This window comes from Providencia sp. Me31A (assembly GCF_050487165.1).
GTDB lineage: Bacteria > Pseudomonadota > Gammaproteobacteria > Enterobacterales > Enterobacteriaceae > Providencia.
The window spans coordinates 115344-230176 of the sequence record NZ_JBKQGZ010000002.1; the positions used below are offsets into that span (position 1 = coordinate 115344).

General features: G+C 40.0%; 124 protein-coding genes and 2 pseudogenes (2 of these 126 cut by a window edge). 38 read left to right on the forward strand and 88 right to left on the reverse strand.

Going from position 1 to position 114833, the window contains the following annotated elements; genetic code table 11:
* Both ACLPIE_RS01895 and ACLPIE_RS01900 read right to left on the reverse strand, forming a co-directional pair.
* On the reverse strand, positions 1–623 hold the 5' end (the start) of the coding sequence (locus ACLPIE_RS01895) for a response regulator (RefSeq protein ID WP_430259133.1). The gene continues 2554 nt to the left of window position 1, outside the view; 623 of the gene's 3177 nt are visible here — the first part of the coding sequence; the start codon lies at positions 621–623; its stop codon lies off the left edge, out of view.
* The gene (locus ACLPIE_RS01900) at positions 613–1236 is read right to left on the reverse strand and encodes a response regulator (protein ID WP_430259135.1); all 624 of its coding nucleotides are present in this window, start codon (positions 1234–1236) and stop codon (positions 613–615) included. The genes ACLPIE_RS01895 and ACLPIE_RS01900 overlap by 11 nt, the downstream gene beginning before the upstream one ends.
* 1021 nt (positions 1237–2257) lie before the next feature.
* On the opposite strand from ACLPIE_RS01900, the gene ACLPIE_RS01905 reads away from it, so the two are divergent.
* Positions 2258–2683 carry a DUF1090 domain-containing protein gene (locus tag ACLPIE_RS01905; protein WP_430259137.1) on the forward strand — a complete coding sequence of 142 codons (426 nt, stop codon included), beginning with the start codon at positions 2258–2260 and terminating at the stop codon, positions 2681–2683.
* A 49-nt stretch (positions 2684–2732) separates the two neighbouring features.
* Positions 2733–4886 carry a fimbria/pilus outer membrane usher protein gene (locus tag ACLPIE_RS01910; protein WP_430259139.1) on the forward strand — a complete coding sequence of 718 codons (2154 nt, stop codon included), beginning with the start codon at positions 2733–2735 and terminating at the stop codon, positions 4884–4886.
* Positions 4887–5017: 131 nt separating this feature from the next.
* On the opposite strand, the gene hpt is transcribed toward ACLPIE_RS01910, so the two are convergent.
* Positions 5018–5554 carry a hypoxanthine phosphoribosyltransferase gene (gene hpt / locus ACLPIE_RS01915; protein WP_430259141.1) on the reverse strand — a complete coding sequence of 179 codons (537 nt, stop codon included), beginning with the start codon at positions 5552–5554 and terminating at the stop codon, positions 5018–5020.
* Between the two features lie 116 nt (positions 5555–5670).
* Positions 5671–7305 (reverse strand): multicopper oxidase CueO, encoded by a 1635-nt coding sequence (cueO, locus tag ACLPIE_RS01920; protein WP_430259143.1) that lies wholly within the window; start codon positions 7303–7305, stop codon positions 5671–5673.
* Between the two features lie 240 nt (positions 7306–7545).
* Between cueO and ACLPIE_RS01925 the strand changes: the two genes are divergently transcribed.
* Positions 7546–7896 (forward strand): YacC family pilotin-like protein, encoded by a 351-nt coding sequence (locus ACLPIE_RS01925; protein ID WP_430259145.1) that lies wholly within the window; start codon positions 7546–7548, stop codon positions 7894–7896.
* Between the two features lie 100 nt (positions 7897–7996).
* Here the strand turns inward: ACLPIE_RS01925 and ACLPIE_RS01930 are convergent, their stop codons facing one another.
* The gene (locus ACLPIE_RS01930; protein WP_430259147.1) at positions 7997–9043 is read right to left on the reverse strand and encodes an AbrB family transcriptional regulator; all 1047 of its coding nucleotides are present in this window, start codon (positions 9041–9043) and stop codon (positions 7997–7999) included.
* Between the two features lie 196 nt (positions 9044–9239).
* Positions 9240–9872 (reverse strand): TetR/AcrR family transcriptional regulator, encoded by a 633-nt coding sequence (locus ACLPIE_RS01935; protein ID WP_430259149.1) that lies wholly within the window; start codon positions 9870–9872, stop codon positions 9240–9242.
* 365 nt (positions 9873–10237) lie between these two features.
* Between ACLPIE_RS01935 and ACLPIE_RS01940 the strand changes: the two genes are divergently transcribed.
* Together ACLPIE_RS01940 and ACLPIE_RS01945 are read left to right on the forward strand one after the other, a co-directional pair.
* Positions 10238–11461: a Tm-1-like ATP-binding domain-containing protein gene (locus ACLPIE_RS01940; RefSeq protein ID WP_430259151.1), complete on the forward strand. Its 1224-nt coding sequence runs from the start codon at positions 10238–10240 to the stop codon at positions 11459–11461.
* Positions 11462–11470: 9 nt separating this feature from the next.
* Positions 11471–12298 (forward strand): phosphoenolpyruvate hydrolase family protein, encoded by an 828-nt coding sequence (locus ACLPIE_RS01945; protein WP_430259153.1) that lies wholly within the window; start codon positions 11471–11473, stop codon positions 12296–12298.
* Positions 12299–12526: 228 nt separating this feature from the next.
* On the opposite strand, the gene ACLPIE_RS01950 is transcribed toward ACLPIE_RS01945, so the two are convergent.
* Positions 12527–13267: a hypothetical protein gene (locus ACLPIE_RS01950; protein WP_430259155.1), complete on the reverse strand. Its 741-nt coding sequence runs from the start codon at positions 13265–13267 to the stop codon at positions 12527–12529.
* 176 nt (positions 13268–13443) lie between these two features.
* Positions 13444–14340, reverse strand: a complete 897-nt coding sequence (locus ACLPIE_RS01955) for a diaminopimelate dehydrogenase (protein ID WP_430259157.1) — start codon at positions 14338–14340, stop codon at positions 13444–13446.
* Between the two features lie 200 nt (positions 14341–14540).
* Here ACLPIE_RS01955 and ACLPIE_RS01960 point away from each other — a divergent pair, with 200 nt between their 5' ends.
* A complete protein-coding gene (locus ACLPIE_RS01960; RefSeq protein ID WP_430259159.1) occupies positions 14541–15887 on the forward strand; it encodes an MATE family efflux transporter in 1347 nt (448 codons plus the stop codon).
* Positions 15888–16095: 208 nt separating this feature from the next.
* Positions 16096–17415 carry an L-cysteine desulfidase family protein gene (locus ACLPIE_RS01965; protein WP_430259161.1) on the forward strand — a complete coding sequence of 440 codons (1320 nt, stop codon included), beginning with the start codon at positions 16096–16098 and terminating at the stop codon, positions 17413–17415.
* A 66-nt stretch (positions 17416–17481) separates the two neighbouring features.
* Here the strand turns inward: ACLPIE_RS01965 and yjiA are convergent, their stop codons facing one another.
* The 7 genes from yjiA to ACLPIE_RS02000 form a co-directional block, all read right to left on the reverse strand.
* Positions 17482–18444, reverse strand: a complete 963-nt coding sequence (gene yjiA, locus ACLPIE_RS01970) for a GTPase (RefSeq protein WP_430259163.1) — start codon at positions 18442–18444, stop codon at positions 17482–17484.
* Between the two features lie 22 nt (positions 18445–18466).
* Positions 18467–18670 (reverse strand): YbdD/YjiX family protein, encoded by a 204-nt coding sequence (locus ACLPIE_RS01975; RefSeq protein ID WP_430259165.1) that lies wholly within the window; start codon positions 18668–18670, stop codon positions 18467–18469.
* Between the two features lie 106 nt (positions 18671–18776).
* Positions 18777–20930, reverse strand: coding sequence for a carbon starvation CstA family protein (locus tag ACLPIE_RS01980; protein WP_430259167.1), 2154 nt, complete (start codon positions 20928–20930; stop codon positions 18777–18779).
* Positions 20931–21363: 433 nt separating this feature from the next.
* The gene (locus ACLPIE_RS01985; protein ID WP_430259169.1) at positions 21364–21813 is read right to left on the reverse strand and encodes a WG repeat-containing protein; all 450 of its coding nucleotides are present in this window, start codon (positions 21811–21813) and stop codon (positions 21364–21366) included.
* 366 nt (positions 21814–22179) lie between these two features.
* Positions 22180–23358 carry a formate-dependent phosphoribosylglycinamide formyltransferase gene (gene purT, locus ACLPIE_RS01990; RefSeq protein WP_430259171.1) on the reverse strand — a complete coding sequence of 393 codons (1179 nt, stop codon included), beginning with the start codon at positions 23356–23358 and terminating at the stop codon, positions 22180–22182.
* Between the two features lie 128 nt (positions 23359–23486).
* On the reverse strand, positions 23487–24413 hold the full coding sequence (rarD, locus tag ACLPIE_RS01995) for an EamA family transporter RarD (RefSeq protein ID WP_430259173.1): 927 nt from the start codon (positions 24411–24413) through the stop codon (positions 23487–23489).
* Between the two features lie 157 nt (positions 24414–24570).
* A complete protein-coding gene (locus ACLPIE_RS02000; RefSeq protein WP_430259175.1) occupies positions 24571–25518 on the reverse strand; it encodes an aminoimidazole riboside kinase in 948 nt (315 codons plus the stop codon).
* Positions 25519–25716: 198 nt separating this feature from the next.
* On the opposite strand from ACLPIE_RS02000, the gene ACLPIE_RS02005 reads away from it, so the two are divergent.
* Positions 25717–27171: a glycoside hydrolase family 32 protein gene (locus ACLPIE_RS02005; protein ID WP_430259177.1), complete on the forward strand. Its 1455-nt coding sequence runs from the start codon at positions 25717–25719 to the stop codon at positions 27169–27171.
* A gap of 38 nt (positions 27172–27209) precedes the next feature.
* On the opposite strand, the gene ACLPIE_RS02010 is transcribed toward ACLPIE_RS02005, so the two are convergent.
* Entirely contained in the window at positions 27210–28208 is a 999-nt protein-coding gene (locus ACLPIE_RS02010; RefSeq protein WP_430259179.1) for a LacI family DNA-binding transcriptional regulator, read from the reverse strand.
* A 471-nt stretch (positions 28209–28679) separates the two neighbouring features.
* Here ACLPIE_RS02010 and ACLPIE_RS02015 point away from each other — a divergent pair, with 471 nt between their 5' ends.
* Complete coding sequence (locus ACLPIE_RS02015) at positions 28680–29309, forward strand: response regulator transcription factor (RefSeq protein ID WP_430259181.1); 630 nt, start codon at positions 28680–28682, stop codon at positions 29307–29309.
* A gap of 600 nt (positions 29310–29909) precedes the next feature.
* Here the strand turns inward: ACLPIE_RS02015 and ACLPIE_RS02020 are convergent.
* The 6 genes and pseudogenes from ACLPIE_RS02020 to ACLPIE_RS02045 all read right to left on the reverse strand — a co-directional run bounded on the left by ACLPIE_RS02020 (position 29910) and on the right by ACLPIE_RS02045 (position 34007).
* On the reverse strand, positions 29910–30551 hold the full coding sequence (locus ACLPIE_RS02020) for a helix-turn-helix domain-containing protein (protein WP_430259183.1): 642 nt from the start codon (positions 30549–30551) through the stop codon (positions 29910–29912).
* A 217-nt stretch (positions 30552–30768) separates the two neighbouring features.
* Positions 30769–32100, reverse strand: a complete 1332-nt coding sequence (gene rimO / locus ACLPIE_RS02025; protein ID WP_430259185.1) for a 30S ribosomal protein S12 methylthiotransferase RimO — start codon at positions 32098–32100, stop codon at positions 30769–30771.
* An 88-nt stretch (positions 32101–32188) separates the two neighbouring features.
* Positions 32189–32578, reverse strand: a pseudogene (locus ACLPIE_RS02030) (integrase core domain-containing protein); the annotation flags it as partial.
* Positions 32579–32651: 73 nt separating this feature from the next.
* Positions 32652–33136 (reverse strand): annotated as a pseudogene (locus ACLPIE_RS02035) (Hcp family type VI secretion system effector).
* A complete protein-coding gene (locus tag ACLPIE_RS02040) occupies positions 33129–33440 on the reverse strand; it encodes a DUF1240 domain-containing protein (protein WP_430259187.1) in 312 nt (103 codons plus the stop codon). The pseudogene ACLPIE_RS02035 and the gene ACLPIE_RS02040 overlap by 8 nt, the downstream one beginning before the upstream one ends.
* Positions 33441–33581: 141 nt before the next feature.
* Positions 33582–34007 carry a hypothetical protein gene (locus tag ACLPIE_RS02045; RefSeq protein WP_430259189.1) on the reverse strand — a complete coding sequence of 142 codons (426 nt, stop codon included), beginning with the start codon at positions 34005–34007 and terminating at the stop codon, positions 33582–33584.
* Positions 34008–34574: 567 nt separating this feature from the next.
* On the opposite strand from ACLPIE_RS02045, the gene ACLPIE_RS02050 reads away from it, so the two are divergent.
* Positions 34575–35531: a hypothetical protein gene (locus ACLPIE_RS02050; RefSeq protein WP_430259191.1), complete on the forward strand. Its 957-nt coding sequence runs from the start codon at positions 34575–34577 to the stop codon at positions 35529–35531.
* A 243-nt stretch (positions 35532–35774) separates the two neighbouring features.
* On the opposite strand, the gene ACLPIE_RS02055 is transcribed toward ACLPIE_RS02050, so the two are convergent.
* Positions 35775–36704: a DUF7916 family protein gene (locus ACLPIE_RS02055; RefSeq protein WP_430259193.1), complete on the reverse strand. Its 930-nt coding sequence runs from the start codon at positions 36702–36704 to the stop codon at positions 35775–35777.
* 283 nt (positions 36705–36987) lie between these two features.
* Here ACLPIE_RS02055 and ACLPIE_RS02060 point away from each other — a divergent pair, with 283 nt between their 5' ends.
* The 5 genes from ACLPIE_RS02060 to efeB all read left to right on the forward strand — a co-directional run bounded on the left by ACLPIE_RS02060 (position 36988) and on the right by efeB (position 40989).
* Entirely contained in the window at positions 36988–37545 is a 558-nt protein-coding gene (locus ACLPIE_RS02060) for an iron transporter (protein WP_430259195.1), read from the forward strand.
* A gap of 82 nt (positions 37546–37627) precedes the next feature.
* On the forward strand, positions 37628–37963 hold the full coding sequence (locus ACLPIE_RS02065) for a cupredoxin domain-containing protein (protein ID WP_430259197.1): 336 nt from the start codon (positions 37628–37630) through the stop codon (positions 37961–37963).
* Between the two features lie 11 nt (positions 37964–37974).
* Entirely contained in the window at positions 37975–38823 is an 849-nt protein-coding gene (locus tag ACLPIE_RS02070; RefSeq protein WP_430259199.1) for an FTR1 family iron permease, read from the forward strand.
* Positions 38801–39703, forward strand: coding sequence for an EfeM/EfeO family lipoprotein (locus ACLPIE_RS02075; protein ID WP_430259200.1), 903 nt, complete (start codon positions 38801–38803; stop codon positions 39701–39703). Before ACLPIE_RS02070 ends, ACLPIE_RS02075 begins: the two co-directional genes overlap by 23 nt.
* Positions 39704–39714: 11 nt before the next feature.
* Entirely contained in the window at positions 39715–40989 is a 1275-nt protein-coding gene (gene efeB, locus ACLPIE_RS02080) for an iron uptake transporter deferrochelatase/peroxidase subunit (RefSeq protein WP_430259202.1), read from the forward strand.
* 147 nt (positions 40990–41136) lie between these two features.
* On the opposite strand, the gene ACLPIE_RS02085 is transcribed toward efeB, so the two are convergent.
* From ACLPIE_RS02085 to ACLPIE_RS02095, 3 genes are all read right to left on the reverse strand, one after another.
* Complete coding sequence (locus ACLPIE_RS02085) at positions 41137–41871, reverse strand: vWA domain-containing protein (RefSeq protein WP_430259204.1); 735 nt, start codon at positions 41869–41871, stop codon at positions 41137–41139.
* Positions 41872–42056: 185 nt separating this feature from the next.
* Entirely contained in the window at positions 42057–42959 is a 903-nt protein-coding gene (locus ACLPIE_RS02090; RefSeq protein WP_430259206.1) for a hypothetical protein, read from the reverse strand.
* A 449-nt stretch (positions 42960–43408) separates the two neighbouring features.
* Positions 43409–44338 carry a LysR family transcriptional regulator gene (locus tag ACLPIE_RS02095; RefSeq protein WP_430259207.1) on the reverse strand — a complete coding sequence of 310 codons (930 nt, stop codon included), beginning with the start codon at positions 44336–44338 and terminating at the stop codon, positions 43409–43411.
* Between the two features lie 146 nt (positions 44339–44484).
* On the opposite strand from ACLPIE_RS02095, the gene ACLPIE_RS02100 reads away from it, so the two are divergent.
* The 6 genes from ACLPIE_RS02100 to ACLPIE_RS02125 all read left to right on the forward strand — a co-directional run bounded on the left by ACLPIE_RS02100 (position 44485) and on the right by ACLPIE_RS02125 (position 52336).
* Positions 44485–46275 carry an adenine deaminase gene (locus tag ACLPIE_RS02100; protein ID WP_430259209.1) on the forward strand — a complete coding sequence of 597 codons (1791 nt, stop codon included), beginning with the start codon at positions 44485–44487 and terminating at the stop codon, positions 46273–46275.
* Between the two features lie 17 nt (positions 46276–46292).
* Complete coding sequence (locus tag ACLPIE_RS02105; protein ID WP_430259211.1) at positions 46293–47636, forward strand: NCS2 family permease; 1344 nt, start codon at positions 46293–46295, stop codon at positions 47634–47636.
* Between the two features lie 691 nt (positions 47637–48327).
* Positions 48328–49533, forward strand: coding sequence for a sodium/glutamate symporter (gene gltS, locus ACLPIE_RS02110; protein WP_430259213.1), 1206 nt, complete (start codon positions 48328–48330; stop codon positions 49531–49533).
* Between the two features lie 240 nt (positions 49534–49773).
* A complete protein-coding gene (locus ACLPIE_RS02115; protein ID WP_430259215.1) occupies positions 49774–50682 on the forward strand; it encodes a LysR family transcriptional regulator in 909 nt (302 codons plus the stop codon).
* Between the two features lie 56 nt (positions 50683–50738).
* Positions 50739–51980: a D-amino acid dehydrogenase gene (locus ACLPIE_RS02120; RefSeq protein WP_430259217.1), complete on the forward strand. Its 1242-nt coding sequence runs from the start codon at positions 50739–50741 to the stop codon at positions 51978–51980.
* A gap of 2 nt (positions 51981–51982) precedes the next feature.
* Entirely contained in the window at positions 51983–52336 is a 354-nt protein-coding gene (locus ACLPIE_RS02125; RefSeq protein ID WP_430259219.1) for a RidA family protein, read from the forward strand.
* Between the two features lie 72 nt (positions 52337–52408).
* On the opposite strand, the gene ACLPIE_RS02130 is transcribed toward ACLPIE_RS02125, so the two are convergent.
* On the reverse strand, positions 52409–53425 hold the full coding sequence (locus ACLPIE_RS02130; RefSeq protein WP_430259221.1) for an XdhC family protein: 1017 nt from the start codon (positions 53423–53425) through the stop codon (positions 52409–52411).
* Positions 53426–53434: 9 nt separating this feature from the next.
* The gene (locus ACLPIE_RS02135) at positions 53435–53998 is read right to left on the reverse strand and encodes a nucleotidyltransferase family protein (protein ID WP_430259223.1); all 564 of its coding nucleotides are present in this window, start codon (positions 53996–53998) and stop codon (positions 53435–53437) included.
* Positions 53999–54173: 175 nt separating this feature from the next.
* Between ACLPIE_RS02135 and ACLPIE_RS02140 the strand changes: the two genes are divergently transcribed.
* From ACLPIE_RS02140 to ACLPIE_RS02165, 6 genes are all read left to right on the forward strand, one after another.
* Positions 54174–56969: a xanthine dehydrogenase family protein molybdopterin-binding subunit gene (locus ACLPIE_RS02140; RefSeq protein ID WP_430259225.1), complete on the forward strand. Its 2796-nt coding sequence runs from the start codon at positions 54174–54176 to the stop codon at positions 56967–56969.
* Positions 56966–57517: a (2Fe-2S)-binding protein gene (locus ACLPIE_RS02145; RefSeq protein WP_430259227.1), complete on the forward strand. Its 552-nt coding sequence runs from the start codon at positions 56966–56968 to the stop codon at positions 57515–57517. The genes ACLPIE_RS02140 and ACLPIE_RS02145 overlap by 4 nt, the downstream gene beginning before the upstream one ends.
* Positions 57514–58749 carry a c-type cytochrome gene (locus tag ACLPIE_RS02150; protein WP_430259229.1) on the forward strand — a complete coding sequence of 412 codons (1236 nt, stop codon included), beginning with the start codon at positions 57514–57516 and terminating at the stop codon, positions 58747–58749. The genes ACLPIE_RS02145 and ACLPIE_RS02150 overlap by 4 nt, the downstream gene beginning before the upstream one ends.
* Positions 58750–59180: 431 nt before the next feature.
* Complete coding sequence (locus ACLPIE_RS02155) at positions 59181–62099, forward strand: xanthine dehydrogenase family protein molybdopterin-binding subunit (protein WP_430259231.1); 2919 nt, start codon at positions 59181–59183, stop codon at positions 62097–62099.
* The gene (locus tag ACLPIE_RS02160; protein ID WP_430259233.1) at positions 62096–62662 is read left to right on the forward strand and encodes a (2Fe-2S)-binding protein; all 567 of its coding nucleotides are present in this window, start codon (positions 62096–62098) and stop codon (positions 62660–62662) included. The genes ACLPIE_RS02155 and ACLPIE_RS02160 overlap by 4 nt, the downstream gene beginning before the upstream one ends.
* A gap of 11 nt (positions 62663–62673) precedes the next feature.
* Positions 62674–63993, forward strand: a complete 1320-nt coding sequence (locus ACLPIE_RS02165) for a cytochrome c (protein WP_430259235.1) — start codon at positions 62674–62676, stop codon at positions 63991–63993.
* Positions 63994–64048: 55 nt separating this feature from the next.
* Here the strand turns inward: ACLPIE_RS02165 and ACLPIE_RS02170 are convergent, their stop codons facing one another.
* The 4 genes from ACLPIE_RS02170 to ACLPIE_RS02185 form a co-directional block, all read right to left on the reverse strand.
* Entirely contained in the window at positions 64049–64324 is a 276-nt protein-coding gene (locus tag ACLPIE_RS02170) for a hypothetical protein (protein WP_430259237.1), read from the reverse strand.
* 16 nt (positions 64325–64340) lie between these two features.
* Positions 64341–64685 (reverse strand): hypothetical protein, encoded by a 345-nt coding sequence (locus ACLPIE_RS02175; RefSeq protein WP_430259239.1) that lies wholly within the window; start codon positions 64683–64685, stop codon positions 64341–64343.
* A gap of 18 nt (positions 64686–64703) precedes the next feature.
* Entirely contained in the window at positions 64704–65036 is a 333-nt protein-coding gene (locus ACLPIE_RS02180) for a zinc ABC transporter substrate-binding protein (protein WP_430259241.1), read from the reverse strand.
* Between the two features lie 483 nt (positions 65037–65519).
* Positions 65520–66413 carry a LysR family transcriptional regulator gene (locus tag ACLPIE_RS02185; RefSeq protein ID WP_430259243.1) on the reverse strand — a complete coding sequence of 298 codons (894 nt, stop codon included), beginning with the start codon at positions 66411–66413 and terminating at the stop codon, positions 65520–65522.
* A 126-nt stretch (positions 66414–66539) separates the two neighbouring features.
* Here ACLPIE_RS02185 and ACLPIE_RS02190 point away from each other — a divergent pair, with 126 nt between their 5' ends.
* Genes ACLPIE_RS02190 through ACLPIE_RS02205 form a run of 4 tightly spaced genes read left to right on the forward strand, consistent with a single transcriptional unit; the run spans position 66540 to position 70403 of the window.
* Positions 66540–67742: an MFS transporter gene (locus ACLPIE_RS02190; protein WP_430259245.1), complete on the forward strand. Its 1203-nt coding sequence runs from the start codon at positions 66540–66542 to the stop codon at positions 67740–67742.
* Position 67743: 1 nt separating this feature from the next.
* A complete protein-coding gene (locus ACLPIE_RS02195; protein WP_430259247.1) occupies positions 67744–68220 on the forward strand; it encodes a cyclophilin-like fold protein in 477 nt (158 codons plus the stop codon).
* Between the two features lie 6 nt (positions 68221–68226).
* Entirely contained in the window at positions 68227–69342 is a 1116-nt protein-coding gene (locus ACLPIE_RS02200) for an alpha/beta hydrolase (RefSeq protein WP_430259249.1), read from the forward strand.
* Between the two features lie 44 nt (positions 69343–69386).
* Entirely contained in the window at positions 69387–70403 is a 1017-nt protein-coding gene (locus ACLPIE_RS02205; protein WP_430259251.1) for an alpha/beta hydrolase, read from the forward strand.
* 91 nt (positions 70404–70494) lie between these two features.
* Here ACLPIE_RS02205 and ACLPIE_RS02210 read toward each other — a convergent pair whose 3' ends face one another.
* Positions 70495–70680, reverse strand: a complete 186-nt coding sequence (locus tag ACLPIE_RS02210) for a hypothetical protein (protein WP_430259253.1) — start codon at positions 70678–70680, stop codon at positions 70495–70497.
* Between ACLPIE_RS02210 and ACLPIE_RS02215 the strand changes: the two genes are divergently transcribed.
* The 3 genes from ACLPIE_RS02215 (at position 70604) to miaE (ending at position 74282) form a co-directional block, all read left to right on the forward strand.
* Positions 70604–70780 carry a hypothetical protein gene (locus ACLPIE_RS02215; RefSeq protein ID WP_430259429.1) on the forward strand — a complete coding sequence of 59 codons (177 nt, stop codon included), beginning with the start codon at positions 70604–70606 and terminating at the stop codon, positions 70778–70780. The genes ACLPIE_RS02210 and ACLPIE_RS02215 overlap by 77 nt on opposite strands.
* Positions 70781–70948: 168 nt before the next feature.
* A complete protein-coding gene (gene mutS, locus ACLPIE_RS02220) occupies positions 70949–73516 on the forward strand; it encodes a DNA mismatch repair protein MutS (RefSeq protein ID WP_430259255.1) in 2568 nt (855 codons plus the stop codon).
* Position 73517: 1 nt separating this feature from the next.
* Positions 73518–74282 carry a tRNA isopentenyl-2-thiomethyl-A-37 hydroxylase MiaE gene (gene miaE, locus ACLPIE_RS02225; protein WP_430259257.1) on the forward strand — a complete coding sequence of 255 codons (765 nt, stop codon included), beginning with the start codon at positions 73518–73520 and terminating at the stop codon, positions 74280–74282.
* A 73-nt stretch (positions 74283–74355) separates the two neighbouring features.
* Here miaE and rpoS read toward each other — a convergent pair whose 3' ends face one another.
* The 9 genes from rpoS to ACLPIE_RS02270 form a co-directional block, all read right to left on the reverse strand.
* Complete coding sequence (gene rpoS, locus ACLPIE_RS02230) at positions 74356–75342, reverse strand: RNA polymerase sigma factor RpoS (RefSeq protein ID WP_430259259.1); 987 nt, start codon at positions 75340–75342, stop codon at positions 74356–74358.
* A 54-nt stretch (positions 75343–75396) separates the two neighbouring features.
* Entirely contained in the window at positions 75397–76446 is a 1050-nt protein-coding gene (gene nlpD / locus ACLPIE_RS02235) for a murein hydrolase activator NlpD (RefSeq protein ID WP_430259261.1), read from the reverse strand.
* A 313-nt stretch (positions 76447–76759) separates the two neighbouring features.
* Positions 76760–77386 (reverse strand): protein-L-isoaspartate(D-aspartate) O-methyltransferase, encoded by a 627-nt coding sequence (locus ACLPIE_RS02240; protein WP_430259263.1) that lies wholly within the window; start codon positions 77384–77386, stop codon positions 76760–76762.
* Positions 77383–78144, reverse strand: coding sequence for a 5'/3'-nucleotidase SurE (surE, locus tag ACLPIE_RS02245; protein ID WP_430259265.1), 762 nt, complete (start codon positions 78142–78144; stop codon positions 77383–77385). Before surE ends, ACLPIE_RS02240 begins: the two co-directional genes overlap by 4 nt.
* A gap of 332 nt (positions 78145–78476) precedes the next feature.
* Positions 78477–80585: a glycoside hydrolase family protein gene (locus ACLPIE_RS02250; protein WP_430259267.1), complete on the reverse strand. Its 2109-nt coding sequence runs from the start codon at positions 80583–80585 to the stop codon at positions 78477–78479.
* 382 nt (positions 80586–80967) lie between these two features.
* Positions 80968–83442, reverse strand: a complete 2475-nt coding sequence (locus ACLPIE_RS02255) for a host specificity factor TipJ family phage tail protein (protein WP_430259269.1) — start codon at positions 83440–83442, stop codon at positions 80968–80970.
* The gene (locus ACLPIE_RS02260; RefSeq protein WP_430259271.1) at positions 83429–83821 is read right to left on the reverse strand and encodes an NlpC/P60 family protein; all 393 of its coding nucleotides are present in this window, start codon (positions 83819–83821) and stop codon (positions 83429–83431) included. Before ACLPIE_RS02260 ends, ACLPIE_RS02255 begins: the two co-directional genes overlap by 14 nt.
* Positions 83821–84288, reverse strand: a complete 468-nt coding sequence (locus ACLPIE_RS02265) for a DUF1833 family protein (RefSeq protein ID WP_430259273.1) — start codon at positions 84286–84288, stop codon at positions 83821–83823. Before ACLPIE_RS02265 ends, ACLPIE_RS02260 begins: the two co-directional genes overlap by 1 nt.
* On the reverse strand, positions 84285–84767 hold the full coding sequence (locus ACLPIE_RS02270; RefSeq protein ID WP_430259275.1) for a hypothetical protein: 483 nt from the start codon (positions 84765–84767) through the stop codon (positions 84285–84287). The genes ACLPIE_RS02265 and ACLPIE_RS02270 overlap by 4 nt, the downstream gene beginning before the upstream one ends.
* Before the next feature lie 87 nt (positions 84768–84854).
* Here ACLPIE_RS02270 and ACLPIE_RS02275 point away from each other — a divergent pair, with 87 nt between their 5' ends.
* A complete protein-coding gene (locus tag ACLPIE_RS02275) occupies positions 84855–85385 on the forward strand; it encodes a hypothetical protein (protein ID WP_430259277.1) in 531 nt (176 codons plus the stop codon).
* 257 nt (positions 85386–85642) lie between these two features.
* On the opposite strand, the gene ACLPIE_RS02280 is transcribed toward ACLPIE_RS02275, so the two are convergent.
* The 4 genes from ACLPIE_RS02280 to ACLPIE_RS02295 all read right to left on the reverse strand — a co-directional run bounded on the left by ACLPIE_RS02280 (position 85643) and on the right by ACLPIE_RS02295 (position 90348).
* A complete protein-coding gene (locus ACLPIE_RS02280) occupies positions 85643–86059 on the reverse strand; it encodes a hypothetical protein (protein WP_430259279.1) in 417 nt (138 codons plus the stop codon).
* Positions 86059–89442 (reverse strand): tape measure protein, encoded by a 3384-nt coding sequence (locus ACLPIE_RS02285; protein WP_430259280.1) that lies wholly within the window; start codon positions 89440–89442, stop codon positions 86059–86061. Before ACLPIE_RS02285 ends, ACLPIE_RS02280 begins: the two co-directional genes overlap by 1 nt.
* 105 nt (positions 89443–89547) lie before the next feature.
* Entirely contained in the window at positions 89548–90069 is a 522-nt protein-coding gene (locus tag ACLPIE_RS02290; RefSeq protein ID WP_430259282.1) for a hypothetical protein, read from the reverse strand.
* 9 nt (positions 90070–90078) lie between these two features.
* Complete coding sequence (locus ACLPIE_RS02295; RefSeq protein ID WP_430259284.1) at positions 90079–90348, reverse strand: hypothetical protein; 270 nt, start codon at positions 90346–90348, stop codon at positions 90079–90081.
* 374 nt (positions 90349–90722) lie between these two features.
* Here ACLPIE_RS02295 and ACLPIE_RS02300 point away from each other — a divergent pair, with 374 nt between their 5' ends.
* Positions 90723–91508 carry a KilA-N domain-containing protein gene (locus ACLPIE_RS02300; RefSeq protein ID WP_430259285.1) on the forward strand — a complete coding sequence of 262 codons (786 nt, stop codon included), beginning with the start codon at positions 90723–90725 and terminating at the stop codon, positions 91506–91508.
* A gap of 162 nt (positions 91509–91670) precedes the next feature.
* Here ACLPIE_RS02300 and ACLPIE_RS02305 read toward each other — a convergent pair whose 3' ends face one another.
* The 3 genes from ACLPIE_RS02305 to ACLPIE_RS02315 form a co-directional block, all read right to left on the reverse strand.
* Positions 91671–92426, reverse strand: coding sequence for a BRO-N domain-containing protein (locus ACLPIE_RS02305; protein WP_430259287.1), 756 nt, complete (start codon positions 92424–92426; stop codon positions 91671–91673).
* A 74-nt stretch (positions 92427–92500) separates the two neighbouring features.
* Entirely contained in the window at positions 92501–93073 is a 573-nt protein-coding gene (locus ACLPIE_RS02310) for a BRO-N domain-containing protein (protein WP_272524273.1), read from the reverse strand.
* Positions 93074–93145: 72 nt separating this feature from the next.
* Positions 93146–93316, reverse strand: a complete 171-nt coding sequence (locus tag ACLPIE_RS02315; protein WP_162762217.1) for a hypothetical protein — start codon at positions 93314–93316, stop codon at positions 93146–93148.
* 90 nt (positions 93317–93406) lie between these two features.
* Here ACLPIE_RS02315 and ACLPIE_RS02320 point away from each other — a divergent pair, with 90 nt between their 5' ends.
* Positions 93407–94123: a helix-turn-helix domain-containing protein gene (locus tag ACLPIE_RS02320; protein WP_415887486.1), complete on the forward strand. Its 717-nt coding sequence runs from the start codon at positions 93407–93409 to the stop codon at positions 94121–94123.
* A 42-nt stretch (positions 94124–94165) separates the two neighbouring features.
* On the opposite strand, the gene ACLPIE_RS02325 is transcribed toward ACLPIE_RS02320, so the two are convergent.
* The 3 genes from ACLPIE_RS02325 to ACLPIE_RS02335 form a co-directional block, all read right to left on the reverse strand.
* Positions 94166–94657 carry a tetratricopeptide repeat protein gene (locus tag ACLPIE_RS02325; RefSeq protein ID WP_430259290.1) on the reverse strand — a complete coding sequence of 164 codons (492 nt, stop codon included), beginning with the start codon at positions 94655–94657 and terminating at the stop codon, positions 94166–94168.
* A gap of 83 nt (positions 94658–94740) precedes the next feature.
* Positions 94741–95178: a type II toxin-antitoxin system YafO family toxin gene (locus tag ACLPIE_RS02330; RefSeq protein ID WP_275075961.1), complete on the reverse strand. Its 438-nt coding sequence runs from the start codon at positions 95176–95178 to the stop codon at positions 94741–94743.
* Between the two features lie 3 nt (positions 95179–95181).
* Complete coding sequence (locus ACLPIE_RS02335; protein WP_430259292.1) at positions 95182–95628, reverse strand: hypothetical protein; 447 nt, start codon at positions 95626–95628, stop codon at positions 95182–95184.
* A gap of 404 nt (positions 95629–96032) precedes the next feature.
* On the opposite strand from ACLPIE_RS02335, the gene ACLPIE_RS02340 reads away from it, so the two are divergent.
* Entirely contained in the window at positions 96033–96278 is a 246-nt protein-coding gene (locus ACLPIE_RS02340) for an Arc family DNA-binding protein (protein WP_006661960.1), read from the forward strand.
* A 22-nt stretch (positions 96279–96300) separates the two neighbouring features.
* Here the strand turns inward: ACLPIE_RS02340 and ACLPIE_RS02345 are convergent, their stop codons facing one another.
* From ACLPIE_RS02345 to ACLPIE_RS02520, 36 genes are all read right to left on the reverse strand, one after another.
* Positions 96301–96582, reverse strand: a complete 282-nt coding sequence (locus tag ACLPIE_RS02345) for a hypothetical protein (RefSeq protein WP_105881116.1) — start codon at positions 96580–96582, stop codon at positions 96301–96303.
* An 87-nt stretch (positions 96583–96669) separates the two neighbouring features.
* Positions 96670–96918 carry a hypothetical protein gene (locus ACLPIE_RS02350; protein ID WP_105881117.1) on the reverse strand — a complete coding sequence of 83 codons (249 nt, stop codon included), beginning with the start codon at positions 96916–96918 and terminating at the stop codon, positions 96670–96672.
* Between the two features lie 2 nt (positions 96919–96920).
* Complete coding sequence (locus ACLPIE_RS02355) at positions 96921–97607, reverse strand: DUF6246 family protein (RefSeq protein ID WP_430259294.1); 687 nt, start codon at positions 97605–97607, stop codon at positions 96921–96923.
* A gap of 49 nt (positions 97608–97656) precedes the next feature.
* Positions 97657–98397: an Ig-like domain-containing protein gene (locus ACLPIE_RS02360; protein WP_125892578.1), complete on the reverse strand. Its 741-nt coding sequence runs from the start codon at positions 98395–98397 to the stop codon at positions 97657–97659.
* 61 nt (positions 98398–98458) lie between these two features.
* Complete coding sequence (locus ACLPIE_RS02365; RefSeq protein ID WP_221078483.1) at positions 98459–98830, reverse strand: phage tail termination protein; 372 nt, start codon at positions 98828–98830, stop codon at positions 98459–98461.
* On the reverse strand, positions 98827–99195 hold the full coding sequence (locus ACLPIE_RS02370; protein ID WP_070929144.1) for a hypothetical protein: 369 nt from the start codon (positions 99193–99195) through the stop codon (positions 98827–98829). Before ACLPIE_RS02370 ends, ACLPIE_RS02365 begins: the two co-directional genes overlap by 4 nt.
* A gap of 1 nt (position 99196) precedes the next feature.
* The gene (locus ACLPIE_RS02375) at positions 99197–99568 is read right to left on the reverse strand and encodes a hypothetical protein (RefSeq protein WP_131679885.1); all 372 of its coding nucleotides are present in this window, start codon (positions 99566–99568) and stop codon (positions 99197–99199) included.
* Between the two features lies 1 nt (position 99569).
* Positions 99570–99947, reverse strand: coding sequence for a DUF7370 family protein (locus ACLPIE_RS02380; protein ID WP_430259297.1), 378 nt, complete (start codon positions 99945–99947; stop codon positions 99570–99572).
* Positions 99948–99996: 49 nt separating this feature from the next.
* Positions 99997–101022 (reverse strand): phage coat protein, encoded by a 1026-nt coding sequence (locus ACLPIE_RS02385; RefSeq protein ID WP_430259299.1) that lies wholly within the window; start codon positions 101020–101022, stop codon positions 99997–99999.
* Positions 101023–101037: 15 nt separating this feature from the next.
* Positions 101038–101742 carry a hypothetical protein gene (locus tag ACLPIE_RS02390; protein WP_430259300.1) on the reverse strand — a complete coding sequence of 235 codons (705 nt, stop codon included), beginning with the start codon at positions 101740–101742 and terminating at the stop codon, positions 101038–101040.
* 74 nt (positions 101743–101816) lie between these two features.
* The gene (locus ACLPIE_RS02395) at positions 101817–102881 is read right to left on the reverse strand and encodes a minor capsid protein (RefSeq protein WP_430259302.1); all 1065 of its coding nucleotides are present in this window, start codon (positions 102879–102881) and stop codon (positions 101817–101819) included.
* Positions 102882–102889: 8 nt separating this feature from the next.
* Positions 102890–104266: a DUF4055 domain-containing protein gene (locus ACLPIE_RS02400; RefSeq protein WP_430259303.1), complete on the reverse strand. Its 1377-nt coding sequence runs from the start codon at positions 104264–104266 to the stop codon at positions 102890–102892.
* 1 nt (position 104267) lies between these two features.
* Positions 104268–105542 carry a terminase large subunit domain-containing protein gene (locus tag ACLPIE_RS02405; RefSeq protein WP_430259305.1) on the reverse strand — a complete coding sequence of 425 codons (1275 nt, stop codon included), beginning with the start codon at positions 105540–105542 and terminating at the stop codon, positions 104268–104270.
* Positions 105496–106455, reverse strand: coding sequence for a terminase small subunit (locus tag ACLPIE_RS02410; protein ID WP_430259307.1), 960 nt, complete (start codon positions 106453–106455; stop codon positions 105496–105498). Before ACLPIE_RS02410 ends, ACLPIE_RS02405 begins: the two co-directional genes overlap by 47 nt.
* Positions 106456–106515: 60 nt before the next feature.
* A complete protein-coding gene (locus ACLPIE_RS02415) occupies positions 106516–106761 on the reverse strand; it encodes a DUF2560 family protein (RefSeq protein WP_430259309.1) in 246 nt (81 codons plus the stop codon).
* Between the two features lie 3 nt (positions 106762–106764).
* Positions 106765–106944 carry a hypothetical protein gene (locus ACLPIE_RS02420; RefSeq protein WP_430259311.1) on the reverse strand — a complete coding sequence of 60 codons (180 nt, stop codon included), beginning with the start codon at positions 106942–106944 and terminating at the stop codon, positions 106765–106767.
* The gene (locus ACLPIE_RS02425) at positions 106941–107132 is read right to left on the reverse strand and encodes a hypothetical protein (RefSeq protein WP_430259313.1); all 192 of its coding nucleotides are present in this window, start codon (positions 107130–107132) and stop codon (positions 106941–106943) included. Before ACLPIE_RS02425 ends, ACLPIE_RS02420 begins: the two co-directional genes overlap by 4 nt.
* Before the next feature lie 6 nt (positions 107133–107138).
* Positions 107139–107279 carry a hypothetical protein gene (locus tag ACLPIE_RS02430; protein ID WP_430259315.1) on the reverse strand — a complete coding sequence of 47 codons (141 nt, stop codon included), beginning with the start codon at positions 107277–107279 and terminating at the stop codon, positions 107139–107141.
* 36 nt (positions 107280–107315) lie between these two features.
* Positions 107316–107471, reverse strand: a complete 156-nt coding sequence (locus ACLPIE_RS02435; protein ID WP_430259317.1) for a hypothetical protein — start codon at positions 107469–107471, stop codon at positions 107316–107318.
* Complete coding sequence (locus ACLPIE_RS02440) at positions 107468–107677, reverse strand: hypothetical protein (protein ID WP_206086887.1); 210 nt, start codon at positions 107675–107677, stop codon at positions 107468–107470. Before ACLPIE_RS02440 ends, ACLPIE_RS02435 begins: the two co-directional genes overlap by 4 nt.
* The gene (locus tag ACLPIE_RS02445) at positions 107674–107964 is read right to left on the reverse strand and encodes a hypothetical protein (protein ID WP_430259319.1); all 291 of its coding nucleotides are present in this window, start codon (positions 107962–107964) and stop codon (positions 107674–107676) included. Before ACLPIE_RS02445 ends, ACLPIE_RS02440 begins: the two co-directional genes overlap by 4 nt.
* Positions 107946–108257, reverse strand: a complete 312-nt coding sequence (locus ACLPIE_RS02450) for a BRO-N domain-containing protein (RefSeq protein ID WP_430259321.1) — start codon at positions 108255–108257, stop codon at positions 107946–107948. The genes ACLPIE_RS02445 and ACLPIE_RS02450 overlap by 19 nt, the downstream gene beginning before the upstream one ends.
* 874 nt (positions 108258–109131) lie before the next feature.
* Positions 109132–109356, reverse strand: coding sequence for a hypothetical protein (locus ACLPIE_RS02455; RefSeq protein ID WP_430259323.1), 225 nt, complete (start codon positions 109354–109356; stop codon positions 109132–109134).
* Entirely contained in the window at positions 109353–109760 is a 408-nt protein-coding gene (locus tag ACLPIE_RS02460) for a lysis protein (protein WP_430259425.1), read from the reverse strand. The genes ACLPIE_RS02455 and ACLPIE_RS02460 overlap by 4 nt, the downstream gene beginning before the upstream one ends.
* Positions 109761–109806: 46 nt before the next feature.
* Positions 109807–110139: a M15 family metallopeptidase gene (locus ACLPIE_RS02465; protein WP_430259325.1), complete on the reverse strand. Its 333-nt coding sequence runs from the start codon at positions 110137–110139 to the stop codon at positions 109807–109809.
* Positions 110136–110426 carry a hypothetical protein gene (locus tag ACLPIE_RS02470; RefSeq protein WP_335674253.1) on the reverse strand — a complete coding sequence of 97 codons (291 nt, stop codon included), beginning with the start codon at positions 110424–110426 and terminating at the stop codon, positions 110136–110138. The genes ACLPIE_RS02465 and ACLPIE_RS02470 overlap by 4 nt, the downstream gene beginning before the upstream one ends.
* Entirely contained in the window at positions 110423–110833 is a 411-nt protein-coding gene (locus ACLPIE_RS02475) for a putative holin (RefSeq protein WP_335674254.1), read from the reverse strand. Before ACLPIE_RS02475 ends, ACLPIE_RS02470 begins: the two co-directional genes overlap by 4 nt.
* 140 nt (positions 110834–110973) lie before the next feature.
* Positions 110974–111747, reverse strand: a complete 774-nt coding sequence (locus ACLPIE_RS02480) for a KilA-N domain-containing protein (RefSeq protein ID WP_430259327.1) — start codon at positions 111745–111747, stop codon at positions 110974–110976.
* 357 nt (positions 111748–112104) lie between these two features.
* Positions 112105–112488, reverse strand: a complete 384-nt coding sequence (locus ACLPIE_RS02485) for an antiterminator Q family protein (RefSeq protein WP_147675385.1) — start codon at positions 112486–112488, stop codon at positions 112105–112107.
* Positions 112489–112491: 3 nt separating this feature from the next.
* Positions 112492–112776: a hypothetical protein gene (locus ACLPIE_RS02490; RefSeq protein ID WP_430259330.1), complete on the reverse strand. Its 285-nt coding sequence runs from the start codon at positions 112774–112776 to the stop codon at positions 112492–112494.
* Entirely contained in the window at positions 112773–112973 is a 201-nt protein-coding gene (locus tag ACLPIE_RS02495; RefSeq protein ID WP_430259332.1) for a hypothetical protein, read from the reverse strand. The genes ACLPIE_RS02490 and ACLPIE_RS02495 overlap by 4 nt, the downstream gene beginning before the upstream one ends.
* Positions 112974–113426: 453 nt before the next feature.
* Entirely contained in the window at positions 113427–113672 is a 246-nt protein-coding gene (locus ACLPIE_RS02500) for a DUF3310 domain-containing protein (protein ID WP_430259334.1), read from the reverse strand.
* A gap of 20 nt (positions 113673–113692) precedes the next feature.
* Positions 113693–114139, reverse strand: coding sequence for a recombination protein NinB (locus ACLPIE_RS02505; RefSeq protein WP_430259336.1), 447 nt, complete (start codon positions 114137–114139; stop codon positions 113693–113695).
* 9 nt (positions 114140–114148) lie between these two features.
* Complete coding sequence (locus ACLPIE_RS02510) at positions 114149–114385, reverse strand: hypothetical protein (protein WP_430259338.1); 237 nt, start codon at positions 114383–114385, stop codon at positions 114149–114151.
* A gap of 20 nt (positions 114386–114405) precedes the next feature.
* Entirely contained in the window at positions 114406–114759 is a 354-nt protein-coding gene (locus tag ACLPIE_RS02515) for a hypothetical protein (RefSeq protein ID WP_430259340.1), read from the reverse strand.
* 3 nt (positions 114760–114762) lie between these two features.
* Positions 114763–114833: the final stretch of a hypothetical protein gene (locus ACLPIE_RS02520; protein WP_430259342.1), read on the reverse strand. 94 nt of this gene lie beyond the right edge of the window; 71 of the gene's 165 nt are visible here — the last part of the coding sequence; its start codon lies off the right edge, out of view; its stop codon occupies positions 114763–114765.

The following is a 114833-nucleotide window of genomic DNA, read 5'->3' on the forward strand; positions in this document are numbered from 1 at the left end:
AAATCAATTTCACCAAAAGATAATGCCTCCAAAGCATGGCGCGAAGATGTGTATTCTACTATTTTTGCATCTGGGTAGTTATGAGCTATGTAATTTGTATAAAAATGGTTTGATAGCAGATTATCAATAGCAATTTTTTTAGGATTAAGTTCATCAAAACTCATTTCACTATTAAATACAGCTACAGGTAGCTTCTCACTGTATTGTTTCGTAGCAACTAATAATGGATTCTTTTCTCTATTTAATACTACAAGGTCTGCCTTTCCTTGAACAACTGCTTCATTAGCATCCTCAACATTATCATATCGAATTAATTCAATTTTTACATTAAGATTTTGAGCAATAATACCTAAGTAATCAGCATTAATACCACCATAGTCATTTAATCCATTAGTTATTTCGTATGGAGGTGATGCAGGAAGCCAAACAGCAACTTTTAACGTTCTATGCTTACGAAGCCATGACCATTCATCATCAGTTAACTTTAAATCATTGATAATAAAATCACTTCTTGATGTTAATTCTAAAATATCACTCTTATCTAAATCTGAGTAAGATATTTTAGGTAGCAAGCTAAGAGAAACAATTATCAACAATATATAATAACGAATTTTAGTCATCATTTTTATCTGTTACTTTTAGTAAATCAATAACGGAGTCAATATTGCTAACGCCACATTTTTTTATGATCCGCATCTTATATGTAGTAATCGTTTTCGGACTGACATTCAGTAAATTAGATATTTCCTTATTACTCTGCCCATTAGATAAAGCCTGAAGAACCGTCAATTCACGATCGGATAATTTTTCTAATATATTTATATCAGGGTTTACATTTTCTTGTATTTTATTAAGTATAAAGGCAGGAAAACATTGATAACCATCTAATAATAATTGACAAATAGAAATGATATTTTCTAAGTCTGTTTCTTTTGATATAAAACCATCAGCTCCAGCACGGAAGGTTCTCAGTGCATAAAGTTCAGCAGGTTGACTGCTAAAAATAAGTATTTTTAGATATGGGGCTCTGGCTTTAATACGTGGCAAAATATCCAGACCATTACAATGCTTAAGTTCTAAATCTAATATAACCAGGTCATATTTGCTTACATCTATGTTATAAATTAGATCATTTCCGTCACTTGTCTTAACTTCAAATTTACCGGTCTTTTCAATCAATAGCTTTAAAGCAAAACAAATAGCTGGATGGTCATCAACGAGTAATATTGAAAACATAAGTACCTCCATTTACTTATTAAGTATACCGATAAAAATATTTACTTAAGAAAACAACTTGAAAATAGAATAGACATTACCTTTAAAAAGAGGGTGAATTACTCTAAACCACATCAAAACGACAAACAAGCTCACATAATCCTAAAAAGTATTATAATTAATTCTATTTTTAGGATTTTTAGGAATTAATTATAATATTATGAACTGCTTTGAGTCCTCTAACTCATATCCTTAGGGAGAGTACCTGCATCGAAGGTTTTAATGTTTTAATCATTTAATCGTTTTACACAATAACCCATCAAGCAATTTTACTTATTAATTCTGAATAAAAAACCGTTGTTCATACCCAAACATTGTATAGCAACAAAATTACAACTTATAAATGTATTGGCTATGCGACATCATTTGTGTCATGACTGACTTTAAAAACAATGAGTTACTGATAAATAATCCATTACTTTTTGATGACTTCTATTTTTTAAATCCCATAAATTTTTCCCCTACTGTATTTTCCTCTACCGTTTATACTTAAAGTTTAGAATCATTTTTCACTCAAAAAGATGACCCCTAAATATTTACGATGAACATTGAGAGCTGTAGTTTGGTCTAAATAGAATGCAACATTGTCATATCAAAATATTTCAGTTCAATGGCTTTATCCAAAGTTTATTTCACTATTAAATACTTTAACCATTCGTACATTGGTGAATTTTAAGTGTGTATTTACTTGAATTGATAAGCCAAATAAAAGACTATCCTATTAAGGATACAGGATGACAACCATAGATATCCGCATAAAAATCGAAATAATATTACTTTTCAAGATTCATAAAAAAACTGTAATACACTGTTTTAAAATAAAAAAAATATATTTTCATATAGGCTTACACTGATTGAAGCCAGTACTACATGCATATGAAGCCAGTCTGATAGCGAAATGGTAAACATTTTTTTTTAAACTAAGTCCAGTAGTTAGCAGTATCAACTTAAACATAGACAAATAATATGCAGGAGTTTCAAAATGAAAAAACTAACAGTGATTACTACAGTTTTAATGTTATCTATTGGCGGTATGAGTGTAGCTCAAGCAGCTCAAAGCTGTAATGACAAAGCGTCAGCTATCGAAAGAGAAATTCGTATCGCTGAACAATTTGGTAACTATAACAAAGTTGCTGGCTTAAAACAGGCGTTATATGAAGTTAATATGCATTGTACTGATGCTAGCGTCAAAAAAGATGCTCAGAAGAAAGTTGACAAATTAGAGCGTAAATTAGCTGACAAACGTCAGGATGTAGCAGAAGTTGAATATGACCTGCAAAAAGCTAAAGCTAAAGGCGACCAAAGAAAAGTTATCAAATATCAAAACAAATTAGCTGAAAAACAAAGAGACGTTCGCCAGCTTGAGCAAGAGTTAAATCAAGCTCGTGCTGAATTAGCGGCGCTGTAAGAGCAATTAGCCCCTTACTACTAATATAGTAAGGGGTTAACGTTTTCTTGTGAAAGCTAATATTATAGATATGGCATATAAACCTTATTGCTTACTCTATTGTGTTTTTTTCTATAGTATTTTTGCATTCTCAGAGCCAACAGATACAGGGATTATATTTAATAATGAATATAAAGGGGTCATTTTAGTCGATATAAAAGATAATAAACCATGTATATCTCAGGAACTACTTGAAGAATGGGGGGCTAAGTCAGAACTCATTAGTCGTCTTGATTGGAGTGCATCAGATTGTCTTATCGAACAAAGTGCCCATAAATATGACATCCAATACTGGTATAATAAAAGTGCAGCTCTTTTGACTGTTCTTGTACCAATTGAACTCACCGAAAATCAAAATAATAGAGTCAGTACCAGTCGTTGGAATGATGGTATCAATGCATTGTTTGTTAATTACCAATTTGGGTTAACACATAAAAAGGGAGAAGGTGGCTGGGAGCCATCTGGAACCAATAGTAATTTGGATCTTAGCTCTGGAATAAATTTAGGGGCATGGCGGTTTCGAAATAAAAGTACAGTTTGGTTTAGAGATAACCAACAGGGTACTTATTCGCAAGAAAGCACTCTTTGGAGAAGTATAAATAGTATTCGTTCACGATTAACATTTGGTGAATCAAGGGCAAGAAGTACCATTTTTCAGTCTTTTAATTACAAGGGTGTTGAATTAATCAGCGACAAAACTATGTTCCCAGATAATTGGAACAGTTTTCCTGTATTAATAAATGGTTATGCACGTACAGATGCCGAAGTTTCAGTATATCAAAATGGCAATCAAATATATCGTATCCACGTACCCGCTGGTGCTTTTTCTATTAATGATCTTTTCCCTCCAAGCCCTTACGGCGATATTGAGTTAACAATCAAAGAAAACGATGGTGCAGAAACGACCAGAGTAATACCTTTTTCAGCTATATCAAATATTTTACAACGTGGAAAATTCACCTATGAAGCGTTAGTTGGCCGTTATCGCGCATCAAGAGGTTCTGATATTGCTAATGATAAATTTGTTCAATTTGGGTTAGTTTGGGGTGCTCTATCACGAGTAACATTGTATTCCGGATTTCAGGGTGCTAACAATTATAAAAATATGACTACAGGTATTGGGACTAGAGTTGGTAATTTTGGAGTCCTGTCACTGGATGTTAGTAATGTTAACTACAAATCAGCAGATAATAATGTTACTGGGCATATGTTTAATGCCCAATATAACAAAATTATTTATTCTACAGGTACTAATCTTAATTTAGCCATTCAATACTACCCGAAAAAAAGTAATTGGCGGTCATTCGAAGAAAAACTAGTGAATGATTTTATTTATAGAGAGTATGAATATGACTCGGGTTACCCAGACCGTAGATGGCAGGCCAGATTGAATATAAATCAGGTATTTGATGAAGATTCAAACCTGACATTATCTTGGGTTATAAACAAAAAACAAAAAGAACAAAAGCTATTGCATGATATAGAGCTATCTTATAACTATTCCAGTGATGATTTTGATTTTAGCTTATATTCTGAATATTCACGTTATAGCGCGGACTCCCCTGCCGATGTTAAACTTGGCTTTAATGTTAGTATTCCTCTTTCTATTGGTAACCGAACTATCAATATAAACCCGATCAGTGATATGGCTAACCGAGAAAACAATCGTAACGGTTTAAATATTAATGGTACACTTTTTGAGAACAATAATGATGTCCGTTATGACTTAACGACGACTCATGTAAGTCATGAGGGTAATGAATTAAATGCGATGCTCAGCAGTAACTATGATCAGGGCTCTGCTAACATTAGTTATGAAAATAATGTTACAAACAATCGATATCATATAGAGGCCAACGGAAGCGCACTATTATATGATGGGGGATTGGTTCTAGGACAAAGCTTAGGCAATACTATTGCAGTAGTTGAAGTCCCGCAAACAAAAGGTGTCGGCTTCTACAACCAATTTAATGTTCAAACTAACTCTCAAGGACAGCTATTAATTAGTAATCTTACTCCTTGGAGAGTGAACACTGTCACGGTGGATAGTTATAATTTACCGGATGGTTTAGCGTTTGATAACACGGAACAAACTGTAGTACCAACTGATGGTGCTATTATGAAACTGCAATTTAATCCAACAAAAACTACGGGGCTTAAATAACAATGGCATAATGCGCTCTCTTCTTAGAGCAACGTATACCGTTGTATATCATCTGATTTAGGGCGGGCTATGATAATAAGAAAGGGCAACAATGTTCTCCTTTCTTATTCATTCATGCGTTTCTGAAAACCTTAGTCTTCAAGTAAGGTAACGTGCCCGATATAAGGTAGATGACGATACTGCTGCGCGTAGTCAATGCCATAACCGACCACAAATTTGTCTTCAATTGAATAGCCAATCCACTCAACCGGAACATTGACTTCTCGGCGTGAAGGTTTATCAAGTAATGTACAAATTGCGACAGATTTAGGACCACGTAATTCGAAAATCTCGCGAACTTTATTTAAGGTATTGCCTGAATCAATAATATCTTCAACAATCAAAACGTGTTTATCACGAATATCTTCATCCAAATCTTTGACAATTTTCACATCGCGGCTCGACGTCATCGCATTGCCGTAACTTGAAACAGTCATAAAATCGACTTCATGGGGAACGTTAATTTTGCGGCACAGATCTGCCATAAAAATAAATGAGCCTTTCAACAAGCCAACGAGGACCAATTCACCGTCAAGTTGTTGATAATGTGCGCTGATTTTATCAGCTAATTCACTGATTCGTTGAGCAATCTCTTCTTCAGAGATCATGACTTCAAGAGTATGTTTCATCTTCAATTACGCATCTATGGGAATGGAAAGCGCGTAATTTTAGCATAGGCAGGACGCAGATACTAATAAAGGAAAATGCAGTGCGAATATTTAACACTGCATTTATTATAAACGCTCTAGCTAACGGTAAAGCCCATCATCATACCTGTATCTTCATGTTCCAATAGATGGCAGTGAGCCATATAAGGGTGTTGCTGCGTAGCTGGGTGATTGAATTCCACCAAGATCTCACTAACTTGCCCTTCAACTTTAACGATATCTTTCCAACCTTGACGATGTGGTGCTACCGCTTGGCCATTTTCTTTCAAAATACGAAAACGCGTTCCATGAACATGGAATGGATGTAGCATCATGTCACCACGCCCTGACACCACCCATAGTTCTTGCTTGCCTATCGGTGCATTAAATGCAGGATGTGTCATCGAGAAGACTTGCCCATTTATCGTATTCGCATTATGAATATCTAAATCCTCCGCATTCCCCCCGCAATGCCCCCCATTCCCCATTCTACCTCGCATATTGCCTTGACCCATGTTGCCATGATCCATATCACCATGGTTCATCATGTTACCATGCCCCATGTTCCCCATCATGCCACCATGCCCTCCCATACTCCCCATCGCTTGAGGGCCATATTTTTCTCTTAACATCATCATACCTTGCATGTCTAAACGCATATCCATCATTAAATGGAATCGACGACGATTTAAGCCCGCAAGAGAAGGAATAGTAGGCAATGCCGCGAGTGAGGAAGGTAATTTTCCTTCACCAGCAGTTAAGGTTGTTTCAATACGCAAAACAGGTAATGGTTGGTCAAAAGGCGCAATTGTCATTCCCATTTGTCCAACAGGTAAAGTGACCAAATCAAAAGCTTGACCATCTGATGCATCAATGAGGATTTCAAAGCGTTCCCCCATTAAAATAGGTAATTCAGTTAATGCGATAGGCTCTGCAAGTAAACCTCCATCACTGGCGATGACGTACATTTTACGTCCATCACTGGTCGAAATGTTTAGGCTGCGTGCATTGCATCCGTTAAGTAATCTCAAGCGCAACCAACCTTTGGGCGCAACATGTTTCGGATAAACCGCCCCATTGGTCAGCATCATGTCACCAAACCAGCCAACGGCCGCACTCATCACATCGAGTTGATAGTCAATCTGACCATCATCTTTTAGTCGTTTATCTTGTAAAATAACAGGGATATCATCTACCCCCCAATGACTCGGTAAACCAAGCTTTTCGCTATTTTCATCCTTAATTAACACTAAACCTGCGAGCCCCATAGCCACTTGGTATCCCGTTTTGCCATGAGTATGTGGGTGGAACCAACACGTTGACTCACTTTGGTCTATGGTAAAATTAACCTTACGCGTTGCCCCAGGTTGAATAATCGCTTGAGGGCCTCCATCTTGCTCACCTGATATTTCTAATCCATGCCAGTGAACTGTTGTATCCTCAGGCAATTTATTTACGATATTTATATTAACATTTTGGCCATTTTTCAGACTAATAGCAGGACCAAGTAGGTTTCCATTGTACCCCCATGTTGTGGTTTTTTTACCGGGAACGAATTGAGAAGTACCTTGCGAAATAGCCAGTTGAATATTTCCTTGGGCATCTGGCTCTAATAATGGAGGGATGGCGAGAACCGGATAATTCCCAGCAGCGACCGCGATACGACTCCAAATAGGTAGAGCACTTGCAGCATAGGTGATAGCACTTAACTTAAGAAAATCACGGCGTAACATTGATAACCTTCCTTTTATTTATCAAATCAATAATTAGTTCCAGCGTAATTTATGGCAAATTACCCTTTCTAAGCAAAACATGGTTTAATAAACGAATGATAAAGCCTCCCCTAACAGGAAGGTCAACAAAACCACGATAAAATTGTGGGTTTATTACATGGATTTAAGAAAAATATAGTTGACTAACAATTCTATTCTTATGCTAACGTAACTTGACATAGAAAACAGATAGAATAACGAATGCGCAAATTTATTATATTGATGTCATGCTTGATGACTCTGCTAGGGATAACCCATTCTGCCAGAGCTCTTTCCTCAAACGAAGCTGAAGATCTTGCAGATCTGACGGCTATTTTTATCTACCTAAAATATGATTGTGGTTACTCACAAATCCCTGATAGAGAGATCGAACGGGCTATTGTCTACTTTGCAAAAAGTAATAAGTGGGATCTTAGTAACTATAATACGGAGAAAATGACCACTCTCAATAAAGCAAGCTATAACGATTTAAAAGGGATTCCTTTAACTTCTGAATTTAAGTGCCAATCACTTGCTCGTGATTCACTTGGGCTATTTGCTTACGTTAAATAATTCAGAATGATAAATTAGCCCTATTGATTTGAGAACTGCTCAATCTAGAAAACATGCCTACCATTCCAGCATGTTTTCTTTCTTTACAATGTCAAAATCATCATGGCTCTCCACTCCGCTTAGTCCTTCTTTCCTGCCAAAACAGGATAACTGATGGAATACTTTGAATAATCACCATTCTAATAATATGGTTCGACATAACAAAGCCTGCATCAAGATTCATCGTAATGGCCGCAAACGTCATCGCCTCCATACTACCTGGCGCCCATGCTAACAATAATACTGAGATATCATAACCCGTAATCCAAGATGCAAATACGGTAATTAAAAACGTTAATACGATATTAATAATTACCACTTGAGCCGACGAGTATATATTTTTAATCAATGAAGAAAGGGGAAAAACAACAAAATGATTACCAATGTTCATCCCAATCAATACCATGCTCAATTCAGTTAGCATAAGAGGGAAATTTAATGGGGTATCTAACCAACCTTGGATTAACGTTGCAGCTGCTAATGATGTTAGCATAAAAGGTGCAGGAACTCTTAAACGCTGCAAAATTAACCCAGTAACAACCCCCACTCCAATAATAATGAATAACCAGAATGTCGAAACCAGTGTGAGTTGAGGTAACTCAATAATAGGCTGCGGATCACCATCACTTCCCACGACGATCCCAGCCAATAGGATCAGGATAATTAAGCGTATAGTATGGGAAATAACAATTTTCTGTGGTGGCGTATGTGTATGGTCAGTTAACGCTAATATCGCGGCCATCGCTCCAGGGACAGAGCCCAACATTGATTCTTGCTTTGTCCAGCCAACTTTTCGATAAAACCAAAAAAAGCTGAATGAAAACTGTATGGCTAAACACACCACTAACATCAATAATAAAAGAAATAAATTATCGGCCTCACTAAGTGAAACCTGATTAAACATTAGCCCAACAGAGGTACCTAGGGTAACTTGCACAAAAGTGATGGTATGTTTAGGAATTGCAAAAGAAATGCCAAAGCGATGAAAAATGATAATAGCGATAATTGGCCCGAACATTAAGGCAAGAGGAATTCCAAGGTAAGTCAGTCCACCGCCAATTAACGAACAGATAGCAATCCCTGCTACCATTTTTAATAATTTCATCATATGACATTAACCATCACGACTATTATAGTCTTAATTTATATCATATTATTTATACTATATGGCTTTAGTTTTTATTCATTTGTCATTATAGGGATTATCCACTAAAGATATGGTGTTTATCAGACTTTGATTTTATTTGTTTTACTTTTACACAAAAAATCACGTCATTTAAAGCCGCTACATTTTCGCGAAAACATCACTCTTTTCGTTCCTCATTATCGGCTACGGCTTGGTTCATGATGGCTTTCGCTATCCATTGTGCAAGCTCAGTCACTTCGCTATTTTCCATTTTCCAAATATCTTTTAATACTAAAAATATTTCAGAGCCATAAATGACTGAAAAAGCGCGAATAACTCTATCAATAATATCTTGCGGATAGTCACCCTTCATTGGCGACGTCACCATTGTAAGGATATCTTTACGGTTCCCTCTCTCCAATTGTTTATCTTTCATCTCAAAAGGAGCCGAGCGACTTTGTGCCCATTGCTGTAATGATGCTTGTAAAGCAGCTCTCAAAGCGCCTTCATGTTCAAACATCCGAGGGAAAGCATAAGATAACAACTCGCCAATGCGTTCTTCTGTGTTTTCACTTTGTGGGCGCCAAGTCAAAATTGGTCCGAGGCTTTCATTGACAATTGTAGTAATTAAGTCATTTTGAGTAGGGAAATAGCGATAGGCTGTGGCACGGGAGACTCCCGCCTCTTGGGCTAATTCAGAAACAGAGGGCATTGCACCCCTTTCAAATAAATCTAATGCCGTGTTAACTAATAATACATAGGTCCGTTTTCTCGTCCCTTTATATTCTGGATTTGAATTAATTTTCGGCATTTATTTATCCTTAAAATACTGTCTCTTACAATAAGTCTTGTTAATGTTATCGATAAAACACGGTCGCCCGCAAGTAGGCTTACTTACTCACTAAAACAATTGAAAACTATTTTCTGTAAATTAATCATTACGTACAATGAAAAATACAGTGACTTTGCATTATTAAAACTAATAGTTACTACCAAACCTATAACACACAAAATCAATTTTCTTTATTATCAACAAGATACAAAAATAAACAACTATTTAGTGTTACAATAAACTCAATAATGAGACTGCCGTCTCATTTTACATTTCATTAAAATGATACTATAGTCTCATTATGGTGGAAAAATCAACGACAAAATAATCTGAAAGGTTTCTCTATGAAAAAAAATCAGGGTTTTATTTATGTTGCAACGACGCTTGATACTAAAAGCGCTGAGATTTTTTACGTCAGTGAATTAATAAAAAATGCAGGATTAGCCGTACGTACGGTTGACCTAACGACACAACCGACTCAATTAGAGAAAAACGCTGATGTCAGTGCGAGTACTGTTGCTGATTTCCACCCTTTAGGCGCTGAAGCTGTATTTTGTGGTGACCGTGGAAAAGCCATTGAAGCAATGGCTCAAGCCTTTAGTTTATACCTTTGCACACAGACAGACGTCGCTGCAATTTTAGGTTTAGGTGGCTCTGGGGGAACGGCATTAATTACACCGGCCATGCAAATGTTGCCTGTTGGTATACCAAAGCTAATGGTATCAACCATGGCTTCAGGAGATGTTTCTGGGTATATCGGGGCAAGTGATATTTCCATGATGTACTCCGTAACAGACGTATCCGGCTTAAATATTATTTCTCGCAAAGTCTTAAAAAACGCAGCAAATCAAATAGCGGGAGCTGTATGGTTTGATCAAGGCGAAGAAGCAAGTCTTGATTTAAAACCCGCCGTTGCCTTAACGATGTTTGGTGTCACCACTCCTTGCGTTCAACAACTCACTGCGCAATTAGAAGCCAAATATGATTGCTTAGTATTCCATGCGACTGGCAGCGGTGGAAAAGCAATGGAAAAACTAATTGATAGCAATTTATTACACTCCGTCTTAGATATTACGACAACCGAAGTGTGTGATTATTTATTTGGTGGTGTATTAGCCTGTGACGAAGACCGTTTCGGCGCTATCGCTCGGACTCAAACGCCATGTGTGATGTCTTGTGGTGCTTTAGATATGGTGAATTTTGGCCGTCCTTCTACAGTGCCTGAACACTACCAAGATCGCCTGTTCTATCATCACAACGCCCAAGTGACTTTAATGAGAACAACAAAAGAAGAAAACCAACAAATGGGGCGTTGGATAGCAGACAAATTAAACCGCTGTGAAGGCGAGATCCGTTTTATCATCCCAACGGCGGGGTTCTCCGCCCTTGATATTGAAGGTGCGCCTTTCTGGGACCCAATTGCTGATCACGCTTTTATCGAGGCTCTCCAAGAGAATTTTATTAAAACAGAAAAAAGACAACTTATTTTGAGTCCTTATCACATTAACTCCCATGAGTTCTGTGAGCAGGTTATTCAGCTACATCAGGAAATTTTTAACAAAAAATAGAGGTTAACGATGAAACATAACCGCGCAGATTTATTGAAAAAATTTAGGGCCATGATTGCTCGAGGTGAACCCATTATTGGAGGTGGTGCAGGTACAGGACTTTCCGCTAAGTGTGAAGAGGCCGGTGGGATTGATTTAATCGTTATTTATAATTCAGGTCGTTACCGCATGGCAGGCCGTGGTTCCCTTGCAGGCTTACTTGCTTATGGTAATGCCAATGAAATCGTAATGGACATGGCAAAAGAAGTTTTACCCGTGGTCAAACACACCCCCGTTCTTGCAGGTGTTAATGGTACTGACCCATTTTGTCAGTTTGATAAATTCCTCGATGATATCAAAGCAACAGGCTTTGCTGGAGTGCAAAACTTCCCAACTGTTGGGTTAATTGATGGTAATTTCAGAGCTAATCTGGAAGAAACCGGTATGGGTTATGGGCTAGAAGTAGAGATGATCCGCCTAGCTCATGAAAAAGATTTACTCACCACGCCTTATGTCTTTAGTGCCGAAGATGCCATCGCGATGACACAAGCTGGCGCAGATATCATTGTGCCACACATGGGGCTGACAACGGGGGGGAATATTGGGGCAGAAACCGCGTTAACACTAAAAGACTGCGTACCATTAATTAATGAGTGGGCAAAAGCAGCAAAAACAGTACGTGAAGATGTTATTGTTCTATGTCACGGTGGCCCAATTGCAACACCTGAAGATGCCGAATATATTTTAGCTAACTGCCCTGACTGCCACGGTTTTTACGGTGCCAGTTCAATGGAACGTCTACCAACCGAAGTCGCACTAACAGCAACAACCCAAAAATTTAAATCAATTACACGCTAAGCTTTTTATTATTACTTTTTTATTGCCAGCACCAGGCGCCTACTTTGGTAGGCGTTTTTTATTTTCGTATTAAACATTTCCCCCTGAATTAGCAAAGTCGTATAATACAAACACCGAATTGAATGATTTATAATGGCATCTCTGTCATTTCCGTCTGTCATTCCCGTAATGCTCAACGTGCCATAATAACCATTGACTTGCTGATTCCTTCCTAACTAAAAATCCTTTTTAGTTATTATCTTTTACTCGATTAGCAGAATGGCCGCGACAAAATACCTTCATTAAACCCACCATTAGTATTGGCATTCCAAAGTATAAAACACCAAACGCAAACGCAACGTGAGGTTTCTCAGTAAATTCTCCCCCCGAGGTAATACTGGAATAATAATCAATGCTTCTTAAATACTCCGGCGTTAATCCACCATAAGGGACAAGGGAAGACAAAATAATTACGGAGAAAATGCAAAACATAAAATTTATTACCATTAAAGCTGAATAGCCCATATTTTCTTGGCATTCTTGTTTTGTACGGCTAGTTAGGCCAAAAATTATGCGGTTTACAACAGTTGCACTATACAAATATAAAATTAATGGAGAGTCACCTAGCACGGCCATATTGATCACCAGTGCAAATAAACCATAAAAAAGGGCAAACAGTATAAGTACCCGCCAGTTGCTAAATACCGACATAAATACACCGGAATGCACTAAAATAAACTCAAAGAGCAAAATCAGCGTTAAGTTATAGATAATTTCTACGGTGTAATATTCAGGAAAAAACCACACCGATAAAATAAAGCCAACATAAAAAAGAGAAAAACCATAATTAATTAACTTAGAAAATGCACGAACAAGGCTAAAAGAATGCTGACTTTCTTGCACACTTTTTACTGCGTCCTGTTTTGGGAAGAAACCTTGGTTTTTATCTACTTTCGTTTTTACTTGTTTGTTCCCAGAGGATCTCACCATTACCGGACTCCACGTTATCAATGTTTTTTTCTTAATAAGCTACTTGATAACAGAAGCAATAAACAGTAGCTAAAATCTGAATAGCAAATTAGCCGCAAGATAAAGTGTAAGAAATCACGACAAGATGACATGGAATAAACCTCCATGTCATTGATAATGGAAATTGCTTTTTGTGATTAAACGAGTTTTGCAATCAGTGTATCTAAATCACCTTGCAGGAAATTTACTGGTGGAATTTCAATCACAGTATAAGCACCAGCGGCTTGCTTCATCGTAGCTCGCGCCGCAGAAACCATAAATTGTGATGTTAACGCAGGGTTATTAATACGCATTGAATATTCAAATAATTGATTATGCGTTGCCCCAGAAACCCCTTTATGCGTCATATGTACGCCATGTCCAACATCTTTCAAAGCATCAATACTATCAACTTGGCGAATATGTGTTTCATCTGATGAGAAATAACTGTCTGCTTTAATCGCTTGAGCCACTTGATCAAACTTCGCACCAGCCTCTAATTCAATATATACCATACGACGATGAACCCCTGTCCCTAACGGAATAGTTACAGATAGAGCATCTTTCACACCATTAATCGCCTTAGCCGCTACACTGTGCCCCATACTCATACCTGGTCCAAAGTTTGTATAAGTCACACCTTTCGGAGCCATCGCTAACATTAACGTTCGCATAATGGAATCTGAACCAGGGTCCCATCCCGCTGACACAACCGCCACGCTATTGTGCTGTTTTGCCACATCATCGAGGCTATGTTTTAGCGCCACAATATCTGAATGGACGTCAAAACTATCAACCGTATTAATGCCGAGACTTAGGATTTTAGCGGCTAATGGGCCAATCGCACGCGTTGGTGAACACAAGAGTGCAACATCAACTTTCCCCAGTTTTTTAATATCATCAACCACTTTACATCCAGAAAGCTCAGCAGGAATTTCTTGTGTATTACGACGAACTATTCCGACAAGCTCAAAATCATCAGCGGCCTGAACAGCTTCTAGTGCATAGCGGCCAATATTGCCGTAACCCACTATTGCTGCTTTAATTTTTGTCATGTTTGCTCCTCTACAGTTCTGATGTTGCTTATTAAATTATTTATAGCGAAATTAAATCTAACAGAATAATTAAAAGTAAACAAAACATTAGCCTGATTAAAATCAAATGCATTTTAACCCTATTTTCATTGTTGAAATCCATGTAGAATCAGCAATTCAGAAAGCTTCTCATAACACTCATGAATATATAAAGGTTCTCAATGCATCAGTCTGATGTGACTGAGCGATCACTCTTTTCGCTCAGTTGGCCAATTTTTATCGACATATTTCTTCATTTGGCCACGTTATTAATTAACACTTATATGGTTAGCCACGTTTCCACCGCTTATCTTGCGGCAATGGGAGTCGGCAACCAAGTATTTGATTTATTTATTACTATTTTTAACTTTATCAGTGTGGGATGTAGCGTCGTTATCGCACAATACCTTGGGGCTGGTCGTCGTGAGAAAGCGAGCCAAGCCATCCATATTTCCATTGCCTTTAACTTTATTCTTGGTTTTTCCAGTGCACTAGTCGCTCTATTTTTTGGCTATAGCATTTTAACCATTATGAATATGCCATCTCATTTAATGGATGATGGTTATACTTATTTACGTATTCTAGGGATTTGTTTAATCCCAGAAGCAATTTCTATTATTTTAGCGGCTTGTTTACGGGTGTACGGCAAAGCACAACCCGCTATGTGGGTTACTTTAATTGCTAACTTGATTACGGTTATTGGTAACATCATTGTACTATATGGTTTCTTTGGTTTACCGCAATATGGTCTTGAAGGCGTTGCATGGTCAACCGTGGCAGGCCGTGTCGTTGCTGTTATTTTATTGTTTTGCCTTCTATTTTATGGATTACGCATCAAATTTGTTCCGATGATGTTAGTACATTGGTCACGTAAAATGTTGGGTAAAATATTGCACATCGGTTTGCCATCCGCAGGGGAAAACCTTGTGTGGATCTTGCATTTCATGACGGCATCCGCATTTATTGGCCTGATGGGTGAAACCTCCCTTGCAGCCCAAACACTGTATTTCCAGCTCTCTTTATTTATTATGCTATTTGGTATTTCTATCAGTATTGGTAATGAGATCATGGTCGGCCATCTTGTCGGCGCCAAACGCTTTGAAGAGGCTTATATTCGTGGTTTAAAAAGCCTAAAAATGGGCTTTTATGTGACAATCGTTGTCGTTATTGCCTTTTGGTTACTCCGTGACCCTATTCTTAACAATATTACCGATGACCACGGTATTATTGATTTACTGCTTCCCCTGTTCTTACTCTCAGTTTTCTTAGAACCGGGCAGAACCATCAATATAGTGATGGTTAACGCCCTGCGAGCCTCTGGTGATGCACGTTTTCCACTTTGTACTGCGATCATTTTTATGTGGGGTGTCGCTATCCCGTTGGGCTATTTCCTCGGTATCAAGATGGAGATGGGGTTACTCGGTATTTGGCTAGGTTTCTTTGCTGATGAGTGGCTACGTGGCTTAACTAATGCATGGCGTTGGCGTTCACGCAAATGGCAAAGTAAACGCCTTGATGTGGAAAGCTAATATTTCTCCATATTCACAAAGTCCTGCAAAATTTAAAGGCAGGACTTTTGTGACAAAGCTCAAACTTAAAAAAATTTTATTTTTATCCCTGTAATTAGAGATAATTTTTCTCTTTACTCACTATGTATCCCTAAACATTGTGAAGTTTTTCTCCAGTTTGTTGTTTAAAATAACAAAATAAAAACAGACTTCACTAAGGGGACTTGCAATGCGTGCTCAAACACAACCGCTACTTTGGCAATACTTTATCAAAGCCGTCAAACAAGAGGTTAAACCTGCCTTGGGTTGTACTGAGCCGATTTCATTAGCCTATGCAGCTGCTAAAGCCGCTTCTTTACTTGATGGTGAAATCATTCGAGTGTGTGCATTTGTTTCCCCAAATTTGATGAAAAATGGTATGGGGGTGACGGTTCCTGGTACAGGGATGGTAGGATTGCCTATTGCCGCCGCCCTAGGCGCTATTGGCGGTGATGCCGATGCTGGATTAGAAGTTTTAAAATCAGCTTCTTCCGATGCGATTGCAAAGAGCAAAACCATGCTAGCACAAGGGCATATCACCGTTGATATCAAACAACCTTGTGATGAAGTTATCTATTCAGAAGCCACTGTGCATACTCAAACAGGCTCCGCTACTGTGGTCATTGCGGGCTCTCATACCAATATCATCAAAATCATTCACAATGGCCAAACCCGTTTTGATGCCACAAAAAGTAAACCACAAGATAATAACCTTGTTGATTGTGCTGCTGATATTCCTCTCCCCCCAGTGACAGCAAAATCCGTTTATCAATTTGCCACCGAAGCCCCATTAGAAGAAATTCGTTTTATCTTAGAAGCCGCAAAGTTAAATGACGCCTTGTCACAAGAAGGATTGCGAAATGTGTATGGCTTACATATTGGTAAAACATTACAGGCTCAGCGTGACCGCGGTTTACTATCAAAAGATTTAATGTCGGAAATTATGATCCGCACATCTGCCGCCTCAGATGCCCGTATGGGGGGGGCCGTTTTACCTGCAATGAGTAACTCAGGCTCTGGGAACCAAGGTATCGCCGCCACCATGCCCGTTGTTGTCACCGCCGATTACCTGCAATCTTCTGAGGAACAACTGGCTCGCGCGTTAATGTTATCCCATCTAATGGCAATCTACATTCACAACCAACTTCCTGCATTATCGGCACTTTGCGCAGCCACAACAGCCGCAATGGGCGCCGCTGCGGGAATTGCATGGTTATTAGAATCTCGCTATGACGTAGTCGCTATGGCTATTTCTAGCATGATTGGCGATGTGAGCGGTATGATTTGTGATGGCGCATCAAATAGCTGTGCAATGAAAGTTTCCACTAGTGCAAGTGCCGCTTACAAAGCTGTCTTAATGGCGCTAGATAATAGCTGCGTTAGAGGCTCTGATGGTATTGTTTCTGATGATGTCGACCAGTCTATTGCCAACTTATGTTCATTAGCCGCCGGTTCCATGAGGTATACCGACGTACAAATTATTGAAATTATGGCTGCTAAAGCACGTTAATTTAACGCTGTTTGAGTTGTAGCCTATCGGCTTTGCTACAACTCAATCGACTTGAACTGCCTAGTGTTATTTTATTTTGAGGGCTGCAAATTTTTCGCGAATTTGAGTTTCGGGAAGGTCAATACCAATGAAGACTAACACACTATTGCGCTGTTCTCCGTCTTCCCAATCCCTATCCCAATCTGCACTATAAAGACGCTGAACACCTTGGAATAATAAACGTTTGGGTTCTTCAACAATAGAAAGTATTCCCTTATAACGCAGCAAGTTATCAGCAAAACTCAGTAATAAGTCTTCCATCACTTGAGAAACGGCCATTAACTCAACAGGGTAATCAAATTCGAGTACGATAGAACCGACTTCATTTTGTTGTTTAGGGGCAAAACGAAACGTTGGCTGTTTCACATTCAGTTGGGAATCCAATAAAAAACCTTGAATATCCAACAATAAATTCAAATCAATATCCCCATGAATGACGGGATAAATTGGTGCTCTGGCATTAATACGCTGTAAACGCTCAAGTAAAGCGTCGTTATTCGGTTCAATATCCGTTTTCGTCAATAAAATACGATCAGCATAACCAATCTGAGCCTGAGCAATTGCAAAATCATTAAGCTGTTTATCTGCGTGAACGGCGTCTACTAATGTAATAATACCATCTAATACATAGCGCTCGCATAGTGCTTCGTGGGAGAAAAACGTCTGTGTGATTGGGCCTGGATCAGCCATTCCTGTACACTCAATAACGAGGCGGTCAAAATCCAGCTTTCCACTATCTAAACCATCTAGCAGATCCAATAACGCATCTTCTAATTCGTTCGCGCGACTACAACAAATACAACCATTGCTTAAGGTAGTAATTTGAGTAGCACGATCACCAATTAACGCGTTATCGATAGGTACTTCGCCAAATTCATTTTCAATAACCGCAATTTTATGCCCATGTTCTGCATGAAGAATATGGCTAAGGAGCGTTGTTTTACCTGCACCGAGAAAACCGGTTAAAATAGTTACATTAATTGGTTTCATTATTGCTCTCACACTTCATTAATTAACAGCAGCGAAATCCGCCTTTACCACTACCACCATAGCGTGCATCTTGCCTTTCACGAAAAAATTCTTTATATGTCATCATAGGCTTATCAGGATGGTTATCCTTCATGTGTTGCACATAAGTATCGTAGTCGGGAATGCCAATTAGCATGCGTGCAGCCTGCCCTAAATATTTCCCTGTTTTTCCGAGATTTCCAAACATCTGCCTCTCCAATACAAATGCCCTACACCATGGATACACAATGTAGGGCGACCTTTCATTATTCGAGTCCCCTGCTCAGAGAACTCAATGTGGCTGAAGGGTTAACTTAATGTGAAGATGAAACTTTCACGCCCTCTTTAGGTACAGGAACATATGGGGTTTCTTTATCTGTGCGCTCTGGGATTTTGTTCGCTTTCATCGCGACACGGATACCAAAGAAGATAATTCCGTAAACAACAACTAAGAATAGAATACTTAAGCCCGCATTGGTGTAGTTATTAATAATAATGTGATTCATATTAGTAATCTCTTGTGCCGTTAATTCTGCACCACCGGCTGCAATTTTATCTTTATAAGATTTCGCTAAGTATAAGAAACCTTCCAATTGAGGGTTATCGCTGAATAATTTCAGTCCTAACGCCCAAGTTGTACAGATTAATAACCATACCGCAGGTAATACTGTAACCAAAATGTATTTACTGCGCTTCATCTTAATCAGAACCACAGTACTTAAGACTAATGCAACCGCCGCTAACATTTGGTTCGAGATACCGAACAGAGGCCACAAACTCTTAACGCCGCCCAGTGGGTCAACAACACCTTGATATAAGAGATAACCCCATAAACCAACACAGCCTGCCGTACCAATAATCCCTGCGACTAAAGAATCCGTTTTCTTCAGGAATGGTACAAAGTTACCCAGTAAGTCTTGTAGCATAAAGCGACCAGAACGTGTTCCTGCATCCAACGCCGTTAGTATAAACAAGGCTTCAAACAGAATACCAAAGTGATACCAGAAGCCCATGTTCGCCGCAGGCATGATTTCATGGAATACAAAAGCAATACCCACAGCCAAGGTAGGTGCCCCACCTGCACGGTTTAATACAGACGGCTCACCAATATCTTTTGCCGTTTGCATGATTTGTTCAGGTGAAATAACGAAGCCCCAAGAACTAACTGTTGCCGCCGCATGAACAGAAACATCTTTCAATTGAGCCATGATAGCAGCGCCATCCGGCCCTCCCAGTTCATGCAAGTTAGGCATAGTAATACCCAATGCAGCCGGTGGTGTATTCATGGCAAAATAGAGGCCTGGCTCGATAATTGAAGCGGCAACCAACGCCATAATAGCAACGAAAGACTCCATCAACATTGCGCCATAACCGATATAACGCGCATCTTTTTCATTGGCTAATAGTTTCGGAGTTGTCCCCGAAGCAATTAAAGCATGGAAGCCCGAAACAGCACCACATGCAATGGTGATAAATAAGAACGGGAATAATGTCCCTTTCCAAACTGGCCCTGTACCATCAACGAATTGAGTCACCGCAGGCATTTTTAGCTCAGGGTTAAGGATAACAATACCAATAGCTAAACCGACGATAACCCCAATTTTCAGGAAAGTCGCCAGATAATCACGAGGCGCTAAGATCAACCATACAGGTAATAATGCAGAAATAAAGGCATAACCCACTAACACATAAGTAATAGTGGTATCTTTAAATGTCAGTGCAGGGCCCCAGTATGGGTCATGAGCGATAACGCCACCAAACCATATAGACGCCACCAATAAGGCAATACCAATTACCGAAACCTCACCCACACGTCCTGGTCGGATATATCGCATATATATCCCCATAAACAAGGCAATTGGTACGGTTGAACAAACAGTGAATACCCCCCACGGACTTTCTGCCAGTGCTTTTACGACAATCAGTGCCAATACGGCAAGAATGATAATCATAATAAGGAAGCAACCGAAAAGCGCAAGGGTTCCCGGAATTGGCCCTAATTCTTCTTTTACGATTTCGCCGAGTGATGCGCCATTACGACGAGAAGAAATAAACAGCACCATAAAGTCTTGCACCGCGCCCGCAAGAACAACCCCTGCAAGTAGCCATAATGTGCCGGGCAGATACCCAACTTGTGCTGCAAGTACTGGGCCAACTAATGGCCCAGCCCCTGCGATTGCCGCAAAGTGGTGACCAAATAGTACGTTTTTATTCGTCGGAACATAGTTTAGCCCATCATTATTAATGACGGCTGGGGTCGCACGTGTTTCATCCAGCTTCATCACTTTTTTAGCGATATACAAGCTGTAATAACGATATGCAATCAAGTAAACCGCCACAGAGGCGACAACTATCCATAGCGCACTGATGTGTTCACCGCGCCTAAGCGCCACAACACCCAAACAAACCGCACCGATGATCCCAAGGATCATCCACGGAATGTGCTTTAAAATACCATTTTTATTCATAGAGCACCCTTCTGAGGTAAAACGAACATGCCTTTGATTTTGCATTTATCATTCATGAATAATATCGAGTCCCATATAGGCTTACAGAGTACTCATCACAAATGATTTTTTATTGGCAGTGGTTGAACTGTTATAAATAAGAAATTGAGCTCTGCCATGGTGTCTATAGTAAGGAATTACACTCTAATATTGATGGAAGTTACGCTAAGCGGTGTCATACAAAATTAAGCGGTTTGTTTTTTGAGGTGAATGGTTTTTAGAAAGGTTAGATAGGATTAAAACTGTGATCTACATAACAATTATAATTTATTTTCAATAAGTTAACTAATATGAATTATTTAATTAAATACATCATTATTGTTAAATAACATAATAAAAAACGTAAAATATACCTAGAATCGATTATTCTTATAGTTAAATGTGTATATGAATCTCAACGACTAATTGTTATCCATTCTCCGCCAACCCACCAGCTATGCTCTCCATCAGTTTGTGTTTCACATCCTACCCCCACTTTTGCTTTTCCCCCGTTGAACGGATACGCACAATCATAAATTGCCTCAATCACAATTTTACCTGTAAGTGCATCAGCAAAACCTATTTTATTTTCTTTACGAATACGATAAACCCCGTCTTGCGGTTCATCAGGCCAATTATCAAAGTAATAAAGCTGATAGACCTCCAGCCCTCCTTGATCAACCACAACCACCCCTTTATTGGGTAATTCCCGTAAGCAATATTGAAAATCCGATCGAGCATCAAAGCAGGTGATTTTATCTTTCTCATCAGCAGCCCATAAACTAAATTGCTCTTCAAGGTTTTGTGCAATAGCCTCACCTGCAATGACAACAAATAATGCCAAACCAATAAAATACCGAACCATCACTTACCCTCTATGTGGCGATTTTGCTGACCTTATTCTATTCATGCTGAATTTGAACCAATTAATTATAGACAATCATCCATTCAATAGAATTAAGAAAAAAGATAAATGGCCTCTTGAATGAGAATTTTCTTAAGATAACAAGGATCAAGCCAATACGTATTCTTACCATCTATGGTTTATTCAACCAATAAAGCAACTTTATTAACAAGTTATAGTTATTCTGACATCAACCGTTCTTTTAGAAATACATTAATTAGCGGTACACAATTTGCACCGCATTGATCACACCATTATCCCAACGCTATCTAGCAATAAAGGAAAACAAATTGTAGTTAACTGTGAATAAACGTTGAAAATTCAAAATTAACCGGATACTTTTATTTTTTCAGCCGCAGTTTTTGCCTTTATTAGCGCCTGCTCAATGGAATCAGCAGTAGCTAAAGTAATACCTAATCGGCGAGTTCCAGCTATTTCTGGCTTACCAAATAATCGCAATTGAATATCCGTTCCCAATGCGGCATCAAGGTCGCTAAAAACGACATTACTACTATGCAAGTCAGGTAAAATAACAGCCGAAGCGCTTGGCCCATATTGACGAATTAACCCAATAGGTAAACCAAGAAAAGCGCGGACATGTAAAGCAAATTCAGATAAATTTTGGGAGATAAGCGTTACCATTCCCGTATCATGAGGACGTGGTGAAACCTCGTTAAAAATGATTTCATCACCGCACACAAATAACTCAACACCAAATATTCCATAGCCACCTAATGCAGTCACAATTTTTGCTGCGACGTCTTGCGCTGTTTTCAATGCCGCATCACTCATCTGCTGTGGCTGCCAAGATTCACGGTAATCCCCTTTTTCTTGACGATGTCCCACAGGCGCACAAAAATGGATACCGTCCACGGCACTGACAGTTAACATTGTGATTTCAAAATCAAAGTTAACCATTTTCTCTACAATGACGCGGCCTTGACCACTGCGCCCACCTTGTTGAGAATACGCCCACGCTTGTTCCAACTGTTCTGAAGAACGAATAACACTCTGCCCTTTCCCTGATGAACTCATCACCGGTTTTACGATACAAGGAAAACCCATGCTTTTTGCGGCAGCCATAAAATGCGCTTTATCATCCACAAATTGATAATCAGAGGTTGGTAAACACAGCTCCTCTGCGGCTAAACGACGAATACCTTCCCTATCCATAGTAAGAAAAACCGCGTTTGCAGACGGAACCACTTTTTGCCCTTGCTGTTCCAATTCAACCAAGGTTTTTGTCGCGATAGCTTCAATTTCAGGAACAATAAAATCGGGCTTTTCTTTATTGACAATTTCCTTCAGCCCCTCACCATCAAGCATATTAATTGTGTAGCTTCGGTGTGCTATGTGCATGGCAGGGGCATTGTCATATCGATCAACCGCAATGACCTCAATCCCTAAACGTTGGCATTCAATTGCCACTTCCTTACCTAATTCTCCTGCCCCTAGTAGCATGACTTTCGTTGCAGAAGCACACAGCGCCGTACCTAATTGATTCATTATTGATGACCTTATCGGCAAAAAGATTAAGCTTGATTATATACGCAAACGTTTGCCCTTACTATTAATGGGAAACGGTAAAATTTAGAATAGTTTTAATTATTTGATTATATTGTAAAATTAAAACCTTACGTTTCTGGAGGGCCATCACGACCGGTAATGAAAGGTCCCTTGTGAAGTCGTTCAGTATATTGCTTATGTAACATCGCTAAAACACAAAATAGCAAACCAACCCAAATCAATGAAAAACTCACCCCTTTCACCCAATCAAATATTTCATTGAATAAAAATACAGCAAGTAAAAATTGGATCGTAGGCTCTATATATTGTGCCAATCCAATCACGGTAAGTGATGTCCGTTTAATCGCCGCAGTAAAAAACAGCAATGGAATAATCGTTACAGGTGCCGCTAACATATAAAGGACGTGAACTTGCCAATCCCCTTTAGCAACAGCGCTTAAGCCGTTCGACCTTAACCACCATGATATTCCTATTGCGATAGGTAATAACCAAAGTGCTTCTAAAAATAGCGATGTAATCACATCAAACCGAATGTATTTACGAATTAAACCGTATATTGCAAATGCGCTTCCCATCACTAATGCTAATACAGGTAACTCCCCATACTGCCAAATCTGATAGCCAACACCTGCACAAATAAAAATAACAGCCATTTTTTCTGCAAAAACAAGTCGTTCCTTAAGAAAAAGCATACCGAGCAAAATAGAAAACAATGGGTTAATAAAATAACCTAAACTAGCTGCAAGCACTTGCCCATGCGTTAGTGCATAAGTAAATGTAGTCCATGAAATAGCCATAACAGCCGAGCTAAATAAACATAAAATGATTGATTTTTTATCTGCCCAAACTTGACGCCACAAGGACTTATTTTTAATAATTAAACGAATAAAAAAAAGAATTGGTACTGACCAAATAAGACGCTCAGCAAGAAGTTCTAATGGTTCCGCCCCAGGAAGTAAGCGATAAAATAAAGGTGTTATTCCCCACAGAATATAAGAAAAAATAGCCAGTGCTACTCCTGAACGCAACAACATAGTTTATCCGTAATGAAATATGATTAAATAGAATTGATTCGATATCATACTCCAAAATAGAGGAAATAAAACTTACCCCGCCCCCAACATTAGTCAATTAATGAGTCTATATCTGATTAAAAGGTGGCAACATTACCACCTTTAGCAGACAACGCGGTTAAACAACCTCTCGTTGATGTAATGGTGGTTGTAATTTCATAAATTCAAACAATTCATCTTTTGTGGGAGCCGCCGCAATGGCACCTTTTTTAGTGGTTGCTAGTGCACCACATGCCGTAGCTTGTGAAATTATTTTCATTAAGCTCGCTTTTGTTTCTGCAAGTCCAAACTCAGATATTGCCGCAAGTAAGCCCGCCATAAATGCATCACCCGCACCAGTTGTATCAATACTTTCAACTAGATATGCACTAACCGCCATTTCTACTGAAGAGGTAAATACTTGGCACCCTTTAGCCCCTTGCGTCACGACTTTTAATCTAGCCGGGTAATTTCGCAATTTAGCAATCGCATTTTCAAAGCGACTTTCCTTTGTTAGCCACAAGAGCTCATCATCCGAAAGTTTTAAAATGTCAGCCTGCTTTGCATAGTCATCAACAACACGGTGCATCTCATCAGGGGAAGACCACATTTGTGGGCGAATGTTAATATCAAAGCTCAATAAACCACCTGCTTGTTTAAGATCATTTATCGCTGTTGATAAAGTTGTTCGACAAGTATTATGTACCAATGCCAATGAGCAAAAATGCAAAATATCATGACTAAAATTCGGTAAATTCTTTGCGCTCAAAAACTGATCGGCTGAAGGTGACACTAAAAAAGAAAACTCTCGTTCGCCATTTTCATGTAGAGATACTAATACTGTGCTAGTTTTATAATTCTCATCAAATTCCATCGCACTCGTATCAACCCCTAAATCAAATAGGGTTTTCTGCATAAAATGCCCAAAAGCCTCTTCACCAACACGGCCAATAAAACCGCTATCTTGCCCTAAACGAGCAACCCCAGCGGCTACATTAACTGGAGCACCACCAGCACAAGCTTCATACTGCATATTCTGAAGGGGAATTAAATCAATCACTGCATCGCCTAATGCCCAGACTTTCATTGTATCTCCTTTATAAGTTGTATAGCCCTATGCCTATTAACAATGCATACAACAATCACTAATTGCAAAATTTCTACTAGCAAATCCTTTTTGTTAACGTTAACATCGAGTATAAATAAAATAACTCAGAAACGCACCAACTATCTAACCTCATTATCCATTTCATTACCATTGTCAGAAAATGATTAAGGAGCCGTCATGAAAAAGCAGCTTGAATTAGCCAATAACGCAATTCAAACATCAAGAAAAGTCATGGATTTTCAGTTCTATCCTCAATATCATCTCGCCCCATTTTCTGGCTGGATGAATGACCCGAATGGATTAATTTACCATAACGGCCAATACCATGCATTTTATCAACATCATCCGTTTAGTTCTATTTGGGGGCCAATGCATTGGGGACATGCAACAAGCTCAGATATGGTTCACTGGCAACATCAACCGATTGCTCTCGCACCTAGTGAAGAATATGACCGTGATGGCTGTTTTTCGGGTTCTGCTATTAGTCATAATGACCAACTATACCTCTTCTACACCGGACATATTTGGCTAGGTAACGAAGGTGACGACAGCCAAATCATCCAATCTCAATGTGTTGCTGTTAGTGACGATGGTATTCATTTTGAGAAAAAAGGTGTCATACTTCCTGCTCCAAAAGGTTATATGCACTTTCGTGATCCTAAAGTTTGGCAACAAGATGGTAAATGGTGGATGGTGGTTGGTGCTAGAGATGCCCATGACCAAGGACAAATTCTCTTATTTAGTACATCAGATTTACTCAATTGGGACCCAAATTACCAAGTACTAGCTAAAACAGATGACAAAAATGTGTATATGTGGGAATGCCCAGATTTCTTTCCGCTAGGGGATCGTTTTATTGCCTTATTTTCACCCCAAGGAAAAAAAGCAGAGAATTACCAATATCGTAACTTATTCCAAAATGGCTATTTAGTCGGAAATTGGTCGCCAAATTCTTCTTATGAAATCTCACAGCAATTTACTGAACTCGATTTTGGGCAAGACTACTACGCACCACAAACTTTTTTAGCAAAAGATGGTAGGCGTATTGCAATTGCTTGGATGGATATGTGGGAAAGCCATATGCCATCTCAAAAACATAAGTGGTCAGGGTGCTTTACATTACCTAGAGAGTTAACATTAAATGAAAAAGGTAAAATTATTGCTAAGCCCATCGAAGAATTAAAAACATTACGTCAATCTGCAACACATTTACCTGCAACTATTTTAGAAAAGAACTCCACGATATTGCTCCACGAAGATGCTTCATGTTGCGAAATAGAACTGACTTGGGATTTACAACAAAGTTTAGCTGAAAAATTTGGGTTTTGGATCGGTTATGGCGTGCAATTCTATGTTGATAACCAAAGCCAACAACTCACTTTAATGCGCCATTACCCTGATGAGATAATTAGTGACAGCCGCAGTGTTCCATTACCGCAATCACAACATCTAAAAGTTCATGCTTTTATAGACCGTTCGAGCCTAGAAATATTTATTAATGATGGCGAAATTAATTTCAGTTGCCGTATTTATCCACAAAAAGGGGAGAGGGAACTAAAATTATTTACAATAAATAATAAAGCGAAGTTAGAAGAAGCCACTTTATGGGAACTTCAAAACGCGATTAAATAATATTACCCAAGGCTACTATTCTGTAGCCTTAGGCTCCATTAAAAAGAGTTACGCTCTAATAAATCACAGTCAACATACTGAATATCGTGACTCTGACGTTCTTCGATTATGTGTAACACAGCCTGCTGTCCTAGCTGATAATGGGGTAATACAACCGTACTTAATGGAGGGTAAAATAGCTCTCCTACGCCTATCATATTATCATAACCAAGCACCGCAATATCCTTTGGTATCTGCAAACCATGACCAAGCAATACTTGATATGCTAAAAATGCAATTCGGTCATTACCACAAATAATCACATCAAATTCTGGCTTTTTATTTTTATCAATATGCGAATTAATTAAACTAACAACATCCAAATAATGCTCATCACCAAGCTCTAAATGATATTGTATTAAAGACTCGAACGGTAAGTTTGCCTGTTTCCACGATGCCTCAACCGCTTCACGACGGGTTTTCCCTGCTAATGTTTCTTTAGGTATATAAAGACATAGTGGATTTCGATATCCTTTTTCAATTAAACGATTCACTGCATTGTATTGCCCATTAAAATCATCAGGGATATATGCAGGGAATTTTTTTTCGGTATCAATACAGTTAGCAAGTACAAGGCGGCTCTTATGTAATGTCTCAGGGATAGAAACTTCCCTAAGCCCCATGGTTGTATAAATAATACCATCTGGGCGCTGAGATAATAATTGGCGCACTGCTCTTTCACTATCTTCGCTCGATGTAATATTTACCACAAAGCTACTCCAACCAAATTGCCTTGCGGTTTGCTCTATTGAAAGGATCATTTCTACCGAAAATGGTGTCGTTGCAGTATCTAACGCCAAAACTCCCACAGTGGAAACTCGCGAACTTTTCCCTCTTATTTTACGCGCGGAGAAATCAGGAACGTAATTGAGTGATTCAATAGCATGTTGGACCTGCTTTAACGTTTCAGGTTTTAGCAATTCAGGACTATTAATTGCCCTCGATACAGTCATCAATGAAACATTTGCAAGTCGTGCTACATCTTTTAAAGAAGCCATTAAGTACATTCACTCACATCAAAAGGACGAAGGTGAATTTTAACATGTTAAACATAAAAAGCACTTAATCTCTATCAAACTATACAACAAGTATTATCACTTAATAAAATAACCTAAAGTTATCATTTTAGACTTTTTATGACTGCCTATTTAAGATATTATTGGCACATTTCGTAAATTTCTTCATATGTTTTATTGGTTCCAAAAAAGAGACAAAGCAAGTAAAAGCACCTAAAATGTTACATTGGATTAATAGAATATTACGCATTGACACAAAATTTAACCATTGTTTCTATTTTTATATTAAAATTAACTAGATGATATTTTTAATATAAATTAAGGTCAGTAATACATAAAAAAAACAACAACGATCAGTAGATAATATTATTGTGCATTTCATTTCGTACTTTATTATCTACGTATTATATCAAATTAATATGAATATCAAATCAGTTCAACAGGAGTATGGTGATGAATAACACCATTCACGTAATTATAGAAAGTGATAATGTCTTTAAGAATAAACTGAAATCAATGATGGAATCTTTTGATTTTATCTTTAAATTTTATAATAGTGAAGAAGTATTTGTAAGTAATTACACTTACTCGTTAGAGGATGATGTAAAAGAATGTATTTTATTATTCTTGAGTAATGATGAAAATCGTATTAATAGATTAAACAATATAAATAATTCTTTTGGTATTGTGCCATTCATTGTACTTGCTGAAGCCCCCTCTATCAGCTTATGTCGTGAAAGTTTCAAATCTGGTGCTTTTGATTTTTTCCCTTTTCCTTTCAAAGATATTGAAATTTTAAATGCAATTAGTCATGCGACAGAACTATTTTTAAGCATGCATGAAAACCATAAAAAATATACCTATTTGTCCAATAAATTTGATCGTCTTTCTGTAAGAGAAAGAGAAATCTTGGATATGATACTGGAGGGTAATACCAGCAAAGAAACTGCTGAAAAGCTCTCATTATCACCTAGAACAGTTGAAGTACACCGTTCAAACATTTATACAAAATTAGGTATTAAGTCGTTACCGCAACTTATTCAAGAATACGAATATATTAATACTTATCCGAAGCATATGTAATTCACATGATAGTTTTTCATACAACGAAGTTATTAATTCTGATGGTTTAACTTTAAGCCATCAGAAATCTACAACTAAAAAATAGTCTAATTAAAAAATTATCGATAAATACAGATTAAAATCCTGCCCACATCAAAATTCAAGTTTAATTTTAAAACTTATGAGAAACCACACATTTTACTAAGGGTAAATTTAGGATAATTAGCAATTTAAACAACAATAATAGTTATCATCATATACCTAATAAAATAATATATTTTTGATTTAAAGAGCTATATTAGAAAACTTGTTTTCCTTCACATCATCTTTTGTTAAAATAATTAAGTTATAGCTATAATGTTTTTACATACCATTAATCTAAAAAAATAAGACTATAAACAACATACCTCACCGCTACATTCGTACATAATTACCTTACTTTTTCATTTCTCTTTGTCTCAATACATCTAGTAACCAGTTAAGAAGCTCACTTCTAATCTGGTCTACTATAATGTTGGTCGCCTTTGCGCTTCTTCTATTGTTATAAATAAAATCGTCACTATAACAATGGGCCGAAGCGCTCTTTTTTACTTAAAATATCAGGGATTATCACCTGAAAACCTATTTATACTCTTTAATATTAATTTCATACTGCTTGAGCTTGCGCCATAATGTTGTACGCCCCATATTGAGCACCTGATGCATTTTTTGAATTTTGCCTTTACAAGCTTGTGCAGCTTCAATAATCAACTCTTTTTCAACAGATTGGATATCTAAATTAGCAAACCGTTGATTATCCTTGTCTTCACAAGATAACCTTTGCTGATAATACTGACACTTCATCTTTCCGCTTGCTTCCCTTGCAAGGGCTTGAGTTAAGGCAAATAAAAGATTGCTGTTAGCATCTGCAGCTGAAACAACAATGATCAAGAAGAGCTCGCCATCATGCAGGTATACAGGCGCGAGAAAATAAAATGTTCCATTTAGCTCAATGGGACTAACAAATAATTTTAATTGTGCGCTATCACTCATATCCGCCAATAATAAGCGTGTAATTTCAAATTCCCCTCGACCTTCATTGCTTAACCATAACGTTTCCCCATGTATACTAATTAATGAAATATCAATCTTAGAGTCTCTTAATGGCGCTATCCCATCCATAACAGTTTTACGAATAAGTGCCAATGCTGAATCATAACAACTTGATATATAGTTATTTTTTTGATTGTCGGTTGTAGTTGAAAACAATAAATGGGTCGACATAATTATCCTTATTCTTCGATAGGGGCTTATTTGATTATGTCAACTTGCCATTAATTTTTTATATTCTAGATCAAATTATTTATTGATAGGTTTTTCGCCGTTGATCTACATCAATTTCAGCCATCTCAAAGCCAAATTTTTTATTGTGTAGAATTAAAAAAGCCTACTTATCAACTGATAAGTAGGCTATAAAGAACACTAAAAAACAATCAATCTATTAAGCCGAAATGATAGAGCCCCATAAATCATACTCATCAGCATGTTCAACTAAGACTTTTACAATATCGCCGGCTTTTACATCAAACTCTCCGTTCAGATAAACCATCCCATCAATTTCAGGGGCATCAGCCATACTACGGCCAACAGCGCCTTCATCATCCACTTCATCAACAATCACTAAAATCTCACGACCAATTTTATCTTGTAAGCGTTGTGTTGATATTTTTTGTTGCAACTGCATGAAGCGATGATAACGCTCCTCTTTAACTTCTTCAGGAACTTGATCTGCCAGCTCGTTCGCTTTCGCACCATCAACAGGACTATATTTAAAGCAGCCAACTCGATCTAACTTCGCTTCAGATAAGAAATCCAACAACATTTGGAAATCGTCCTCAGTTTCACCAGGGAAGCCCACAATAAAAGTAGAACGTAAAGTAAGCTCTGGGCAAATTTCACGCCAGCGTTTAATGCGTTCTAACGTCCTTTCGACAGCACCTGGACGTTTCATTAACTTCAAAATTTTTGGGCTAGCATGCTGCAAAGGAATATCTAGGTAAGGTAACACTTTACCTTCTGCCATTAATGGGATCACATCATCAACATGTGGATAGGGATAAACATAATGTAATCGAACCCAAACTCCCATAGAGGCTAATTGCTCACATAAGCCAACCATACTCGTCTTCACCGGCTGGCCATCCCAAAAGCCAGTCCTGTGCTTCACATCAACGCCATAAGCAGAAGTATCTTGTGAGATAACCAGTAATTCTTTCACACCTGATGCGACTAAACGCTTTGCTTCATTCAATACATCACCAATCGGACGACTATCTAGATCCCCACGCATCGATGGAATAATGCAAAAAGTACAACGGTGATTACACCCTTCTGATATTTTTAAATAAGCGTAATGTTTTGGCGTTAATTTAACCCCTTGTTCTGGGACTAAACTAAAGAAAGGGTCATGCTCTGGTTTTGGAACATAATGGTGCACATGGTTTAAAACCTGTTCATAACTATGTGGGCCCGTAATTTCCAATACTTTCGGATGAACTTCACGAATTTGATTCTCTTTCGCACCAAGGCAGCCAGTCACAATGACTTTACCGTTTTCGTTTAGCGCCTCTCCTATCGCTTCTAACGATTCCTGCACCGCACTATCAATAAACCCACAGGTATTTACAATGACCAAATCTGCATCATCATAACTTGGAACAACTTGATAACCATCAGTACGTAGCTCAGTTAAAATACGCTCTGAATCGACCAAATTTTTTGGGCAGCCGAGGGAAATAAATCCAACAGTTGGAACTCGATTTTTATTGCTCATAAGTAATATAATTTGTTATATGATTTGAATAATTGGTGAAGGATTTTAGCATTGAAAAAAAACAAAATGTACATATGTCCACTCCCAATTAATTAAGACACTCCAACTTAGAGTTTTCTAACTGTTTACGACAGGCCTCCGGGAGAGGTGATTTAAACTTTCGCGAGTTCGATTGTGGTTATAATCTTGCAGCCAAAACCACGCTAATTCTCGAACTTGGCTTAACGATTCAAATAAATCCGCATTTAAAAATTCACGACAGAACGAACCATTAAACGCGATAAACTCGTTTATGATTAAAAGGATAGCCTTGAAATTTTAGTCGAAGATAGCATTTCCAGAATCCCGATTGTGGTGATTTCGCTAACACAGATTGTATAGCATCGATCACCACTTGGTCTTTTTTACACCAATCTATTTGCTGATGGTAAAACGTGGCTCGTGACAACGATGTTAGCTTACAGCCCTTAATGACTGAATTGAGTTGAAAAGCCACAGGGCATGTAAGCATGTTTATGTTAAATTAACTTAAAAAAACGAATTAAGCACAATTATTTAACCATATCGCTGTTAATACCATAGCTTGACGTGTTTGCCATTAAATGACGTCTTGATATTGAAGTGTATTTCATCTGAATATACTGATGCGGTATTAATTCACTACCTTTTATTGAATCAGGAAAGACATCCGAAACCTCAATCAGAGAAACACCTGAAAGCTTCACTTCATAATATTTTTCAAGCTGTCCATGTTGGCTGATGCGATAAAAAACAAAAACAGCCTCTACTCTAATAGTTCATTGGTATCTAACGCGGTGGAAAGTAACGGCGATGATTTATCTATTAATTTAGTAAACACAACGGGTTGATACGATGCATTTTGAGATCGAAATGAACCACTGTTTAAGCTAATAACTTGAATTTCATCTTCGTGACCAATCTGGTAACGATTACCAATTGAATCAATGGTAGAACACCCTGCAGAAATCAAGCCTTGGTTCTTACCTGTCAATGTCAAATAAATAGGTTCAGTCATAAAAACACCTTTTAAAAGCAATAGGAATCCCACTAAAAACTCCAACAAATAGTAGGTACATAAGGTATTTAAATATTAATTTATTATGTTTTGGTATCCTATTGAAAAAAATAGAATATATGCTCCCTTCCAGTGAATACATCACCGCAGGAAACCCTATAGCACACATAGCAATAGGCCCTGAAAAAACAATAATATCTCTCATTTGAAATAATGATAAAACATAATCGTATATCAGTATGCTAATCAAAAAACAGATAATAAAAAGTAGACTGCCTAACAACAACATTGCCCATTTAGGCATAACCACCCCTTAGGCCAAATATGAAGCGCTTTATTAATATCCGCAGTAGGCTTATATTCTCTTTCCCATGTTGTTTTTAACAGTTCAAAAATAATGTTCCTATAAGACCCATTATGTTAAATAAAGGCAGGTTGTTGATATTTATCCCGCATTGTAGCCAAATCCTAAATGATTTAAGCATACCTCAAGACCGTTAAGAGCATAGTTTGAACAAAACATATGGCTACACTTATTTTTAGAAAATCCTTCATGCGCTAAAACAATCAAAAACTGCTTGATAGCATTAATTTCGTTGTCTCTAATATTAGTGTTTATATTTGGCAATTTAATACCAAAAATTGGAGAGGGATACTCCTCTGGAATGCATTCAAAGTACCAAGTCTGCCCGCACTCATTACAAACATAGTAAAATTCGCCATAATTAAATTTAGGATACGAGTCTTCACATGGACTATCCTCAATAAAATAGCTGGGAAATTTATACTTCATGGCATTATTCGTTTTGATGATGTCAGAAAAGTTATCAGCACAAGCAAAAAAATCGCCTACAGTTCTACATTCACACATTATAAGAGTCCATTTGTAGGGAATCATAATTAGCGAAATTAGCACACTTCATATACGAATACATTGCCTATGCCTTACTTTATTAGTTGTATAAGCTTGACCTACCTGAAGTATCCGTACAGATAGAGCCAACCATATTAATTTATAACCATATACCTTATTGGTTTGATTAGATTTTAATCCTGCAAGCCCTGATGTCAGCTATTATGTATCTAGCACTGGATTTATTTTAGCCGCACTAAACTGTAGCATTTTTGTCATTCGGGCAGCCTAGGGAGACGAAACCTATTTTTGGCACCGAGTTAGTATTTTGTGACATAACTCACTTCTTTTACTGTGTTATAAATATTGTTTAAAAATGGACGAAAATTTACCTGAAGAATGGTGAAAATTGTATAATTTTTTGTCAACGAAAATGATTGTCATGACACGATTTATGCCTTTCGGATTTTGTTGATATAAAGCCAAAATCATGAGCACTTTTATTGCTTATGGCTGAAAAATTTAACTTATGTTACCATTTGAATTCGCTGAGAAGAATTGATTACAACGACTTGTCTTTAGAAAATGAAAAAACACAAGAGTAAAAACAAAAGTAAAAACAGAAGTCGAAATAGAAACCACTATAGCTACAACCGTCTTATTCTTAGCACTGATAGTCTGAGTCGTAACAATAGTATTAGCAACAATCGTAATCCTTATATCCAATTTGAAACAATTACTTACCCATTACCTAATGAATTAAAACTTCCTATAGGATCAGTTATTGAACATGGAAACCAAACATTAACTTATTTTATATGGCTATTTTGTACTTTGATATGTGCATTTACTTCTCTCATTCTATGGAATGTTATCTCAGGAAGGTTTCTTTTTGTCACTATTGAGATCATACTATTAATTTCCTTTTATACTCTACTAAAACGATTTAATAAAAATGTTGGTTACTTTTCTATCGATGATAACGGATTTCGCTTTATTTGTGATCCATATCCAAACATGAACGTTGAAATACTCTGGAAAAATATTTGCTCTGAATATGTTGTTCATATCAAAACAGGTGGTAGGTCTAGACCTGATTATCTTGTTTTTAAATATAAAAACGCATCAAATGAGAGTGAAGAATATAAATTACCTATCGAGAACTGGCTCAGCTACTCCCCATTCTCTCCAGTAGAAAAAAGAAAATTGCTGCTCAAAGCTATACTTAAAGGACTTGCGAGAATTCCTGATATAAAAATCAACCAACGTGTATTTACTAAATTCGATATAGACCCAAAAACATTTGAATTTGCACCATCAAAGAGAAGGTCAGAAAATATATATGGCTTTATTTTGACAATCATCGTTTTAGGAATTGCATTTATATTATTGCCATTTTGGTTCACCATTTTACCGCCTTCATGGGCTTTAGTTTTGTCATTAACTTCAACTATTCTTATAGCTATTGGGTTAATTCTGTTCTTTAGTTGGCTTTATCCAGAATTCGAAGGCAATATCAGCTATAACGATGATATTAATTAATAATCATCTTAACTACAGTATTTTCATCATTCAGGCAGCCGAGGGAGACGAAGCCTATTTTTGGCACCGAATTAGTATTTTGTGACATAACTCACTTCTTTTATTGTGTTATAAATATTGTTTTAAAAAATGGGCGAAATTTTACCTGAAGAATGGTAGGAATTGTATAAATTTTTGTCAATATACACCTTTCTCAATACCAAAAGAGCACGTCATTCTCACTCTTTTGGCTAGAAAATTAACTTAGCGATTGATAGAGCGTGCAATTCTGGAATAAGTATGTCGAACACCGCGGATCACAATACTATAATTTAAAATGTTTTCAGGAAGAGCAATTCCGTTATAACCGGAGTCGCCAATATGATGTAAGTCTGTTCCTGCCATTTTGCACATCAATGCAATCTGCCTAATTGTTTGCAAGTCAGCTCCTTCTTGGGAAGTACCAATTGCAGTCATCGTCATCACACCTTGTGAATGGCAATATCCAACCATTTTTTGTACGAACTCTAATGAAATCCCCGGAACTGTTCCGGGCGCAGGTAATAAAATAATATCTGCACCATTGGCAATAAACGCTCGAATATCCTCTTCTGTAATCAATTGTTCAGCGGAGGCATTCAAAACACCCGCAGCATGCATTTTTCCAGTGATCAGAACAATATCTTCACCGACAACCGCTTTGAGTTCTTTCAAGCTTTGATTGATTTCTTGGTTCGTCACCCCATTTCCTGGGTTACCCGTTAATACGATGATATCAGCCCCCATCTCTTTCAATCTTAGCGCATTCTTAACTGTCGCAAGCCGCCCTTCTGACATCTTCCATTGTGCATCTTGAGTCGGGTTATTAAACCCCGCAGGCACAGGTTCTAAATTAACGCCTATCGCTCTCCCAGTTAAATGCTTAAGCGTGCGAATGATATTTTCCGGCGCAGTGCCATCAGGCAATCCCTGCATAATAGGTTGATTTACATCGAAAACATTCAATAACAAAATATCTGCCCCTTGGCTAGCCGCCAATTCAGCATTAGTCACCGTCATTAAAACAGGTTGAATTGACCCAATCGTTTCTGAAACCAATATCCGCCCTTCACTGGCTTTAATTGACTCTAATAGGCTCTTTTTATTCAGTTTTGCAATCTCTGAAGCGGAACAATCAAGATAACGTTTTTGCATGGCAGTACCTTTATTTATTCAACAAAATTTACTAACGGGTCGATAAGTCATAAAAATCCGACATCTGCAATATATCATGTAAAAAATAATAAACGGCCTAATAGAACACATTATGGTTACGTTATTTTTCGAAAAATAATAACTTTTTCTAACGTATAGATTTTTATAGTAAAAGCGGACATTTTTTCTTTCTGATAGTTACTTATCATAAATTTTCACTTGTTTTTTGGCAATAGTAATGATTATCATTACAACCCTATATACTCATGGTAAGGACATAATAATGAAACTCGCCTATAAAGCTGCTGTTTCGGGTCTCGCGCTATTTTCAATCTCTGCATTTGCTCAAGAATATCCGCTTGGCCACCCTGTGATAAAAAATGGAATGGAAATCCAAGGTGTTTATCTACAACCTATCACGATGGATACCGAGGAAGGTCATCATGCAATGTCTCATCTACCAGCGGATAAAGCTGATGTCCATTTAGAGGCAGATATCCACGCAGTTGAAGATAACCCAAATGGCTTTGCTGAAGGTGATTGGATCCCTTATCTAACCATTGAATATTCCGTGACAAAACTTGGTGACAAGCCACAAACCCAAACAGGCACATTTATGCCGATGGTGGCTAGTGATGGCCCTCACTACGGGGAAAACATCAAGTTAGATGGTAATGGCAAGTATCGAGTGACTTATAAAATTTATCCACCGTCACATAATAAAGCTATCGCTTTCGGCCGCCATATAGATAAAGAAACTGGTGTAGCTCCTTGGTTCCAGCCTTTTGAAGTTTCTTGGGACTTTGATTACGCGGGGATTGGCCGTAAGGGTAGCTACTAGTTTTTAATTAAATTAGTTAAGGGCTTATTTTTACACAAGCCCTTTTTTAATTTGTACTTATAAATGGATAAACCAAGCCAAAATGAAAACATTACAGAGTTTTTTGTTGGTTCTCGTTTGTACAATGATTTCGCTATCTTCACATGCCGCGGAGAAGTTTACTGTTGAATTAGAAATGAAAAACGGTGACTTAATTCCACGGATATTAGAAGTACCCGCAAAAACCATTATTCGAATTAAAATTACCAATACAGGTACCGAACCCGCTGAATTTGAAAGTATTCAATTAAGAAAAGAAAAAGTTTTAGCCCCCGGCGCAAGCTCTGTTGTTGTCATTGCACCACTAAAACCAGGTACCTATACCTTCTTTGATGACTTCCACCTTTCTCACCCCAAAGGCGAGATCATTGCTAAATAGAAGGATTTAACATGGGACAAGTTTTATTTGTCGTTTGGCGGGAAAGTTTTGAAGCGCTACTTGTAATCGGCATCATCTATGCTTGGATAAAACGCCACCCTGATGCACGTAATGGAATGAAATATCTATGGGGTGGCGTTGCTCTTGGAATTACAACATCCATATTGCTTGCTCTTCTCATCTATGGTGTATTTAATGTTCTCGATGACACTGGTCAATCGTTGTTTATGATTTTTATGGAGTTGCTTGCGTGCATCCTTATTGTCCAAATGGTGTATTGGATGAATAAACATGGCAGCTCGATGAAATCCGAAATTGAGTCAGGGATAAACCGAAATGCAGCACACCATAATTGGTGGGGAGCTGCCTTAATTATCGCCATTGCTATTGCTCGTGAAGGCAGTGAAATCGTAGTCTTCCTCTCTAGTTTTATCATGTCACTTACCTCATCGAACGCATCTGAATTCTTTATAGAGGTTGGAGGCGGCATTGCTATTGCAGGTTTAACTCTTTACATATTTTTATTAACAAATCGCTTAATTTCATGGGCTATATTTTTCAAAATCACGGGGGTGATCCTACTTTTTTTAGCCTTATCATTATTGCTAAAAGGTGTAGAAGAAAGCGCAAACTTGCTTATTGAATATGACTTTAATATTCCTGAATTTTTAATTTATCCTGCTTGGGATACCACCGCATTACTCGATGACTCAAATATCGCGGGAAACTTTATTTCCTCATTTTTTGCCTATCGTTCACAACCTATATGGCTAAGTGTGATAACTTTTGTCCTCTACTGGATAATTGTGATCCCATTATTTGCTCGGAGCAAAAAAAATGCACAGCTTGCCAAAGCATAAATATAAATGGATATTATTTAGTTTAATCATCAGCATAGCACACCCGTCATTAGCTAATGCTAAAGCGTTAAGATCCCCTGTACAAACAGGGGATAACATTATTATTGCCAAAGGTGATATTCCAACACCTGAAAAATACCAAACCTCAATTCAAACCTACCTTGCCTTTGTTAGCTCTCAATTAGCAGACATGGTCATTCAGTTAGAAGCCATGCAGAAAAATTTACAACAAGGGAAATTATCACAAGCCCAAACAGCTTACATTGCCGCCCACCAGCACTATGAAACTGTACGTCCAATTATTGTTTTATTTGGTAATACGGATAGAACTATAAATCCAAGAGCTGATTACTTCCTCGATAGAGAAAAAGACTCTCGTTTTACTGGATTCCATCGCGTTGAATATCAATTGTTTGCCCAGAAGGACCCAAAAGCGGCATTAGCAGAGACTAATGAGTTATTAATGAAAGGACGTGATCTGCATAAACGAGTTACGACTGAAACCATTGAGATCCCTAAGTTAGTACAAGCTTCAGCCGACTTTATTGAAATGATTTTAGAAACTAAGTTAGATGGTAAAGAAAATATCTACAGTCTCTCTGATCTAACCGATATTGCTGCTAACTTAAACGGCTCACAAAAAATCATCGATGTTATTACCCCTTTTATTGAACCTAAAACATTAGAACAAATAAAAGTAAATAACCAACAAATTAATAAAATAATGCAGTCATACCTGCTTTCTAATAACCAATATCAGCCTTATAGCCAATTACAACAAAAAGACAAAATGGCACTCTACTCGTTACTCACTCAGCAAGCCGAAATCTTAGCGCAATTACGGGCTCAGCTCGATGTTGATGTTTACTATAAATATTAAGGCATAAATTTATGCAAGCTAAACCTAAAAGCATATTGCAATCATCGGGGTTATCTCGACGTAACGCATTAAAAGTACTCGCCATTGGAAGCGCCGTATTAGCAGCGCCAAAATTAAAAGCAAATGAAAATATCGCTAATTGCCAGCTCACTTATGACAAAGCAATTAACTATTTAGGAAAGCATCAAGCGGGCGTTTTAACACCTGAACAAAAATGCGCTTCTTTTATTGCTTTCAATGTCACCTCAAATACCGTTGAAGAGTTGCAAACTATTTTTTCACTATTAACGAAGCGTATCGCTTATCTAACCCAACCTCAGCAAGCGTCTTCAACAAAAAACGATAAAATGCCCCCAGCCGAATCAGGTATTCTTGGTACGCACCTACAACCTGACTCGTTAACCATTACTGTTGCTTTAGGCAATCCACTTTTTGATCATCGATTTGGCTTAGAAAAGCTTAAACCAAAATACCTTAGTGAAATGACCAGTTTTCCTAACGATCGTTTAGAGAAAAAATGGTGCGGCGGTGATATACTGCTGCAAATATGTGCCAATAGCCAAGAAAGCGTGATCTATGCATTGAGAGATATCCTGCGGCATATATCAGCTTATTGTTTCCCATTATGGAAAATTGATGGTTTTTTGCCTGCCCGAGCTATCGACAATCACACCACGCCAATTAACCTATTTGGCTTTAAGGATGGAACAGGTAATGCGCCAGCCGATGATAGCGCGTTAATGAATGACTTAATTTGGATTACCGCTGAAAGCACTGAGCCATCTTGGTGTGATGGGGGAACTTATCAAGCAGTACGCCTTATTCGTTTTAACCTTGAGTTTTGGGATAGAACACCACTCGAAGACCAAGAAAATGATTTTGGTCGACATAAAGATTCTGGTGCCCCAATAGGCATGAAAAATGAACAAGATGACCCTGCTTTTGAAAAAGACCCTCATGGCGACCGCATCTTATTTGATTCCCATATGCGCCGAGCAGAACCACGTAACCCCGAGCGTCATACCGCAAAGCTGAGAAGAAGAAGCTATAGCTATTCTTTAGGCCTAACGGGTGCTGGCGCTTTAGACATGGGATTAATTTTTGTCTCGTATCAACGAAATTTAAAAACTGGCTTTATCGATACTCAAAAACGCCTTAATGGGGAACCTCTTGAGCGTTATATCAAGCCATTTGGTGGCGGATATTACTTTGTTTTACCTGGTATCGAGTCAACTAAAGAATTTCTCGCCGAAAAATTGTTTGCCGCGCTAAAACAAGCAAATTAATATTTCATTATCAAGTAAAGACCCCCAGATAAACCTAGGGGCTTTACTGATACAGCAATGACACTCTACTTAAATAGCCAGATCCTTTGGCAGCATCATCCGTGATGCACTCCTTTGGCAATGCTCCCTCTTGGCTTGGTAACCTTTTTATTTTTTGCGTTCCTTCACATCTGCTTCAACTTCCTGTTTCCAATCCTCTGATATTGGCGCTGACTTTTGTTTTGCTTCAACGGCTTTATTTACAGCACGGTAGGCCTTATAGTACCCCGTGCCATCCTGCACGTAACCTGCCGCATTCGAACTTTTAATTCCGATATTTTCAGCTTCTGAAATAGCATCAATATTGGCACCTAAGAAAATAAAGTCCCACTTATCTTCTGTTTCTGCTGATTTAATCATAGTTTTAATCTTAGAATAGGAATATTTACGGCTACTGTTTTCTTCACCGTCAGTAATAATGACGAAAAGTACATTATTATTTTTTGTCACTTTCCTATTTTCGCGCATTTTTTCGATGCCGTCCCCAATAGCATCTAACAGTGCGGTATAACCACCAACAGGGTAATCATCCAATGTTAAATTGGACACTTTCGCAATAGGCTCTCTATCATGAAGCAGGCTTGTTTTATCATTAAAGAGAATAGTTGTGATATAAGTTTCTGAATTTTTCACTTTATTTTCAGTAAGAACACTGTTGTATCCACCAATAGTGTCTGACTCGAACCCTGACATTGAACCACTTTTGTCCAATATAAAAACCAAATCTAGAACATCAGAATCTTTTTTTTGCTCAATAATGGTCTTACTCATTGCAAGAGAAGATAATAGCAATATAAATGCTGTCGATATAACGGTGAAAAAATATTTTTTTGTTAATTTCATCGCCAAGTTCCCTAGTGAGGTTAAATAAAATATTGCCAACGCCAATTTCTCTTTTTCGACAAATATTTCAAATAAGATTACTCTGCTTAATTAATCAGCATTTTCTTAATTCACCACTCTAGACAATAATTACGCTAAAAAAGGCATCAAGGATTGTTATCTTTTCTAATTAAAAATTTAAAGCATCATTCTCTTATCCAAACTCCATTTTCTCTCAGAAAATTAATTCTTTGAATAAAATTATTATATTCTATATTCTCAGATGCTGTATTTGATGTAGCGTTTTCTGCGTATGTATCAACAAATTCAATAACGGCCTGATGAAAACTTTTATTTAATTTTTTATGAATATTGGCGTCATTTGAGTTTTTTAATTGAGTCACTAGCTGAACTAAGAGCTCTGCTTTTTGCTGCACACTTGGGTTATCAAAGTTCGCCCTCGGTATATCATAAAAAAAATTCATATTAATGGAATCTGAATATAGTGAGTCATTATAATTATTCTGAGGTAACAAATTCTCTCCATATACATCCTTCATGTATTTAATCAGTTCTAGCTTATCAAAGCACTTAGACTTAATATTCCCCTCTAATTTATGATCATTAAGTGTTATTGACTCGGGGAACTCCTCACCAATCGGGTAATTACAGCCGAATAAATTTCCATCAATAACGATTGAGTTAGAACTACGTATTGGGAGATCTAGCGTATGACCATTTATAACAATAGGATAATTTGCTGGCTTAAAATGCGTTTCCTTACCATCAACGGCATACACTTCAGATAACGTATAGTAAACAAATTGATTTGGATTAATAATTCCACCCGAATTATTCTCAAAAATAAAAAAATCAGTGACATCACCTTGAGCATTTTCCAAATGATGTAAGCCACTAGACAGAAAAATAACACCTTTGCTATCAGGAAAAATATCGTAGTTTTTATCGTCTAGCTTAAATGTAATAGTGTGAGTACTTGGGTTACTATAATAAAACTTTCCTTTACCCCCATAGTTCTCAATATCATCACAAGCAGAAAGAGAGACAACCGCCGCTATCAACCAACTGCATTTTAGTATTGTTTTCATAATAAATCCCATACACTGCTTTTATACTATTAAAATCAAGAAAAAATATTAAATATGTTATTTGACCATATGTATAACCACTCTTTAATTTCAAGATTCACTATAAAAAAGTATTAATTTAAAATAATAAAAATAACTTTACGATAAATGCTATCTAGCCCTACCTCTACGATAACCATATAATTAATAATGTTTTTTACATTAAATTAAAAATCATACAGTTAAAAACTCACTCAACGAATAAAAACAAACACTATAAGTCAAATATCACTCATTTATAAAATCATTTTAATCTATTGTATACCTCATTATCATAAAGCATAAAGATATTGATGGAAATAAGTATTAATAGATACGACTATGATGTGATTAATAAGTCCTATGTCTAGCTTCCACTTATTTAAAAAATAAACTTAATCATGATGCCAAATAATAGATGAATAATGAACTTACTGTCTTGTATTGCCGCGTAGTATTTTGATTAACAGTTGAAAAACATCCTCCATTATGGGCGTCGTTGTCTGGTTATTACGCATCAGCGCAACAGTACGAGTTAACGCAGGCTGCTGAAGTTGTAATACTTTCAATTCAGGGTCACGTAAATGAACAGTATAAAGCTGAGGCAAAATAGCAACAGCTAGTTTAGAACGAACTAAGCCATACAAGGTTTCAATGTAGTCAACTTGATAAAGAATATTTAATTTTAAACGATGGCTTTCAATGGTTGCAGCAACTAAACGTTTGATATTTCCTTTTGAAAATACGGCAATATCTCGGTTATTTAGCAACTTCCAAGGAAAATGAAATTCATTGTTTGCTAATACATCATCATTGTGGACAACGGCAACAAATGGGTCATCCTGTAGAGGAAAAATAGTCAAATCGCGAGGAACTAAGCTATCGATAACCCCTATTCCAAAATCAATTTCATGGCTAATTAATTGGTTAATTAAAGAGTCATTAGTTTGGTCATAAAATTCGATTTTTAATCTAGGAAAAAATTGATTTAATTGCTCAGGTACCGTAGGAAATAGTAATGAACTGACAGAAGGCACCAGCCCAATACGTAATACGCCATCACCACCTTCTTCAATAATTTTTTGAATATCACTAAATGCACGGTGTGACACGCTCAATATTTGCTGTGCATGGGGTAAAATTGCAGCCCCTAATTCAGTCAATGTAACAGATGAAGCTGTCCGATTAATTAGCTTCCCGCCTAGCACAGACTCAATTTGCCTCAACGCACTACTTAGCGCAGGTTGGCTCACGGCTAGACGATTGGCAGTTTCAGTAAAATGCCGCAATTTCGCTAACGTAACAAAATACTGTAACTGTTTCAGTGTTAATGCAGGCAGTCTCTGCCAAGGTTCTGTCATGATAGTCTATTTTCACCTTGATTAAGTAACCATGATATATTCATGCCATTATAACTATTTCTTATGGCATGATAAGTTTTATCATCTTGGCAAACGTTTGCCTTGCTCATAAAGTAGCAATCATCAATCATATGGATGGCCTTTTTATGAGCATAACAGAACAAAATAGACGCAACGCAATTCAAGCAGCAAAAGGCAATATTCCTTTTGACCTTTTACTCACTCAAGCCAATATTGTTGATATGGTCACTGGCGAAATCCGCCCCGCGGACATAGGTATTGTTGGCAACCTAATCGCCAGTGTTCACCCAACAGGTTCCCGTACAGATGCCAAGGAAACACATAATTTATCAGGTTATGTCATCTCCCCAGGATTCATTGATACCCATGTCCACATTGAAAGCTCCCATTTACCACCTACCCGTTACGCTGAGATTGTATTAACTCAAGGCACAACAGCAGTGTTTTGGGACCCCCATGAACTTGCAAATGTGCTGGGATTAGAAGGGGTTCGTTATGCTATTGATTCAAGTAGAAACTTACCACTAGATGTGATGGTTGCGGCGCCATCGTCAGTTCCTTCAACGCCTGGGTTAGAAATGTCAGGTGCAGATTTTGCTGGGAAAGAAATGTCGACAATGCTTAGTTGGCCCGAAGTAAGAGGCGTTGCCGAAGTGATGGATATGCATGGTGTGCTCCATGGCAGTGAGAAAATGGAAGAGGTATTACATGCAGGTCTTCAATCAGGCAAATTAATCGAAGGCCACGCTCGGGGTTTAAAAGGCGCTGACCTGCAAGCTTACCTTGCAGCTGGAGTGACATCTGATCATGAATTAACTTCCGCAGAGGACGCACTTGAAAAACTCAGAGCCGGTCTTACTTTAGAAATTAGAGGTTCACACCCCTATTTGCTCCCCGATATTGTCGCAGCACTCAAATCATTACCTCACTTGTCATCACAAATTACCGTATGTACTGATGATGTGCCACCGGACATGTTAATAGAAAAAGGTGGCATTATTGCTTTGCTCAACCTATTGATTGAAAACGGAATGCCAGCAACTGATGTACTACGCTTTGCCACGCTCAATGCAGCAATCCGCTTACAACGTAATGACCTTGGTTTGATAGCCGCAGGAAGAAAAGCTAACTTTGTGCTCTTTGACTCACTAACCACGTTAAAAGCACAAGCGGTTTATGTAGCAGGTAAAAAAATTGCAGAAAAAGGTAAATTAATTAATCCCATAAGCTCTCCATCAGATATTTTACCGCCACGGGATACAATGCACCTCCCACCTATTACGGCGGATGATTGTAAACTTAAAATTGATGGAATAAATAATGGAATAGCACGATTGCGCCATATCAGCGGTGCGCGCTTTACCCAATGGGGAGAAGTCGATGTCCAAGTTATTGATGGTATAGTACAACTTCCTGATAATTTTAATTTTATTCGCGTTCAACATCGTCATGCTCGCCATGCTGCATTGCCACAAATTGCCCTGCTCGAAGGTTGGGGTGAATTACGTGGTGCTATTGCCACCAGCTATTCCCATGATTCTCATAATCTTGTTGTGCTAGGTCGTGATCCTCAAGATATGGCGATCGCTGCTAATTTATTGATTGAAAGTGGTGGAGGCATGGCTTTAGTGCAAAATGGCAAGGTTTTAGCCCATGTCGCTATGCCAATCGCTGGCATGCTATCGGATTTACCCGCCGCAGAACTTGCCGAACAGTTTCGTCAACTACGTGACTTAAGCCATAAAATTGCTGATTGGGAACCGCCTTACCGTGTTTTCAAAGCCATTGAAGGGACTTGCCTTGCCTGTAATGCAGGGCCTCATTTAACTGACCTAGGGCTAACCGATGGCAGCACACGCCAAATTGTTAATCCAGTTGTACATTTAACTGAGCACTCAACCAATACTAAAAAATAATCACAGGAGAGCCATTAATGGCTGACTATTCAATGAATACGCCAACATCAGGGAGTTGGTTAGAAAAGCGTTTTGCATTACGAGCGCGTGGAAGTTCAATTAAAACAGAGTGTTTAGCAGGTATCACCGGTTTTCTAGCCGCAGCTTATTTATTGGTCGTTATTCCCAGTTTATTAGCTGCCGGTGGGATGGATAAAGGCGCAGCAACGACAGGGACGATTATTGTTTTTGTACTTGCTAGTTTGTTAATGGCTTTCTATGCGAATTTACCCTTTATTGTTGGCCCTGGTATTGGTGGCTCTGTCTTAGTCGGTATTACTTTGGCTGGCAGCGAAGGAATTGATTGGCAAATTGGATTGGGGATTGCTTGCTGGTCAGGTATTTTATTTTTTCTGTTAACAAAGTTCGGTTTGCGTGAAGTTGTCACCCGTTCCGTTCCTCAATCAATTAAACTCGGATTAACTGCATCAATTGGTCTTTTCGTCGCAATATTAGGTTTTCGAAATGCGGGTTTAGTTCTAGCCAACCCAAAAACAAATGCATTAATGTTAGGCGATTTCCTTTCTCCCGGTGCATTAGTTGCCCTTGCTGGTTTTTTTGTCGCTATCGCATTGCAAGCTCGTAAGATCCCTGGCGGAATATTATGGGCAATTTTATTTGCCACTCTTTTAGGCATTCCATTTGGCGTCACAAAATTACCAGAAAGTTTTATTGGCATGCCCCATTCTGTCGCACCAGTTCTAGGACAGGTTGATTTAATTGGCGCATTAAATATTGCATTTTTACCATTTTTATTCGTCTTTTTTGCCGCTGAGTTTTTCTCTACTATGGGCACAACATTAGCCGTGGGTGGCGAAGCCGGCCTATTAGATAAAGAAGGCAACATGCCAAATATTAATCGACCATTTATCGTTGATTCTATTGCTGCGGCATTAGGTCCTTGTGTTGGAATTCCAGCTGCAACAGCCTTAATCGAATCATCAGCCGCGGCTGAAGCAGGAGGAAAAACAGGAGTAACAGCACTTACGGCCGCATTCATGTTTTTATTAATGTTGTTATTCACGCCAGTTGCATTAATGATCCCAGCGCAAGCAACAGCACCTGCATTAATATTAATAGGTTTAAATATGTTTAGCGGGTTACGGAAAGTTGACTTGGCTAATTTTACCGACGGCCTACCTGTCTTAATGATGGTGATGATCACGTTAATTGCCAATAGCTTCGGAACCGGTATTGCAGGTGGCTTGTTATTTTATATTTTAATTAAGGCGGTTGCTGGCAAATGGCGTGAAATTCCAATTAGTCTGTGGATCTTGGCGGTTCCACTGGTTTATTATTTCTCGACATTAGTGAAACACTAATGACTTCCTGACACCGAAAACCGATATTCTTAACAACTCAGACCGCAGATAAAGTCAACAATATTTAACAAAAACTTTATTAGTGGTCTGAGCTACAATACTAACCCTGTTTTCAGTGAACTAAATCAAAGGTGGATATGAAGTAGAAATGAGTATAAAACAAACTATTAAGCTACTAGCTTATTCAGATAATAGTAATAAGATGATAAAAAAATAGGCTACACTCTAGAAATAAATGACACCTTTATTACAAATAAGCCGGCAATATAAAAGTGGTCATGTAATCTTGATTGGTTGAAATTAAGACTAATTCTCTGTAGTTCCTTACTACCATCATTAACCATGCTACAGCTAGGTGTTTTTTATGTTGTACATCACACTTATCACTATTCCTTTTGAGTATCACATTGATGCACAGATCCCTTTTTCTGTTGAGGCGGTATAAGTTAAGACAGAATCAATAAAGCTTAAAATAGCATAAATAACATATATTTAACTATAACCAACATGAAAATTTACACATTCTAAAACCGCATTCACATCCATACATTAAAATATCGTGATTAACTAAAAGTTATAGATACCTAAACAAAACTCATTGTTAAAAAAAAGTTAAGCAAAGTAACTTTATTTATCATTAATGTTAAATAACAACTGTAAAAGCTCTGGTAACCTAACTTGAGGTAAAACAATGATCCTAGATGCCAGCTACACTTTATTGGTCGCTTGTTTAGCGCTCTTAATAGGTATGTTTGTTGTCAAATACACTCCATTCCTCCAAAAAAATCATATTCCTGAAGCCGTAGTTGGTGGTTTTATCGTTGCCATTATCTTGTTAATCGTTGATAAAACATCGGGTTATACCTTTACTTTTGATACATCATTACAAAGTATCTTGATGATAACCTTTTTCTCATCAATTGGTTTAAGCTCAGATTTTTCTCGATTAATAAAAGGCGGAAAACCACTCGTTGTATTAACTATTGCAGTGACCATTTTAATTGCTATTCAAAATACAGTTGGTATGGGAATGGCACTCATATTAAATGAAAATCCATTTATTGGCTTAATTGCAGGTTCAGTAACTTTAACGGGAGGGCATGGCAATGCAGGAGCTTGGGGTCCCATACTCGCTGATAAATATGGCGTCACTGGTGCCGTAGAATTAGCCATGGCATGTGCAACTTTAGGCTTAGTTCTAGGAGGATTAATCGGAGGCCCTGTCGCCAGACACTTATTAAAAAAAGTCACTATACCAAAGGCCACTGAACTTGAAAAAGAAACCATTATTGAAGCCTTTGAGCAGCCTAGTGTTAAGCGTAAAATTAATGCTAATAATGTGATTGAGACCATCTCAATGTTAATTATCTGCATTGTTGCGGGTGGCTATATTAGTGAGTTATTTAAAGACACTGTCATGCACTTACCAACGTTTGTTTGGTGTTTATTTGTCGGTATTATTATTCGTAATGTGTTAACACATGTATTTAAACATGAGGTATTTGAACCCACTGTCGATGTGTTGGGCAGCGTCGCACTATCATTATTCTTAGCGATGGCGTTAATGTCATTAAAATTTGGCCAATTGGCGAGTATGGCAGGGCCTGTTTTAATTATTATTGCCGTGCAAACCGTTGTAATGGTGTTATTTGCCTGCTTTGTAACCTTTAAGATGATGGGCAAAGATTATGACGCAGTAGTCATCAGTGCGGGGCATTGTGGTTTTGGCATGGGGGCAACACCAACAGCGATTGCTAACATGCAAACGGTAACCAAAGCATTTAGTCCATCCCATAAAGCCTTTCTAGTTGTCCCTATGGTAGGCGCTTTTATTGTTGATATTTCAAATAGTATATTAATTAAGCTCTTTATCGAAATAGGCACTTACTTCACTTAGTTTCACCGAAAAACACGCTAGTCTATAACCAAAAGCTATAGGCTAGCTTTCCTCTATCCGCATTTTGTATCCCCTTTTCTTCTCTACAACTCATTAGTCATAAATGGCTACTTAAGGGTTTACGTAAAACTAAATCAATTATCGCTAATCGTTCATGATTATAAAGTGATACCCCCCTCGGATTAATTTAATTTATTTCGTTAATATAAGGATATAGAAGAAAATAGTAGGTTTTATAGAATGAAGTTAAGGCATCTTGATATTTTTTACGCAGTAATGACTTGTGGCTCGCTAACTCGCGCAGCCGAAGTTTTGCATATTTCTCAACCTGCTGCTAGTAAAGCGTTAAAGCATGCAGAGCAACAACTTGGGCTAGTTTTATTTCAACGGATCAGAGGGAAATTAATTCCCACAGTTGAAGCCAAATTATTGTATGAAGAAGCCAAAGAGGTTTATCAAAATCTCGATAAGCTCAGAATTTTAGCGCAAAATTTGTCACGTAACCCACAAGGAAAACTCGCGGTAGGTTGCCTTCCCAGTTTGGGATTAAACTTAGTGCCTGAAGTGACCGCTTTATTTATTAAAAAACACCCAAATATTAAACTAACTATTGGCACGCACCATACAACAGATATTTTGCAATTATTGACCCAGCAAGATCTCGATATCGGTATCGGTTTTAATCTTGAAATTGAAGGTGGCATTACCGTTTTACCGATTGCCAATATTCCGTTAGTCTATGTCGATAGCAAGCCACCATTACAATCTCCGGTTTCGCTCGTTGATATTGACCAAGAACGTTGGATACATCCAGGCTCAGACTCCCTGTCACAATTATTACAAAAACGCCATGAATTTGCCGAATCAAACATTAGTGTACATACCTATCATATGGCCGCAGAGTTTGTACAAGCAGGTTTAGGTTGCAGTATTACTGATATTTTTTCTGCGGAACATACATTACCAGAATCCATGATTTACCCACTAAAAGAGGACTTGCAACTCGCTGTTTCTGTTTTCCATCGAGCAGATAGACCATTAACTAAAGCGGCACAAAATTATGTCAATACCTTGGCTTTAACACTTGAAAAGCGCAATAAAGTAGTTAACCAAAAGTTATACTCTAGTAATAAAAACTCAATTGTTTAGTTAATCTATTCACCGTTAAATAATAACTCCTTGGTTATTATTGATTGCGGAATATTATGGCTAAACATGTGGCGGTTATCGGAGCCGGTGTTATTGGACTCAGCACTGCGTATGCACTCATTAAAGCAGGCCAAACAGTCACTTTAATTGAGTCTGAAACGGATGTGGGAATGCAAACAAGTTTTGCTAATGGTGGGCAACTTAGTTATCGTTATGTTTCGCCACTTGCGGATGCTGGCGTGCCATTGCAAGGTTTGAGCTGGATGGGAAAGAATGACTCTCCGTTAAACCTTAAAATTACCCCCTCTTTGCAACAATGGTCTTGGCTGGCACAATTTACCTTAGCCTGTAACCGAAGAACCAACAAAATTAATGGCGCCCATCTATTACGGTTATCATTATTCAGCCAAAAAGCAATGAATTTCTGGCGTCATAGTGGTGATCTCGCTGATTTTGCTTGGGAAAAATCAGGTAAATTAATTATCCACCGTGAACAGAAAAGTTTTCAAAAAGCCAGTGAAACTGTTGATAGCCAATTTCAAAAGATATTAAATCCACACCAAATTGTTGAACTAGAGCCTTCATTAAAAAATATTCAATCACAATTAGTGGGAGCTATTTATGCACCTGATGATGAAAGTGCTGACTGTTATTTATTCTGTAAAAGCCTACTACAATATTTAAATACCCACCCCCAATTCAATCTTTGCTTACAACACTCGGTTCAATCTTTTATTAAGCAAGATGACCGTGTTACTGGGGTTGTGACACACCAGGGAACTATTCTAGCCGATGAAATCATTATTTGTGCAGGTAATGGTAGCCGTCAGTTATTACAGCCGTTAAATATTAATGTCCCTATTTTGGGGTTAAAGGGCTATAGCCTGAGTGTCGAGTACCCTCATGTAGAACATATTGTTCCTAAAATTAATGTAACAGATTATGGTAATAAAATTGTCTATGCCAAACTTAATGAGCAATTACGCATCGCTGCGATGGTTGATATTGGTTATGACAAAGAAGGCTTACGTGAAAATAGAATACAAGCCCTGAAGAAGATTATAAAACAAACCTTTCCTGATTTACCTAAAATTGACGAAGCTGAAAGCTGGTGTGGGCTACGCCCATCGACCCCTAAAGGGCCACCTATTTTAGGAAAAACAGCCTATAAAAACCTTTGGCTGAATATTGGTCATGGCAGTTTAGGGTTTACACTCGCAGCGGGTAGCGCAGAAATATTAACTCAACTTATCACAAAACAAACCTCCCCCATTTCTTTAACCGGATTAACAAGGTGACTATGTCTATTAAACGTAATAACCCAAAGCCGCGCTTAGCTGACAGTGTTGAACATGCAGGAATAGTGTATTTGTCAGGGCAAGTGCCCAATGATTTAAATGGCGACATTATCCAGCAAACCCAAGACGTTTTATCGAAAATTGATAACTTATTAGCAGCCAGTCATAGTGATAAAACCCGTATTTTATCCGCGCAAGTTTGGATTAAAAATATGGCTCGCGATTTCTCAGGTTTTAACCAAGCGTGGGAAAACTGGATGCCCGTGGAAAATAGCCCTGCACGTGCAGCGGTTGAGGCCAATATGGCGCGAGAGCAAGTACTGGTTGAAATTATGGTCATTGCCGCACAATATTAGTGCTATAAAGAATTCGTGCTATAAAGACATAGTAATCGGCATCATATTACTATGTCTTTTTTATTATCTCGCCTACGGACTAACAGCAGACAATTGTGGAGCCTGTTGCTTAGCACTTAGGTTTCCTTTAATGCCATTTTTATAAGCCACAATATCCGCCATAATGGCTAAAGCTATTTCTGGCGGTGTTTTGCTGCCAATCGGAATACCAATTGGTGCGTGAATACGTTCAATTTCATTCAGTGACATCCCGCCCGATCTTGCTAAACGTTCTCGCCGTCGAGCACTTGTTCGCACAGATCCCATAGCACCAATATAAAACGCAGCTAAATTGACGGCTTCCATTAACGTTAAATCATCAATTCTCGGGTCATGAGTTAACGACACAATGGCGGTATTTGGCGTGCATCCGTTTTCTTCTAAATAGCGAGCTGGAAATAAATTCACAACCTCAACTTGAGAGGGAATTTGATTTGCAAAGCGAGCTAACTCATCATTTCGATGATCGCAAATAATCACTTCAAAACCTAACGTTAATGCAAAATTGGCACAGTAGACACCTACCGTAGAAATACCGGCAATAATAAGCCTCGGTGGAGCTGCAATATATAATTGAATGTTATCGCCATCATGCTCTATTTGCGTAGGCAATTCTGCATTATCCGCTGTTTGTATTTCCCCTCCCAATGGTAATGTGATTTTTTTAATAATCGCGGTATAACCCAGTAGTGCATTTTGGATTTCTGTCAAGTAATTGAGCGAGTTATCATCGTTTGGTAGATATTCAATCAATACATCCAAACTACCATCACAAGGTAAATTAACCTTGGCCTCAATGCCACCTCGCCCATAACGAACAATTTGACTGGCCTCGGTGTATTCGCTATTTTTTATCCGTTGAATAAAATCCTCTTCAATGCAACCACCAGAAAGCGAGCCTGAATATTGTCCATTTTTTTTTGCAACCAAAAGAGAGCCTGGGCTTCGAGGCGAAGACCCGTAAGTATTTAATACCGTACATAGCCAGATAGGTTCTTCCTGTATCCAAGCAACGGCTTGAGAGATGACAAAAACATCTTCACGTAACATATCTACACCTTATTTGCTCACGGTAATGGGATAATCTATATCATTAATAACACTATTATCATTTATTTCTATTTGATGAATAGTACGATTTCGTAATATGGATTTTGCGCCATCGTCTCCCGTTAAACTTATTAGCTCATCAATATACCTTGCAGATATTCCTACTGGATGACCTATTTGTCCATGATAATAAGGGCGAACTAATGGATATTTTTTCAATTCATTGGCAACATGGAGAATAGTTTCACTGCGAACATACGGCATATCTGCTAAATGAATTAACCACCCATCCCAACTGGCTGTTTTTCGTACACCATAAGCAATGGAATCACCTAATCCCTGACTTTCTAATGTCGAAAAAGGAATGTTACTTTGTAAACAACTGTGAATGACACCCTCGTTATCTGGGCGGGTAACCACATGAATAGAAAGCCCACTTGCTATTGAATTTATTAGTGTTTCTTCAAATATACTATGCTTTACCAATACACTATTTAATTTATTCCCATTTCCCCCAGCCTGTTGATAACGTTCACTTTTTCCAGCTGCTACAATTAATATCCCAATTTTCATATAATTTATTTCTATTTAATATTATTTTTGTATATATAATAAATAATGGATATTAAATACTAAAACAAGTCCTATCGCCGCACATTTATCCATGTATATCTGAATAAATTCTTTTATGCTTTTCTACGAAAATAGGCGGTTGATTAAAATAAGAAAATAAGTGTAAGGGTGTATTATGAGCAAAAGCAATGTCGAACTCTCCCGCAGACACTTTTTAAGATGTGCTGTTGTTGCTGGGATATCCGTGTATTTAGCCCCTCTCTATAGCCGTGCTTTTGACGTGCTATTCGAAGAAAAAATTCTACAATCACCTGATTGGAACCCTGAAAGTAAGCAAATTCAGTTTCGAATTGATGGCTATTCTAAAGTCCAAGGAGAAAAAGTCTTTGCCAGGGATATTCGCGCTCGCGATATCCCACATTGGCCAAAGCAACAAGGCCACGCATTCTTACTGCGTGTGACTCAAGCCGATAAAATTTATCAAGGCTTTGACCTCAGCTTACTCAGTGATGGCCTAATGCCAGACAAACTCGTCACCGCGGCAGACTTAGAAAAAGACGGGGTAGCATTCCCTGATTTTTATGGCAATGACATGTTACTACCAGAAGGAAAAACCCCCGCTTATTTAGGACAAGCCGTGGCTTTACTGGTTTATCATGATTTTGCGAAATTCAACTTTGCCAAAGAAACCTTGAAGTTCCGTGACGATATCATTAAGTATGGTGAGTACACAGGCCCATTACAACGCGATCCTTGGGGAAGCTATCGCGGAGTACGAATTGGTGGCGAAACCCCCTATTCACCCGATATATTCTCCAGTATGAAAGATATGCCAATATCCCCTATTGGCATGAAAAAACACTTACCGGTTTGGCCGGAAGGACGCGAAGGGGGGAAACTCGATGAAGAAGGCATGTTTTATGCGGATAACCTCGCTAAACAGCTAGAAAATCCGCCTGATGACTGGCTAATTATTAAGCGCAAATATTTCTCCCAATCTATCGATACCGCAGCATTAGAACCCGATAACGCTAATGGTTGGTATGATGCCAAAACACAATCTTTCCATTTAGTGATCCCAACACAGTCGCCACAAGAGGTAGCTGCGTCACTACCGGAAATGCTAGCAAAATCAAAATTTCCAATTAAGCGTATTTTTTTACACCCGTGTTTCACTGTGGGTTATGGCTCTAAAGACCATAGTCCGTTCCCATATTATGGCGCTATGGCGACACTATATGGTGATGGCGTCCCTATTCGCCTAGCAAATGACCGCTATGAACAGTTCCAATCAACAATTAAGCGCCATGCCTTTGATATGGATTACACTTTAGCGGTTAATAAAAACACACATAAAATTGAAGCTCTTTCTGCCTCTTTTATCGGTGATGGTGGTGGACGATGCAACTTCACACCTTCCGTTGTGATGGTCGGAGCGACGGGGGCACAGGCAATTTATTATATTCCGCGCAGTGACTTATCTGCTGTTGGTATTGCCTCAAGAGCAGTAGACGCAGGTTCAGCTCGTGGTTATGGTACCTTACAAGCCATGGCTGCCATCGATATGTTAATGGAAGAAGCCGCTAAATTACTCAATGCAGATCCCATCGAGTTTAGATTAAAAAACCTCATGAAATCAGGGATGAAAAATACTCAAGGGGCTATTCCAGGTGGTGCAATTCGAGCCGATGAAGTTCTCTCTCGCTGTGCAGAACACCCGATGTGGCTAGAAAGAGCCAAACGTAAAGCCGATTTTGAAGCTAAAAATAGTGGTAAGTTATTTGGTACAGGCATTTCTTGTGTGCAAAAAGACTTTGGTACTGGCGCTGAATCCTCATTTGCCCGTGTCGAGCTCACACCTGAAGGTAAAATTGCTATCTACCATAGTGGCGCAGAAATAGGCACCGGTATGTCAACGTCCCAAGCGGTTGTCTGTGCTAAATGGCTTGGAAAACCTGCTGAAGAAGCGCATTTTTCTGTCGTCGACTGGTCTATCTTGCCAATGGTTTCAAGCGGTAATCCATTCGCTATGTCACCAGAAGAACAAGAAAAATTATCCCAAAACCCGTTGTGGACACCGAACTATTGTTCCCCAGCCAGTGCCAGTAACTCCGCTTACTATTTTACACAAAGTACAGATGAGGCAGCTCGATTAGTCTTTGAATATGGATTATGGCCTGCTGCAATGTCAATTTGGCAAGAAGGGATTGGTGACGGGCAAGCAGCCCCTCTCGTTGTACGCCGTGAAGATGCTCGTTGGGTTGAAAATGGTTTAACTGCCGACGGGTTAGAAATTCTGAGTCTCTCACGTTTAATTGAGCGAACCTTTGCAATGGGAGGAGTGACAGGCGCAGTTTGCCACGTATTCAACCGTTGGCAATGGGCTGAGGCTGATTTTAAAATCAATGGTGAAACCCGTCGCTTATCTATTGATGGACTTTCTTTACGCTTTGCCGATAAAGACTACCAAGTTTGCCACCGAGAAAAAGCCTATTATCCCGATACCCAACGTAATAATGCAGGGGTGACTTACTACAGTGCCGTAGCCACCCTTTCAGAGCTGTCAATTGATAAGGCCACAGGTCATGTTGAACTCCTCGACCACCACACCGTTGTTGAGTGCGGTAATCTAATTGTTCCTCAATTAGTTTCAGGGCAAATTCAAGGTGGCTTGGCGATGGGGATTGGTCATGCTCTTCATGAATATTTACCTCTCTACGAAGATGGCCCCGGTAATGGGACATGGAATTTCAATCGTTACCACTTACCATTAGCAAGCGATGTTGCCGTCTGGAAACAAACCAATGAAATTTTACCGGGGCTTTCGGAAACTGATCCGCCCAAAGGTGTGGCAGAGGTTGTGATGATCCCTGTCGTTTCCTCTATCGTAAACGCTATTGCTGATGCAACAGGACACCATTTCCTGCGCCTACCTGTACGCCCTGAAGACATTAAAGAGGTAATATCATGAGCCTAAATTTCCTTCCCCTGACCTTAACCATCAATGGCCAATCTTATGGACCGATAGATGTACCAGAAGGTCTCATGATGATTGATTTTCTACATGAATACTTAGATCTAACAGGTTCAAGACTGGGCTGTGGACAAGGCATTTGCCATGCGTGTGTGGTGATACTCGATCATCCATCCGGCACTAGTGAAGAAATCCGTACCTGCATTACAGGGGCACATTTTTTCAATAACAAAAGTATTCGGACTATCGAAGGGGCTGCCACCAAAGAAGAAAATGGCGATGTTAAATTATCACCAGTCCAACAAGCGTTTGTTGAACACTTCAGCTTCCAGTGTGGCTACTGCACCCCTGGCTTTGTAAATGCCGCCACTGTTTTTATTGAACAATTACAGAAAAACCCAATCGCTGAAGAAGATTTAGAAGAAGCGATTAAACAAGCTCTGAATAATCATATCTGCCGCTGCACAGGCTATGTTCGTTATTACGAAGCTGTACGTGATGTAGTCCTAAGCACGCCAGGATTACTGAAGGAGGCCATAAAATGATGAAACGGATTCTATTATGGCTTATCGCCATTATTATTATTGTCTGGGCGGTATTATATTGGTATGAAAGCCGTACGCTCGATGGTCCCGTGCAAAAAGTCACCGCATCAACGCAAGAAATTGAACGGGGCCGCTACCTGACTATCGCCGGTGACTGTGCAGCCTGCCACACTAGTGCTAATGGTGCTCCATTGGCAGGCGGCTTTCCTCTCGATACACCGTTTGGCACCATCTACAGCAGCAATTTAACGCCTTCAGCTGACTTTGGTATCGGCCGTTGGACCAAAGATGAGTTTTATAAAGCCCTTACCCAAGGTATTTCTCCGCCAAGTAAGCATCTTTATCCCGCTATGCCTTATACCTCTTATAAAGGAATAACTCGCGAAGATTCTGATGCTATCTATAGCTATTTAATGAACCAACCTGCGGTTGATGTTGCGCCCCCTGAAAACTCACTGCCATTCCCTTTAAATCAACGTATGGCAATGATTGGTTGGAATTTGCTATTTTTCAATGACAAGCCACTCCCCAATAGCTCACAAGGTAGCTCACCTGAATGGGTTCGAGGTAAATATTTAGTTAATGTATTAGAACATTGTGCTGAATGTCATACCCCAAGGGGAAAACTGGGTGAAATGGAGTTGGATAACTTTATGAAAGGGGGGGCTTTAGGCCGCTTTATGGCCCCTGATATTACGCCTGAAGCCTTAGCGCAACGAGGCTGGAATAAAGAAAGCCTACAGCAATTCTTTATGACCGGACTGACACCACAAGGCTCTGCTTTTAGTGATATGCATCCTGTAATTTATCTCAGTTCCCAACACTTAACGGCTGAAGACAACAAAGCCATTGCCACCTATTTAATGGGGGACAACCCACCAGCAACCTCACCACTCACAATAGGTGAAGGAAACCCTCAAGGCCGCCAAATTTATTTGGAAACTTGCTCTGGTTGTCACGCCTACGATGGAGATGGCAAACCGAATGTCGCCGTTGCACTCAAAGGGAACTCGACATTACGAGACGCTAACAGTACCAACTTGATTAATACTATTTTAGATGGTTTGCCGGAGCAGCCTTTCCCAAATAACCAAAGTATGCAAAGCATGCCAGGGTTTGCCAACAAGCTGAATGACCAACAAATCAGTGAGTTAGTCAATTTCCTTCGTGTGCAATGGGGAGGACAGCCTGCTGATGTCACTCCCGAGCAGATAAAAGCGTTACGTCAATAAATACGCCAATTAAAACGGATTTACTTTATAACAAGTAAGTCCGTTTTTTTAGTACCGATTTAATTTAAAATCAAACCGCTATATATTTAAATACATATTAAGTTTAACTATTTATATTTACACGCCTATTTTCACCTTCTATTATTAAACCTAATAATAGCCAGTGGTTTTATTCAATATTGTTCAATTAAGATGATCTATACAATATTATTCACTTTCTTGAATAAATGCCTTTACTCAATATCCATATACCTTTATAGATACCCTTACTGTTTATGCAACTTATTATGCAACTTAGTCATTATCAGATATAGACTATCGTATTATGATTCATAATTAATCGAGTGAAAGTAATCTAATTCCATAATTAAACAATATTATTATCTCCATAGCTAATAAAAAACCCTAATAAGATAATCAGGGAGCATACAATGTCGGGACATATATCTAGACGTAATTTTATTAAACTCGGTACCATTGCCGGTATTGCCGTCATGGTCGGCAAACTTCCTTTTGCCATTGCTTTGGAGCTTGATTCTGACTCTCCTGCAACAGATTGGATTGGCCAAAATGGTAAAGCCCGTTTTCGTTGGGATGGCGTCGAAAAAGTAACCGGTCGTAAAAACTTTGCCAGAGACTACCGAGCCAAAGACATCCCTGGTTGGCCTAAAAAACAAAGTTATGCCTTTATGTTAAAAGCGACTCAGGCAGATAAAACCTTTGAAGGTATCGATATTTCAGTTTTAGGGCCAAACTTGCAACCTGATAGAGTGGTTTTGCAAGAAGACCTTATTCGCGATGGTTTGAATATTCCTCAAGATACCAGCATGGGGAAAGGTTTTTATGGCACGAATATCCTCGTTCCTATGGGTGAAACACCGCCGATTATCGGCCACCCTGTTGCGATTTTAATCTATCATGATTTTGACAACTATAGTGCTGCACAGCGTATGCTACGCTTCAATACAGAAGTCGTGAAATATGGCGCTGTCACAGGCCCAAAACCTCCGGCTAACTACGGTGCAGCTCGTTACGTCCGTATTGGCGGTGAAACACCTCTGTCCCCGTCTATTTTCTCCCCTTACCAAGATTCAGGGATCAAAGGCGGCTTTGATGGTAACACCCCCGTTTGGCCACCTTACGACCCCAAACATGCTATCACCGTTCCGCCTGTAATTCGTAAAGACCGAGGTGGCGGCTTTATTCAAGCTCTTCATCAAGCAGAAAAAAACCCTGACAAGCAAGAAAGAGCTATGGATTACACACGGCAAATTGAGCAAGAAATTGCCGCCGCCCGTGAAAACCCAGATAAATTTGTCATTGAACGTCACGGCTTTTCGCAATCTATCGACCCTTGTGCGATGGAGCCTGATAACTGCAATACATGGTATGACGCAGAAACAAAAACGCTGCATATTTTAACTGCAACCCAGTCCCCCGCAGGCGTTGTCAATGCGGCAGCAGAACTATCCAAAAACAACCCGCATTTTACCGTTAAAAATATCATTTTATTAACGGGTTCAACGGTTGGATATGGCTCAAAAGATTATTCGGTTTTCCCTTTCTATGCGATGGTGGCAAGTTTCTACGCCAATGGATTGCCTGTCCGTATGGCGAATGACCGCTATGAACAGTTCCAGATGGGGATGAAACGCCATTCCATTGAAATGGACGTCACCATTATTGGTGATAAAAAAACAGGTAAATTTGAGGTTTTAAAAGGGACATATAACTGCAATGGCGGTGGTCGTGAAAACCTCTCTGTTGCAGTTTCCCACGTTGCCGTTCGGGGCGCTCAGTCCATTTATTATTTTCCCAAATCCGATTTAACCGCCCTTGCGATGGCAACACCAGCCGTTGAAGCAGGCTCAATGCGCGGTTTTGGCTCCTTACAGTCTATGGCAGTAACAGAGTTAATGGTTGATGAAATCGCCCACAACCTTAATATCGACCCTATTGAACTGCGTCGCCGTAATGCCATCTTAGAAGGCTATCCTAACACTCAAGGTGGAGTGATTGCAGGAGATCCTCGTAACGTAGAAATGTTAAACCTCGCAGAAAAACACCCGATTTGGGTCGATCGTGAAAAAAACAAAGCCGAATATGAGGCTAAAAACCCCGGCAAATTGTATGGTGTTGGTTTCGCTCAAGTACAGCAAGTTTACGGTTCTAGCGGTGTACCCACTATTTTATCTCTCGAATTTGATGAGACCGGCAAACTCACTATGCGCCATTGTATGCAAGAAATTGGTACTGGTGGAACGACAGCGCAGCAAGTCATGGTATGGCAAGCGCTCAGTAAAGCACCTGACGTAGTTGAGTTTGGTGTTACTGAGTTTAAAGAATTACCCCTAAAAACCAGTTGGGCCGATCAGAAAAAACAAGACGAACTCGCTAAAAGCGACCCTTATTGGACGCCTGCGTTAATCCCAGATATGAGTTCATCAAGCGGGGTTTACTATATTGGCTTTGGGACTCGCCAAGCAGGCCATTTTTTACTCGAAAATACCCTCTGGCCTGCGGCGAAAAGTATCTGGAGCGAAGGCCCTGGGGGAGGCGCTTTTAATGGTCTAAATGTAGAGTTCGCAGATATTCGAGTAGGGCCTGAAGGCATTGGCGGCGGTGGGATGAAGCCAATCCCCTTCGATATTTTAGCTAAGAGAGCTCATGAAATGGGGCTCATTACCGGCGTGGCGGTGCATGGTTATTCTAGCTGGCAGTGGGCACGCGCTGAGTTTGATATTCCAACCATTGGTTTAAAAAATCTACCGCTTGATGCTATTTCTGTACGCTATGGTAACGGTGCGCCACCAGAACTGAAAAAACAAATGACCACCGGGGGGTATCATTTTATCAAACGTAAAATTGCCTACTACCCACCTACACAGCGTGCGAAGGCTGACCCAACCACCGTGACACCCGCCTCCTGCTTGGTTGAACTGAATGTCAACACCATGACCGGAGAAGTGGATGTGATGCGCCATCATATGATTATGGACCCCGGTACAATGATTGTCCCTGAACTGGTTTCAGGGCAAATTCAAGGCGGTACCGCAATGGGGATCGGTCATGCGCTAATGGAAGAGTTGCCACTCTACGAAGAGGGACCGGGTAACGGGACTTGGAACTTTAACCGTTATGTCCTACCACGCGCTAAAGACGTTGCTGTTTGGCAACAAACCATCGATTACTTACCGCCGCTTTCAGAAACATCGCCCCCGAAAGGCATGGCAGAACTTGGCATGATCCCTATTTTGCCAGCGACTAGCAATGCGTTAACCCATGCAACAGGCAAGCGTTTCTATGAATTCCCAATTACGGTAGATAAAATTAAAAAGGCACTATCATGAAGATAAAAAATGCCGTTCCTATTATTGGGCGTAAACCGTTAACCTTAACCATAAATGGTCAAAAAGTGGGCCCCATTGATGTCCCTGTTGGAATGCCCATGATTGAGTTTTTACATGAATATTTAGACCTGACAGGTACCCACTTTGGCTGCGGGCAAGGCATTTGCCACGCTTGCACCATTATGGAAATTCTACCCGATGGCTCAACCGTCGAAAGCCGCACGTGTATCTTTGGTGCTCATTATTTCAATAACAAAAATATTGTCACCATTGAAGGGCAAGCCAAGCTCGACGAACAAGGAAAAGTCGTCGAACTAACGCCTATTCAACAAGCGTTCATCGAAAACTTTTCCTTTCAATGCGGTTATTGCGCACCGGGTTTTGTCACAGGCGCAACAGTTTTTCTCGATAACCTCAAGAAAAACCCCGTTAAACGTGACGAATTAGAGCATGCCATTGAAGAGGCGCTAAATGAACACATTTGCCGCTGTACAGGCTATGTGCGTTATTACCAAGCGGTGAAGAAAGTGGCTCTCGACACCCCCGGCTGTGTGATTGATTAGGGAGAATGACCATGACGAAATCCCGTTCACTACGCAAAAGCATTTATATTATTATTTTATTATTCATTATATTAATGCTTGCCATCTTATTTGGTGCGTTTCGGACATCTAGCATCGGGCCTGATTTGGATAAGCCGCTGACCTCTGAAGAAGTGGCTAAATTATTACCTCGAGGGCAAGAACTGGCCACAGCAGGAGACTGTTTTGGTTGTCACTCATTACCGGAAGGCCCTTTAGCCGCTGGTGGTCGTGCCATTGGTACCCCTTTTGGTACTATCTACTCCACTAACATCACCCCAGATAAGCAATTTGGTATTGGCAACTATACCCGTGCTGATTTCCATCGAGCGTTAAAAGACGGTATAGGTAAAGAAAGAGGCAATCTCTACCCTGCCATGCCATTTGTCTTTACCCACATGACCACATCGGAAGATATTGATGCCCTGTATGCTTATGTGATGTCACTACCGCCTATGGCGGTGCCAAATAAAGAGAATACTGGTGTTTTTGTTCTTCCTGTTCGCCCATTTATGAACTTTTGGACATTGCTCAATTTTCCAAAACAAAATGCCCCTCATGATCCGCAGCGTTCCGCCGAGTGGAACAGAGGTGCTTATATCGTTGAAGGGTTAGCTCACTGCGGTGCTTGTCACTCACCTCGTAACTTTATGATGGGGGTTGAATTCTCACGTTCACTTCAAGGGGGGGAAGAGGCTGGGTTGGCTATTCCTGACATTACCGCAGAGGCTTTATCTAAACATGGCTATGATACCGCTTCACTGAGTGAATTTTTACTTACAGGCAATGCGCCTCAAGGCTCTGCATTTGCCGATATGAGCACCGTCACTCACTTTTCCACCAGTCAGATGAATAAGCGTGATGTCGATGATATGGCGATTTATTTGATGACGGATAAGCAAGGGGAAATACTCGGTGCGAAAGCACCGCCAGCACCGCTGCCAGAAACTAATACCCCGCCACCGACTGATATCGGCGAAATTATGGAACAAGGCCGTTTAATGTATATGTCAACCTGTGCAGGTTGTCATGGCATTACAGGTGAAGGCGTTCCAAACGGTATTCCCGCCTTAAAAGGCAATGCTATCTTAGCCATGGATAGCCCTGAAACCTTTATTAGCGTGGTCTTAACCGGTATTCCGACTACCACGTTCCCAAATGGTCAGCGCATGTACGCCATGCCAAGTTTTGCTGATGATTTAGACCCGCAAGAAATTGCCAATCTACTATCATGGGCTCGCGCCGAATGGGGTGGACAAGGCAAGCCTGTCACGGCTGAGCAAGTTGAAAAACTGAAAAAAGCAGCGCAATAGCACCTAGCACCTATTGAAAGGCAATCAATAGGTGCTAATTTATTGAAAATAAAACTTATATCAACTTCACGGGAAAATTTATGCTCTTGCCCTTGATAAAGTTCCAAACGCTTTCAAAGATTTTCTTATTGATTGAGTTCTCATAAGGCATTAAATGCACTAATAATTCCCAAAGCGCTTCAGAATGACTTATTACCGAAATATCTCCCGTTTTAGGGTAACAAACAAAGACATCACTCACCCCATTAACCACAATGGTTAAATATGCCTCGTCATTTTTATATTGAATATCTGTAAGATAAACACTGTCAATTATCGCTGGTAGCATCATTCGCATCCTCAATCAATTAACAGCAATATCCGCGATTATTAATCAAAATTGATGGCCTAACTTGTACATAATAGTGATTAGCGTCACTCCCCGACTGTGGATAAATGAGAAGTGCGCGTTCATCTTCCGTAATTGTAATCTTCGCTATGTTCTCTAAATACAGATGCATGAGTTTTACCTCTTTTTGTTTTAGAATTAACGTCACCCGCCCTTCCAAAGCCGTAAAATAAAACAACAAACTAATACCATCATGTTGATATTCATAACCAAACGTAATTGCATCCTCAATATCTCGATAAATAGGCTCACTTTCAAAAAAACTTAAGAAGTCAATCTCATCAGGAAGTTCTTCTATTATCACCCTATGCCTCTGCGTGATTTAATTGGATGGGCCATTCCACTTCAGTTGTGGCCGCAGATCTTCAGGAACAAGCTCAAACAGCTTTCGAATCAATTCTAAATTATTATTATAAAGGATGCTTATGGTTGAATTACATTCATCATGATAATACCTAGCCTGATGATTTAAAAATGAAAGATCGCTGCTTGTAAACTCATCAATTAATAACTTATTTGGTAAATTATGTATAAGCTCAGATTCATAGTAACAAGACTTATCTTTCAGTCTGCATTTTTTATCTTGAGTTTGCATATTCCTAATATGGGGTAATATCCAAAATAACATCTCTATATAGATTTCATTCTTGGTCATCTCTTTTGCCTTAGTATCATTAATATCTTTCAGACACTTTAATACATTGCAGCAATCCACGTAGGGTTAAACCTTAATCATGAGCCTATGAAATACTGGGTTAATGAAGCCTTAAAAGCGAACTAGACAGCCAATTTCAAATATCCAAACTTCTCACGTTTTACTTGCATCTGTTCTTCAAGACAACGAGACTCTTGCCCTGTTTCAATCGCTGTAGAGGTTGCTACCGAACGAATGAGTTGAGCGCGAGTTAGTTTTGTTACTTGAATTAATTCATTTTTTTTTCATGACGTCTCACTTAAAACTGACGATAATGCATTTATCACCGTTGTTTTATATGGCTACATAGATCACTTTTCTAGTTAAAAATTTTACAGCACAACCTCATTTCCGTTTGCTTTGAGCGAACAGCGGATGTATTACTTATATAATAAACTTAACTCTATAATACGAAAAAGACATAGAGAGCGATTATATTAACCTTTATTTGTGATGATCCTCGAATCGATACCTTATAGCTTCTACAAAAGCCATAAAAGCGGGCGAGGACTGCCGACGGTTTGGATAATACAGGTGAAAACCTTCAAAGTAAGGACTATAATCGATTAATACAGTCTGTAACTTCCCCTTGGCAATATAAGGCTCTGCTAAATGTTCTGGAATATAGGCTATTCCCATTCCATCAAGTGCTGCATTTAACTGGTGTAATGTACTATTGAAAACGAGTTGCCCATCCACCTTTATACTTGTTATATGACCATCTTGTTTAAATTCCCACGCATAAATAGCCCCCGCCGCACGATGGCGAATATTGATACATTGATGCTCAGATAAGTCTTTAGGAAATAAAGGTTTAGGGTATCGCTTAAAATATTCTGGTGAAGCGACCGCAATTAAGCGCCAATCTGGTCCAATGCGAACGGCTATCATGTCTTTATTGATATCATCACCAATTCGAATTCCTGCATCGAAACGTTCTTCAACAATATTTGTAAAACCATAATCCACATATATTTCTATTGTGATATCAGGGTATTTTTGTAAAAAATTATTCAATATCGGTCGAATATAAATTTCAATTTGGTCATCGGTACAACTTAAGCGAATAGTCCCTCTAGGGCTATCTCGTAACTCACTTAATGCATTAAGTTCAATATCGATCTGTTCAAATAGAGGACGAATGGCATTCATTAGTTGTGCGCCAGCCTCTGTCACTGAAACATTTCGGGTTGTTCTTGCGAGAAGTCGAATCCCTAAACGTTCTTCCAAAAGTCGTATTGTATGGCTTAAGGCCGAAGGGGTCACACCAAGTCTTGCAGCTGCTTTTGTAAAACTTTGCTCTTGAGCAACGATCAGAAAAGCGTGCAAGTCATTCATTTTACCTTTCATTATTAATGAATTTTTCTCACAAGTTCATAAAGATTATACCCACTAATTAAATTATTACCGATGTGCCATGATGATGTCCATTAAATATCGTAGGTATATAGATGAATATAACCAATGGATAATGTCATTTTTCAAGAGCGAAACTTTCCCGAAAGAGCGAACTGGAGTGCAGTTTTTGCCATGACGCTATGTGTTTTTGTATTGATAGCCTCAGAATTTATGCCTGTGAGCCTGCTAACGCCATTAGCGCTTGATTTTCAAGTGACTGAAGGAATGGCAGGACAAGGTATTACTATCTCAGGAATATTTGCTGTCATAACGAGCTTATTTATTTCTGCACTTACTCATAATTTAAATCGTAAAACCTTATTACTAGGGCTTACGGTCTTAATGGGAGTGTCAGGTGCAATGATTGCCTTGGCCTCTAATTATTATATTTATATGGTTGGTCGTGCGCTAATTGGTGTTGTTGTTGGTGGTTTTTGGTCTATGTCTGCTGCGACAGCAATGCGCCTTGTACCTATAGACCAAGTTCCTAAAGCGCTGGCCATTTTCAATAGCGGTAATGCGCTAGCAACGGTTATTGCTGCACCTTTAGGAGCTTATTTAGGCTCAACTATTGGGTGGCGAGGTGCCTTTTGGGGGTTAGTGCCTATTGCAGTGGCAACTATTGTATGGTTATGGGTGAGTCTACCCTCAATGCCAACTGTTCCGAACACTCATCAAAACACGCCTCAGATTTTCAGTATTTTTAGTTTTTTTAAATACCGTGTTATCGCACTGGGTATGCTTGCCGTCGGGTTATTTTTTATGGGGCAATTCACCTTATTTACTTATGTGCGCCCTTTTCTTGAGACCGTAGTAAAAGTCGATATCGCGATGGTGACATTTATCTTGTTACTTATTGGTATTACGGGATTTATCGGAACCCTACTGATTAATCGAGTATTAAAAATAGGGTTCTATCAAACATTAATCGCCATTCCACTATTGATGGCCAGTATTGCTGTATCACTTATTTTCTTTGGCTATTCCAGTCTTACTGCCATCGCATTATTGAGTATTTGGGGGTTTATCGCGACTGCGGCGCCTGTTGGTTGGTGGAGCTGGATACCTCGCATATTTTCAAATAACGCAGAAGCAGGAGGAGGATTGATGGTTGCAGTGATCCAACTTTCCATTGCCTGTGGTGCTTCGGTGGGAGGCATATTATTTGATTTGATGGGGTATGAAAGTACTTTTGCAATCAGTGCGTTATTTCTTGTCGTCGCAGCAATACTTATCCAATGCACAGCAAAGGCTGAAAAGGAAAAATAATATGTTGAATCTATTATTTAAAAATAAACTTACCTCATTAACTTTTTATTTTCTGTCAGTATTTGGCTGCATCAACCCGCCATTATTGGCTCATAATTTACCAATAGAACCTAAAGTATATTTAATCGAAATTCGTCTTGATACGCAAATCATCAAGGCAGAATTAGAAGATTCAGAAATAACGCGTGATTTTATCAGTTTATTACCACTCACCGTTGAGTTGGCAGACTACTCATCCACAGAAAAAATCGCTTATCTTCCCCGAAAGTTACTGACCGGTAATACATCCAGTGGGATCGTGCCAGAAGTGGGAGACATTACTTATTATGCCCCTTGGGGGAATATCGCTATTTTTTATCAACCATTTAGTTACTCATCAGGGTTATTTAAATTAGGAAAAATAACTCAAGGACTGGAATATCTGGAATTTACATCACCAAAACAAGCCGTAATAGAGCTTATCCAAAGAAATGACTAAAAGAGGATGCACATTATGAATCATGAACGTAGAGATTTATTGAAATTAACAGGGGCAAGTATTGCAGTCGCAGGTATGACATCAATAATTACAGCGCCAGTATTAGCGCAACCAAATACAAATTTCAGTGAGCTCTGGGATAAAACCTTTGTAAAGAGTGATAACGTTGAACATAAAAAAGTCACATTCAAAAATCGCTATGGTTTAACCTTAGTCGGAGATTTATATCAACCTAAACATACCAGTGGGTTATTTGCTGCAATAGTATTGAGTGGTCCATTTGGCGCAGTAAAAGAGCAGTCTTCGGGGTTGTATGCGCAAACATTAGCAGAGCGTGGTTTTATTACCCTCGCATTTGATCCCTCTTTTACAGGAGAAAGCGGGGGCGAGCCTCGAAATGTTGCTTCTGCGGATATCAATACGGAAGACTTTAGTGCGGCTGTTGATTTTTTAGGTCTACAGCCAAATGTTGACCGTAGCCGTATTGGGGTGCTAGCTATTTGTGGATTAAGTGGTATGGCTTTAACTGCAGCGAGTAGCGATTCACGTATTAAAGCCGTAGCGACAGCATCAATGTACGATATGTCTCGCAGCATTAGCCGTGGGTACCAAGATAGTTACACCATTGAAGAACGACATAAAGTGATTGATTATCTTAGCCAGCAGCGCTGGAAAGATGCAAAAAATGAACACTATGCTTTAGGTTACCATGAGGTACCATTCGATGAAGATGGCAACATTATCGAGGGACAACGTGTTTTACCGGAGACTTTGCCAGAGAATGCACCGCCTGTATTAGCCGCATTTTTTGATTATTATCGTACTCCTCGAGGTTTTCATCCTCGTTCAATTAACTCAACAACCGCGTGGACAGCAACAACGCCTATATCTTTTTTTAATTTTCCAATGCATACCAATATTGAAATGATATCACCAAGACCAATTTTGCTGATTGCAGGGGAAAATGCACATTCTCGTTATTATTCTGAAGATGTGTACAAAGTCGCTTCAGAACCTAAAGAACTCTTGATTATTCCAAATGCTGATCATGTTGATTTATATGATAATCCAAGCAAGATCCCTTTCGATAAACTCACTGTTTTTTTTCAGCAAAATTTATAAGTTATAGCCTGTTTAGTCATTAAATCACAATTGAGGTAAATACATTGAGAAAAATACTGTTTACTTTGTTGGTCAATTTTACAATGACTTTCTTTGCTTTTTCTTCGAGCGAGACTCGTCAGTTTCCTATTCCAAACACGGTCAGCACACAGATGCAGTCTTTGATTGCCAAACCTGCATCTTCGTGGGACGTTCATCCTAAAAATGCACAAGAGTGGAATCAATGGGTTCAAGATTTTGATACTGCAATTGAAACAACATTACCCGCGTTGCGCCAACAATTAGAAGTTTCATTAGAAGCGAATAAACTCGGTAACGTGCCTATTTTTATTCTTACCCCTAAACGGATGAAAAAAGAAAATCAAGACCGTGTGTTGCTCAATCTTCATGGGGGGGGTTATGTTCTTGGTGCGGGAGAAGCAGGGACATTAGAGGCAACTTATATGGCGGGGATCGCAGGGTATCGAGTCATTGTGGTTGATTACCGAATGCCACCAGAACATCCTTATCCAGCCGCACTAGATGATGCTTTTGATGCTTATCAAACGTTATTAAAAAGTGTACCCGCAAATAAAATTGGTGTATTTGGCACTTCGGCGGGCGGTGGCATGACGCTAGCCCTTATGTTACGGATTAAGACGGCTGGGTTACCTTTGCCTGCTGCTATAGCCCCCGGTACACCTTGGTCTGATTTAACAAAAACTGGGGATAGCTATTTTACGAATGAAGGCGTCGATAATGTTTTAGTCAGCTATGATGGCTGGTTAGGTGATGCAGCAAAGCTTTACGCGAATGGGTATGATTTAAAAAACCCAATGCTTTCACCTATTTATAGTGACGTTACAGGATTTCCTCCCACATTATTAACCTCAGGTACGCGAGATTTATTTTTAAGTAACACTGTTCGTATGCACTTAAAATTACGTCAAGCAGGCGTTGATGCAAATTTAATTATATTTGAAGGAATGTCTCATGCTCAGTACCATATGGACCCAAATGCATCCGAAACTATGACTCATTTCACTGAGGTGGGGCACTTTTTCTCACGGTATTTAAGATGAATGTAATATGGTGTTATCGTCATGTTCATAACGTTTTTTATATATAAAGAACGAGTACTAATGCCATGTTTTTTGAATCTTTGCTCTAATCTTATCGCTTAACGCTCGCCTCACTCTGTGAAGTTTGAGGAAAATTACCGATCTTTAGCTGTACAAGTTTATGTGTAACTGGGCTACTATAACGGTAGAAAAATGTCTTAATGCCGGTTGCGCCACAAAATACACGTAAACCTGTATTTTCACCTGTATCAGAGCTATCTCTACTGGCAGGTTTCATTGCCTCAATGGCTTTCGTTGATAAGGGTTTTGCTGGCGGCTTTTGGCTAATAAGTGTTACCTTGTTTAGCGCTGAGTATAAGATAATTAAAGATTTTTAGTGAAAAGTGTAGGTTGTCAGCTTTGTTAGGCCATTAGGTCATATCACCGCCAACAGCCTACACTTATATATGGGATTCTGTGATATTTTATAAGATATAATGTTACCTTATGAGACAATGAATAAGCATAGAATCAAGTTAATTCAATAAGTTAATATAGATAACTCCATGACTGACAGCCAAAATTTCGAATCCCACACCCCCATGATGCAGCAGTACCTAAAACTAAAAGCACAACACTCAGACATACTGCTGTTTTATCGTATGGGGGATTTTTACGAACTCTTCTTCGATGATGCCAAAAAAGCATCGCAATTACTGGATATCTCCCTAACTAAACGAGGGCAATCCGCAGGACAACCGATCCCAATGGCGGGAGTCCCGCACCATGCGGCTGAGGGCTATTTGGCCAAATTAGTGCAAATGGGCGAATCTGTCGCAATTTGCGAACAAATTGGCGATCCCGCCACCAGTAAAGGCCCCGTTGAACGCCAAGTTGTGCGCATTGTGACTCCGGGCACCATTACAGATGAAGCCTTATTAAATGAGCGCCAAGACAATCTACTCGCCGCAGTTTGGCAAGACCAACAAGGTTATGGCTTTGCTACCTTAGATATCACTTCAGGGCGCTTTATTATCAGCGAAATTGCTGATGAAGAAGCACTTCAAGCCGAATTACAACGCACACGACCTGCTGAGCTTCTTTATCCAGAAGACTTTGCCAGTATGGCACTCATTGAACATAATAAAGGCCTACGCCGTCGCCCTTTATGGGAATATGAACTTGATACGGCAAAACAGCAACTCGGTCTACAATTTGGCACTAAAGATTTAGTTGGCTTTGGGGTGGATAATGCCCATAAAGCCCTGCGAGCTGCGGGTTGTTTACTGCAATATGTGAAAGATACACAGCGCACCTCATTGCCACATATTCGCAGTATTGTGATGGAAAAGCAGCATGATAATGTTATTTTAGACGCAGCAACACGCCGTAATTTAGAGATCACACAAAACCTTGCAGGTGGTACTGAAAACACATTAGCCGCTATTTTAGACATGTGTGTCACGCCAATGGGCAGCCGCATGTTGAAACGCTGGCTGCATACGCCATTACGTAACATTCAAGTACTGAATAACCGTCAACAAGCAATTAGCGCACTACAAGAGTGTGGGTTTGAATTACAACCTTTTTTACGTCAAATTGGCGATTTAGAACGCGTCTTAGCACGTCTTGCATTGCGCTCAGCCCGCCCTCGCGACTTAACGCGTATGCGACATGCATTCCAGCAATATCAAGACATCCATCAAATATTGGGGCAATCCAATAGCGCCTACTTGCAAGATTTACAACAGCGGATTGGCCAATTTGATGAGCTACAAGCGTTACTTGAAAGAGCCATTATCGATGCTCCGCCAGTCTTAGTACGTGATGGTGGCGTAATCGCCCCAGGCTATAACAGCGAACTTGATGAATGGCGTGCTCTGGCTGATGGTGCAACAGATTACCTAGATAGACTAGAAGTTCGCGAAAGAGAAAAACTGGGAATAGATACCCTTAAAGTCGGCTATAACGCCGTACATGGTTACTATATTCAAGTGAGTCGCGGTCAAAGCCACCTAACTCCAATTCATTACGTTCGTCGCCAAACCTTAAAGAATGCCGAACGTTACATTATTCCTGAATTAAAAGAATATGAAGATAAAGTACTGACATCAAAAGGCAAAGCATTAGCTATTGAAAAAGCACTCTATGATGAACTCTTTGATATCTTATTGCCTCACCTTGCTGCGCTGCAAACCAGTGCTGAAGCATTGTCTGAATTGGATGTTTTAGCCAACCTTGCTGAACGAGCAGAAACATTAGGCTACGCATGTCCTCAACTAACAGAAAAAGCAGGTATTCAAATTACCGAAGGTCGTCATCCCGTAGTTGAACAGGTGCTCAGTGAGCCTTTTATTTCAAATCCATTATCTTTATCGCCACAGCGTCGTTTATTAATCATCACTGGACCAAATATGGGTGGTAAAAGCACCTATATGCGCCAAACTGCATTGATTACACTATTAGCGTATATTGGTAGCTTTGTCCCTGCGAGCAAAGCAGTTATTGGCCCAATAGACCGTATTTTTACCCGAGTGGGCGCTTCGGATGACCTCGCCTCTGGTCGTTCAACTTTTATGGTGGAAATGACCGAAACCGCTAATATCTTGCATAATGCGACAGAGCATAGTCTGGTATTAATGGATGAAATCGGCCGAGGAACATCCACCTACGATGGTTTATCTCTTGCTTGGGCATGTGCAGAAAATTTAGTGAATAAAATTAAGGCAATGACTTTATTTGCAACTCACTATTTTGAATTAACCACCTTACCAGAAAAACTTGAAGGCGCTGTCAATATTCACCTCGATGCTATTGAGCACGGTGATACCATCGCCTTTATGCATAATGTCCAAGAAGGCGCCGCAAGTAAAAGTTATGGCCTAGCCGTTGCCTCACTTGCTGGTGTGCCAAAAGATGTTATAAAGCGCGCCAAGCAAAAGCTAAAAGAGCTGGAAATCATCTCTAACAATGCCAATGCCAGCCATGTAGACAGCGCACAGCTAAGCTTTTTAGCCACCACGGAGCCTGAGCCATCACCGATTTTAACTGCCTTAGAAGGTATTGATCCAGACAAACTGACGCCACGACAAGCCCTTGATTGGATTTATCGATTGAAGGATATGGATAACTAACATGGATGAGTACGCAGAGCTATTAGCCCCAATTCGACAATTTTTACAGTGTGAAACGCCTGATGCATGGGTGCAAAAGGCGTGCTTACCTGAAAACCTACCGATTATCTTAAAAGACCACTTATTATGTGAGTTGAAGGCAGCACAAAGCGCCATGTTTTTAATTCGTAAGTATGCGGTAGATAAAGAGAGCGCGGCAACCTTGCTAGAATGGTTTAAACCCTATGAATCATTTGCTTATGACCGTATCGGTGATGTCCACACGCTAAGAAATAAAAACCAAATCTCAAAGCAGATACTGGCAAGGAAACAGTCGCCCTATAGCCAAGATTTAATTGATAAAATGGTATTGCTCATCAAAGAAGAACTGCACCATTTTTATCAAGTACTGGAAATTATGCATGAACGTCATATTCCGTATGATGGCATCACTGCGGGCCGCTACGCTAAGAGGTTGTTTAGTCACATCAGCCCTCATGACCCAAAAACATTGGTCGATAAACTGATCATTGGCGCTTACATTGAAGCGCGCTCTTGTGAACGCTTTGCAAAATTAGCCCCTTTTTTAGATGAACAGCTATCAAACTTTTATATTTCATTACTGAGATCAGAGGCTCGCCATTATCAAGATTACCTACATCTTGCCCAATTAATTAGCAAGCAAGACATCAGTGAGCGTGTTCATTATTTTGGCACCATAGAAGCGGAGTTAATTTCCAGCCCTGATGAAGATTTTAAATTTCACAGTGGTGTGCCAACTCATTAGCCTAACTTTTATAGCAAAAGCCCTTATAAACTTTCGCTTATAAGGGCTTTAATTATCTCTATCTCGTTATATTCTACATATTGAATAAAGCTTCTAATGTCAGGTCTTCACCATGCAAAATATCTTTTAACCGTTTTAAACCTTCCACTTGGATCTGACGAACTCTCTCACGAGTGAGCCCAATTTCGTGCCCAACCTCTTCCAGAGTTTCTGCTTCATAGCCTAAAAGCCCAAAACGTCGCGCTAAAACTTCCCTTTGTTTTGGGTTCAATTCATATAACCACTTAATAATATTTTCTTTTAAGTTGTTATCTTGGATTGTATTTTCTGGACCGGAATCATTATCATCAGACAGTACCTCAAGCAAAGATTTCTCTGAGTCTCCTGCAACTGGTGAGTCAACCGATGTAATACGTTCATTTAAACGTAGCATACGGCTAACATCTTCTACAGGTTTATCTAACTGCTCAGCGATCTCTTCAGGGCTGGGTTCATGATCCAACTTCTGGGCTAATTCACGTGCGGTGCGGAGGTAAATATTAAGTTCTTTAACAATATGAATAGGGAGGCGAATAGTACGAGTTTGATTCATTATTGCGCGTTCGATCGTTTGCCGAATCCACCACGTTGCATATGTCGAAAAACGAAAACCTTTTTCAGGATCAAATTTTTCAACAGCACGAATCAACCCAAGGTTACCTTCCTCAATCAAATCGAGCAAAGCAAGCCCTCGGTTATTATAACGGCGAGAAATTTTCACTACCAAACGAAGATTACTTTCGATCATGCGCTGGCGTGATGCAATATCCCCCCGCAATGCACGCCTTGAATAGAAAACTTCTTCTTCAGCAGTTAGTAGTGGTGAGAATCCAATTTCACTGAGATAAATTTGAGTAGCATCCAGAACACGCTGATTCGTGTTCTGGAGTAAATCCATGTCATCATCCAGTTCTGAAACTAGGATCTCTTCTTTAAACTGGCTCTCGTCGAATGCATCATCTAAATGACTTTCTTCGAGGTCATTGTATAACTCGTTAACCTTTACCGAACTTTGGCTCATCAGTGACTCCTACCCTAGATAATGCGGACAGAATGTCTAAGCACTCTGCCCAGTTTATCGTTGCGGTAAATAACGCAACGGGTTTACTGATTTTCCCTTGTAACGAATTTCAAAGTGTAGTCTAACCGAACTGGTTCCAGTACTACCCATCGTAGCTATTTTTTGACCTTCAGCCACATCCTGTTGGTCACGCACTAACAACGTATCGTTGTGTGCATAGGCACTTAAGTAGTCATCGTTATGTTTTATAATTATTAGATTTCCATATCCACGCAAAGCATTACCTGCGTAAACGACTTTTCCTGGCGCAGCTGCAAGCACAGTTTGGCCTCGGGAACCGGCAATATCTACCCCTTTATTTCCACCTTGCGCATCAGAGAAATTTTCAATAATTTTCCCTTCTGCCGGCCAACGCCATTTGATAGACGAATTATTTGTGCTATTGACTGCGGTTTTCGTGGTCGTAGTTGTTGTCGAAACTTGCGTTGCAGGTTTCTTATTATTAGGCAACATCTTACCTGAAGTTTGACCACTACCATTTTCAGGATACTCATTAGTTGCTCGAAGATCAACCGGTTGCTGAGGACTATTTGATGCTAATTGAGTGTTCGAGCTCACATTTGTGTTACCAATATTAATGACTTGACCAACATTTAAGCTGTATGGTTCTGGAATATTGTTACGTGATGCTAACTCGCGGAAATCATTACCTGTTATATAAGCAATATAAAATAACGTGTCCCCACGCTGGACAGTATAACTATTACCGTTATAACTACCTTTTGGAATGCTGCCATAGTCACGGTTATACACAATACGCCCTTCTCCATTGGTCATCACAGAGGTTGAGCCACGATTAATAGGCTGTGTATTGGTATTGCTGGATAAATTAGGGCGAGATGACGGCATCGCCGTGCTCATGCCTGTATTTGGTGATGAGGCGGGGGTTGTCCTTTGTACCGTTGACTGGCTAGATTGGCTATCATTCACACTCGAAATAGGTGCAGCAGGATGATATGGCGTAGAACACCCCGCTAATAGCGCCCCGCTAAATGAAAAGATGACTGCCCATCGAATTCTGCTTATAGGGCTAACAATTTTCATGCTTCTTCTCCCGTGAAGAAAAATCTGGCGTGACAATCCAAAATGATGTCAGCAATAGAAATACCATAAAATATTCCACTTATTAAAGCAGAAATACAAAATAGTGAACAAGTTAAATATATCAAAAATATAACAATTTGGGAGTATGACTTAATAATTCAAGCCTGTACCCCAATTTTAGGGAGGTAAAATATCATATTTAGAATAGTTTTACTGCTATTTGCGTTAGTCAGACATTTGCAATGGTATTTTATTTAACATCATCAGAAAAAATTACTTAGCTTTATAATCAATAAATACCATTGCAAATAAATTAAAGTAAATCACCTGCTATCAATGGGACAAAACGCACTTTCTCAATCACATTGGCATGGTAATCATTACCGTGGCGAGTGATTAATTTAAGAGTTTGGTCTTTATCACCGACAGGTAAAACCATCCGACCGCCATCTTTTAGCTGCCCTAGTAGCATCGTTGGCACTTCCGTGGGGGCCGCTGTGACAATAATTGCATCAAAGGGAGCTTTTGACTGCCAACCTTCCCAACCATCACCATGTCGCGTTGAAACATTATGTAAATCAAGTTGTTTTAAGCGGCGCTTGGCAGTCCATTGCAAACTTTTCACTCGTTCTACAGAAAATACATGATGTGCTAAATGGGCTAATACCGCAGTTTGATACCCTGACCCCGTCCCGATTTCAAGCACTTGATCATTCGATGTTAAAGCCAGTAAAGCCGTCATTTTCGCGACAATATAGGGTTGTGAGATTGTTTGCCCATGACCTATGGGTAACGGGATATTATCGTAGGCTTTATGAGAGAGCGCTTCATCCACAAACCGTTCGCGAGGAACGCGTGAGACTGCATCTAATAGGCGCTCATCGTGAATTCCCTGTTGGCGTAATTGAGCCAAAAGTTCTTTCATGAGCCCTGTATTCATTTTACTGACACTCCTGATTTTTCCAGCCACTCTTCTACTAAAGAGTGCGCTTTATAGGCAGTTAAGTCCACTTGCAATGGCGTTATTGAGACATAGCCGTTTTGTACCGCTTCAAAATCTGTTCCTGGGCCTGCATCACGAATTTCCCCAACAGGGCCTAGCCAATACAGCATATTGCCTTTCGGATCTTTAAGATCATAAACCTCAGAGGCGGCATGGCGGCTTCCACAACGCGTGACTTTAATGCCCTTAATTTCATCATAAGGAATATCAGGCACATTGATATTCAGGATATTTCCTGCTCGTAATGGGTTCTTTTGTAAGAGTGCTAAAATGTCGCAAGTGACTTTTGCGGCACTTTCGTAGTGAACCTCTCCATCTAATGATACCGCAATGGACGGAAGCCCTAAATGACGTCCCTCCGTTGCCGCAGCAACCGTACCTGAATAAATCACGTCATCCCCTAGATTGGGGCCGCGGTTGATACCCGACACCACGATGTCAGGGCGTGGGCGAACCACTTTGTTTACCCCAATATAGACGCAATCGGTCGGCGTTCCTTCTTGCACGGCAAGATCGCCATTACTTAAAGTTTGAATTTTTAATGGCTTATCAAGGGTCAATGCATTGGATGCACCGCTACGATTACGGTCTGGGGCTATTACTTGAACATGATAATATTGGCGCAGTGCCGCCGCTAGGGTTTGAATACCCGGCGCATTCACACCATCGTCATTACTCAATAAAATCTTTAGCATCGACATTATCCATTGATGTAATTGAAGTTTATTTTTAAGTGCAAGGATATTGTCCTGCCTGTTGTCCTAAAAACTTTTAGTGACCAATAAAATGACTCTAAAATCTATGAGCGTCACGTTAATGATATAACACTATTATGTGATTAGGCTAGTTTGCTATTTTATCAACCCCTCTCATTTTTGTGTCACAATTTCGGCACAGCTCTTTAGACTATAAATGAACCTGCATGATAATTATTCACTATATACCCCTTAAATGTAGCGTCGTATGTTCTACCCCAACAAATAAATTACAAACACCTGCCGGGAGATGATGCAGTGGTGGGCAGCCCTTAAACTCTTTTAATATTCGTTACAGTCGTGTCTTGCAGTGTTGCTGTATTTTTTATTAAGACACCGGATGCGTTAGCCTGATAAATGGCGTTAACCTGGCTATCCTGTATTGGCCCATCAAGTGTAATAGGTGTATTGGAGTAGGTTGACGTAACTTTGTTGATCGAAATTCCGACTGTATCCCCCATGACAGAGGCAACACCATATCCAGAGCTGACGCGAACAACTGAACCACCATATGAGCCGCCAGAGTCAGCCACGTCATCAACAGCGATATTTTTCAGCTTAGATCCACCACTGTTAAGTAACCTTACACCGTTATGGTCCCCGCACCCCTTCACATTCCAGATCCTGACATCTTCGATATCTGTGCCAAAACCCCTATCTGCATATCCTCCAACCTGCATCGGGTAGATGTAATTGCCATCAGGATACACTCGGCCATCTTTACGTAACGCGCTAAGCGCAATCGTATCGTCAAGCGTTATACCTGAGATGCCGTAAATCCGGCCATTTTTGCACCCCATGCGGACATCAATCCCGTCACCATTTTTTACTGTGGTGTTGAAATCGATGTTGAATACTTCAAAGTTATCGCACCCGTGCTCCTGAGAAATAGCCCAGCATGTTGTTTTACTGATATGAAAATCATGGACTTTATAGTTTTTAACATTAGCCAAAAGAATTGGAATGGTTCTCCAGCCATAAAAATCCCCTACCCATGGAATTGCAGTACCACCATTAATAGGGTGAGGGGCTGTATATGGCACATCAGGCCCTTCTATAAACGCCGAATCAGTACCAGTGCCAAATATTCGAATATTCACGTTTTCGTTTAATGCGGTAGCGACAAGAAATGGATCGCTAGATGGAACAATGCCGTCATTACGTATGATATTGTCGAACACCCCATTCGCCAGTTTTAGCTTGCTGTGATTTAGATAGAGCCAGCAATTACTCGGTATTAATAATGCGCTTGATATTGTCCATGTTGATGTTTGTACAGGTGATACCGTATCAATACCTAGATCAAGAACGCCCCAGCCCCGTCTTTTGATGTATGCAAGAGCATTTCTTATTCGTTCATCTTGTGTGTCTCCCTCAAAATCGTTCGGTGATATACGACTTCCATCAGGAGACATGTCAAACTCTAACTTACTGATCATCGACGATAGGTCACTAATATCATTAATAATATCATCTAGTCGCTTATCTAGTCTCTCTGCTACAATAGACATTTTACTGTATTCCTCACCCGCCGATGTTTTATATGTACGATAGGCCCACACCGAACCAGGTGGCACTAAAACAGTTCCATTCCCCTTAAACGTAGAGAACAGCACAGGCGCAAGATCTGCATCACGAAATACCCAAGTCCAATTAACATCCGTTCTTGCTCCACTGACTGTCATTGACTCTATATTCTGCACATTAATTCTAAAATAAGCTCGATCCTTACCTGGTGCGATGGCAGATGGGTTTTCGGGGTAAGTATTAGCTGATGCACCTGATACCGGAGATACGGTAATGTTTACACTGCGATTAACGTAAAGTTCTTCATGTATTCTTTTATCTGTGTACGATTTTGATAGGTCAAGTTCACTGAGTCCTGAGTCCTCCCACGCACTTTCACCAGTGCGTACGGCTGCTACAATAGACATTTTACTGTATTCCTCACCCGCCGATGTTTTATATGTACGATAGGCCCACACCGAACCAGGTGGCACTAAAACAGTTCCATTCCCCTTAAACGTAGAGAACAGCACAGGCGCAAGATCTGCATCACGAAATACCCAAGTCCAATTAACATCCGTTCTTGCTCCACTGACTGTCATTGACTCTATATTCTGCACATTAATTCTAAAATAAGCTCGATCCTCACCTGGTGAGATGGCAGATGGGTTTTCGGGGTAAGTATTAGCTGATGCACCTGATACCGGAGATACGGTAATGTTTTGCTGAGTAACGATGCTTTTAAATATCCACACTTTTTTTGTATCGAGCGCCTTCGCTACATGACCAGTTTGAGACGGTATAGTAGCCAGAAGCTCAGCTTCAGTTAAAAAGAACTCCTGCCCTGAGTTTAAGGAAATAATGGTTTGAGACATATTTTCTACAGAGCTAGCAGTAATCTCAGACTTTTCGGCGGCAGTTTCAGCGCGTCGAATATAACTTTCCGTATCGGCTTTAATCGCATCGGAAGTTTTCTTTGCCTCATTAGCTGCATCCTTTGCTATTACCGCTGCTTCCACAGTAGGGCCTGCTGATACGGCGGCTTCTTCAAGTCCTTTTATTGTTAACCTCTCATTGTCCTGCCGATCAACATATGTAAGAAATTCAGAGTTAACAAATTCGTCAATTTTACCTGAGTTATATTTCAGGTCGCGCGGTGCTTCACTTGGAACTGGGTTTTGTGTTGGAATTGTAGACATAATTTTTCCTAATAAAAAAGCCAGCTCTTATGGCTGGCTTGTTGGTTAATGATTGCTGTTATGCGTTATAGTCGGCTTTTGCGTCGAAATATTCGGTTGCGGTTATTGTGTAGCGTTCACCACCTAATGGGCGTTTGTCCGTGATGACCCACTTAGTCATTTCTAACTCATCTGAAGTGGCAATGATGTAACGTGATGCAACTTGTTTGTTATACCCATCGTAGAAATTGAGTTCGATATCTTCTGGCACACCTGCAATAAAGCCGAACTCAGTATCTTCGCTAGGCTCCGCTTTAAACTTCTGCGTTGTGTAACCCATGCTATCAGTGAGATACACCCACATTTCATCATCAAATTTGATTTTCTCACTGGTTTTGAATGCCTCTCCTTTTCGTTCAGTGATGTAACCTGCTTGCTGATTTGAGTCGTAAGTATCGGCTATCAGCACCATGTCTGATGGGTACACATTCCCACCGTCGGCTAGGGTTGTCAGGCTGATACTTGTTCGTTGATGAATAAGTCGGTTAGCTTCTAACAATGCTCTATCCATTGCTTGGTAACGATTACGGCAGCCTTGCAAAACTATCTTATTAGGCGTGCATGATAACCCTTCAGTGATTCCGTTCTCATCAACTCGAAATCGGATATAGTCTTTCTTATTGCGAACCGGCTCGACATATTCCAGCTCAATCCCGTCATACCCACTCGGCATAGACATGTCATACGATATCTTCATGTCGTTACCTGTGATATTCGAGCGGTTGAATGTAGTCATTGGAAATTCGCTGGATTGCTCGCGGGAGAATGTGAGCACTGCATTGTCGAAATAAGCGGTTACCCGTGCGGTATTACAGATAGTTTCGATGCGTTGGCCTAGAGAAATATCTTCATCGTCAAAGGTGTAATCAAAATACCCCAATCGTTCATCTGGCAAGTTATCGTTAATCCGATATAGCCCGTCAATGTCGATATTCTTCTCGCTTTCGCCCGCAGTAATTAGCCAAGTGTGCAGCACTGCATCAGCAAAACTCCGTGATGGCCTGAACGTATAATCAACTTGCTTTGATACTCGGTCATACGAAATAACCATGCGAGTAGCCAGCAGATTGTATTTGCGCTCTCTTGCTCCCGTTGGCGCTTCAGTTGCTCTCACTGACACATTAACAATCGTGTCATTCTCAAAAACAACATTCTCACGAACTCGCACAATGTGAGCATTTTCGACTTTCATGATGCTTTGGTCACTACTGTTATTGCGTCGAGTGAGTTGCACTGCGTAACGTCCACGGCCTGAGTTAAGCGTTACTTTGTCCGTTTTATAATAAACTCGCGAGCCATTGTTAGCGCTCAACGCTGAGTTTATACGCTGCCTAGTTCCTGCAATTTCTTCGTTGTTAATATCAACTTTCCAGATATCTATATCTGCATTGCAGTTTTTCCCGCCACCAAGCTGCGCTTGAAGGTGAATCCACATCTGGTCGCCATCAACAGGGGAGAAGAACGGGCCCACTGTTAAAAACTGATTGTCATACAGAATGAATTTCGTTGTGTTCACTACTGCATTCGGTGGAAGTTGCGCTAAGTCAGTGCCAGTTAAGTTTGTGAAAAAGAATTCGTAATAATATATTTTGCCAATTAGGGCTCCATCATCACTTTCTTTTGCGTCAACGAGTTGTGCATCTATTTTCACATCTTTAGTGACTACACCCTGCGGAGTGTCGTAACTCACATTCACAGTCATTGAGATAGAACGCGGCTTTGTGAGCTCATAGAAGTATTCAAACTCATCTTGCTTTACGATTTTTATCGCAGCTTCGCCACCTTTTATCTCGCCTGAAACGACCTCTTTTGCCGTTGCGGTTTGCTGTGGGATATCTTTACTTTCGTTAGGCCCCGGCAATTCTTGTCCGTCGATATCAGGGAACTCAAAACCCTCGTTAATCAGCGGGATAACTTCTTTTGGCCTGTATATCCTGTAACTTGCCCCTGCCATCGCAGTGAAATCAGATTCGGCAAATCGGATACTTTCTGTTTTATATTCGCCAATGCCGATGTTTAGCCACTCGGTTACAGTCTTGAGGTTGTTGTTATACTCAAACATAGACTGCTGAATGAGGTCAGGAAACGCCCTTACTTGCCCGTGTATTTCTGGTCTTGCCTGATACGCTCGAGCAACGTTTGTTTGTCCTGTAAGTCTATTGTTCGGGCTATCTTTAACATTCGACTCAGCCGCAGAGAATGACGGTGTTTTTGGTGCAAGAAACGAGAATACTTTCGTGACTAGGTTAAATACCGGATTCAGGATATCGCCAATAACGCCCTTTGGTTGGTCGAACACTTGAATAAAGTGAGTCGGTGTTATCTCGAAATCCAACTCATCATCTTCTTGCAGCTCACGACCGTTAACGATAATCAGAACATCACTATTTAGCTGCTGATGCACTAGAAAGTCGCTATAAAAAAAAGAGCCGACTGTTAAATCGACTCTTTCTTTAGGTGTTCCCGCTACTCGCTGAATTTCAACTATCGGCATATTTCATAAACTCCAATTTCGTGAATTTCTTCTCAAGCACAATGAGCCTATCCATTCTCACAGCCCCATTCTCGCCTCGGCTATGAAATGCATTGCCATCGATAATTAATCCGATGTGAGCAGGCTGAGAGCCGCGATAACCAATGAATATCCCATCATCTACTGGATGCTCGGTGCGTTGCCAGAATTCGACTTCATTCTCATAGCAGGTTACAAAATCATGGTCCGATTCGTAGCCAGCATCATGATGAATTTCCGTACCTAGTACGTACTTAAAATACAACACGACAAGGCCCCAGCAATCGCACTCATTCAAAGTACACGCCCGATTCTTCCACGGCTTGCCAATCATCCGATTAATAAACTCTAATTTCGTCATTAAACCGTCTCCAGCCCTGTGAATTCTTCCATTGTGTAAATACGCCCAACGTTCTTATTTAGCGGGTTATTCATTGACAGTGTGACAGTGACCGATTCCGCATCGAGTGAACAGTCCTTCACGTACAGCGACCACTCGCTTATCGGATTATCTTTATCAGCTGAATCAAATAACCTGAACGTTGCTACTATTGGCTTCATTCGAGTATTTGACCGCCATAGCTTGAGTTGCTGCTTAAAGTCCTGCGCTACTCGGCTGAACTTAACCGAAGCATCGATAATCGGCGTTTTACTTTGCTGGCTTTCAGCGAGTTCAAAGTTACACGGCTGATATTCAATACCACCCAAGACTTTAGGTTCTATCTGCAAGCTGACTAAATGAATGTTTCCGAATGATGGGTGATAGAACTGAATAGTTTCGTAGAATGTGCGCATTGGTCGTTGCGCTCTGTATTCTCTTAACTTCATTCTCCCCCCTTGCATCGTGGCAGGCGCTCGGTGACGACAATATCGAGCAAGCCCCAATCTCTCGGCGGTATCTCAACGATTAAATCGCCAAACTCGTCATCTTCATTAAATAGCTTGCGGCAGATTACCGATCCAGTCCAAGTAACCACGCTGCCATTAATCGACGTTTGCACTGGATAACTAATGAAATGTAGTACTTGAGGCTGAAGTCCTGACCCGCCAAGGTTTACCAGCATCCTGAACCATTTATTACAGTTATCCAGATAGTTGGGACTTCTTAACCATTGTTGGAAAGCGCGCTCCTCGTCCAGTGTAAAAATCCACTTCACATTCCACGTGGTTTTTATATCATCAGTGAGCTTTTGATATATCGGCGGTCCATACTGCGGCTGGTCAGTTCTGAACCCTGTTTCGGTAGTTCTGTTCTTATCCGCTTTTTGTGGTAACGGGAACCATTCAGGGTAGTCGATTATTTCCATAGACTCTCATCACTGATCTTTTATCAGGATAGAATATCCATATGCATAAGATATTCTGATTATACATTAATCAAATAAGGGTATTTTATGAGTGACTTTCAAATCGAATTTGACCCAACCGAAAGAGAAAACCAAAACAAACTATTGCACTTTTTATATAAGTTACATCCTGATGGTATGGATGATGACGAATACCAAGAAGCAATTAATATCTTTGATAGTTATCGTGATTTTCTATCAAGCTTCGTGTATCTCGTTGAAAGTGGTTTAATTTCAAGAGACAGTTTTAAACGAGCAAACTCAGATCATTCAGTGGTTGTCAGGCCGTGGATGACAGTTATTACTCGTGACGGGATTGATTACTTGCGGTGTGATGGCGGTCTAAGCGCGATATTGAATGTCACTACAATAAAATTTCATGATGACTCTATTGAGGCATTAAAGAGCATAATCATGAATTCAAGCCAACCCCCCGAGCATAAGCAGAAATTGATTCGTGAGCTCTCAAAGCTTCCGGCAGAGTCCATAAGACACCTAGTTCTAAAACTTCTAGATGCGGGAATTTCTCGGGTTCCTGATGTATTTCAGCTAATTCAAACAGCCCTCCATTCGGCGTAAAATCTGTTTCAGGGCGCACTAATGAAAAGCGCCCGTACCCCATTTTTTTACCGAAATAAATCAGAAACTCTTTTTGTGAATCAGTCGAAATAAATAACCCGCTATGAATGTTTACTAACGCGAATACTTTCATTCCTTTAGATGTAGGAAGAAAATAACTCTTTGTTTCTTTAAATATTTCTTTGTCATTGTTGCTCATGTGATACCTCTTACTTGATATTTTTCTTATTAAAAAACCCTCCGAAGAGGGTTAGTGATTATGGCATTCTTCCGAAGTGGAAGGCGTCAACTCTATCAATGCGAATTCGCCATAGAAATATCGGCATATCCGCGGTAGGGTGACTGATGATTTTCACATCCTTCATGTGCAATGCAATAGCTGGTCGATGTGGGTTCGCATCATACTCTGATATTAAATCATTGTAATAATCAACATGACTTTGCTTGTGTTCAAAATCTCCTTTTTGTATCAACTTTAGATTTTCTTCTAGCCAAACCCTTTCACTAACCATCATCCCTGAATAGATGACGCCACCAACCGATACCGTTATTGGAGTTGAGTGATTTCCGTGTACTGTTGCTAGCGCATCATATAGGCGTGGGTCTGGCTCATTTATCATTGCAGCATAGCTTTTGAGTATTTCGTCAGAGCTAGGGATTTTACTATCAGACATTAATATCCTCCGTGTGCTTTACTGTTAGCTGATGTATAGGTTGTTATTGCATCTCTAACACTACCACCTTGAGCTATGTTATACACCACGATATTGATCACATCTTGCTGATTTAACCCTTTCTCCGCAGATACATCCACAGCAGCACCAGAAGCTTGTTGATATACGTTAATGATAGGTGGCATGCTAGAACCGCCTCCTTGTAGCCCTTTGTTAGGAATTACTTTCCCACCTTCACCCGGCAAGAGATAATTTTTCCCAGAACTCGTCTGTAAAATTTCCGGCTTCCCACGCTCCCCAAAGCGATAGTAATTATTTGGATTTACTGAGCCGCCATTGTAACGACCACCACCATAGCTTCTAAAATCAGTAGGCATCCCCATGCCTCCAATATTAGACAATGATGTAACGCTGCTTGCTACACTGGCTATATTAGGAATAGCACCCAGTCCGCCCATAAAAGTACCTAGTATTGTTCTGGTAATTAATGCCTGAACAGCCATCTGCATTAATTGCTGTATCATCGCGTTCAAAGCTGTGTTAGCCAAATTACGCATAGCATCACCAGCCGATTGAGTTCCAGACAACATAGCAGAAACTGCCGTTGCTGTTCCGCTGCTCAAAGAATCTATTGCAGTTCCCATAAGGTTGTTTAAATCATTCTGCCCTTTCCAAAGCCCCCACATTGCATCAAATCTAGACTGCTCATATTCTCTATTAGCAGCATTCATTAATGCTAAGCCTTGTTCTTCAGTAAGAACTTTTTGATTAACATACTCTTGGATTAAAGCGAGTTTTTGAGCGTTCTCATTAGCTAGTCGTTGCACTGGGTCTAGCTGACCAGCCATTTCTTGCGTAGGTGTTATGACTGATTTGGCGTTTTCCTCTGCAATCTTCCTAGAGTACTCAGCATTTATTTCAGCTCGACGTTTTTGATATTGCTCCTCTGTGACTAAGTTGGCTTTAAGTTGCCTGTCTAGTTGTTCTAATGCTAACTTCTGGTCTCTTGTTGCCTGTAGTCCGATATTTTGTTTGTATGAGTCTTCTCTGTCCTTAATTGCTTGCTTAAGGTCAAACTCTTTAGAGGCAAGCTCAGTTATTTCCTTAATTTGCTTTTCAGACGCCTTAGACCCTAAAGATTGAACAGCTTCCAAGATTGCTGCTTCACGAGATAATCCTTTAGTTTCCAGCTCGGCAACTTTTGTTGCATTTGCTAAATCAGTAATCTTTTTCTGCAATTTCTCGGCTTCAGTAGCTTCTTTTGCTGCTGCGGAGGCTGCATCTTTGCTAGTTTTTATTGATTCCTTCTTTCCTTCGTTATTTTTATATTCTTCAACCGCTTTATCTTGCAAATTCTCTATAGCTTTAGGATCTAAGACTCCAGCATCATCAGCGGCAAATTTAACTTGGAGCCTGACCTTTGCTTCACCTTCAACTTTAGATAAAGCCAAGTCTCTTTCTATTTTCTTTTTCAGAGCCTCCCCTTTCTCTCCGCCGAAATCAAGCATTAGACTTTGCGCGTTAAATTTTTGCTTACTCTTGGTTGCATTATCAAGATCTACACCATATTGCCTCAGTGCTGCGCTACCATTTGGCAGTACACTTTTGGCTTCCTTTGTTAAAAGCTCTATCCCTGTTAATAATTCACCGTTAAATTTAGCAGTCCCAATAGTGACAAAGCTTTCAGTCTGCGAAAGTCTTTGTTTCGCTTTTTCAAGTTCACCCGCTGCAATAGCTTGATCATTTAAAGTTTTCTTCAGGGCTTCTGAAGCTTCGCGCCCTCTACGAGTTTTTTCACCAAAATTATAAATCTCTTTGTTGTAGGCAGATATTTTTGATGTTAAGTCATCGAATTTTTTCTGTGCTTCTTTGACTCCATCTTGAAGCTCTGGGATTTGCTTGTTAGCTTTAGCGATTTCCTCTCCAATCTGGACTTTAGTCATTTCCTTAAATCTAGAAATCAAATTGTTCACGCCATCAGCTAAGCCATTAGCATTGTTTCTCGCTTCCTCAGCCTTTTGGCTAAAGTAAAATAACCCTGAAGCCGCCAGAACAGCAAAACCAACTGGACCACCGACTAATCCTAGTGCTCCACGTAATGCCCCGCCTATTGTAATGCTAGCTCTTGCAGCCGCTGCTGCTGATGCAGACTGCGCCGCTGTGTGAGTTGTTAGAGCTTGATTGTAATTCGATACTGCCACTGAAGCATTCTGCCTTGCTGCTGACAGTCTAGCTTCTGCTGCTGTAACCTGATCTGCTCCAATGGCAGACGCTTTCATCATTTGAGCTAGCTTTACTTCATCTAGCGCTCTCTGTTTCGCTGCGTTTGATGACCTTAAACTTGCTAGCGCCAATTGCTCTTCTGCTTTTGCTGCCTGAGCATCTGCAATAACTAATTTTCTAGCGCTAACCACTGACCCCAACTTGCTTTGAATGCTAACAGCCATTGCTCCAGCTAATCTTCCCGTCATCACCGCTGCTAAAGCCATCGCAGCAACAGCGACACTATCGAAGTTATTAGAAAGTACGGCGAAGCCAGCCGACACAGACCTTGTAATGCCCAAACTCTGATTAAGCTCACCAAAGTATGCTTTTGCTGAGTTGGTTAGCTTTGTAAATCCATCAGCAACAGTGTTGTCCATCGAGTCGGCAAGAGCGTTATTTTCTTCTCGCGCATGGATCATTGCATCGGAAAAAAGCTGCATGGAGATACCAGTTTCCATCGCCATTTTTTTAACTTCATTTTCAGTTACAGTGACGCCGCCTCGAAGTCTGGATAGCTCTTTTGCAATATCTCCAACAACAGAAGGTGTAGCATTCAAAACAGAGTGCCAATCATTGCCACGCAATGTCCCTACTACCATTGCACGATTTAATGCATTCATGGCTGATTCTGTTTGTTGTGCGCCAGTTGCGTTAGAAGTAAAGGCCGATGACAATGATTCAATGTAATCAACTGTTTGATCAGTGTTATATCCTAGTTCTTTCATTGATGATGCGGAGCCAGCATAAAGAGATTGCACCGTCTCTATTGCTTTACCATTTCTGTTACTTATCTCAAGGAATCGCTCTTGTATTGCGCCATACTTTTCAATATCACCCTCTGCTGACTTTAGCGCCATTTTGATACGCGCAGCCATTTGCCCCCACTCATCAACCGCATGAACAATAGCACCAACTGACAATGCTGACGTTACCGCCACTGCTGCCTTTGAAAATGAAAACATTGATTTTTCTGCTGACTCTATGGATTTAGAGGCTTTATTAAAACTCCCTTCCATGCGATCTAGGCTGGTATAAACCTGTTTCTCACCTGATAGTAACGGCTTAACATCCATAGCAACATCATAATGAATCCCGCCAACGCTTTGACTTTCTGACATATTGAGACCTCTTTAAAAAAAGAAAGCCCACACAAATGTGTGAGCCTTTAGCTAAAATAAAAAACCCCGCCAAGTGGCAGGGCTGAACTCGTATATTTTCTTTATTTACTTAGAGCAAACTTCTATATTTCCATCCGTCAAATTAGGGTCTATCCCATCACTTAATACCGTCCATTCAGATATATCGCTTACATACTCAAGGTTATCCAGCCCGCCACTTTCATACAACGCCTTGAGATTATCTAAGTCTTTTTTATCCCTTTCACTTGCATACGGGCTATCAGCCTCAACGAATGATTTAGCATCATCTATTGCTTTAGGATATGTCCATTTAACGCTTACAATATATGAATCACCATCTTTTTTTTCTGAAACAATACTGTATTTTGCCTTTCCATACAGGTAGTCACTTAATTTGTAATAGTCATTTGTTGTTGGCAGTACATTTTTATCTATAAATGTTATTTTTTTAATCCCTTCAGGGGTGCATGCTGCTATCTTTGACTTTGACAGTAATTCTGTATTTTCTGTGGTTACAAATTCCATGACTTTATCTGAAGCTGATTTTTCACCACCACACCCAGCCAGCAAAGCAACCACCGCACCAATTATCAGTACCTTTTTCATCACCATCCCTTACATCAATTTAGCTGAGCCTTTAAGCTTACCTTTGCTTAATTGTAAACATTCTTCTGCTGTAGCTTGTCGCCAGTTGCCAAAAGAGTCTCTTATAGCAAACTGATCTTCGAAGCCTAAATGAACCATACATTGCCCGAACTCATCTAAATGCTCGATGGTGATAGTAGTTTCATTAAACGGGTAAATACCAGAATACTTTCGCTCAAGCTCTAAAATGAAATCTAATTCAGATAATTGCTCAAATACTTCTTTGTTTTGATTTTCCATGCTTTTTCCTTGCTAAATTCAATAAGCATAGTTTCTCTTATCGAGACTGCAAATCAAAGCAAAACACATCTTTTATATGAATATCGCCGCAACCAGACAAAAGTATGATTGACATAATTCACATTGGCTTATACATTTAGCAAACGAGGACTCAAAACCTCTTACAAGCGGTCAAAACCAACCCCGTCAGTGTTGGATTTTTTATGCCTATCATTTAGTGAACGCATAGCGCGGTCATACCCCGAACAATGTCGGGAGGGCGACGAATACAACACCCGAAAGGGAAATAAGTCCGCGGTCTCTTGTAGCCGTTTTGAGCCTCCCGACACCATATTTTATGGTTAACATTCTCAAAGAAATACAAGGAGTCAATTATGACTAATCAACTCATCATTTCTAACACTTCAATTCGCAAAGATTCTGTAGGTCGCTATTCACTTAATGATCTGCACATTGCTTCTGGGTCACAACAAAAACACAAACCTGTTCACTGGCTTAGCAATCAACAAACAAATGATTTGATTGAAGAAATCATAAAGGTAGAAAATCCTACCTTTGAACCTGTCCACATAAAAAAAGGTCGCTATGGTGGAACCTACGTCTGCAAAGAATTAGTTTATTCTTATGCGATGTGGATCAGCGCTGCTTTTGCTTTAAAGGTTATCAGAGCATACGACGATTTAGTTAGTGGTCGAGTTGAACAAGCTATTCGTCGCTCAACAGTTCAAGAAAGAAACCCGTTAAAAGATGCGGTTAATTTACTCGTAAGCAAAAAAGGCATCATGTATCCAGAGGCGTATGCTTTCGTTCATCAGCGCTTTAACATTTCAAGCATTGAAGAATTAACAATAAACCAAATACCCGAAGCCGTAGAATATATCCATAAAATTGTTTTGGAAGGTGATTACATTCCCAAAGAAGACCCAAGGGAGACTACTCACCTCTACGTTAACAAGGATAGAGATATCCATAATATAAATGCGCTAGCGAAACATTTCGAAGCAATTTACACAGCATGGAAAGTCGAGTTATATCCAGCCCTGCGTAGTATCGACTCACCAGTAGCACCAAGATTATACGACCGATTCAAGGATGGATATTCGTTCCTTCGGATGCTACAAGAAAGCCTTAACGGAAAACATCCTGCATTAATCAAATAGATGGCAGGGCAAGGACGCCCTTTCTCATCCCCCCCCTCACCTCAGTTTTTATTAATTTACCTTATGATAGCCCGAGGCGTGTGCAAAACAAAGCAAAAGTCCTCAGTTAAGAGGCGTAATGTGTGATCTGGATTACAAGCCCATCCTTGGGCTATGTGTAGGTTAGGCTACTTCTTTTCCGTGAATGATATGGCGTAATGCGCTAATACCATTCTCGTTATAGCGGAATGCTTCAACCTGCTTTGATGAGTGAGCCGACTTATCTAAGAAGAACTTTCCGAACTCATCGGTTTTCAACCCGTTCTTGTTGGCGATTCGTCCAATTTTATTTGCTGATACTTCTAGCATTTCCCCTACTTCACCAGCGCTGTAATACTTTTGCTCAAGAACTGGCAGCGGAACAGCTTCAAAACCTACAATCGGGTTAACAATATTCGCTGCTGCACACTGTTTGGCTTCATTGCTTAAGTTCGGCATCAAGTCAAACAAGTTGGTGATTGCATCAACCGACATTTTCAGTGTTCTGGCTTGGCGATATTCAGGTAGCCCAGATTGACTTTTCTTAACTGAATAGCTACCAGTTTCCATAATTTCAGGTAAAACCTGTTCACATACCCAATCTTGAACATTTTCCGCTGACGGTAGCTTGCTACGCATAATCAAACGGAACATATCAGCTTGACCTGCTAGGATTACACCACGCGGATTATCAAATCCTAATTCTCGCGATTCGCGATAATTAAGGTTAATCAGTGATTTACAATGTTTCTTTAGTGCGTCTGACGGGTTTGAGTATCCTAACGATACTGCCAACTCAATAGCCAGAAACACAGGCTTACCTTTGTATTTCAGTCCTGAAACTGTCACTAGCTGCTCATTACTTGACTTATAGTTAAAAACTCGAATACTATTACTCATAAATATACGTCCTATATTTTAGTTTAAGATGAGCCGGTAGCTGTAACTATCGGCTTTTCTGCTTTTAGTGCTAATCAATGTGTTAATCTCCTTACCTGCTTTTTACTTGCTATCTTTTTCATACTTGCCGTGTACATCCAAAACATATTCATAGTCGCACCAAGTCGGTTAGCCATCTTTGGATCAAACGCTGCGATATCATCTTTAGCCAAATCCCATGTATCACAAATTAAGTTTAATCTAGCGAGTAATCCGTCAGTACTAACTGATTTCTGCCTTGTTGTTGGCAAGTTTTGTTTTTCCTCAACCTCCTTATCCAAGATATCCAACACCCATTTACGAAATTGCTTTGCTACAGGTGTGTTAGAAAACATTGCGATCAAGTGAGCGCCACGAAGTGAGTAAACTCTGACCGATTTGTTACGTAAGCTATTGTTTATCCCGTTGAACGTCATATTGACGGTCATTGTCATGGAGTCTGTAAACTCATCAGCGTTACGTGCATAAAGCTTACTTACGTTATCTGTGCGGCTATACCCTAATACCTGTGCAATTTCAGTTGATGTTAACCACACTTGACCATCTTCAACGATTGGATTGAATGTGAAGTTCTGGAAAGTTAAGTCTGTTTTAGCTACAATGTTCATGTCACTTATTCCTTCGCTGGTTTATTTGGCACTGAAACCTCAGCTAGTTTGCGCTTCTGAGGTTTCTTTCTTTTAGATAACAATTTCACCATTCCTCTCCATCTCGTCTACTAACTTTAAACGATAGATAATATCCGCCTGTTTAGAACGCATATACTTCTTAGCGGTTCTTTCTATCCCATCCTTAAGTTCATGTGGGATTCTAACTTGAGTTGGATTAGCTACTTTACTTTCATTTTTCATCGTGTATCCTCATTTGAATGCTTCACTCCACTTCATAATACTTCATTATTTTATATGGTCAACTTAAAAATGAAGTTTTAGAGATTTAAGATGAAAAAACATGAAATAAACGAAGGGTTTCATACTCGAGTCATGGCAGCAAGGCATGAGCTATCATTGACTCAAGCAGAGCTGGCGAAGCTGACTGGTGTTTCCCAACGCCAAATAGCTGCATATGAAGGTCACGAATCTAAACCTAGAGCTAATGTATTGATTAAACTAGCAGGGGCGCTAGGGACTACTCCTGAATGGCTAGCCACTGGTGATGGGTTATCAGGGATAAAAAACATCAATGGCTTTTCTGATAAGGTTAATAAAATACCCATTATCCCATTAGAAATGGTGACCCATTGGCTTACAAGCATGTCTCCAATCTACATAACAGATGAATTTTATCCTGCTAAATATGAAGTTAGTAACCTGACCTTTGCTGTACGTATAAAAGATCCAGCGATGGAGATTAGTGCAAATGACTCTATTTCATTTTCAAGTGAGCCTATAGTTGTTTTCGAGCCACTACTTGATGCACATGATCAGGATTACGTCTTGGCGTTCGCTAATGGTGAGTATGTGTTTCGTAGACTATTTAAAGGATTGACTACTTCATCACTTGTTCCTAATGATAGGAGGTATCCAAGTGAAACTGTAAGTAACCATGACATTGAAGATAAAAAAATAATGATATTCCCTGCAATTGCTGTTGAGTTTCAACTTCCAGCGTTTAGTAGGACCTCAAAAATGTTTGACATTGACTCATTTGATGATTAATGCCTAACCACCCAGCCCAAGGACGGGCTAGGCTAGGAGATGTTAATTTAAATTAATCTCTTTTGAATTGTTATATCTTGAGCAACTAAACGGTCTGCCTGCCTCACAGGCTTTTTTAAAGTATTCGTATGCCAGCGTTTCATTCTCATCAACTCCACGCCCATCATAATACATGACTCCTAGCATTTCCTTGGCGAAATCATCACCTTGTTTATCTGCTTCGGTAAACCAATGAAATGCCTTACTATAGTCTTGTTCAACACCTTTCCCACGATAATACATTTCACCAATCATTGTCTGAGCATCAACATCTCCACTTAAAGCAGCTTTTTCACCCCAATAAAACGCCTTGTTATAATCTGGCTTGCTATAATCACCCTCATAATATATTGCAGCCAACTCTATTTGAGATTTTGCAATGCCATTCTCAGCATAAATGCATAGCAACTTATCGCTTACATCACAGGGCACCTCAGACTCGTAACATCCGGATAAAAGTGAAGTCAACATCCCTATCATTAGTACTCTTTTCATCTCACCATCCCATCAGTTAATTTCAGTAATGTTAGCTTAGCGGGAGTGCAAATTGAAGCAAACAAAAAACCTGCCGAAGCAGGTTAATTTTCATCTCTAAATTTTTGAGCTATTTGCGCCAGCTCATCCATGACCTTATAGTCTTGTGCTTTCAGGTGAGCATCAGGATGTAGTATGGCTATAATTGAGTATCGGTGATCTTCAATAAGCCCTTGCACATATACCAAGCAGATGTCTTTTTCAGGATTTCCTTTTTTGTGAGTTCTGTAATATTGAACCCTATCATCTGGAAATTTATCTGGCGGTATTTTTAAATGAATGTGCATCAAGCAAGCTTTTTCAGCTGAATATGGCTTAACGTATGAAACATCTCTTCCGAAATAACTAGGAATCCCCTCATCTGACTTATACTTTTTAAAGTCTTTGAGTAGCTTAGCTTCGAGATCTAAATGTTTTTGGAATAAGTCGCCAAAAAATTGATTTCTTGTTTGCTCGTTTATAGTTACTTCTATTTCGTCCATGAATTAGCCAGTAAAGGAATAGTCACCTGAAATTATTTTCTTAGTTGTGTAATCAGCTAATTCCCTTAAAGCATTAAAGTCTATATCACTTTCGAACGTTTTAGGGATAGTGAATAACTGACGAGAAAAATCATTTAAGCGAGCTATTGCATATCTAGCCTTAGCAACCGTTCGCAAGTATGATTTCATTTCCATTTTTTCTTCGTCGGACAAGTCGTCTTGCTTAACTCTAACCTTGAGAACATTTTCAAACCCCCTCAAGACAGCTTCGCAAGCTTTATTTTCTTCTAGTCCGTTTTGTATCATAACGCCACGGATTTGATCCTCGTCCATTTCTAACAAGCTAAAGTAATATGCATTAATCTGATCGGCTAAGTTAGCCACTATCTTATTTCTTTCTGCATACTCATCCTTAAGCTCTGTAACATTATCAATCACATTTCTCTTCATGACATGCGACTCCTTATCGTTACATACGTCAGCGAGCGAATACGAAGGAACACTCAGTATTCCACCCGACAAAATCGCTGCAAAACAATGCTTTAGTAAAGGATTCATTTTCATGCCTTATCAAATTGCTAAATATACCTTGGAGTATATTAGAATTAAGTTAACTTAACTGCAAGCTCTACTTGTATCTTGAATATCGAGGTGTATAATGCCGCACCTCGATAATACCCACCATTTATAGTGGGCACTACAACCATAATGGCCATCACGACTAGCAATAAAAATCACCAAAAAAGGCCCATCCGCACCAAAAATACTGTATACATATACAATGATACCTACTTGGTACGCATTGATACCTAAAAAACACCTATCTAGAATGAGACTTTTTGAGGATAGGTGGCATGGAAAGAAAATATAAGCATCCGCAGGTTAACCTCAGATTACCGACTGATTTAAAAGATAGAATTCAAGAATTAGCTGAATTTAATAATCGGTCAGCCAATCAGGAAATGGTCGCAGCTATCGAATATTGGATACTGCGTAATTCTCACGTTGAAGTTTTAACGATTTCTGATGCGGCTGAGCGCATATTCCAGCTTGAACGAGAGATGGAAGTCGTTAAGGAAAAATTAGGGATTAAAAAGTAGCCCCATTATTGAGGGCTTTATCTCACTCACGATAGTATTGATGTTTGCGTCTGGAATTATGCTTCCAGCTTTTGCTGAGCTTATAAGCGCTTGTTGGTAAGTCATACCGAGAGTCAACCAAACAAAAACCACGAGCAGCTCTTAATTTAAGCATCGAGCCTTTATATTCAATGTAATGCATGGCATAGGTGCTTTTTTCTTGCTTGGTGCTAAAGCTTTTATGACAATTGTTTCGTAAACTTGGATACCAACACCAAGCCCCTTCAATAATAGCGTTTCTGTACTGCTGCTTAATCTTTTTCATATTACTCCTAGGTTAAATTAGTTACCTAGAAGTGCCCCTCTGCAAAGTAGTTCATAGTTTTATATCCTCGGGTTTAATAGATGAGTGTTACTTTTTAAATTCCTGTAAAACAACGCCAGATTCACTTAACACCTTAAACACATCACCCTCTTTTAATTCAATAAACATTGGATTATTTTCCCTTGATGTATCAACCCTGCAAATGATAACAACATCATCATAATTTCTATTGTTAGATGAAAAACCACTAGTGAACTCAATACTACTTATTTTAATCAACTCTTGCTCTACATTAAGCTTACCTACAGGATTTTTGCGTAAAACATGTAAATACATAGTTACCCCTTGTTCGCTTTAGCTTGTGCAATTCGACGTTTTTTACGCTCGAAATAATCATCAACAGCGGTGTCATATTCTTCTTTAGTGAAACCTTTTTCCTCTGGATACTTAGCTTTAAGCATCATCAGAAACTCAGACATTGTGAGCTTTTCAGCTTCATCACGGTTCATTTCAAAGTGGACACGGGATGCATTGATATATTCGACAGCATTAAATGAATCAGTGAACTCTTTATCGCTTTCATTGCGCTGTAGCTTCCTGATTTTCACCTTGCCAATTACGCCATGGATCATCAACTCTCTAGCCAACACGATAATGTCAGATATTGGCAGCTTCCCCATGCGGTAAGTTGTGCCGTTTTTACCAGCGCGCCATTGGCCTATTAACTCGTCACAGTCCTTATCACAACACGCCTGCATCACAATCATTGCTGAGGATAACAATTTGCGAGATGTACTTTTCTTCAAATATTTCAACAGCCAATTACTATTTGAACCGCCGTTAAGCGAATATGCCGCTAATAATGAAATGGCCCCACTAACGACAGAACCAGATAAAACCGTGAAGGTATCAACTATTTCTGATGGGCTACCGATATTCGTCATTGCATTAAATGACGGGCTAAAAATGTACTCGTTATTAGGTGTTTGAACAGCGAACTCGCCATATTCTATTTTCGGTGTCATAAGATACTCCTAGTATTATCAAGGGCACTCGTAAGTACCCTTTGTAATATTAAGGAGCCGTTACGGTCACTTCGGACGTATCGGTCAGGCCACCATCAGCGGTTGTTGCTGTGATGGTAACTTTGCCAGCCGCGATGCCAGTAACTAGGCCATTTGGTGTAACAGTTGCCTTACCTGCATCAGAGCTTTTCCACACAATCGCTTTATTAGTTGCGTTGCTAGGCGTCACTGTTGCCGATAATTGCGTTGTCTTACCTACTTCAACGGATGCAGTTTTAGGCGACACCGCAACATTCGTCACAGGGATGGCGTTGTCATCTTCTATAACTTGGAAAGTAGTTCCATCAGCCAGTTTTAACTCTAAGCTATAGGTTACAATCTCTTTCACACCACCGCCGTCACTTAGTCCAGTAACGTTCATATAGCCAATGTGATAGTAATCACCCCAGTGCAAACGCATCCACACGGTAGGCTGACGACGGGCCTTAATCTCATCAACAACGTATTTAATAAATTGCTGAATACCAAACTCATCAGAACGGTCATGAAGACGTACTTCACCTTCAATCGAGTAAGTCGGGTCAAGGTTTGAAATCATAGTGGAAGAAATACCGCCATTATCAGCATCAGAAACCAGCGTTTCAGGCGCTAAATCCCACGTTACCGATGTTGGCAGGCCATTTAGTTTTAACTCTTCGTCAGTCGGGAACTGGTCAGGACAACCATATGCCAACTCGACAGTTTTCAATCGCCCAGTCATGATGTCTGAGCTAGTAGTACAACCTTGCATGTTGCCTCTCTTATAAATAAAAAAGGCCGCACATTGGCGACCTAGTTTGAGATTTGTTTGTTTATGATAAGCAGCGGAATGAGAGCCTGAATATGACCCTGTTATCTGATGTTGGTATAGGGTTAGGTAATCCACCCATGTTAAATACTGAGTTTAAACTACAATCGCTTGGGTTATTGGTGACGTACTGGAGTATTGATTCCGCTTTCTTTGCAGCCCAAGGCACATCATCCTGAGCCGATATAACTAACACATCGATATAATCATCAGCAGACAATTCACCAAATCGACCACTACCGTCTGACGCTTGTACAACTAAGTATCGCCCCGCCTTTGAATTTGGTTTCTCGTTCCATAGGTACGGCTGAATGAAGTCAAAGTCACCTGTCACATTTCCGCGCTCTAAGTAGTCAAAGAAATCGTCAATAATCACAACCTCATTTCCTCCATTATCGCAGCGTCAATCATTTCCCTTGTTTCTTCAAAACCTGAATCAAGGAAAAGCTTCTTGGCTGTTGGGCGCTTAAACTTTTGTACAACCCTAGGGTCATGAACATAAACAGCATAACTAGCGCTATAGCCAACGCGCCCAGTTAATATCGTTCCATTCACTCTAACCGACCGATAGCTTGAGTTGATTAATGTCTTTGTATCGATTGGCGTGTAGACGGCTGCTTGCCTGCCTCCAATATCTAACGCCCTGTGCATAGCCCTTGTCGCTTTATTAGCGGTAATATCACCAACAATCCTTGATAAAGCAGCCCTAGCCTCATTAATACCTCTAACCCTAGTTGCCATATCAAGTCCTTATTTTGTAATCAGGGTCTTGCCTAAACATTCGAGTGTCAAAGCCATCAATAGCTTTAATTATCGAACTACCACCCTCGACCTCTCTAGGGTCTAGGGTTATCCGAGTGTCCCCCTTAGCGATGTAATAGCCAATCTCAGGTAATTTTACAGGCTTACCTTTATGGAGCGCCTCAGTATTAAACACCGAGCGAGAGATGAATTCGCTTCCATCAGCATCAATTGCCTTTTCGTTACTATCCACCCAGTTGCAATCAATGAGATAAGGTTCGCCATATATAGTTTCATCGCCCCATTTCCCTCCCTTGCTTACTGGATAAACAGTCGCAACACTCTTGTATGACCAGCGAGACATTTTCGCCATATCAACTCCTAAAGACGTCAAACTGAACTAGATTTTGCGGCCTATTGATTGGCAATGAATCAGTACAGCCCGATGTGTCTAGATTTGATAACAGGTTAGCAAGTTGCTTTCTCCCGTCATCAAAGTATTGATATGAGCGAGAAGCGCCTGATGGTGCGTGCTCTGATGTTGTTTTCCTCACATCGGCGGATGACAGCATCAAAACAACAGCATAAAGCTTGATGAGCCTAGCCGTACTTTCTGGATAGTTTGAAGCGTCAAGACAGTCATCTACTCCATTTGCAATAGTGATAAATGACTCAATAATAAAATCAGGAGCCTCAAAGCCCATTGAATCAAGCAACTCCTGAACCTGTTCGATTGTTATGTCTACAGCCATGAGACCGCCTGAATATTAAAGGGGCCTAAGCCCCTGTTGTTTACTAGCCTTATTTACCGTCTGAATTTTCAGTTTTTTGTTTTACTGAACGAGTACCAGCGCCATCTGCCTTACCACTCAATACCGCTGCAAATGGAACGTTTTTACGCTCAAACTTACGAGCCCAATTGGCTGGATTAGCAATCTCAATGTTTGTTGGTGTTTTGCTTGGGTCTTCCTCTCCTAACCAACTAAAGCCTGCTGGTTGAAGAATAAAAGTCTTACGTTCCCACAACACCTCTGCCCCGCCGCCATTACCGCCAGATGCCTTGCGATCAAGCTCTACTGGCGTGTGTGGTGAACCGCTGCCATAACCAAATGCCCCGCTACCAAAGAACACTGTTAAGTAACGCCCATCTTCATTCTTCAGGCTATCATCCATAAAGATTGGCTTACCTAGGTAAGTTTGCAGGATAATGCGCCCATCGGAATCTCGAATAGTTTCAATTAGATTTTGGGTGGCCATTTGTTTCATAATGACGGAATGCACGCCAATAGCACTGAACGTGTCAGCGGCATCACCAGCGGTAAATGCGGCATCAATCAGGTTGTTAGCTGAGATAATCTCACCACCTTCAATGACCATATCGCTGTCGTTGTTTGCAATATTACTTCCAATAATCCCGCGGGCTGTGCCAATGAGATAACGCTGCCATTGACGAGTCCAATAAGTACCAAAACGATTGCGAATATGAGACATAGGTTCGCTGTTCGCCAACTCAGCCGCTAAATCTGCAACCCCATAGCCTTTGTTAAGATACAAAACGCGAGATTTCAGGCTTGATTGACTTGCTTTTCCTACCTGTCCGATTTGGTCTGGATCATCAGAGGTTGCATTCGGTGCTTCATTTGCATCCAAGTCATTCCAGTAGTTAATTGTCGCAGTACCTTGGCTTCCAGAAGCGATAGCGTCCAGTTGTGGTAATCGGGTGATAATCCCAGACTCAAATACTGCTGTTTTTTCAGGACTATTCTGTGGCTCAATTGCTTGATAGTAGTCACCACGGAAAATGTCCGATAAACGTGTTGTTGCCATTCTTTACTCTCCTAATTATTGCGTTTTTGCGAGGCGTTTGAATTCCTCTGGATTTTCTTCAAACAAACGGATTCGCTCTGCCTCTGTGTAGTCTTTCCACGTTTTGCCAGTGCTTTTCCCTGTCGAGTGGTGATGCGTATCTCCCCCTGTTCCTGTTGCCTTGCTCCCAATGATGACTGGTGCAAATAACGGGTTACTACGAAACTCTTTTTCTAGATCATCAATAGTGAATGCGGACGGATGACCAGCCGAATCAACGACTCGTGTTTTGCCTTCCTCTACTGATAAGCGGGATTTAATGTGTGGCATGATTAACGGAGCAGCATCGCCAGCCAATTTTGTGGCCAATGTCTGTGCAACGTTATCAACCAAAAGCGTGTGTAGGCTTGCGTCTTTTTCCTGCAACTGTGCTAACAGCTCGGTTTCACGTGCTTTTAGCTTTTCAGCCCAACTTTTTTCCAATGATTCGATGTCGCCATTTTTGCGAGCCTGATCTTCCGCCGCTTTCTTCGCTGCATCTTCGGCTTGCTGGCGTTTTTCTTGCTCTGCTTTCTTTTCCGCAAGAAGCTCATCCATTTTCTTTTTCATTCCAGACACATCTGGAATATCAGGCATTCCTTCAATTTGAAGTTGGTAATTGCCGCCAGACTCTTTGTAAAAGGCCTTTTGCTCATCGGTTAATGCGTCAAACTCTTCTTTCGTTAATAAATATTTAAACATCGTCAAACCTCTGGTTTAGATGGTGCAGCCTCTGACCGCAGATAATAAAAAACCCGCTCAGTGGCGGGTCTGTGTTATTTCAATTCAATTCCGGCTCGCTCAAATGCTTCAGGTGCAAGCTTTTGCATATCCTTGAGCGTCATCGGTTTAAAGTTTTTGTGTAACTGTAGCTGTGCGAATCTCTCAGGCGACAGACCACCATCACGAAATAGCTTTCCTCTCGTTGGGCCAAGTATTAAATCTTGGCGCTTTGCAGGCTGGCGAGTTAACCACTCATAATAATTCTCCTCGCCCCATTCAGACCTGCCAACTGGCCTAGTGACTATCAAATCAGCAAATCTATCATTTAGAATTGGCAATCGCTGGCTTCGGCAGTTCGGATGAAGCGGAGGCATTGGACCAACACCAACCGGATATCTATTACCAGATAAAGCCCTACACGTAGATGATGTTTTATTGTCCAGTATGGCGCTAAACTCTTCCTCTTTGATTAAATCGTCATTCTCCTTATAAAACTCCTGAGCCGCGCATGTATGAGCATGTTGAATAGCCGTATTTGCAATCGTTCGGTAGTTATAAGTGATGCGAGATATTGTTGATGTTGTAACCTGCGACCTATCAATTGCAGCCCCGTTAATAGTCGCCTGTAGAGTTTGAATATTACTTTGTGCAGCCATAGCTAAAACAGCCTGATTCTCTACTTGTTGGACTGAACTATTTACCCAAGAGGATATAAACTTCTTGAGGAACAGTGAGCCTCCCCAAGCTGTTAATATCAGTGGTACATTTAAGATAGATTTCTCAACTTTATCAGCACTAGGCTTGCTTATTTCATTTGTCACTATCTGTGACAGGCTATCAACTTCAAGCTGACTTGACTCAATACCAATATCGATAACCAATTGCAGTAAATATTCAGAATAACTGGTCAGAACTGGTGATAACTCTCGCTTTAACTCAGCAATGATGGCATTTAGTTTTGACCTCGATGTTATCTGGCCTGAGAAATTAGCTAATGCCTTAGCAACTGCCGCCCTTAACTCTTTTTGCATTTCCTCACTATCAACAATGCCAGATTTGAGGCGTTCTAGGAGAATTTGGATCATCATTGAGTTGTCTAACATCAATTGTGATTGCATACTCACCTCTACATCATTGAGTTAGCTCTAGATAATTCTATCTCTTCGATAACATCCTCAGCTTTCTCATCTTGCGGAATAATATTGATACTTTGCAGGTACTTAACAAAATCAATCATTCGCATAGCACCTGATTGCAGAGCAGCAAGTAAAGCCGTAATTGCTTGAGAATCTAATTGTGCAATATCGTAAACTTTGTTCAATTCGATAGTCGCCTCACCACTTCCCGCAAACTGAATGCAGAATCCAAGCGCTCGGTTAAAAGCCTGCTCCACATTGCCAGCACACAATGAAAGCACAGAGTTATCTGTTTGTGCCTCATCCTGAGCCTGTGTGGCTGTTCTAGCCGATGTACCGCGCTCAACCAACTTAGCCCCTAACATTGCCATTTGCTTCTCTCTGCGCTCCGCTAGTGTGATTTGAATATTCCTATCCTCTGGCTGGGCAAACTTCATATCACCGCCGACAGGAAGCAACACACCTTTACGAGAGCCAACAGTGAAGCCATCTGCTAAGTGATTTTTCACCCAGTCATCAGTAAGGCCTGTTAGTGCAATCATCGGCTGACCAACCGTATGCGCTGATTCTGCAATGTCTGCCTCAGCTTGATAATGTTTGATGTTTACATAGGCAATATCTGCCAGTGGTGGAGCATCAGGCGTGTGGTCGTTGTTCATAGACCCAATCCATGACCATGGGAGCTCATTAAGAGGCTTTCCACTCGCGTCACTTAATACAACCCAAGCTGTGACTTTGATATCGCCATCTTCATACCAGCGTCGAGAATGGGCCACGTCATTAATAAGCCTCAATTCAATCCAGTTATTCTGCATTTTCAGCTCAAAATCTTCGGTATCAACTGGCTCTTGATATTGAAGAACAACGAGTGATGTTTTCCCGTTCGTCACTCGCCAGTTAATGATTTCTTTTGCTGTAAACAATCGAATATATGGACGACCTTTGTTAGCTTCAGACTGGACACCTGAGCCACTGAAGTCACTTAACAACCCAGCGCGTCCACGCTGTAAGTTTTGCGATAAAGCATCCCTTATCATCTGAGTTAACGGCTGGCCTTGCCCGTCAATGTCAGTTTCCAAATACTCAACGCCTCCGCTGACGCTAATCTTTACTGGCTTGCCAAATGCTATACCAAGTAAGCCACTTAGCGTTCTACCTGTGGCATTCAGAAACGAGGCTCTAGCTAAATAACGCTTATAGCGTTCATTGTCTTTGTCATCGTTTTCTTTTTTATCCGCAGGATGTGGTAAGTATTTTTCTTTTTTACTTTTAACAACTCGTTCGCCATCAACACAATCGCCGATCATGTCCCACTCAGGCAAAAACTCGCTGTACGCTGGATGTTTATAATCAACGTTTGTATTCATATTAGTTCCAGTTAATCGAGAACGGTTCGGTAAGAACACGTCTAATGATAGGGAATTGTTTGACGATGTAATAACCTCCACCATCGTTGGCATGGTCAAATCCTGCCGTTTTGTCTGGTTCACCATTAGGGGCCCATATTTGCTGTTCTAATGATTCAGCGTAACGTGGACACCTCATAGAATTAACAAAGTATCTACGTTCACCTTCAGCATTTAAAAACATTGCATTCATTGCGTTAACCCTATCTTTTACCGAAGGGTTAGTCCCATCAACATGGACCGTAAAATTTGCTTTTCGTAATAGAGCAATATCCGTCTCAGACGCATTCACAGACTTACGGCTGTTACCGCTAGCATCTGGGTAAACGTGTATTTTGTTTTCTGGATAACGTGAGAATAATGTCTTGATAACATCAGGTGTGTCATAGCCATCTATTACTTCATCTACGGCATGAGGAAACCCATTGCGAACAACATGAACAATCGCTGACATCTTCCCAACGTTAAAATCCATACCAACAAAGATAGGCTCATCACCCTGAACTGATTCAAGACTGTTATTTAGCTTCCTGTCGTAACAGTGATATACCGTGCCACTAGTCAAGTTAACGAAGTCACCATTTAGGTAAGCTTCAATTAGCTGAGGTGGGTAACTCTCTTTTAGAGAATCGGCATAATCATGCGGTAGAAATGGATTGCTATAAGTTGATGCTTGAACCATTTCATAGCCGGGCTTTGGATCACGTTTCCAAGTTTTATAAACAAACCTAAAGCCTTCTGGGGTTGTGTATACGCTAACCCTGTTGAATGGGTCAGGAACGCCATTAGGTCGCTGACGATTACGGGCGATAACTTTCACCCATACAGCGGAGGCGTGCTGCTCTTTTAACGTGTCTATTTCATCAATGTGAGAACGATAAGACTCATAACCAACAATACGTGCTGGGTTATCTAACGTCCTCAGAACGAAATCACCGATACCTGATGTTGCTGTGTAAATGATGTTTTCTGATTTGTTGTATTTGTACCTAACTCCAAACTCAGATAGCTTTTCCTCCATACGCGGGGCAAGAATAAGCCTAATCAAGTCATAGGTTGGCTCGTACATTGCGATCAGCGCGCTGGATGAGTGGGAAGCATCTCTAAAGGCAGATACCGCCATTGTTTCTGTTTTGCCAGTACCGAAACCACCGACAAATGCTGGATATTTGCAAGTTAGGCTAAAAAACTTACCCTGTGGTGGTGTCAGTGTCGTTCGTATCGTTCTCCCCGACAATTACCACCTCCATTCGTGTTATAGGTTGCTCTTTCTCGGTATCGATTTCTCTGCGAAGTTTTTCTATCTCAAGTTGCCTGCGTTCAATTTCTAACTTCTGTAATTTTTGCGCCGTCTCGCTATCCGCAAGGCCAACTCGACGCATAATGAGTTCAAACATTTTTTCACGGCTGATAGAAAGTATCTCGATACCATTCTGAGTGACTTTTGTTCCTGAGTAAGCTAGACGAGCTGATGATGAAAGTTTGCGGGTATCTTGAATGAATACTCGACCCTCTCCCTCACCGCCACAAACTGGACATTCAGGGTTAGGGTCAAGCGTTCTATTGAAATCAGTACCACCTGAACAATCTGGCTCATCCTGACCTCGCGCCATCGCTTTAGCCAAAGCCTTTTGATATTCAGCTTCAGTCCACTGGTAGTTGTAGTCAACACCCCAGCAGTAATGACAGCAGCCTATGCGATATTGTGATAACTCATTGGCATCGAATGTAGCTAATCCCCATGCTTTAGCCAGAACATCATCAGCATCGATAAGTGCGCGTGAAAGCGATTGCTTTTGCTGATTCGCAATTTCGTTCGCAACTGAAGTTTTATGAAGTAGTTGATAACCTTGCTCTCGCGCTGTCTTTTCACTATACCCAGCTCTTATAGCTGCTTGTGTTGCATTTCCATCTATCAGATATTCAACAATAAATTTCTTTTGCTGTGTTGTTAACTCTTTATCATCAGCTAATGATTTCGCGCTATTTTCAATTTGCGAATTCGCAGTTTTGTTCGCAGTTTTAATGTAGCGCTTCGCAGTTGTATATTTTAATCCCTGAGACTCACACCACTCTTTCGGTGATATCCCTGTAGCGGCATGGTCAGACAGGAACTGTTTTTGTAGCTCGCTCCAGTCCAGCCTAGCCATATATTCATATCCTCATAACAAATTAGAAAACCAGTCCGCATAAACTGGCTTTGTGATTGGTTATTTCTTGGCGTTCTCATCTGCAAACAGGATCAGCGCTTCTTTTGTTTTCTGCACCGTTGTATCTGCCTTGTTAATCATCGACCCATCGTTGAATGTTGTGCCCCATAGCTTCTTGTATAGTTCAAACTTCAATTCATCATCAGCGATATAATCAATCGCCTTTTGCGCTGCTGCTGTATCGTTGCTTGCTAATGTGAGTAGCTCTAAGCGGATTTGCTGTGAGCGTGTTAATTTATCAGTCATGATTTACCTTGTTGTTATGTGTTTCGTTGTAATTAGCCCACGCTTAGCGATGAACTCACCTACCTTGTCGTAGTCAGGCTCAATACCAAGCGTTAGGCAAAATAGTTTCAAAGTGGATATGTATGGATTGACCCACCATTTAAATTTCACTGAAATCTGTAATGCTAGTGTTCCTGTTTTCATGAACCACCTTTCAGTGCGTTATAGAATGTCTTGGCGATGGTTTTTATCTGCCGTATATTGCCGCGACCAGTAACAGTGATGCGCCTTACCTCTCCAGCCTGACGCAAACAAGCTGTTAGCTCACCATCGGTTACATCTACCTTTGTTCCAAATCCTGTAGTCTTGGCGTCTATGTTGTATTTATTCATATTCAATTACCTTTGCTGCTCACCTAAGAACTCATTTAAGCTCTTTATAGCTTCCTGTGGTGATTTGCCTATCGCATTGTATTGTCTTAGTTTGGCGTGCCACCCTTGCGGGGTTAATCGGATATGTGGCTTGTTTTTACTCTTCATATTCCACCCAATAAAAAAGGCCGCTGAGCGACCTATTCATTTCTTCGATTTGCTGAGTAATTTATCCAATCCACGCTCAACAATTACAGCGACCAATCGACCCTCTTCAATTCGTCCTGATTCAATGTACTCAAGGGATTGCTGTATCTGACGCTGGAGAATGCATATTGTTTCTTTCTCTTGCTTGGTCATTTCTTCTTGCCGCCTGAATACTTAATCGCCCATGCTTTAGCCACATTTAAGCAATCATCAAACAATCCACCTTTGCGACTTGCCTGTGAACTTTTGCGGTAGTGATCTAATGCCATGTTGCTAGCCATCTGAGCGATAGATAAAGAAAAGCCGAGCTTCTTTAACTCGGCCTGTACGTTTTTCTCTATAAATTGTTCAGCATTCATGCAGGTTCTTCTCCATTTGGAAAATCCCCCATGTCAGGTAAGGTTAGCTGCGATAAATCCATAATGGCTTTCTTAGCTTTACGTATTTTCTTTAAGTGACGCTTGCGTAAGTTCATTAGGTCACTGCCTTTCTTGCCGAAATTCTCAAATGACCAATTGTCAGCCGCTACTAGTCTATTTTGCATTTCATTGATAGTTAAACTTTTAAGCTCATCCATATCAAGGTTTGCCAACCCTGTTTGCGGCTTGGACTCTTTCTCAGCTAAATCTAATAGCCAGCGACGCAAAGCTTTTGCACATCAGTCTTAGATAGAATTCCTACCAAGTGAGCGCCTCTAATCGAAAATATCCTTACTCTCTTATTTTGTATCTCATTGTTTTTATTGCTAACGGTCAAGCTGACCGTCTGAGACATACCATCTGTAAACTCATCTTTGTTTCTATTAAAAATACGAGTCACCGATGATTCATCTTTATACTCAAGTAACTCTGAAAGTTGTTTGTTGGTAAACCAAACCTTTCCATCACCATTATCAAATGGGATAACTTCGTTACCTTTAAAAACTAATGATTTACTCATGATACTGTCCTTACTTAGTAATGAACCCTTGCCACATAGGAGATCAGCCCATCGAAGCAGTATCAGCTATAACTGACATCCTCAAAGGCTCATTCCTAAATAACGGTTCGATGTTTTTAGATGTGTGTGCATGTGGTGCACAGGGTGAAATGCGTAGAGTTCGCAACCATCATCACGTATCACTACGTTAATCAGGTCGCTTCTAGTCTGTTCCTAGCAGTCAAGATGAAATCACCCCCTTATATGGTGGAATCACATCTATTAAAAAGCCCCGCTATTGCGAGGCTCGTTGTTTTATTTGCGCCATCTAAATCCAAAGACATGCCTTTCTTTTGGCTTGCTAATTAATGATTGAATTTCACTGAAATCGATAGTTGCAATGTTCCTGTTTTCATACCTTGCTACCATTAAGAGCCTTGATTTGCTCTGGTGTTATTGCGATATTACTCGTTCTGAAAAACTCCTTTCCGTATTCTGTAACAATTTTCGCCTAGATTATTTTACTTATGTTGATATTATGCGCACGCCCTTACGACATTTGGGCTATTCATAGAACTAGTAATAAACATTCCGAATTTTTATGCCTCAGCTTACAGAGGCTTTTTTTTATTCTTTCGGAATGCTTTTATCAAACTCATCTCGAAATTGTTCTGGTTTATCGAAACCTTGTGCTGCCACGATAGGTATTTCTCCCGTAGATATTAAAAAGCCTCTGAGAAATCAGGGGATAGTTATTATTTGACTATATATATTGTACATTTATAAATCATTAACTAAGCTTACTATTGGTGGCAGATGCTACCGCATTTACATTTTTATCTTTATATAACTAAGCCCCTGCGTCGTTTACAGGGGCTTCATTCTTTATCTTGAGTTAATCTTTCCAAGTGATAGCTTTTACAGACCACATCTGAGCATCCATAATTCGACGAATGGCTTCGTTGTGAATCATCAAAGCTTCTTCTGAAGTAGCTCTTTGCATGCTGTCCTGAATTAAATCAATCGTATCCGCTGCATTTTGCTTTACAGCATCTACCATGATATTTCCGCTAGGGTTGAAACTAACGCCAACTAACTTTTGACCTAAAGTCTGACTCATTTTAAACACTCCGTTCTAATGTAATCTTGCAAACCAAGTATCATTTGTTTGGACTCTGCGATTCGTTGTCTGAGTAACCAATAATTTCCGATAGCGGAGTCAGTAGGTCTGGCGGTTGCTCCATCATCCACGGTGGAGGTGGAATTGGTTTCGCCTTTCGGACAACTGGCTCTGATATACACCCGCTCAGGATTGCGCTCAGCAGCAATACGCAACTGGTCAATTTCAGCTTTTGCATTTGTGAGTTCCGTTGTGTGTTTAGTGTCGAGTTTGTGAAGGGAGTTAATGCGCTTTTCGTAGTCTTTGTTAATTTCTACTTGCTGAGAGAGTTGGCTAGTTAATTCGGCATTTGAAATTTTTAGCTTATCAATCCTGTTACCCTGCCACGCCACACAAAGGGTCATTGCCAAGATAATACCAACGGATACTATCGTTTCGCCAAGTTTCATATCACTTCACGCCATTGTGCTCTAACGAGTAATGATTGCCGTCATTGAATCGACCGCCCCACGTACCGCCAATGGATTCCCAATACTCACCAAGCAATTTATGATCACTTGAAGCGGTAAGGTATCTACCATCTTTAAACAGGTTGAAATCTACAGCTAGACGCTGAGTGTGTAAGCTGTTTTTAATGCCTGAACCTTTCTTAGCATTCAATGCCGCCTGTTCTGGTGTTCGGTATGCTTCTGAAAATGTCAGCTCATAGCCATTGTCGTATGCGAAGGTAATCAAATCAGCAATCATACGAGTAAACTTGCGTTGTTTTTCACCTAGTGTCATTTGTTAACCCTCTTAAATACTTGCATTACATTCCCCTTGGCAGCAAAGACCAGCGCACCAAGAAATATATTACTAGCGATACTCGAAAGTCCCGCCGTAGCCTGTGCGTTTAGTAAGTCATAGATTTCCCACACACATAAAATAATCAGCGCAGTTCCAACCCATGAATCACGGTTTCGCTTGTACTCACATAGAAATAATCGAATCGCTATCAAGACAATAATCAAGACATTGACCCAATTAAAAAGAAGTTGTTTGTCATTAAAAACTGAAAGGATATAAGTCATTCTTTATCCCTCCGCTTTGATAGAACATCGACAATTGTCGTGAAGTTTTTCTCTATCAGACGAGGAAGCCAAGTAAGCGCTTTAGTTAGCGTTTCGCTCTTTGCAACAATCAATAATGCAGAAATGAATAAAGCAGATACAAGAATTGCTGTTAATGTGCCGCCAAGCTCATAATCAAGCTTTTCTTTTAGTATTCTGTCAACAGGCTCAGTAATTAAAGCGCCCGTCAGAAATGAAAGGACAAATAAGAGAATTTTCTTTCTGTTATTATCTTTGGAAGCAATAACAGCAACGGTTGCACCAATCACAGCGCCAGTAATGACACCATAATTAATATCACCAATAAAAACGCCCATAACGCCACCGCCCGCACCGCCGACGATAGCACCAGTCGCGGTACTTGGCATATAAACACCTGTGTTTTTTAGTTAATAGATAGCCGCGCACAATCTCTATGCGTCAATTAAGTGTGTGTGATTAGAATTCTGTGGCGGCGTATATGAAAAAGCCCCACATAAAGTGAGGCTTGTTATAAATAATTCATAATTTACTCTGGTGCAGGTAAAGCTAAGATAATATCATTTAGAAGAGGTAACGCCTCTGCATCTCTACCTTTGAAATAAGTTATAGATTTGTTTTTTATCCAGTTATTGATTTCATAATTAAACATAGTTATCAGCTCATTTGGATAAAGCCTAGCCTCTACCACTGGCCTTCTTCCGTCATCAAACTCATGCTCATAGGTAGGAAATGAATCTGGGTCATACCCTTTGGCTCTTAGGATGTCACTAAAAAATCTACCTAACGAGATATCTGGCATTAATTTTTGAGGCAACATGTACCCTCTACTTTCAAGGGGAGCAAGAAGCTTAAGCGTCATTTGATCAAGCATAGAAAAGTGGGTTGGCGGTATTTTTTCTCTGTTAATCATATATCGTCGGACATGGTATGGCATCGCAGACTGACTCTGCTTACCACCAGACATCCAATCAAATACCCATTTTGATACAAGAACTGCAAATTTTGGAGATGCCCACTGACCAAGATTTATAGCCACTTGAGGATGAACCCAAGTCCCTTGGATATAAGGATTTCCTCCCCTAACTATTTGAATTAATTCCGATGCCGGAATTCCGGTGTCGATAGACAGTTCGGAAATAAAAGCTTTTGATGATGCATTATCAAGGTAATGATTAAGCCGCTTGCCTGCTGCCTGACACATGGCTGTAGCATTAATATATCCATCATGCGCCCTTTGAGAAATAACAACATTATTTTCTTGCCTAGAAATTAATGGTAATTCTAACTCTAGTTGATTCATTACATCTCCTCGCAAAAAAGTCCACATATACTTTATGGCAAGCGAGAGTAAAACTAAAGTGAAATTAATGTATATGCGAAAAAGGCCGCACTAGGCGACCTCTTGAAATATTGTTCTGTTAGGACTATTGCCCAACGATATTTTGAACTACTGCATATTTTGCAGTAGTTGGAATTAATGCCCGTTTCGTGGGCTAACGGCATGGAGCGCTACTCATGCACCAATATTGGACTTACAAGCGATACGCTTTGCCAACTTCAGTTAAATAAAAAGCCCCACCGAAGTGAGGCTCTATAAGCTGCTGACGTTGTTGTCACTCTTATCACAATATCAGCTATTTTACGTACGTAAAGTGATTTAATGGATTTTTTCTACATATTTATCCATTTCCAAGGTTATATCTAACCACATCAACATTCCGTCGATTTGCCCCTCCGCTTTTTGTAGCTTTTTCCCAATATGTCCATCAGAGCATTTGTGCTTTTTAGCCAACTGAATGAATGTCATACCAAACAGATAATAATCGAGTAGCAGGTCATGCATTTCGCTATCTTTCTTATTTAGTTGAGCCATGCATTCGGAGATAATCATTGCATCATCTTCGCAGCACTGGTCTCGTGACTTCACCTTACTTGGAATTAAACTACTGAACCCAGCCGCTACAGAATACCATTGCACTGATTCTGTATTATCCGCTGCCCAAGCTCCCCATCGTTCTAACACAAGCTGAATATCGCGCATTTTTCACCTCGTGTTAATTTGCGAGCTTTTGCAGGTAGCTTCAGGTTTAATACATTTCACAATAGAAGCGGCACTATCTAATTCTTTGGCGAGACTGGATGTGCCTTTCACTCTTGTTTTATATATCGTCATTAGGCGACCATTAATGACTACATGGCCTTCTGCGTTAACATCTTTAGAGTATTTTTTTACTGTTGCTCTATAGCATCCTAGGTATCTGGAAACTTCAGCCATATTCCCGTATGTTCTGACAAGTAGCTCAGGAATGGTCGTAATTTCAGCCTTCATATATCCCCCATCTGATAAGTTATGCCGTGCTGATACCAATCTGGCAGCGTGAACTCAATCCGACCTGTTACGCCATCACTACGCAGCTCCTGAAGCCGTTTAAGCTCACCTTTCATGTGCTGGTATAAATCATCCATTTGCCACGGTTTTAACTTCACCGCTGTTCCTGCTAGACGAGCCACGCTATCAATGGTCATCTCGCTGTAAGTAATAACGGCGTGAGCATTGAATTCGTGTGGGTCTTCGCCTAGTTTTCGGTGACAGCCAGCGCAGTGAGAGAAGGCATTGAGAGGATGATATCGAGTTGCTTTGTGTCGTCGTGATTTGAAGTGTGAGCAGTGAAGTTTTGAAGGTTCGTGTCTAAAGTGTCTTCCGCAGTAGTCGCATTCGTAATCCGTTCGTTCCCTGACTAACTGCGAAAATACAATATCGTATTTATCGCGTTTTAGTGCCATCTATACCCCCATAAACCCCATCGCTAAAGTAACAATCGAAAAGAATAGAATTACATGTCGGGTTCTAATCATTTTCTCGTCCTCGCTGTTCGTACGTGTTTGTTGTCATTGATAGATTTCATCGGGTCGAATGTAATATTGCTTGGTGGCTGTTTGGGTTTACTACGATGGGAAACTTTAAATATCGATTTAGATTCAATTGTCGCTAGCATGTTCTTCATGATAATTCTCCACTTCTTCAACAAGTCGATTCATATACCAACGGGCTTTCTTCAAGTCCTCAACAGGGTTAACTTTCTTTTCATATCGCCAGACGTATTTTTGGATATTGCCCTTGAGATATCCCAAGAATGCTTCATGGGTCATGCTGGCTTTCATAGCATCGATGCATTCAATGTCACCTGATGCGTAGTGGGATGGGTTGTTTACGTTATCTTTCATCTCTCTTGCTGCTCCTTGAGTTATTCCCTGTGACCGTAGTAGTTGTATTCATAACGAGTTGTACGCAGCTTCACGCCACTTTCTACCGCCCAAGCTGTCGAGTATTCAATTAAGCTACTCATGCGCTTCTTGCCCATCTGAGACGTGCTCTCTCGGATATTTAATAGCTCACCCTCGATACCCTGAATTAATGGCGATTCTTTCGCTCCCGTAGTAACCATCCAGTGACCAGATACAAAGACATTCTTCCACTGCCATAATTTCAGTGGTTCATTGTTGAGTGTCATTTGCTTTGATACATCACCACATAGCGCATGAAACATGTCGTTCTGCGGTAGTGTTCGGCTGGATTCTGAGATTTTTACTTCTAGGGGGAATTCTTCGTTGAGGGGTAAGGTGTGTATTGCTGCTATCAGGTTATCTCGTATCTGTTTATTTCTTAGAAGAAACTTTGTGGCTTTCTCCAAGTTAGCCTCCTATTTCTTTCTGTCAAACTTCTTCATTTTCAACAATGCAACCCCAATTACCTTTAGCCCTTTGTCATAACTATTGAATAACCCATTAGCAATTTTCTTGTTATATATCAGAATGGTTCTTATAGCTGACAGCACCAAGAGAATTGGAAGTAGAATAAATACAACAGTAGTTGCTATCGGGTTCCCTTTGTAGCTATCGATAATTTCCTGCGCAAGTGTCTTTTTATTATCACTCACTGTTAGCTCTCCTGTTCCAATTATTCAAAGTCACGCAGCCAAACTGATAGGTTTGTGTCAACAATTTCTGTTACTTCATCTTTCAGGCTTCGCTTGCAATTTATGTAAGTTACTATGCTGTAGAAGGGGTAAAGAAAAGGCGTTGATAGTGCAATAAATAGCATGAAAAACAGCATCAATATGGTCATTGGTAATTCTCTAATCTCACTATCTAGCCAAAATAACCAATCACGGGTTTTCATATATTCACTATACGAATCTGCAACATACGCCATGCAATCAATGTAATTAAAGTCATATCCTGCCGTTGCTGCCCATGTTGGTCTGTGAAGAAAGTGCTTGAGCGTTACTGGATATTGTTTGTAGTACCTCATCATTCACCCTCTGGCATTGGTTTTCTGAATATTAAGTTTTCCTCTGATATATGACGTCGCAGCACCCCAAGCGC

Bases quoted from the DNA above. Each gene is read 5' to 3' on its own strand.
- ACLPIE_RS01900 (WP_430259135.1), bottom strand. From the start codon at position 1,236: ATGTTTTCAATATTACTCGTTGATGACCATCCAGCTATTTGTTTTGCT.
- ACLPIE_RS01905 (WP_430259137.1), top strand. From the start codon at position 2,258: ATGAAAAAACTAACAGTGATTACTACAGTTTTAATGTTATCTATTGGC.
- hpt (WP_430259141.1), bottom strand. From the start codon at position 5,554: ATGAAACATACTCTTGAAGTCATGATCTCTGAAGAAGAGATTGCTCAA.
- cueO (WP_430259143.1), bottom strand. From the start codon at position 7,305: ATGTTACGCCGTGATTTTCTTAAGTTAAGTGCTATCACCTATGCTGCA.
- ACLPIE_RS01925 (WP_430259145.1), top strand. From the start codon at position 7,546: ATGCGCAAATTTATTATATTGATGTCATGCTTGATGACTCTGCTAGGG.
- ACLPIE_RS01930 (WP_430259147.1), bottom strand. From the start codon at position 9,043: ATGATGAAATTATTAAAAATGGTAGCAGGGATTGCTATCTGTTCGTTA.
- ACLPIE_RS01935 (WP_430259149.1), bottom strand. From the start codon at position 9,872: ATGCCGAAAATTAATTCAAATCCAGAATATAAAGGGACGAGAAAACGG.
- ACLPIE_RS01940 (WP_430259151.1), top strand. From the start codon at position 10,238: ATGAAAAAAAATCAGGGTTTTATTTATGTTGCAACGACGCTTGATACT.
- ACLPIE_RS01945 (WP_430259153.1), top strand. From the start codon at position 11,471: ATGAAACATAACCGCGCAGATTTATTGAAAAAATTTAGGGCCATGATT.
- ACLPIE_RS01950 (WP_430259155.1), bottom strand. From the start codon at position 13,267: ATGGTGAGATCCTCTGGGAACAAACAAGTAAAAACGAAAGTAGATAAA.
- ACLPIE_RS01955 (WP_430259157.1), bottom strand. From the start codon at position 14,340: ATGACAAAAATTAAAGCAGCAATAGTGGGTTACGGCAATATTGGCCGC.
- ACLPIE_RS01960 (WP_430259159.1), top strand. From the start codon at position 14,541: ATGCATCAGTCTGATGTGACTGAGCGATCACTCTTTTCGCTCAGTTGG.
- ACLPIE_RS01965 (WP_430259161.1), top strand. From the start codon at position 16,096: ATGCGTGCTCAAACACAACCGCTACTTTGGCAATACTTTATCAAAGCC.
- yjiA (WP_430259163.1), bottom strand. From the start codon at position 18,444: ATGAAACCAATTAATGTAACTATTTTAACCGGTTTTCTCGGTGCAGGT.
- ACLPIE_RS01975 (WP_430259165.1), bottom strand. From the start codon at position 18,670: ATGTTTGGAAATCTCGGAAAAACAGGGAAATATTTAGGGCAGGCTGCA.
- ACLPIE_RS01980 (WP_430259167.1), bottom strand. From the start codon at position 20,930: ATGAATAAAAATGGTATTTTAAAGCACATTCCGTGGATGATCCTTGGG.
- ACLPIE_RS01985 (WP_430259169.1), bottom strand. From the start codon at position 21,813: ATGGTTCGGTATTTTATTGGTTTGGCATTATTTGTTGTCATTGCAGGT.
- purT (WP_430259171.1), bottom strand. From the start codon at position 23,358: ATGAATCAATTAGGTACGGCGCTGTGTGCTTCTGCAACGAAAGTCATG.
- rarD (WP_430259173.1), bottom strand. From the start codon at position 24,413: ATGTTGTTGCGTTCAGGAGTAGCACTGGCTATTTTTTCTTATATTCTG.
- ACLPIE_RS02000 (WP_430259175.1), bottom strand. From the start codon at position 25,518: ATGAAAGTCTGGGCATTAGGCGATGCAGTGATTGATTTAATTCCCCTT.
- ACLPIE_RS02005 (WP_430259177.1), top strand. From the start codon at position 25,717: ATGAAAAAGCAGCTTGAATTAGCCAATAACGCAATTCAAACATCAAGA.
- ACLPIE_RS02010 (WP_430259179.1), bottom strand. From the start codon at position 28,208: ATGGCTTCTTTAAAAGATGTAGCACGACTTGCAAATGTTTCATTGATG.
- ACLPIE_RS02015 (WP_430259181.1), top strand. From the start codon at position 28,680: ATGAATAACACCATTCACGTAATTATAGAAAGTGATAATGTCTTTAAG.
- ACLPIE_RS02020 (WP_430259183.1), bottom strand. From the start codon at position 30,551: ATGTCGACCCATTTATTGTTTTCAACTACAACCGACAATCAAAAAAAT.
- rimO (WP_430259185.1), bottom strand. From the start codon at position 32,100: ATGAGCAATAAAAATCGAGTTCCAACTGTTGGATTTATTTCCCTCGGC.
- ACLPIE_RS02040 (WP_430259187.1), bottom strand. From the start codon at position 33,440: ATGCCTAAATGGGCAATGTTGTTGTTAGGCAGTCTACTTTTTATTATC.
- ACLPIE_RS02045 (WP_430259189.1), bottom strand. From the start codon at position 34,007: ATGTGTGAATGTAGAACTGTAGGCGATTTTTTTGCTTGTGCTGATAAC.
- ACLPIE_RS02050 (WP_430259191.1), top strand. From the start codon at position 34,575: ATGAAAAAACACAAGAGTAAAAACAAAAGTAAAAACAGAAGTCGAAAT.
- ACLPIE_RS02055 (WP_430259193.1), bottom strand. From the start codon at position 36,704: ATGCAAAAACGTTATCTTGATTGTTCCGCTTCAGAGATTGCAAAACTG.
- ACLPIE_RS02060 (WP_430259195.1), top strand. From the start codon at position 36,988: ATGAAACTCGCCTATAAAGCTGCTGTTTCGGGTCTCGCGCTATTTTCA.
- ACLPIE_RS02065 (WP_430259197.1), top strand. From the start codon at position 37,628: ATGAAAACATTACAGAGTTTTTTGTTGGTTCTCGTTTGTACAATGATT.
- ACLPIE_RS02070 (WP_430259199.1), top strand. From the start codon at position 37,975: ATGGGACAAGTTTTATTTGTCGTTTGGCGGGAAAGTTTTGAAGCGCTA.
- ACLPIE_RS02075 (WP_430259200.1), top strand. From the start codon at position 38,801: ATGCACAGCTTGCCAAAGCATAAATATAAATGGATATTATTTAGTTTA.
- efeB (WP_430259202.1), top strand. From the start codon at position 39,715: ATGCAAGCTAAACCTAAAAGCATATTGCAATCATCGGGGTTATCTCGA.
- ACLPIE_RS02085 (WP_430259204.1), bottom strand. From the start codon at position 41,871: ATGAAATTAACAAAAAAATATTTTTTCACCGTTATATCGACAGCATTT.
- ACLPIE_RS02090 (WP_430259206.1), bottom strand. From the start codon at position 42,959: ATGAAAACAATACTAAAATGCAGTTGGTTGATAGCGGCGGTTGTCTCT.
- ACLPIE_RS02095 (WP_430259207.1), bottom strand. From the start codon at position 44,338: ATGACAGAACCTTGGCAGAGACTGCCTGCATTAACACTGAAACAGTTA.
- ACLPIE_RS02100 (WP_430259209.1), top strand. From the start codon at position 44,485: ATGAGCATAACAGAACAAAATAGACGCAACGCAATTCAAGCAGCAAAA.
- ACLPIE_RS02105 (WP_430259211.1), top strand. From the start codon at position 46,293: ATGGCTGACTATTCAATGAATACGCCAACATCAGGGAGTTGGTTAGAA.
- gltS (WP_430259213.1), top strand. From the start codon at position 48,328: ATGATCCTAGATGCCAGCTACACTTTATTGGTCGCTTGTTTAGCGCTC.
- ACLPIE_RS02115 (WP_430259215.1), top strand. From the start codon at position 49,774: ATGAAGTTAAGGCATCTTGATATTTTTTACGCAGTAATGACTTGTGGC.
- ACLPIE_RS02120 (WP_430259217.1), top strand. From the start codon at position 50,739: ATGGCTAAACATGTGGCGGTTATCGGAGCCGGTGTTATTGGACTCAGC.
- ACLPIE_RS02125 (WP_430259219.1), top strand. From the start codon at position 51,983: ATGTCTATTAAACGTAATAACCCAAAGCCGCGCTTAGCTGACAGTGTT.
- ACLPIE_RS02130 (WP_430259221.1), bottom strand. From the start codon at position 53,425: ATGTTACGTGAAGATGTTTTTGTCATCTCTCAAGCCGTTGCTTGGATA.
- ACLPIE_RS02135 (WP_430259223.1), bottom strand. From the start codon at position 53,998: ATGAAAATTGGGATATTAATTGTAGCAGCTGGAAAAAGTGAACGTTAT.
- ACLPIE_RS02140 (WP_430259225.1), top strand. From the start codon at position 54,174: ATGAGCAAAAGCAATGTCGAACTCTCCCGCAGACACTTTTTAAGATGT.
- ACLPIE_RS02145 (WP_430259227.1), top strand. From the start codon at position 56,966: ATGAGCCTAAATTTCCTTCCCCTGACCTTAACCATCAATGGCCAATCT.
- ACLPIE_RS02150 (WP_430259229.1), top strand. From the start codon at position 57,514: ATGATGAAACGGATTCTATTATGGCTTATCGCCATTATTATTATTGTC.
- ACLPIE_RS02155 (WP_430259231.1), top strand. From the start codon at position 59,181: ATGTCGGGACATATATCTAGACGTAATTTTATTAAACTCGGTACCATT.
- ACLPIE_RS02160 (WP_430259233.1), top strand. From the start codon at position 62,096: ATGAAGATAAAAAATGCCGTTCCTATTATTGGGCGTAAACCGTTAACC.
- ACLPIE_RS02165 (WP_430259235.1), top strand. From the start codon at position 62,674: ATGACGAAATCCCGTTCACTACGCAAAAGCATTTATATTATTATTTTA.
- ACLPIE_RS02170 (WP_430259237.1), bottom strand. From the start codon at position 64,324: ATGATGCTACCAGCGATAATTGACAGTGTTTATCTTACAGATATTCAA.
- ACLPIE_RS02180 (WP_430259241.1), bottom strand. From the start codon at position 65,036: ATGACCAAGAATGAAATCTATATAGAGATGTTATTTTGGATATTACCC.
- ACLPIE_RS02185 (WP_430259243.1), bottom strand. From the start codon at position 66,413: ATGAATGACTTGCACGCTTTTCTGATCGTTGCTCAAGAGCAAAGTTTT.
- ACLPIE_RS02190 (WP_430259245.1), top strand. From the start codon at position 66,540: ATGGATAATGTCATTTTTCAAGAGCGAAACTTTCCCGAAAGAGCGAAC.
- ACLPIE_RS02195 (WP_430259247.1), top strand. From the start codon at position 67,744: ATGTTGAATCTATTATTTAAAAATAAACTTACCTCATTAACTTTTTAT.
- ACLPIE_RS02200 (WP_430259249.1), top strand. From the start codon at position 68,227: ATGCACATTATGAATCATGAACGTAGAGATTTATTGAAATTAACAGGG.
- ACLPIE_RS02215 (WP_430259429.1), top strand. From the start codon at position 70,604: ATGCCGGTTGCGCCACAAAATACACGTAAACCTGTATTTTCACCTGTA.
- ACLPIE_RS02210 (WP_430259253.1), bottom strand. From the start codon at position 70,680: ATGAAACCTGCCAGTAGAGATAGCTCTGATACAGGTGAAAATACAGGT.
- mutS (WP_430259255.1), top strand. From the start codon at position 70,949: ATGACTGACAGCCAAAATTTCGAATCCCACACCCCCATGATGCAGCAG.
- miaE (WP_430259257.1), top strand. From the start codon at position 73,518: ATGGATGAGTACGCAGAGCTATTAGCCCCAATTCGACAATTTTTACAG.
- rpoS (WP_430259259.1), bottom strand. From the start codon at position 75,342: ATGAGCCAAAGTTCGGTAAAGGTTAACGAGTTATACAATGACCTCGAA.
- nlpD (WP_430259261.1), bottom strand. From the start codon at position 76,446: ATGAAAATTGTTAGCCCTATAAGCAGAATTCGATGGGCAGTCATCTTT.
- ACLPIE_RS02240 (WP_430259263.1), bottom strand. From the start codon at position 77,386: ATGAATACAGGGCTCATGAAAGAACTTTTGGCTCAATTACGCCAACAG.
- surE (WP_430259265.1), bottom strand. From the start codon at position 78,144: ATGCTAAAGATTTTATTGAGTAATGACGATGGTGTGAATGCGCCGGGT.
- ACLPIE_RS02250 (WP_430259267.1), bottom strand. From the start codon at position 80,585: ATGTCTCAAACCATTATTTCCTTAAACTCAGGGCAGGAGTTCTTTTTA.
- ACLPIE_RS02255 (WP_430259269.1), bottom strand. From the start codon at position 83,442: ATGCCGATAGTTGAAATTCAGCGAGTAGCGGGAACACCTAAAGAAAGA.
- ACLPIE_RS02260 (WP_430259271.1), bottom strand. From the start codon at position 83,821: ATGACGAAATTAGAGTTTATTAATCGGATGATTGGCAAGCCGTGGAAG.
- ACLPIE_RS02265 (WP_430259273.1), bottom strand. From the start codon at position 84,288: ATGAAGTTAAGAGAATACAGAGCGCAACGACCAATGCGCACATTCTAC.
- ACLPIE_RS02270 (WP_430259275.1), bottom strand. From the start codon at position 84,767: ATGGAAATAATCGACTACCCTGAATGGTTCCCGTTACCACAAAAAGCG.
- ACLPIE_RS02275 (WP_430259277.1), top strand. From the start codon at position 84,855: ATGAGTGACTTTCAAATCGAATTTGACCCAACCGAAAGAGAAAACCAA.
- ACLPIE_RS02280 (WP_430259279.1), bottom strand. From the start codon at position 86,059: ATGTCTGATAGTAAAATCCCTAGCTCTGACGAAATACTCAAAAGCTAT.
- ACLPIE_RS02285 (WP_430259280.1), bottom strand. From the start codon at position 89,442: ATGTCAGAAAGTCAAAGCGTTGGCGGGATTCATTATGATGTTGCTATG.
- ACLPIE_RS02290 (WP_430259282.1), bottom strand. From the start codon at position 90,069: ATGAAAAAGGTACTGATAATTGGTGCGGTGGTTGCTTTGCTGGCTGGG.
- ACLPIE_RS02295 (WP_430259284.1), bottom strand. From the start codon at position 90,348: ATGGAAAATCAAAACAAAGAAGTATTTGAGCAATTATCTGAATTAGAT.
- ACLPIE_RS02300 (WP_430259285.1), top strand. From the start codon at position 90,723: ATGACTAATCAACTCATCATTTCTAACACTTCAATTCGCAAAGATTCT.
- ACLPIE_RS02305 (WP_430259287.1), bottom strand. From the start codon at position 92,426: ATGAGTAATAGTATTCGAGTTTTTAACTATAAGTCAAGTAATGAGCAG.
- ACLPIE_RS02310 (WP_272524273.1), bottom strand. From the start codon at position 93,073: ATGAACATTGTAGCTAAAACAGACTTAACTTTCCAGAACTTCACATTC.
- ACLPIE_RS02315 (WP_162762217.1), bottom strand. From the start codon at position 93,316: ATGAAAAATGAAAGTAAAGTAGCTAATCCAACTCAAGTTAGAATCCCA.
- ACLPIE_RS02320 (WP_415887486.1), top strand. From the start codon at position 93,407: ATGAAAAAACATGAAATAAACGAAGGGTTTCATACTCGAGTCATGGCA.
- ACLPIE_RS02325 (WP_430259290.1), bottom strand. From the start codon at position 94,657: ATGAAAAGAGTACTAATGATAGGGATGTTGACTTCACTTTTATCCGGA.
- ACLPIE_RS02330 (WP_275075961.1), bottom strand. From the start codon at position 95,178: ATGGACGAAATAGAAGTAACTATAAACGAGCAAACAAGAAATCAATTT.
- ACLPIE_RS02335 (WP_430259292.1), bottom strand. From the start codon at position 95,628: ATGAAGAGAAATGTGATTGATAATGTTACAGAGCTTAAGGATGAGTAT.
- ACLPIE_RS02340 (WP_006661960.1), top strand. From the start codon at position 96,033: ATGGAAAGAAAATATAAGCATCCGCAGGTTAACCTCAGATTACCGACT.
- ACLPIE_RS02345 (WP_105881116.1), bottom strand. From the start codon at position 96,582: ATGAAAAAGATTAAGCAGCAGTACAGAAACGCTATTATTGAAGGGGCT.
- ACLPIE_RS02350 (WP_105881117.1), bottom strand. From the start codon at position 96,918: ATGTATTTACATGTTTTACGCAAAAATCCTGTAGGTAAGCTTAATGTA.
- ACLPIE_RS02355 (WP_430259294.1), bottom strand. From the start codon at position 97,607: ATGACACCGAAAATAGAATATGGCGAGTTCGCTGTTCAAACACCTAAT.
- ACLPIE_RS02360 (WP_125892578.1), bottom strand. From the start codon at position 98,397: ATGCAAGGTTGTACTACTAGCTCAGACATCATGACTGGGCGATTGAAA.
- ACLPIE_RS02370 (WP_070929144.1), bottom strand. From the start codon at position 99,195: ATGGCAACTAGGGTTAGAGGTATTAATGAGGCTAGGGCTGCTTTATCA.
- ACLPIE_RS02375 (WP_131679885.1), bottom strand. From the start codon at position 99,568: ATGGCGAAAATGTCTCGCTGGTCATACAAGAGTGTTGCGACTGTTTAT.
- ACLPIE_RS02380 (WP_430259297.1), bottom strand. From the start codon at position 99,947: ATGGCTGTAGACATAACAATCGAACAGGTTCAGGAGTTGCTTGATTCA.
- ACLPIE_RS02385 (WP_430259299.1), bottom strand. From the start codon at position 101,022: ATGGCAACAACACGTTTATCGGACATTTTCCGTGGTGACTACTATCAA.
- ACLPIE_RS02390 (WP_430259300.1), bottom strand. From the start codon at position 101,742: ATGTTTAAATATTTATTAACGAAAGAAGAGTTTGACGCATTAACCGAT.
- ACLPIE_RS02395 (WP_430259302.1), bottom strand. From the start codon at position 102,881: ATGCAATCACAATTGATGTTAGACAACTCAATGATGATCCAAATTCTC.
- ACLPIE_RS02400 (WP_430259303.1), bottom strand. From the start codon at position 104,266: ATGAATACAAACGTTGATTATAAACATCCAGCGTACAGCGAGTTTTTG.
- ACLPIE_RS02410 (WP_430259307.1), bottom strand. From the start codon at position 106,455: ATGGCTAGGCTGGACTGGAGCGAGCTACAAAAACAGTTCCTGTCTGAC.
- ACLPIE_RS02415 (WP_430259309.1), bottom strand. From the start codon at position 106,761: ATGACTGATAAATTAACACGCTCACAGCAAATCCGCTTAGAGCTACTC.
- ACLPIE_RS02420 (WP_430259311.1), bottom strand. From the start codon at position 106,944: ATGAAAACAGGAACACTAGCATTACAGATTTCAGTGAAATTTAAATGG.
- ACLPIE_RS02425 (WP_430259313.1), bottom strand. From the start codon at position 107,132: ATGAATAAATACAACATAGACGCCAAGACTACAGGATTTGGAACAAAG.
- ACLPIE_RS02430 (WP_430259315.1), bottom strand. From the start codon at position 107,279: ATGAAGAGTAAAAACAAGCCACATATCCGATTAACCCCGCAAGGGTGG.
- ACLPIE_RS02435 (WP_430259317.1), bottom strand. From the start codon at position 107,471: ATGACCAAGCAAGAGAAAGAAACAATATGCATTCTCCAGCGTCAGATA.
- ACLPIE_RS02440 (WP_206086887.1), bottom strand. From the start codon at position 107,677: ATGAATGCTGAACAATTTATAGAGAAAAACGTACAGGCCGAGTTAAAG.
- ACLPIE_RS02450 (WP_430259321.1), bottom strand. From the start codon at position 108,257: ATGAGTAAATCATTAGTTTTTAAAGGTAACGAAGTTATCCCATTTGAT.
- ACLPIE_RS02455 (WP_430259323.1), bottom strand. From the start codon at position 109,356: ATGAGTCAGACTTTAGGTCAAAAGTTAGTTGGCGTTAGTTTCAACCCT.
- ACLPIE_RS02460 (WP_430259425.1), bottom strand. From the start codon at position 109,760: ATGACCCTTTGTGTGGCGTGGCAGGGTAACAGGATTGATAAGCTAAAA.
- ACLPIE_RS02465 (WP_430259325.1), bottom strand. From the start codon at position 110,139: ATGACACTAGGTGAAAAACAACGCAAGTTTACTCGTATGATTGCTGAT.
- ACLPIE_RS02470 (WP_335674253.1), bottom strand. From the start codon at position 110,426: ATGACTTATATCCTTTCAGTTTTTAATGACAAACAACTTCTTTTTAAT.
- ACLPIE_RS02475 (WP_335674254.1), bottom strand. From the start codon at position 110,833: ATGCCAAGTACCGCGACTGGTGCTATCGTCGGCGGTGCGGGCGGTGGC.
- ACLPIE_RS02480 (WP_430259327.1), bottom strand. From the start codon at position 111,747: ATGAATCAACTAGAGTTAGAATTACCATTAATTTCTAGGCAAGAAAAT.
- ACLPIE_RS02485 (WP_147675385.1), bottom strand. From the start codon at position 112,488: ATGCGCGATATTCAGCTTGTGTTAGAACGATGGGGAGCTTGGGCAGCG.
- ACLPIE_RS02490 (WP_430259330.1), bottom strand. From the start codon at position 112,776: ATGAAGGCTGAAATTACGACCATTCCTGAGCTACTTGTCAGAACATAC.
- ACLPIE_RS02495 (WP_430259332.1), bottom strand. From the start codon at position 112,973: ATGACCATTGATAGCGTGGCTCGTCTAGCAGGAACAGCGGTGAAGTTA.
- ACLPIE_RS02500 (WP_430259334.1), bottom strand. From the start codon at position 113,672: ATGAAAGATAACGTAAACAACCCATCCCACTACGCATCAGGTGACATT.
- ACLPIE_RS02515 (WP_430259340.1), bottom strand. From the start codon at position 114,759: ATGAGGTACTACAAACAATATCCAGTAACGCTCAAGCACTTTCTTCAC.